This is a genomic window from Pseudomonas sp. GW821-FHT03A09, assembly GCF_059421065.1.
Map to the genome: position 1 here is coordinate 1 of NZ_JBWKUX010000010.1, position 112569 is coordinate 112569.

At 60.3% G+C, this 112569-nt stretch carries 104 protein-coding genes and 3 pseudogenes (1 of these 107 only partly in view); 60 read left to right on the plus strand and 47 right to left on the minus strand.

Annotation, left to right across the window (positions count from 1 at the left end; translation table 11 throughout):
- Together AC07V4_RS18525 and AC07V4_RS18530 are read left to right on the plus strand one after the other, a co-directional pair.
- Nucleotides 1–680 (plus strand): annotated as a pseudogene (locus AC07V4_RS18525) (AMP-binding enzyme); the annotation flags it as partial.
- Nucleotides 681–815: 135 nt separating this feature from the next.
- Nucleotides 816–6128 (plus strand): amino acid adenylation domain-containing protein, encoded by a 5313-nt coding sequence (locus tag AC07V4_RS18530; RefSeq protein WP_492636714.1) that lies wholly within the window; start codon nt 816–818, stop codon nt 6126–6128.
- A gap of 223 nt (nt 6129–6351) precedes the next feature.
- On the opposite strand, the gene AC07V4_RS18535 is transcribed toward AC07V4_RS18530, so the two are convergent.
- Both AC07V4_RS18535 and AC07V4_RS18540 read right to left on the minus strand, forming a co-directional pair.
- Nucleotides 6352–8793, minus strand: coding sequence for a TonB-dependent siderophore receptor (locus tag AC07V4_RS18535; RefSeq protein WP_492636409.1), 2442 nt, complete (start codon nt 8791–8793; stop codon nt 6352–6354).
- A 109-nt stretch (nt 8794–8902) separates the two neighbouring features.
- Nucleotides 8903–10555 (minus strand): cyclic peptide export ABC transporter, encoded by a 1653-nt coding sequence (locus tag AC07V4_RS18540; RefSeq protein WP_492636410.1) that lies wholly within the window; start codon nt 10553–10555, stop codon nt 8903–8905.
- A gap of 199 nt (nt 10556–10754) precedes the next feature.
- Between AC07V4_RS18540 and AC07V4_RS18545 the strand changes: the two genes are divergently transcribed.
- On the plus strand, nt 10755–11582 hold the full coding sequence (locus AC07V4_RS18545; protein ID WP_492636411.1) for a N(5)-hydroxyornithine transformylase PvdF: 828 nt from the start codon (nt 10755–10757) through the stop codon (nt 11580–11582).
- 64 nt (nt 11583–11646) lie between these two features.
- Here the strand turns inward: AC07V4_RS18545 and pvdO are convergent, their stop codons facing one another.
- The 3 genes from pvdO to pvdM are packed head-to-tail and all read right to left on the minus strand — an operon-like array spanning nt 11647 to nt 15187.
- Nucleotides 11647–12519 carry a dihydropyoverdine dehydrogenase gene (pvdO, locus tag AC07V4_RS18550; RefSeq protein ID WP_431752049.1) on the minus strand — a complete coding sequence of 291 codons (873 nt, stop codon included), beginning with the start codon at nt 12517–12519 and terminating at the stop codon, nt 11647–11649.
- Between the two features lie 30 nt (nt 12520–12549).
- Nucleotides 12550–13818 carry a pyoverdine-tailoring periplasmic protein PvdN gene (gene pvdN, locus AC07V4_RS18555; RefSeq protein ID WP_492636412.1) on the minus strand — a complete coding sequence of 423 codons (1269 nt, stop codon included), beginning with the start codon at nt 13816–13818 and terminating at the stop codon, nt 12550–12552.
- A 19-nt stretch (nt 13819–13837) separates the two neighbouring features.
- On the minus strand, nt 13838–15187 hold the full coding sequence (pvdM, locus tag AC07V4_RS18560; protein WP_492636413.1) for a pyoverdine-tailoring dipeptidase-like protein PvdM: 1350 nt from the start codon (nt 15185–15187) through the stop codon (nt 13838–13840).
- 142 nt (nt 15188–15329) lie between these two features.
- Here pvdM and pvdP point away from each other — a divergent pair, with 142 nt between their 5' ends.
- On the plus strand, nt 15330–16964 hold the full coding sequence (pvdP, locus tag AC07V4_RS18565) for a pyoverdine maturation tyrosinase PvdP (protein ID WP_492636414.1): 1635 nt from the start codon (nt 15330–15332) through the stop codon (nt 16962–16964).
- Nucleotides 16965–17020: 56 nt separating this feature from the next.
- Nucleotides 17021–18373 carry a Fic family protein gene (locus AC07V4_RS18570; protein ID WP_492636415.1) on the plus strand — a complete coding sequence of 451 codons (1353 nt, stop codon included), beginning with the start codon at nt 17021–17023 and terminating at the stop codon, nt 18371–18373.
- A gap of 7 nt (nt 18374–18380) precedes the next feature.
- Here the strand turns inward: AC07V4_RS18570 and AC07V4_RS18575 are convergent, their stop codons facing one another.
- Entirely contained in the window at nt 18381–18923 is a 543-nt protein-coding gene (locus AC07V4_RS18575) for a thioesterase family protein (protein ID WP_492636416.1), read from the minus strand.
- Nucleotides 18924–19030: 107 nt separating this feature from the next.
- Here AC07V4_RS18575 and AC07V4_RS18580 point away from each other — a divergent pair, with 107 nt between their 5' ends.
- Nucleotides 19031–19990 carry a GlxA family transcriptional regulator gene (locus AC07V4_RS18580; RefSeq protein ID WP_492636417.1) on the plus strand — a complete coding sequence of 320 codons (960 nt, stop codon included), beginning with the start codon at nt 19031–19033 and terminating at the stop codon, nt 19988–19990.
- Here the strand turns inward: AC07V4_RS18580 and AC07V4_RS18585 are convergent, their stop codons facing one another.
- Nucleotides 19991–20854, minus strand: coding sequence for a LysR family transcriptional regulator (locus AC07V4_RS18585; protein ID WP_492636418.1), 864 nt, complete (start codon nt 20852–20854; stop codon nt 19991–19993).
- A gap of 102 nt (nt 20855–20956) precedes the next feature.
- Between AC07V4_RS18585 and AC07V4_RS18590 the strand changes: the two genes are divergently transcribed.
- Nucleotides 20957–21955 carry a quinone oxidoreductase family protein gene (locus AC07V4_RS18590; RefSeq protein ID WP_492636419.1) on the plus strand — a complete coding sequence of 333 codons (999 nt, stop codon included), beginning with the start codon at nt 20957–20959 and terminating at the stop codon, nt 21953–21955.
- 62 nt (nt 21956–22017) lie between these two features.
- Here AC07V4_RS18590 and AC07V4_RS18595 read toward each other — a convergent pair whose 3' ends face one another.
- From AC07V4_RS18595 to AC07V4_RS18605, 3 genes are all read right to left on the minus strand, one after another.
- Nucleotides 22018–22404, minus strand: coding sequence for a hypothetical protein (locus AC07V4_RS18595; RefSeq protein ID WP_492636420.1), 387 nt, complete (start codon nt 22402–22404; stop codon nt 22018–22020).
- Nucleotides 22405–22549: 145 nt separating this feature from the next.
- Nucleotides 22550–23272, minus strand: coding sequence for a pirin family protein (locus AC07V4_RS18600; RefSeq protein ID WP_492636421.1), 723 nt, complete (start codon nt 23270–23272; stop codon nt 22550–22552).
- Nucleotides 23273–23355: 83 nt separating this feature from the next.
- Nucleotides 23356–23787 (minus strand): helix-turn-helix domain-containing protein, encoded by a 432-nt coding sequence (locus AC07V4_RS18605; RefSeq protein WP_431749851.1) that lies wholly within the window; start codon nt 23785–23787, stop codon nt 23356–23358.
- A 170-nt stretch (nt 23788–23957) separates the two neighbouring features.
- On the opposite strand from AC07V4_RS18605, the gene AC07V4_RS18610 reads away from it, so the two are divergent.
- The 4 genes from AC07V4_RS18610 (at nt 23958) to AC07V4_RS18625 (ending at nt 28052) form a co-directional block, all read left to right on the plus strand.
- A complete protein-coding gene (locus AC07V4_RS18610) occupies nt 23958–24548 on the plus strand; it encodes an antibiotic biosynthesis monooxygenase (protein WP_492636422.1) in 591 nt (196 codons plus the stop codon).
- Nucleotides 24545–26383: an amidohydrolase gene (locus AC07V4_RS18615; RefSeq protein WP_492636423.1), complete on the plus strand. Its 1839-nt coding sequence runs from the start codon at nt 24545–24547 to the stop codon at nt 26381–26383. Before AC07V4_RS18610 ends, AC07V4_RS18615 begins: the two co-directional genes overlap by 4 nt.
- Nucleotides 26384–26410: 27 nt before the next feature.
- Nucleotides 26411–27028: an isochorismate family cysteine hydrolase YcaC gene (gene ycaC / locus AC07V4_RS18620; protein WP_492636424.1), complete on the plus strand. Its 618-nt coding sequence runs from the start codon at nt 26411–26413 to the stop codon at nt 27026–27028.
- 136 nt (nt 27029–27164) lie between these two features.
- On the plus strand, nt 27165–28052 hold the full coding sequence (locus AC07V4_RS18625; RefSeq protein ID WP_492636425.1) for a LysR family transcriptional regulator: 888 nt from the start codon (nt 27165–27167) through the stop codon (nt 28050–28052).
- Here the strand turns inward: AC07V4_RS18625 and AC07V4_RS18630 are convergent.
- From AC07V4_RS18630 to AC07V4_RS18645, 4 genes are all read right to left on the minus strand, one after another.
- Nucleotides 28049–28990 (minus strand): D-isomer specific 2-hydroxyacid dehydrogenase family protein, encoded by a 942-nt coding sequence (locus AC07V4_RS18630; RefSeq protein ID WP_492636426.1) that lies wholly within the window; start codon nt 28988–28990, stop codon nt 28049–28051. The two genes, AC07V4_RS18625 and AC07V4_RS18630, sit on opposite strands and share 4 nt — an antisense overlap.
- Nucleotides 28987–30165, minus strand: coding sequence for an acyl-CoA dehydrogenase family protein (locus AC07V4_RS18635; RefSeq protein ID WP_492636427.1), 1179 nt, complete (start codon nt 30163–30165; stop codon nt 28987–28989). Before AC07V4_RS18635 ends, AC07V4_RS18630 begins: the two co-directional genes overlap by 4 nt.
- A gap of 121 nt (nt 30166–30286) precedes the next feature.
- Nucleotides 30287–31642 (minus strand): LLM class flavin-dependent oxidoreductase, encoded by a 1356-nt coding sequence (locus AC07V4_RS18640; protein ID WP_492636428.1) that lies wholly within the window; start codon nt 31640–31642, stop codon nt 30287–30289.
- Nucleotides 31643–31656: 14 nt separating this feature from the next.
- Complete coding sequence (locus AC07V4_RS18645; protein ID WP_492636429.1) at nt 31657–32631, minus strand: ABC transporter substrate-binding protein; 975 nt, start codon at nt 32629–32631, stop codon at nt 31657–31659.
- A gap of 267 nt (nt 32632–32898) precedes the next feature.
- Here AC07V4_RS18645 and AC07V4_RS18650 point away from each other — a divergent pair, with 267 nt between their 5' ends.
- Nucleotides 32899–33276, plus strand: coding sequence for a c-type cytochrome (locus AC07V4_RS18650; RefSeq protein WP_431751670.1), 378 nt, complete (start codon nt 32899–32901; stop codon nt 33274–33276).
- Between the two features lie 8 nt (nt 33277–33284).
- On the opposite strand, the gene AC07V4_RS18655 is transcribed toward AC07V4_RS18650, so the two are convergent.
- Together AC07V4_RS18655 and AC07V4_RS18660 are read right to left on the minus strand one after the other, a co-directional pair.
- Nucleotides 33285–34868, minus strand: coding sequence for a rhodanese-related sulfurtransferase (locus tag AC07V4_RS18655; protein WP_492636430.1), 1584 nt, complete (start codon nt 34866–34868; stop codon nt 33285–33287).
- A complete protein-coding gene (locus tag AC07V4_RS18660) occupies nt 34865–35476 on the minus strand; it encodes a cysteine dioxygenase family protein (protein WP_492636431.1) in 612 nt (203 codons plus the stop codon). The genes AC07V4_RS18655 and AC07V4_RS18660 overlap by 4 nt, the downstream gene beginning before the upstream one ends.
- 217 nt (nt 35477–35693) lie before the next feature.
- Here AC07V4_RS18660 and AC07V4_RS18665 point away from each other — a divergent pair, with 217 nt between their 5' ends.
- Entirely contained in the window at nt 35694–36599 is a 906-nt protein-coding gene (locus AC07V4_RS18665) for a LysR family transcriptional regulator (RefSeq protein WP_492636432.1), read from the plus strand.
- A 106-nt stretch (nt 36600–36705) separates the two neighbouring features.
- Nucleotides 36706–37500 carry a class II aldolase/adducin family protein gene (locus AC07V4_RS18670; protein ID WP_431751666.1) on the plus strand — a complete coding sequence of 265 codons (795 nt, stop codon included), beginning with the start codon at nt 36706–36708 and terminating at the stop codon, nt 37498–37500.
- A 123-nt stretch (nt 37501–37623) separates the two neighbouring features.
- On the opposite strand, the gene AC07V4_RS18675 is transcribed toward AC07V4_RS18670, so the two are convergent.
- A complete protein-coding gene (locus AC07V4_RS18675) occupies nt 37624–38706 on the minus strand; it encodes an LLM class flavin-dependent oxidoreductase (protein WP_492636433.1) in 1083 nt (360 codons plus the stop codon).
- A 174-nt stretch (nt 38707–38880) separates the two neighbouring features.
- Nucleotides 38881–39735 (minus strand): AraC family transcriptional regulator, encoded by an 855-nt coding sequence (locus tag AC07V4_RS18680; protein WP_492636434.1) that lies wholly within the window; start codon nt 39733–39735, stop codon nt 38881–38883.
- A 110-nt stretch (nt 39736–39845) separates the two neighbouring features.
- On the opposite strand from AC07V4_RS18680, the gene AC07V4_RS18685 reads away from it, so the two are divergent.
- The 3 genes from AC07V4_RS18685 (at nt 39846) to AC07V4_RS18695 (ending at nt 43787) form a co-directional block, all read left to right on the plus strand.
- Complete coding sequence (locus tag AC07V4_RS18685; protein ID WP_492636435.1) at nt 39846–40256, plus strand: hypothetical protein; 411 nt, start codon at nt 39846–39848, stop codon at nt 40254–40256.
- A gap of 223 nt (nt 40257–40479) precedes the next feature.
- Nucleotides 40480–41388, plus strand: a complete 909-nt coding sequence (gene glsB, locus AC07V4_RS18690; RefSeq protein WP_431749735.1) for a glutaminase B — start codon at nt 40480–40482, stop codon at nt 41386–41388.
- Between the two features lie 260 nt (nt 41389–41648).
- A complete protein-coding gene (locus tag AC07V4_RS18695; protein WP_492636436.1) occupies nt 41649–43787 on the plus strand; it encodes a tetratricopeptide repeat protein in 2139 nt (712 codons plus the stop codon).
- A 267-nt stretch (nt 43788–44054) separates the two neighbouring features.
- Here AC07V4_RS18695 and mddA read toward each other — a convergent pair whose 3' ends face one another.
- The 4 genes from mddA to AC07V4_RS18715 all read right to left on the minus strand — a co-directional run bounded on the left by mddA (nt 44055) and on the right by AC07V4_RS18715 (nt 48271).
- The gene (mddA, locus tag AC07V4_RS18700) at nt 44055–44843 is read right to left on the minus strand and encodes a methanethiol S-methyltransferase (RefSeq protein WP_492636437.1); all 789 of its coding nucleotides are present in this window, start codon (nt 44841–44843) and stop codon (nt 44055–44057) included.
- 176 nt (nt 44844–45019) lie between these two features.
- The gene (locus AC07V4_RS18705) at nt 45020–45526 is read right to left on the minus strand and encodes a DUF6622 family protein (RefSeq protein ID WP_492636438.1); all 507 of its coding nucleotides are present in this window, start codon (nt 45524–45526) and stop codon (nt 45020–45022) included.
- A gap of 374 nt (nt 45527–45900) precedes the next feature.
- Nucleotides 45901–47145 (minus strand): saccharopine dehydrogenase family protein, encoded by a 1245-nt coding sequence (locus AC07V4_RS18710; RefSeq protein ID WP_492636439.1) that lies wholly within the window; start codon nt 47143–47145, stop codon nt 45901–45903.
- A gap of 28 nt (nt 47146–47173) precedes the next feature.
- Nucleotides 47174–48271 (minus strand): carboxynorspermidine decarboxylase, encoded by a 1098-nt coding sequence (locus AC07V4_RS18715; protein WP_178922248.1) that lies wholly within the window; start codon nt 48269–48271, stop codon nt 47174–47176.
- A 186-nt stretch (nt 48272–48457) separates the two neighbouring features.
- On the opposite strand from AC07V4_RS18715, the gene AC07V4_RS18720 reads away from it, so the two are divergent.
- From AC07V4_RS18720 to AC07V4_RS18730, 3 genes and pseudogenes are all read left to right on the plus strand, one after another.
- On the plus strand, nt 48458–49129 hold the full coding sequence (locus AC07V4_RS18720; RefSeq protein ID WP_492636440.1) for a DUF2268 domain-containing putative Zn-dependent protease: 672 nt from the start codon (nt 48458–48460) through the stop codon (nt 49127–49129).
- A 90-nt stretch (nt 49130–49219) separates the two neighbouring features.
- Nucleotides 49220–50056 carry a LysR family transcriptional regulator gene (locus tag AC07V4_RS18725; RefSeq protein ID WP_492636441.1) on the plus strand — a complete coding sequence of 279 codons (837 nt, stop codon included), beginning with the start codon at nt 49220–49222 and terminating at the stop codon, nt 50054–50056.
- A gap of 312 nt (nt 50057–50368) precedes the next feature.
- Nucleotides 50369–50446: pseudogene (locus tag AC07V4_RS18730) on the plus strand (LacI family DNA-binding transcriptional regulator); the annotation flags it as partial.
- Between the two features lie 26 nt (nt 50447–50472).
- On the opposite strand, the gene AC07V4_RS18735 reads toward AC07V4_RS18730, so the two are convergent.
- Nucleotides 50473–50931 (minus strand): GNAT family N-acetyltransferase, encoded by a 459-nt coding sequence (locus tag AC07V4_RS18735; protein ID WP_492636442.1) that lies wholly within the window; start codon nt 50929–50931, stop codon nt 50473–50475.
- The gene (locus AC07V4_RS18740; protein WP_492636443.1) at nt 50928–51314 is read right to left on the minus strand and encodes a GFA family protein; all 387 of its coding nucleotides are present in this window, start codon (nt 51312–51314) and stop codon (nt 50928–50930) included. The genes AC07V4_RS18735 and AC07V4_RS18740 overlap by 4 nt, the downstream gene beginning before the upstream one ends.
- Nucleotides 51315–51416: 102 nt before the next feature.
- Here AC07V4_RS18740 and AC07V4_RS18745 point away from each other — a divergent pair, with 102 nt between their 5' ends.
- The 3 genes from AC07V4_RS18745 (at nt 51417) to AC07V4_RS18755 (ending at nt 55052) form a co-directional block, all read left to right on the plus strand.
- Entirely contained in the window at nt 51417–52025 is a 609-nt protein-coding gene (locus AC07V4_RS18745; protein WP_492636444.1) for a LysE family translocator, read from the plus strand.
- Between the two features lie 97 nt (nt 52026–52122).
- A complete protein-coding gene (gene metE / locus AC07V4_RS18750) occupies nt 52123–54411 on the plus strand; it encodes a 5-methyltetrahydropteroyltriglutamate--homocysteine S-methyltransferase (RefSeq protein WP_492636445.1) in 2289 nt (762 codons plus the stop codon).
- A 98-nt stretch (nt 54412–54509) separates the two neighbouring features.
- Nucleotides 54510–55052 (plus strand): DUF924 family protein, encoded by a 543-nt coding sequence (locus AC07V4_RS18755; RefSeq protein WP_492636715.1) that lies wholly within the window; start codon nt 54510–54512, stop codon nt 55050–55052.
- On the opposite strand, the gene AC07V4_RS18760 is transcribed toward AC07V4_RS18755, so the two are convergent.
- Nucleotides 55049–56488: an alpha/beta hydrolase family protein gene (locus AC07V4_RS18760; RefSeq protein WP_492636446.1), complete on the minus strand. Its 1440-nt coding sequence runs from the start codon at nt 56486–56488 to the stop codon at nt 55049–55051. The genes AC07V4_RS18755 and AC07V4_RS18760 overlap by 4 nt on opposite strands.
- 173 nt (nt 56489–56661) lie before the next feature.
- Here AC07V4_RS18760 and yfcF point away from each other — a divergent pair, with 173 nt between their 5' ends.
- A complete protein-coding gene (yfcF, locus tag AC07V4_RS18765) occupies nt 56662–57288 on the plus strand; it encodes a glutathione transferase (RefSeq protein ID WP_492636447.1) in 627 nt (208 codons plus the stop codon).
- 4 nt (nt 57289–57292) lie between these two features.
- Here yfcF and AC07V4_RS18770 read toward each other — a convergent pair whose 3' ends face one another.
- Nucleotides 57293–57538, minus strand: a complete 246-nt coding sequence (locus AC07V4_RS18770) for a hypothetical protein (RefSeq protein ID WP_492636448.1) — start codon at nt 57536–57538, stop codon at nt 57293–57295.
- A gap of 144 nt (nt 57539–57682) precedes the next feature.
- On the opposite strand from AC07V4_RS18770, the gene AC07V4_RS18775 reads away from it, so the two are divergent.
- Together AC07V4_RS18775 and AC07V4_RS18780 are read left to right on the plus strand one after the other, a co-directional pair.
- Nucleotides 57683–58327, plus strand: a complete 645-nt coding sequence (locus AC07V4_RS18775; protein WP_492636449.1) for an ATPase — start codon at nt 57683–57685, stop codon at nt 58325–58327.
- Between the two features lie 34 nt (nt 58328–58361).
- Nucleotides 58362–58703 (plus strand): hypothetical protein, encoded by a 342-nt coding sequence (locus AC07V4_RS18780; RefSeq protein WP_492636450.1) that lies wholly within the window; start codon nt 58362–58364, stop codon nt 58701–58703.
- Between the two features lie 129 nt (nt 58704–58832).
- On the opposite strand, the gene AC07V4_RS18785 is transcribed toward AC07V4_RS18780, so the two are convergent.
- Both AC07V4_RS18785 and AC07V4_RS18790 read right to left on the minus strand, forming a co-directional pair.
- Complete coding sequence (locus tag AC07V4_RS18785) at nt 58833–59579, minus strand: creatininase family protein (protein ID WP_492636451.1); 747 nt, start codon at nt 59577–59579, stop codon at nt 58833–58835.
- 30 nt (nt 59580–59609) lie between these two features.
- On the minus strand, nt 59610–60323 hold the full coding sequence (locus AC07V4_RS18790) for a murein L,D-transpeptidase catalytic domain family protein (RefSeq protein ID WP_431751837.1): 714 nt from the start codon (nt 60321–60323) through the stop codon (nt 59610–59612).
- 39 nt (nt 60324–60362) lie between these two features.
- Between AC07V4_RS18790 and AC07V4_RS18795 the strand changes: the two genes are divergently transcribed.
- The gene (locus tag AC07V4_RS18795; RefSeq protein WP_492636452.1) at nt 60363–61949 is read left to right on the plus strand and encodes a L,D-transpeptidase family protein; all 1587 of its coding nucleotides are present in this window, start codon (nt 60363–60365) and stop codon (nt 61947–61949) included.
- An 11-nt stretch (nt 61950–61960) separates the two neighbouring features.
- On the opposite strand, the gene AC07V4_RS18800 is transcribed toward AC07V4_RS18795, so the two are convergent.
- The 3 genes from AC07V4_RS18800 to AC07V4_RS18810 form a co-directional block, all read right to left on the minus strand.
- A complete protein-coding gene (locus AC07V4_RS18800; protein WP_431751839.1) occupies nt 61961–63352 on the minus strand; it encodes a sensor histidine kinase in 1392 nt (463 codons plus the stop codon).
- Entirely contained in the window at nt 63330–64013 is a 684-nt protein-coding gene (locus AC07V4_RS18805) for a response regulator transcription factor (RefSeq protein ID WP_003219726.1), read from the minus strand. The genes AC07V4_RS18800 and AC07V4_RS18805 overlap by 23 nt, the downstream gene beginning before the upstream one ends.
- 231 nt (nt 64014–64244) lie before the next feature.
- Nucleotides 64245–65471, minus strand: a complete 1227-nt coding sequence (locus AC07V4_RS18810; protein WP_492636453.1) for a multidrug effflux MFS transporter — start codon at nt 65469–65471, stop codon at nt 64245–64247.
- A gap of 93 nt (nt 65472–65564) precedes the next feature.
- Here AC07V4_RS18810 and pdxR point away from each other — a divergent pair, with 93 nt between their 5' ends.
- The 5 genes from pdxR (at nt 65565) to AC07V4_RS18835 (ending at nt 73011) form a co-directional block, all read left to right on the plus strand.
- Nucleotides 65565–66986 (plus strand): MocR-like pyridoxine biosynthesis transcription factor PdxR, encoded by a 1422-nt coding sequence (pdxR, locus tag AC07V4_RS18815; RefSeq protein ID WP_492636454.1) that lies wholly within the window; start codon nt 65565–65567, stop codon nt 66984–66986.
- A gap of 26 nt (nt 66987–67012) precedes the next feature.
- Nucleotides 67013–67351 carry a hypothetical protein gene (locus AC07V4_RS18820; protein WP_431750089.1) on the plus strand — a complete coding sequence of 113 codons (339 nt, stop codon included), beginning with the start codon at nt 67013–67015 and terminating at the stop codon, nt 67349–67351.
- 95 nt (nt 67352–67446) lie between these two features.
- Entirely contained in the window at nt 67447–68685 is a 1239-nt protein-coding gene (locus AC07V4_RS18825) for a TolC family protein (protein ID WP_492636455.1), read from the plus strand.
- Complete coding sequence (locus AC07V4_RS18830; RefSeq protein WP_492636456.1) at nt 68678–69904, plus strand: efflux RND transporter periplasmic adaptor subunit; 1227 nt, start codon at nt 68678–68680, stop codon at nt 69902–69904. The genes AC07V4_RS18825 and AC07V4_RS18830 overlap by 8 nt, the downstream gene beginning before the upstream one ends.
- Nucleotides 69901–73011 carry an efflux RND transporter permease subunit gene (locus AC07V4_RS18835; protein ID WP_492636457.1) on the plus strand — a complete coding sequence of 1037 codons (3111 nt, stop codon included), beginning with the start codon at nt 69901–69903 and terminating at the stop codon, nt 73009–73011. The genes AC07V4_RS18830 and AC07V4_RS18835 overlap by 4 nt, the downstream gene beginning before the upstream one ends.
- A gap of 57 nt (nt 73012–73068) precedes the next feature.
- On the opposite strand, the gene AC07V4_RS18840 is transcribed toward AC07V4_RS18835, so the two are convergent.
- Nucleotides 73069–73977, minus strand: a complete 909-nt coding sequence (locus AC07V4_RS18840) for a MurR/RpiR family transcriptional regulator (RefSeq protein ID WP_431751211.1) — start codon at nt 73975–73977, stop codon at nt 73069–73071.
- Between the two features lie 82 nt (nt 73978–74059).
- Entirely contained in the window at nt 74060–74263 is a 204-nt protein-coding gene (locus tag AC07V4_RS18845; protein WP_493183837.1) for a hypothetical protein, read from the minus strand.
- Here AC07V4_RS18845 and AC07V4_RS18850 point away from each other — a divergent pair.
- The 12 genes from AC07V4_RS18850 (at nt 74262) to AC07V4_RS18905 (ending at nt 87484) form a co-directional block, all read left to right on the plus strand.
- On the plus strand, nt 74262–76199 hold the full coding sequence (locus AC07V4_RS18850) for a bifunctional 5-dehydro-2-deoxygluconokinase/5-dehydro-2-deoxyphosphogluconate aldolase (protein ID WP_492636458.1): 1938 nt from the start codon (nt 74262–74264) through the stop codon (nt 76197–76199). The genes AC07V4_RS18845 and AC07V4_RS18850 overlap by 2 nt on opposite strands.
- A gap of 164 nt (nt 76200–76363) precedes the next feature.
- Nucleotides 76364–77251, plus strand: coding sequence for a myo-inosose-2 dehydratase (gene iolE / locus AC07V4_RS18855; protein ID WP_431751209.1), 888 nt, complete (start codon nt 76364–76366; stop codon nt 77249–77251).
- A 3-nt stretch (nt 77252–77254) separates the two neighbouring features.
- On the plus strand, nt 77255–78043 hold the full coding sequence (gene iolB / locus AC07V4_RS18860) for a 5-deoxy-glucuronate isomerase (protein ID WP_492636459.1): 789 nt from the start codon (nt 77255–77257) through the stop codon (nt 78041–78043).
- A 10-nt stretch (nt 78044–78053) separates the two neighbouring features.
- Nucleotides 78054–79985: a 3D-(3,5/4)-trihydroxycyclohexane-1,2-dione acylhydrolase (decyclizing) gene (iolD, locus tag AC07V4_RS18865; RefSeq protein ID WP_492636460.1), complete on the plus strand. Its 1932-nt coding sequence runs from the start codon at nt 78054–78056 to the stop codon at nt 79983–79985.
- 19 nt (nt 79986–80004) lie between these two features.
- The gene (gene iolG, locus AC07V4_RS18870) at nt 80005–81015 is read left to right on the plus strand and encodes a bifunctional inositol 2-dehydrogenase/D-chiro-inositol 1-dehydrogenase (RefSeq protein ID WP_492636461.1); all 1011 of its coding nucleotides are present in this window, start codon (nt 80005–80007) and stop codon (nt 81013–81015) included.
- A gap of 153 nt (nt 81016–81168) precedes the next feature.
- Nucleotides 81169–82197 (plus strand): Gfo/Idh/MocA family protein, encoded by a 1029-nt coding sequence (locus AC07V4_RS18875; RefSeq protein WP_492636462.1) that lies wholly within the window; start codon nt 81169–81171, stop codon nt 82195–82197.
- Nucleotides 82198–82324: 127 nt separating this feature from the next.
- Entirely contained in the window at nt 82325–82501 is a 177-nt protein-coding gene (locus tag AC07V4_RS18880) for a hypothetical protein (protein ID WP_492636463.1), read from the plus strand.
- Between the two features lie 48 nt (nt 82502–82549).
- Nucleotides 82550–83485: a sugar ABC transporter substrate-binding protein gene (locus AC07V4_RS18885; protein WP_492636464.1), complete on the plus strand. Its 936-nt coding sequence runs from the start codon at nt 82550–82552 to the stop codon at nt 83483–83485.
- 65 nt (nt 83486–83550) lie between these two features.
- Nucleotides 83551–85104, plus strand: a complete 1554-nt coding sequence (locus AC07V4_RS18890) for a sugar ABC transporter ATP-binding protein (RefSeq protein WP_492636465.1) — start codon at nt 83551–83553, stop codon at nt 85102–85104.
- 26 nt (nt 85105–85130) lie between these two features.
- Complete coding sequence (locus AC07V4_RS18895; protein ID WP_431751886.1) at nt 85131–86153, plus strand: ABC transporter permease; 1023 nt, start codon at nt 85131–85133, stop codon at nt 86151–86153.
- A gap of 473 nt (nt 86154–86626) precedes the next feature.
- A complete protein-coding gene (locus AC07V4_RS18900) occupies nt 86627–87031 on the plus strand; it encodes a TraR/DksA family transcriptional regulator (protein WP_010564800.1) in 405 nt (134 codons plus the stop codon).
- Between the two features lie 249 nt (nt 87032–87280).
- Nucleotides 87281–87484, plus strand: coding sequence for a hypothetical protein (locus AC07V4_RS18905; RefSeq protein ID WP_431749458.1), 204 nt, complete (start codon nt 87281–87283; stop codon nt 87482–87484).
- Nucleotides 87485–87545: 61 nt separating this feature from the next.
- Here AC07V4_RS18905 and AC07V4_RS18910 read toward each other — a convergent pair whose 3' ends face one another.
- Together AC07V4_RS18910 and AC07V4_RS18915 are read right to left on the minus strand one after the other, a co-directional pair.
- Nucleotides 87546–87776 carry a hypothetical protein gene (locus tag AC07V4_RS18910; RefSeq protein ID WP_431749457.1) on the minus strand — a complete coding sequence of 77 codons (231 nt, stop codon included), beginning with the start codon at nt 87774–87776 and terminating at the stop codon, nt 87546–87548.
- Between the two features lie 110 nt (nt 87777–87886).
- Nucleotides 87887–88162, minus strand: coding sequence for a hypothetical protein (locus tag AC07V4_RS18915; protein WP_492636466.1), 276 nt, complete (start codon nt 88160–88162; stop codon nt 87887–87889).
- A gap of 407 nt (nt 88163–88569) precedes the next feature.
- On the opposite strand from AC07V4_RS18915, the gene AC07V4_RS18920 reads away from it, so the two are divergent.
- Both AC07V4_RS18920 and AC07V4_RS18925 read left to right on the plus strand, forming a co-directional pair.
- Nucleotides 88570–89019, plus strand: a complete 450-nt coding sequence (locus AC07V4_RS18920; RefSeq protein WP_431749459.1) for a hypothetical protein — start codon at nt 88570–88572, stop codon at nt 89017–89019.
- A 126-nt stretch (nt 89020–89145) separates the two neighbouring features.
- Complete coding sequence (locus AC07V4_RS18925) at nt 89146–90162, plus strand: ABC transporter substrate-binding protein (RefSeq protein WP_492636467.1); 1017 nt, start codon at nt 89146–89148, stop codon at nt 90160–90162.
- A gap of 254 nt (nt 90163–90416) precedes the next feature.
- Here AC07V4_RS18925 and AC07V4_RS18930 read toward each other — a convergent pair whose 3' ends face one another.
- Both AC07V4_RS18930 and AC07V4_RS18935 read right to left on the minus strand, forming a co-directional pair.
- A complete protein-coding gene (locus AC07V4_RS18930) occupies nt 90417–92543 on the minus strand; it encodes a TonB-dependent receptor (protein WP_492636468.1) in 2127 nt (708 codons plus the stop codon).
- Between the two features lie 95 nt (nt 92544–92638).
- Entirely contained in the window at nt 92639–93028 is a 390-nt protein-coding gene (locus AC07V4_RS18935) for a DUF2946 domain-containing protein (RefSeq protein WP_492636469.1), read from the minus strand.
- A 93-nt stretch (nt 93029–93121) separates the two neighbouring features.
- On the opposite strand from AC07V4_RS18935, the gene AC07V4_RS18940 reads away from it, so the two are divergent.
- The 6 genes and pseudogenes from AC07V4_RS18940 to AC07V4_RS18965 all read left to right on the plus strand — a co-directional run bounded on the left by AC07V4_RS18940 (nt 93122) and on the right by AC07V4_RS18965 (nt 96322).
- A complete protein-coding gene (locus AC07V4_RS18940) occupies nt 93122–93559 on the plus strand; it encodes a DUF3995 domain-containing protein (protein ID WP_492636470.1) in 438 nt (145 codons plus the stop codon).
- A gap of 121 nt (nt 93560–93680) precedes the next feature.
- Nucleotides 93681–94010, plus strand: coding sequence for a hypothetical protein (locus tag AC07V4_RS18945; protein WP_065906328.1), 330 nt, complete (start codon nt 93681–93683; stop codon nt 94008–94010).
- A gap of 107 nt (nt 94011–94117) precedes the next feature.
- A complete protein-coding gene (locus AC07V4_RS18950) occupies nt 94118–94813 on the plus strand; it encodes a fumarylacetoacetate hydrolase family protein (RefSeq protein WP_492636471.1) in 696 nt (231 codons plus the stop codon).
- 36 nt (nt 94814–94849) lie between these two features.
- Nucleotides 94850–95755, plus strand: a complete 906-nt coding sequence (locus AC07V4_RS18955; RefSeq protein WP_492636472.1) for a helix-turn-helix transcriptional regulator — start codon at nt 94850–94852, stop codon at nt 95753–95755.
- Between the two features lie 83 nt (nt 95756–95838).
- Nucleotides 95839–96012: pseudogene (locus tag AC07V4_RS18960) on the plus strand (GNAT family N-acetyltransferase); the annotation flags it as partial.
- 49 nt (nt 96013–96061) lie between these two features.
- Nucleotides 96062–96322 (plus strand): hypothetical protein, encoded by a 261-nt coding sequence (locus tag AC07V4_RS18965; protein ID WP_492636473.1) that lies wholly within the window; start codon nt 96062–96064, stop codon nt 96320–96322.
- Nucleotides 96323–96610: 288 nt separating this feature from the next.
- Here AC07V4_RS18965 and AC07V4_RS18970 read toward each other — a convergent pair whose 3' ends face one another.
- Nucleotides 96611–97555, minus strand: coding sequence for a GGDEF domain-containing protein (locus AC07V4_RS18970; RefSeq protein WP_492636474.1), 945 nt, complete (start codon nt 97553–97555; stop codon nt 96611–96613).
- 244 nt (nt 97556–97799) lie between these two features.
- Between AC07V4_RS18970 and AC07V4_RS18975 the strand changes: the two genes are divergently transcribed.
- Complete coding sequence (locus AC07V4_RS18975) at nt 97800–98048, plus strand: DUF1652 domain-containing protein (protein WP_492636475.1); 249 nt, start codon at nt 97800–97802, stop codon at nt 98046–98048.
- Here the strand turns inward: AC07V4_RS18975 and AC07V4_RS18980 are convergent.
- Nucleotides 98045–98185 (minus strand): hypothetical protein, encoded by a 141-nt coding sequence (locus AC07V4_RS18980; protein WP_492636476.1) that lies wholly within the window; start codon nt 98183–98185, stop codon nt 98045–98047. The two genes, AC07V4_RS18975 and AC07V4_RS18980, sit on opposite strands and share 4 nt — an antisense overlap.
- Before the next feature lie 223 nt (nt 98186–98408).
- Here AC07V4_RS18980 and AC07V4_RS18985 point away from each other — a divergent pair, with 223 nt between their 5' ends.
- From AC07V4_RS18985 to AC07V4_RS19000, 4 genes are read left to right on the plus strand one after another with little or no spacing between them, the layout of a single operon-like run.
- Nucleotides 98409–98720 carry a YXWGXW repeat-containing protein gene (locus AC07V4_RS18985; protein WP_492636477.1) on the plus strand — a complete coding sequence of 104 codons (312 nt, stop codon included), beginning with the start codon at nt 98409–98411 and terminating at the stop codon, nt 98718–98720.
- A gap of 31 nt (nt 98721–98751) precedes the next feature.
- Complete coding sequence (locus AC07V4_RS18990; RefSeq protein WP_492636478.1) at nt 98752–99330, plus strand: RNA polymerase sigma factor; 579 nt, start codon at nt 98752–98754, stop codon at nt 99328–99330.
- Nucleotides 99327–99758 (plus strand): hypothetical protein, encoded by a 432-nt coding sequence (locus AC07V4_RS18995; RefSeq protein ID WP_492636479.1) that lies wholly within the window; start codon nt 99327–99329, stop codon nt 99756–99758. The genes AC07V4_RS18990 and AC07V4_RS18995 overlap by 4 nt, the downstream gene beginning before the upstream one ends.
- Nucleotides 99755–100240 (plus strand): periplasmic heavy metal sensor, encoded by a 486-nt coding sequence (locus tag AC07V4_RS19000; protein WP_431752749.1) that lies wholly within the window; start codon nt 99755–99757, stop codon nt 100238–100240. The genes AC07V4_RS18995 and AC07V4_RS19000 overlap by 4 nt, the downstream gene beginning before the upstream one ends.
- A gap of 12 nt (nt 100241–100252) precedes the next feature.
- Here the strand turns inward: AC07V4_RS19000 and AC07V4_RS19005 are convergent, their stop codons facing one another.
- Nucleotides 100253–100615 carry an NUDIX hydrolase gene (locus AC07V4_RS19005; RefSeq protein WP_492636480.1) on the minus strand — a complete coding sequence of 121 codons (363 nt, stop codon included), beginning with the start codon at nt 100613–100615 and terminating at the stop codon, nt 100253–100255.
- A 126-nt stretch (nt 100616–100741) separates the two neighbouring features.
- Between AC07V4_RS19005 and AC07V4_RS19010 the strand changes: the two genes are divergently transcribed.
- The 3 genes from AC07V4_RS19010 (at nt 100742) to AC07V4_RS19020 (ending at nt 103067) form a co-directional block, all read left to right on the plus strand.
- Nucleotides 100742–101731: a Gfo/Idh/MocA family protein gene (locus AC07V4_RS19010; protein WP_492636481.1), complete on the plus strand. Its 990-nt coding sequence runs from the start codon at nt 100742–100744 to the stop codon at nt 101729–101731.
- Nucleotides 101732–101758: 27 nt separating this feature from the next.
- The gene (locus tag AC07V4_RS19015; protein ID WP_492636482.1) at nt 101759–102388 is read left to right on the plus strand and encodes a ribonuclease T2 family protein; all 630 of its coding nucleotides are present in this window, start codon (nt 101759–101761) and stop codon (nt 102386–102388) included.
- A gap of 91 nt (nt 102389–102479) precedes the next feature.
- Nucleotides 102480–103067 (plus strand): LysE family translocator, encoded by a 588-nt coding sequence (locus AC07V4_RS19020; protein ID WP_492636483.1) that lies wholly within the window; start codon nt 102480–102482, stop codon nt 103065–103067.
- Here the strand turns inward: AC07V4_RS19020 and AC07V4_RS19025 are convergent.
- From AC07V4_RS19025 to AC07V4_RS19055, 7 genes are all read right to left on the minus strand, one after another.
- Nucleotides 103009–103890 carry an AraC family ligand binding domain-containing protein gene (locus AC07V4_RS19025; protein ID WP_492636484.1) on the minus strand — a complete coding sequence of 294 codons (882 nt, stop codon included), beginning with the start codon at nt 103888–103890 and terminating at the stop codon, nt 103009–103011. The genes AC07V4_RS19020 and AC07V4_RS19025 overlap by 59 nt on opposite strands.
- Complete coding sequence (locus tag AC07V4_RS19030) at nt 103887–105497, minus strand: ABC transporter ATP-binding protein (RefSeq protein ID WP_492636485.1); 1611 nt, start codon at nt 105495–105497, stop codon at nt 103887–103889. Before AC07V4_RS19030 ends, AC07V4_RS19025 begins: the two co-directional genes overlap by 4 nt.
- A 1-nt stretch (nt 105498) precedes the next feature.
- Complete coding sequence (locus AC07V4_RS19035; protein WP_016972786.1) at nt 105499–106518, minus strand: ABC transporter permease; 1020 nt, start codon at nt 106516–106518, stop codon at nt 105499–105501.
- A gap of 1 nt (nt 106519) precedes the next feature.
- Complete coding sequence (locus tag AC07V4_RS19040; protein ID WP_431752755.1) at nt 106520–107593, minus strand: microcin C ABC transporter permease YejB; 1074 nt, start codon at nt 107591–107593, stop codon at nt 106520–106522.
- The gene (locus AC07V4_RS19045) at nt 107594–109432 is read right to left on the minus strand and encodes an extracellular solute-binding protein (RefSeq protein ID WP_492636486.1); all 1839 of its coding nucleotides are present in this window, start codon (nt 109430–109432) and stop codon (nt 107594–107596) included.
- On the minus strand, nt 109429–111258 hold the full coding sequence (locus AC07V4_RS19050; RefSeq protein ID WP_492636487.1) for an extracellular solute-binding protein: 1830 nt from the start codon (nt 111256–111258) through the stop codon (nt 109429–109431). Before AC07V4_RS19050 ends, AC07V4_RS19045 begins: the two co-directional genes overlap by 4 nt.
- Before the next feature lie 212 nt (nt 111259–111470).
- Nucleotides 111471–112569: the 3' portion of a transglycosylase SLT domain-containing protein gene (locus tag AC07V4_RS19055; protein ID WP_492636488.1), read on the minus strand. It continues 308 nt past the right edge of the window; 1099 of the gene's 1407 nt are visible here — the last part of the coding sequence; its start codon lies off the right edge, out of view; it ends in the stop codon at nt 111471–111473.

Below are 112569 nucleotides of genomic sequence, written 5' to 3' on the forward strand. Positions count from 1 at the left end.
CCATCGGCGTGGCCGGCGAGTTGTACCTGGGCGGCGAGGGCGTGGCTCGAGGTTATCTGGAGCGCCCGGCATTGACCTCCGAGCGTTTTGTGCCGGACCCGTTCGGCAAGCCTGGCAGCCGTGTGTATCGCAGTGGCGACCTGACCCGTGGCCGCCCGGACGGTGTGGTGGATTACCTAGGCCGTGTCGACCATCAGGTGAAGATCCGTGGCTTCCGCATCGAACTGGGCGAAATCGAAGCGCGCCTGCGCGAGCAGGACAGCGTCGGCGAAACCGTGGTGGTGGCCCAGGAAGGCCCGACCGGCAAGCAACTGGTGGCTTATGTGGTACCCCTGGACCCAGCGCTGCTGGACGACGCCGTGGCCCAGGCCAACGGCCGCGAAGCCCTGCGCCGTGCCCTGAAAACCCGTCTGCCGGACTACATGGTGCCCACGCACTTGTTGTTCCTCGAACGCATGCCGCTGACCCCGAACGGCAAGCTCGACCGCAAGGGCTTGCCCAAGCCTGATGTGAGCCAGATGCAGCAGGTGTACGTGGCGCCGCAAAGTGAACTGGAACAGAAAATCGCCGCCATCTGGGCCGATGTGTTGCGCTTGCCGCAAGTGGGTTTGCACGACAACTTCTTCGAACTGGGCGGTGACTCGATCATTTCGATCCAGGTGGTCAGCCGTGCGCGGCAGGCCGGCGTGCGCTTCACTCCCAAGGATCTGTTCCAGCACCAGACCGTGCAAAGCCTGGCCAGTGTGGCCCGGGAAGGCGAGGGCGCAGTGCTGCTGGACCAGTCTGCGCAGACCGGCGCGTTGTTGCTGCTGCCGGTGCAACAGGCCTTTTTTGCCGATGAGATTCCCCAGCGTCACCACTGGAACCAGTCCGTGGTACTGCGACCGCACCAGCCGTTGCAGGCGTCGGTGTTGGTCGCGGCGCTGCAGGCGTTGATTGTGCATCACGATGCCTTGCGTACCACCTTCGTCGAGGACGCGACAGGTTGGCGTGCGGCGTATCGTGGGCCGGAGCAGCATCAGGCGGAACAGGTGGTGTGGCAAACATCGCTGAACACCGTCGAGGAACTGGACGCCCTGGGCGAAGAGGCCCAACGCAGCCTCGACTTGAGCGTCGGGCCCTTGTTGCGTGCGGTGCTGGCGCAATTTCCCGACGGCTCCCAGCGCTTGCAGCTGGTGATCCACCACTTGGTGGTGGACGGCGTGTCCTGGCGCATCCTGCTGGAAGATCTGCAAAGCGCTTATCAGCAACTGGCCCAAGGTGCTCCCGTGGCCTTGCCGGCCAAGACCAGCACCCTTCGTGCCTGGGCCGAACGCCTGCAAGCCTATGGGCGCAGCGCGGCACTGGAACAGGAGCTGAGCGGGTGGCAGACGCAATTGCAGGGCAGCCCGACCGACTTGCCGGTGGCCGACCCTCACGCCAGCTTGAGCAACCGGCTGGCATTGAGCGTGAGCACCCACCTGGACCCGACCTATACCCGTCGCTTGTTGCAAGACGCGCCGAGTGCCTACCGCACCCAGATCAACGACCTGCTGTTGACGGCCCTGGCCCGGGTCATCGTGCGCTGGACCGGTGATGAGTCGATGTTGATCCGCCTGGAAGGCCACGGTCGTGAAGACCTGTTCGACGAGATCGACCTGACCCGCACCGTCGGCTGGTTCACCAGCCTGTACCCGCTGAAGCTGGTGCCGACCGACTCCGTGGCCGGTTCCCTCAAGCAGATCAAAGAGCAACTGCGGGCGGTGCCCAACAAGGGCCTGGGGTTTGGCGCGCTGCGTTACCTGGGCAATGCCGAGGCGCAACAGGCGCTGGCCGCACTGCCGCGCCCACGCATTACCTTCAACTACCTGGGCCAGTTCGACGCCAGTTTCGACAGCGGCGAGCAAGAGGGGCTGTTCGCGCCCTCGGGCGACGCCAGCGGTGCCGAGCAAAGCCCCGACGCGCCTTTGGGTAACTGGCTGGAGATCAACGGCCAGGTCTACGGTGGCGAGTTGAAGCTGAACTGGAGTTTCAGCCAGGCCATGTTTGACCCCTACACGGTGCAGCAACTGGCCGACGATTATGCCTCGGAGCTGAAGTGCGTGATCGACCACTGCTGCGAGTCGGCCAACCAGGGCGTGACGCCGTCGGACTTCCCCCTGGCGCGGTTGTCCCAGGATCAATTGGATGCGTTGCCGCTGAACATCGGTGAGATCGAAGACCTTTATCCGCTGTCGCCCATGCAACAGGGCATGCTGTTTCAGTCGTTGTATGGTGCAGGCTCGGGCGACTACATCAACCAGATGCGCATCGATGTGCAGGGCCTGGATGTGTCGCGTTTTTGCCAGGCCTGGCAGGCGGCGATGGACCGTCACGAGATTCTGCGCAGTGGTTTCCTCTGGCAGACCGAGCTGGAGCAGCCGTTGCAGGTGGTCTACAAACAGGCCCGCCTGCCGTTTACCGAACTTGACTGGCGCCAGCGTGCAGACACTCTCCAGGCGCTCGACAGCCTGGCGGAGTCGGCACGGACCCAAGGCTTTGTACTGGAGCAGGCGCCGTTGTTGAGCCTGACGGTGGTGCGCACCGGTGCCTTCAGTTATCACCTGATCTACACCAACCACCACATCCTGATGGACGGCTGGAGCGGCTCGCAGCTGTTCGGCGAAGTGTTGCAGCACTACGCGGGTGAACCCTTGTCGACACCGACCGGGCGTTACCGCGACTACATCGCCTGGTTGCAGGCACAGGACAAGGCGGTCAGCGAAACCTTCTGGAAAGAACAACTGGTGAACCTGCAGGAGCCGACCCGCCTGGCCCGTGGTGAAACCGGCGCTGAGCCTGGTGCCAACGGCGAGTACCGCTTGAGCCTGGACACCGCGCAAACCGAGCACCTGAAAGCCTTCGCTCAACGCAACAAGGTGACCCTCAATACGCTGGTGCAAGGCGCCTGGCTGTTGCTGCTGCAGCATCACACCGGGCAGGCCACCGTCGCGTTCGGTGCCACGGTGGCCGGACGCCCGGCGGAATTGCGCGGCATTGAGCAGCAGGTTGGCTTGTTCATCAACACACTGCCGGTGGTGGCGACACCGCATGCGCAAATGCCGGTGAGCCAGTGGCTGCAACAGGTCCAGGCCCAGAACGTGCGGTTGCGCGAGCAGGAGCATACGCCGCTGTTCGAGATCCAGCGCTGGGCCGGGTTGGGGGGTGAGGCGTTGTTCGACAGCATCCTGGTGTTTGAAAACTACCCGGTGTCCGAGGCCCTGGAGCAGAGTGCGCCGTCGGGGTTGAACTTTGGTGCGGTGCACAGCCTGGAGCAGACCCACTATCCATTGACCGTGCTGCTGGCGATTGGCGACACCCTGGGCCTGGAGTTCAATTACGACCGCCAGCGCTTCACCGCACAGCATATCCAACGCCTGGCCGAGCACTTCCAGCAGTTGCTGCAAGCCCTCGCCAACGATGCTTCCCAGCGTCTTGCCGCGCTGCCTTCATTGGCCGGTGCCGAGCGCGAACAGGTGCTGCAAACGTGGAACGCCACGACCGAAACCTACCCACTGCACCAGGCCGTACACCTGTTGATCGAGGCGCAAGTGGTGTGTACGCCGAATGCGCCGGCCTTGGTATTCGGCGGGCAGTGCCTGAGTTACACCGCATTGAACGCCCGGGCCAACCGCCTGGCCCATCGCTTGATCGCTGCGGGTGTCGGGCCGGACGTGCTGGTGGGGGTGGCGGTGGAGCGCTCGATTGAAATGGTGGTCGGCCTCTTGGCTGTGCTCAAGGCTGGCGGCGCCTATGTGCCGCTGGACCCGGAATACCCTCGTGACCGGCTGGCCTACATGCTCGAAGACAGTGGCGTCGCCCTGTTGTTGACCCAGGCGCATCTGCTGGAACAACTGCCGATTCCCCAAGGCCTGCGACACCTCGTGCTGGAACAGGGTGATGGGTGGCTGGCGGACTACGATGAGCAGAACCCAGGCCTTGCAGTCGACGGCGAAAACCTCGCCTATGTGATCTACACCTCAGGTTCCACCGGCCAACCCAAGGGCGCCGGCAACCGCCATAACGCCCTGACCAACCGGTTGTGCTGGATGCAACAAGCCTATGGATTGGACGCCAGCGACAGCGTGTTGCAGAAAACCCCGTTCAGTTTTGACGTGTCGGTGTGGGAGTTCTTCTGGCCGTTGATGACCGGCGCGCGCCTGGTGGTAGCGGCGCCGGGAGATCATCGTGATCCTGCCAGGCTGGTCAACCTGATCAACGCCGAGGGCATCACCACGCTGCACTTTGTGCCGTCGATGCTGCAAGCGTTTCTGCAGGACACGGCTGTTACGTCATGCCATAGCCTGCAACGCATCGTGTGCAGTGGTGAAGCCTTGCCGGTAGACGCCCAGCAGCAAGTCTTTGCCAAGCTGCCGGAGGCCGCTTTGTACAACCTGTATGGCCCCACCGAGGCGGCTATCGACGTAACCCACTGGACCTGTGTGGAGGAGGGGCGCGACGCCGTGCCGATTGGCCGACCGATTGCCAACCTCGGCTGCTACGTGCTGGACGGCAACCTGGAGCCGGCACCGGTGGGCGTGTTGGGTGAGTTGTACCTGGGCGGTATTGGCCTGGCACGGGGTTATCACCGCCGTCCGGCATTGACCGCCGAACGCTTTGTGACCGACCCGTTCGGCAGTGGCGGGCGCCTGTACCGTACCGGTGACCTGGCGCGCTATCGCGATGACGGCGTGATCGAGTACGCCGGGCGCATTGACCACCAGGTGAAACTGCGCGGCTTGCGTATCGAGCTGGGTGAAATCGAAGCGCGCCTGCTGGAGCACGATGGCATCCGTGAAGCCGCCGTGCTGGCGGTGGACGGTGCGTACCTGGTGGGTTACGTGGTACTTCAAAAACCGCAGGACGACTGGAAGGCCGCGGTCATCGCCCACCTGGGCGCGCAGTTGCCGGACTACATGGTGCCGGCCCAGTGGGTGGTGTTGAACGAGATGCCGCTGAGCCCCAACGGCAAGCTGGATCGCAAGGCGTTGCCCAAGCCTCAGGCCCAGGGTGCCGAACTGTACCAAGCGCCCCAGACCGAGTTGGAACAGCAGGTCGCGTCGATCTGGAGCGATGTGCTGGGTGTGGAGCGGGTGGGGCTGCACGACAACTTCTTCGAGTTGGGCGGTCATTCGTTGCTGGTGCTGATGCTCAAGGAACGGATCAGGAAGATCAGCGGCGTCGGTTTGTCCATCAGTCAATTGATGCTCAACCCGACCGTTCGTGGCCAGGTCAATTGCTTGCAGGGCGACACGCGCAGTTCGTTGATCGTCAAGCTCAATAGCCAGACACAAGGCACGCCGCTGTTCATGTTCCACCCGAGCTTCGGCTCGGTGCATTGCTACACCGCGATTGCCCTGGCGCTCAGGGAGCAGCGCCCGGTGTTCGGGGTGATCTGCCGGGCATTGGCCGAAGCCGGTGCGGCCGTGCCGCAGTGGCAGGCGATGGTCGAGGACTACACGGCGCAACTGTTGGCGGCACAACCCCACGGCGCCTTCCGCCTGGCGGGCTGGTCGTTGGGCGGCAACCTGGCGATGGAAGTCGCTTATGGCCTGGAGCGAGCTGGGCGTGAGGTGGAGTTTGTCGGCTGGATCGATTCGGCGCCACCGCAGTGGCTCAAGCCCTATTGGGAAGCCGTGGACACCCAGGATGATCGCGAAGTCTCGGCTAACGAGCGACGTGCGGCCTTGCTGGGGGTGATGTTCCCCGCATTTGCCGAACAGATCCAAGACACTTGGCAGCAGTGCCAACACCACGCCGAGGCTGAGCAATGGCCGGTGTTCGTCGCCTGGGCCGAACAGACCCTGGGTGAAGCCTTTACCGGTATCAAGGATGAACTGCTACGTGGCAATGAAGCGCAGATTTCCTGGGAGGTTGACCGCGCACTGAGTGAACGCATGACCGCGTCTGACTTCAAACCGATCAAGGCTCCCGTCAGTTGCTGGTGGGCGTCGATGAGCCGGGCAGGGCGCCTCAAGGACCTGATCGAGCAGAACATGGCGACGGTGATTGGCCAGGGGCGTATAGAGCGCTCGGTGGTGATCGATACGGATCACGACGGTATCATCGACAGTGCCGCGTTCATCAGCAGCTTGGTGGCTGCCATGTAGTGAGCGGGCTTGCCCCGCGCTGGGTGGCGCAGCCGCCCCAAACCCAGGCACCTAGGTCCTTCTGAAACACCGCGGCGTCTTTGTTGGGGTGGCTGCGCCACCCAGCGCGGGGCAAGCCCGCTCACTACAAGAATTCGGTCGCAGGGTTATAAAAAAACGCCCGATGAAAGCAGGGCTCTCATCGGGCGTTCATTCGATCACCCTTGGTGATCAAGACCTCCTATCAGAAGTCCCAGCGCGTGCTGACCATCACGTTACGCGGCTCACCGTAGGCGGCCGAGTTATAGAAGCCCACGTTGGTGTAGTAGGACTTGTCGAAGATGTTGTTGAAGTTGACGGTCGCCGACAAGTTCTTGGTGACCTGGTAGCGGGTCATCAGGTCCACCAGCCAGTAGGACTCCTGGGTGATGTCCTGGTTCTGGTTGAGTGGCTGGTTCCAGATTTCCTGCCAGCCCTTGGTCTGCCAGCGCAGGCCGCCACCGATGGTGAACTTGTCGAGGTCGCCCTTGAGCTTGTAGGTGGTGTTCAGGTTGACCTGGTGCTCGGGTTCGAAGGTGGAGATCTTCTTGCCGTCTTCGTCGCGCACGATCTTGTGGGTGTAGCCACCCTGGACTTGCCAGCCTGGGCTCAACTCACCGGAGATCTCCGCTTCATAGCCCTTGGTGACCGCCTTGGAGCCCTTGAACGCATAGTTGCTCGGCGTCGGCGTCTGGTTGTTGTAGGCATCGTCCGAGATCGGTCGGTTGGTTTCATGCACTTCGAAGTAGGCAATGCTGGTGTTCAGGCGGCCGTCGAAGAACTCGCCCTTGAGGCCCAGCTCGTAGTTTTGCCCTTCGTCCGGGTCCAGCAACTTGCTGTCGCGGTCTTTGTAGGTGCTTTCCTGGGGTTGGAAAATATCGGTGTAGCTGGCGTAGGCCGAGAAGTTGTCGTTGAGGTCGTAGATCACCCCGGCGTACGGGATGAAACGGCCGGTTTCCTTGTAGGACGGGTTGTTACCGGTGACGTGATAGTTGGCCACGCGCCCACCGAGGATCACGTTCAGGTCATCGATCACGTTCAAACGTGTGGTCACGTAGTAGCCGTTCTGGCGGATGGTGTCGTCGATGTACTGTTGAGCCGGGCCGTAGATAGGCTTGCCGAGCTTGCCATTCCAGTTGTAGAAATCGACTTTGTTGCCCTGCGGCCATTCTGGCGACCAGTAACCTTTGCCTTGCCAGCGCGAGGTGCCGATCGAGCCGCCCACCACCAATTCATGTTCACGGCCGAAGAGGCTGAATGGCCCGGTGGCATAAAGGTCGGCGGAGGTACTTTTGGTTTCGCCCGTGTACTTCTGCCCGTTGATCTCCGCCGTGCCATCGGCTGCCGGCTGGACGAACTGAATCGAAGCGAGATCGGCATGGTAGCTGTTGATCTTGTGGTCCAGTTGCAGCTTGGTCACCCAGCCGTCACCCAGGTCATGCTCCAGCATGGCGAAGGCGGTACGGGTGTTTTGCTCCCACGAACTCCAGGTAGTGCCGTTGTTGTAGGAGCGCGGCATCTTGTTGATGCTGCCGTTGGAGTTGACCAGCGGGAATGCGCCGGACCAGCTGGAGCCTTTCGGGACACTGTCCTGGTAGTCGAAGCCGACGGTCAGCATGGTGTCAGGGGACAGGTCGAATTCGGTGATGCCGTAGTAGGTTTCGGTCTTGCGCGAGTAGTGGTCCATGAAGGACTGCTTGTCCTGGTACGCCGCTACCGCACGGCCACGCACATTGCCGCTTTCGGTCAAGGGGCCGCTGACGTCGACTTCACTGCGATAGTTGTCCCACGAGCCCGCGCCGAGGGTCACATGGCCCTTGAAGTCCGAGGTGGGTTTCTTGCGGATCAGGTTGATGGTCGCCCCCAGGGAGCCGGCGCCATTGAGCAGGCCGGTGGCACCCTTGAGGATTTCGATACGGTCATAGATCGCCATGTCGCTCAGGGTGTTGCCCGCCGAGTAGCCGACGTTGCGTACGGTGGAGGGAATGCCGTCGTACTGGAAACTGTTGACCGAGAAACCGCGGGAATAGTAGTTGGTTCGGTCGGTGTCATACGCCGATACGGTGATGCCCGGGGTGTGGCGCATCACGTCATCGACGTTGTTGAGGCCAAAGTCCTCGATGTGCTGGCGGGTGATCACGGTGATCGACTGTGGGGTCTGGCGCGGGGTGAGGGTCAGGCGCGTCGCGGTGGCGATGGTGCCTGGCGTGTAGGAGCCGGAGCCCTCGGTGATGTTGCCCAGCACGTTGGCGCTGACTTGGGTGGGGCTCAACTCCACGGCGGTAGTATTGCCGGCAGCGGCCACGGTCAGCGAATTGCCGTTGAGGCTGTGGGTGGTCGAGGTGCCAGTCAGCAGTTGCTCGATGGCTTGCTGCGGTTCCATCTTGCCCTTGACCGCACGGCTGTTCTTGCCCTGTACGTCGCTGGGGCTGTACAGCACCTGCACGTTGGTTTGGCGTCCGAATTCCTGCAGTGCGCTCCCCAGCGACTGTGCAGGAATATTCAACTCGATCTCCTGAGCCTGCACATAGCCTGCAATCGGCAACGATACCGCCAGGGCCAAAGCGCTGGGAAGAAGGTTGATGTTCAGGGCCCGGCGCATGGATAGCGCTTTGCTCAGTGGGCTGAGACCGAGTCGTGCTGGCATGGATGCTTTCTCTTCTAGGTTTTAAGTGGGCAGTTATAGGTGTTAATTGAGGCTGGTTCTCATTACCACTAGTGAGACGTTCCTACCTCGGGAAACCGGAAAATAAACTTCACGCCGGTTCCAGCGCATGCACCACCTGGCCCGCACGCAGGCGCACAAGCTGGTCGGCGATGTCGAAATAACGATCGTCGTGGCTGATCACGATGATGGTTTTGCCCAGGCGCTTGAGGTCCGGCAGCAGCTCGGTGTAGAAGATGCGGCGGAAGGCCGGGTCCTGGTCGGCGGCCCATTCGTCGAATACCAACACCGGGCGTTCCTCCAGCCAGGCGTTGACCAGCGCCAGGCGCTTGCGCTGGCCGGTGGACAGGTCGGTGGTGCTGAACACGCCGTCCTTCACACTGACCTTGTGCGCGATTTCCAGGCGCTCCAGGTACTTGCTGGCGCTGTCCAACGATTGCGTGGCGCTGCCCTGCACCAAGTCATCGAACAGGTAATAGTCGGAGAAGATCGTCGTGAACAGTTGGCGGTAATCGTCGCGCTCGGGGTCGGTGATGGCCTCGTCGTTGAGGCGGATCTCACCCGCGTGGGGCTGATACAGACCCAGCAGCAGTTTGATCAGCGTGGTCTTGCCACTGCCGTTCTCGCCGACGATAAACACGATATCGCCTTGCTTGATGCTCAGGTTGATCGGCCCCAGGTGGAAGGGCGCGCTGCCCTCGACCGCCGGCGGGCTGTAGCTCACATTGCGCAGTTCCAGGCTGTTGACCACCGGCTTGGGCGCTTCGCTGTCATCCATCAGCAAGTGCGGCTCAGGCGAGGAGAAACGCTCGGACAACTCGCTGATACGGCCAAAGGCAATCTTCGCCTTGCCCACCACCGGCAGGTAACCCAGCAAATGTTCCAGCGGGCCCTTCATGTACAACAGCACCAGCACGAACCCGGTAATCACCGTCGGGTCCGGGTTGGGGTTGTACGCTTGCATCGCCAGGGCCAGGCCGATGACCACGAAGAACAGCATCGAACCGAAGGTCTTGGCCAGGATGTAGATGTTGACCGAACGCACCTGGATGTCGCTGATACGGTCGGCGGTTTCCTGGATGCGATGGGTGTTCATGCGAAAACGCCGTGGCCGGTGCATGCGCAGTTCCTTGGCACCGGAGGCAATCGCGTTGTAGTAACGCTGCAGTTCATCCTCATGACTGCGCGCCAGGTCGAAACCCTGGATACCCTTGCCGCCGGCAATGAACTGCACGGCACTGCCGATGATGATCGCCACCACCATCATCAGGAACATCGGCACTGACAGGTACGCCAGGTAGCCCAGGCAGCCGAGTGTGACGGTGGCGGCGATGGCCAGCGGCGTGAACGCAAAGGAGAAGTCGCTGATGGTGTCGACGTCATGGGTCAGCACCGGGATCAGCCGATGGGAGCGGTAGCGCTCGATTTGCCCGATGGGTGCCGACAGCACCTTCTCGCCGAGGTCCTTGCGCAGGGCGGCAATGATGCGTTGCCCGACGTAGTTGGTGCCAATGTCCGAAATGATCGAACTGACCAACGCCACCACACACAAGGCCGCAAAGGTCAGGACAACGCCCTGGGTCATGCCGTTGGCCGAGTGCAGGGCATTGTTGATGGTGGCCAGCAACAGGGTGATGGCCAGGCCGCCCGCCATGCCGAGGGCGACGGACACCGTCACGATCGCACGAAAGGGCCTGAGCAGGGCGAGCAGGCCATGGAAGGCGCCGCGTTTGGGGTCGGTCATAAATACATCCCGGAGAGTGAAAAGAGGGGCTGGGCACACAGACCCTTACCCATGACAAACGAAGCGTCGGCGCGAGGATTTAGCTCGGCATGCCGGGCGGCAGCCGTGCGGGATAAATTGCCGCAGGGCTGGTTCGTTCTTGTGCTGTAGGCGCACGTGTATCGACGCGCTGCGCAGTCCACTCAGCGAGAGCGAAACAATGACGAAAAAGAACCTGGTGTATGTGTGGTCCCTGAGAAATGCCGCGGCCGACAAGGCCGGGCAGCCGGTGGCCTACAAGGACCACGAGCGCTACATGAAGTCGGTGCTGGAGTTCCTGGTGGGATCGCTGAATGACACGCCGCTGGGCCAGGCCTACAACCTGGTGGGTGTGGTGTATGACGATGACGAGCAGAACCCACGTGACCAGCAACTGGTCAGTGACTATGGCTTTGCCTACCAGCCAGGCCGGCAGTGGTTGTACCCGGCGGACTTGCGGGTGCAGGGCAACCTGGTCAACGACCTGCTGCTGAGCGTGCCGTCCACCTATCGCCGATTGCCGCGGGGTACGGCGGAACACATCGCCGGCAAGCAGGATTTCGAACGCCGGCTGCATGACACGCTGGTGGAGTTGAAGGCCGATATCGTGGTGCTGGACGGCTTACTGGTGATCCTCGATGAGTTGGTACGCCCCGGCGCGCCGTTTGCCCGGCGCATCATGAATATCCACCCCGGCATTACCCGCCTCGAGTCACCCTACGAGCGCCGTGGCGCCTATGCCACCTGGAATGCGTTGTATGGCGCCCGAGGGCAGGCGGTAGTGGACTGGACGACCAAAGAAACCGCGCCGTGCGAACCGCTGTACCTGACCGGTGCGTCGTTCCATTACGTGGACAACGGTATTGATTCCGGCGAAGTGTTCCACGACGTGCTCAAGACTGAGATATCGCCGCAGGACACCATCCTCGAACTGCGCTGGAACAACTTCAATAACAGCCTGTTTCCGGCACTGCATGAGGGACTGGAGTTGTTGGCCCAAAAGGGCTGAAGTCGTCCACGATCCAAGTGTGGGAGGGGGCAAGCCCCCTCCCACAGGGGGGTAGTAGTGTGACCTAGAGATCGCGCACTACGCGAAACCCGATCCAATCCCCGCGCGTCTGTGGGTAGATATTGTTGCGGTTGCCCGAGCGCGAGAACACTGGTGCTTCGCCCCAGTCATTGCCGCGAATCTGATAGGACTCACAGTTCGGTTCCACCCAGGCGCTGCCGTCGGTCGGTGCGCCGATGTAGTTGGGGTGTTCGCAATCGGCAACCCGTTCATAGACGTTGCCGTGCATGTCATACATGCCGAACGCATTTGGCGGGTAGCTGCCCACCGGCGATGAATAGCTGTAGCCGTCCGCCGGGCCATAGGTGTTGGCGTGCTGGGCGATGCTGTAGCCCTTGCCCTCGTCGAACGGGAAGGGGAACGGCCCGGTGGAGCCTGCGCGCGCGGCGTATTCGCGCTGGGCTTCGCTGACCATGTGGTACTGCTGGCCGGTCTTTTTCGACAGCCAGGCCACGTAGTGCTTGATGTCGTCCATGTCCATGCACACTGCCGGTTGGCGCGGCCCCTGGGGGTAGCGCGGCTTGCTGGCGATGCATTCACGGCCTGGGCGGTCGTCACCATTGGCGATCTTGACCCCGGTCTGGCGGATGTAGCTGTCCCATTCGCCGGCCGTGATATGGAACCGGCTCATGGCGAACGGCTTGGCGAAGGTCACTTCATGCATCGGGCCTTCGTCCGGCTCGCGGCCGACTTCGTCTTCGGGAGTGCCCATGGTGAAGGTGCCGGCGGGCAGTACGACCATCTCCGGGCAGTCCTTGCAGTCCTTGAACACCTTGCCGGGTTGCGGTGTGGCTGCCTGGGCCAGGCCTGGCAGCAGGGCGCTGCACAGGGTGGTCAGTGCCAGCGCGGTCAAGGGTTTGAGTCGGAATGGAGTCATGTGGGCGCCTCGTTCAAAACAAGAAAAGGGTCACAACCGCTGGCTCAGCACGGTCATGAAGCGTTGGATTTCATCCGAGCTGTTCAGCAGGCCGGGGGAGGTGCGGATCACCGGGCCGACATCGCGGTCCACCGCGTCGATCACCACGCGGTTTTTCATCATGTGCGCGACCACGGCGTCGCTGTCCTGGCCCTTGACCCGGAAGAAGGTAAAGCCCGCCGACAGCTCGGGGTTGCGTGGTGTCACTAGCTCGATCTTTGGGGACGTCAGCAACTGGTTTTTCAGCTCAGTGTTGAGGGCATGAATGCGCGCCTGTACCGGCGCCTTGCCGAGTTGCAGGTGCAGCTTGAACGCTTCGTCGGCCGCCCAGCGATGCTCGAAGGCGTGATAGCCGCCCGGCGTCATGGTCGTGGCGAAATTGGTGTCTTCGGAAAAGGTCGGCACCATCGGCGTGACGTATTTGTTCTCGGTATCGCGGGCACAGACGAGGCCGGTGCCGCGTGGGCCAAACATCCATTTGTGGGTGCCGGCGATGAAGAAGTCGCAGTGCATGTCCGGGAAGTCGAGGTTTTCCACGCCGAAGCCATGCACGCCATCGATCACGTAGAGGAGGCGGTCCTGGTCGTCACGACTGCGGTTGTATTCCTCCACCAGTTTGCCGATCTCGCCGACCGGCAATTTTACGCCACTGCCCGATTGCACCCAGGTCATGCCGAGTACGCGGGTGTTGGGGCGGATATTGCGCTGGATATTGCCCAGCACTTCGTCCACCGACACGTGGCTTGGGCTGTCGAACAGCGTGATGCGGCGTACCTGGGTGCCTTGCTTCCGCACGCGAAAATCCAGGCTGTTCTGGGTGGCGTAGTGCTCGTGCACGGTGGTGAGGATTTCCTGGTCGGCGCGTACCTTGATCCCGCCATAAATCATGGCCAGGCCTTCGGAGGTGCTGCCGGTCAGGGCGATCTGCGCCGGTGTGGCATTCAGGTAGCGCCCGGCCCATTCGCGCACCTGGCCCTCGCGTTTCCAGGTTTCCTGCAGGCCCCAATCCATCGCCAGCCCGGGGTTACGGTCGATCTGCAGGCGGTAGCGCTCGATGGCGTCGCGCACCGGCTTGGGGTGCGACGCCACCAGGAAGTTGGAGAAGTGCAGGTAGTCCGGATCTTGGTTGAACAGCTGCTTGAGTCCCGTCCATGGGGTGTTCGCCAGAAGCGTCGTTTCGGCTGCCAGTGCCTGTGGCAGCAGTGGCAGGCTGGCGGCGAATACGCCGGCCTGCTTGAGAAAAGTACGGCGGTTGGTCATGGACTTACTTCATGGCTGATTAACGGTTGGCCAACGGCTTGGCGGCTTTTTGTACCTGGTCCCACACCCGCAGGAAGTTGCCTCCCCACAGCTTGGCGATATCGGCTTCGGAATAGCCGCGCTGGATCAGCTCGGCGGTGATGTTGCGCACGTCGCCGACGTTCTCCCAGCCCTGGAGGCCGCCGCCGTCGTTGAAGTCCGAGGCGATGCCGACGTGATCGATACCGATCTTGCGTACGGTGTAGTCGATGGCGTCGCCCAAATCCTTGAGGGTGGCCTTGGGTTCTTCGTCGAGGATGGCGTACAGCGCACTGGCGTATTGGCCGAATCGCTGCTCGGGCCACGCGGCGATGATCGCGTCGCCGGGCATCAAGGCCATGGCCAGATTAGGCAGTGGCGGCAGGTCGAAGCGGGCGCGCAGGGCGTTGAGTTTGTCCTGGGTCGGTTGGCTGAGCGGGCGCAGGTAGGCGGAAAAGCCCACGACCTGCACCACGCCACCGCTGTTCTTGATCAGCTGCAGCTCTTTGTCGCTGAGGTTGCGCGGGATGTCCACGAACGCACGGGGTGCTGAATGGGAGGCCACCAGGGGTGTGCGGCTCAATTGCGCCACTTGCTCCAGGGCCTTGGTCGACATCTGCGACACATCAATGATCACGCCCAGGTCATTCAGGCGGTGTACGGCTTGCTGGCCGATGTCTGACAGGCCCTCGAGTGCGTCAACCGAGTCGTTGAAAAACGGCAGTGGGCGCGACGAATCGGACCAGGCGTTGTTGCCCACGTAACTGAAGCCGAACATGCGCATGCCGCGAGCGGTCCACAGGTCCAGCTGGTTCAGGTCATTGCCCAGCGGGTAGGCGTTGAGCATGCTGATAAAGATCGCGAACTTGCCCTCGCCGTGCAGGCGGCGGAAATCATCCGGTGTGTAGGCGATGCCGACTTGGTTGGGGAAGTCGCGCACCATGCCAGAGATGATTTTGTAGCGCACCTCCTGCTCGTGGCGGGCTTCTTCGACGAAGCCCTCGGTGGGTTTGTGCGGGGCGTTGGGGCCGTTCCAGATCTCCGGCCAGCCGAATATGGTCAGTGCTGCCCCGGACAAGCGGCCGCGTGCTGCCTTGGCCAAGTCGAACTGGCCGCTGCCATCCTTGTCGGCCTCGTTGCCAGCGGTGCCAAAATCCAGGGGCACGGTGATGTGGCTGTCGAATGACAGCAGGCGGTCCTGCATTTCATTCGCCTGCTTGATCACCTCCAACGGGTAGCCGGCATTGCCCTTGAACCAGTGATCCCAGACCAGGAAACCGGCTCCGGCGCCGATGGCCAGTGCCAGCGGCAGGCCGATGTACAGCGCCTTGTTCGAACGTGGTTTTGTCATTGCCATCTCAGTCAGTTGAGGCCTTTGCTATCAGGGTGGAACGAGCGATGGCGGGGGAAATTTAGGCGGTGGCAATGCGGCGGTAAATTTACTCAGGCTGCAAACGTTCTAGCTCTGATTAAGCCGTTTCCTAAGGTAGACAATGACGATCTCTCGACGTGGGTTCATCGCAGGCCTGGCGCTGACTGGCGCGGCTGTGCCGGCGGCCTTTTATGCCCATCGTGAGTTGACGCGGGAAGAAGAATTCCCCATCACCCCCGGCGAAGCCACGGTCGACTTGGCCGACACCCAGGGCCAGCACTTGGCGAATACCCTGCGCGGGGTATGGAACCTGCGTCTGGAAGGGCGTGATGCCGGCCTCAAGGGCCTGCCGCTGCAAGGCCTGGAACTGCTGCTGGACATCGCCCCGCGTGGCCGTGGCTTGCGCGGTTACCTCGACACCGCCGACAACCTGCGTGCCGAGGGCGAGCCGCGCTATCGCGTATTGGGCGATCTGCTGACGGGCGAGGGCGCCATGCTCTACTGGCGCTTGATCGACCGCGACGCACCCGCTGGCATACCCGCCTATGAGTTCAAGATGACCCTCGATGAAGTCTGGGCCGACTTCGGCAACGCCGGCAGCGGCACGCTGACGGGGCAGATCCTCGACCTCAATCGCCCGTTGGCACTGACCGAGCGCGACAATCGTTTTGTCGCCCACAAACAGGTGTTCCCCGAAGCCCGCCAACGTATCGGCCTCAACCCGACACTATTGGCCTGGCTGATCTCGCCCGAACACCGTCTGTTTCACCAGCTGTGGCATGCCACCCGCGACCAATGGCACAAGCTCTCCGAAGAAAAGCGTGACGCCCTGCGTGGCATCGGCTGGCAGCCGGGCCCGCGAGGCCAGGAGCGCGACGCCCGAGGCAAACGCAAGGACCGCAACGGCTCCGGCATCGATTTTTTCTTCATGCACCGCCATATGCTCGGCACTGCACGGTCCATGCAAGACCTGCCCTCATGGCCGCAATTCCCCGAGCCGCAACCCGCGCTGGAACGTGATCGCCTGGGTTTCGTCCGTTACTTCGATAACCACGACGGCTTCGCGCTGCCACCGGCCTGGTCGGCCCCGGACGACGCCGACTACACCCAGTGGGTCGGCGACATCAAGGCGGCCGAGACTTATCACAGCAACTTCCAGGTGTGGGAATCCCAATACCGCGACCCGCGCTACCTGGCCAAGCTGACCCTGGGCCAGTTGGGTTCGGAAATGGAACTGGGCCTGCATGATTGGCTACACATGCGCTGGGCCTCGGTGCCTCGCGATCCGTCCAACGGCGCTCCGGTGCCGTTTGCCCGCGACCCCTCGGACTTTGCCGCACGCTGGTACGTGCCGGAAAACGACTTCCTCGGCGATCCGTTTTCCTCTCACGTCAACCCGGTGTTCTGGCATTTCCACGGCTGGATCGACGATCGTATCGAAGACTGGTTCCGCGCCCATGAGCGCTTCAGCCCGGGCGAGGTCAGCCGCCTGGAAGTCAACGGCGTGGCCTGGTTCGCGCCTGGCCGGTGGGTCGAGGTCGACGACCCATGGCTCGGCCCCGATACCCATGGGTGCAGCACCACGCCGGGTTTGCAAATGGGCCGCTCAATGGAAATGGACCCGGAAACCATGAAGCTGGCTCTGCGGATCACCTTCGGCGCGGATGAGGAGCTGCTCAAGGGTTTGTTCAAGCGCGTACCGCAGCGGCCTTGGTATGCGCGGCATTTGAAGGTCAAGCGTGAGGGGAAGGCTTGACAGCGTGAAGTCGGCGCGCAAGGATCAACTCAATTTTTGAAAATTGAGTTTCAGTCATGGCTAAAGTCCAAAAACCGACCGACTTCGCGGTGTTGCTGAAGCAATATGGCATGGAGGTTTTTGAGCTGGCGCGTCTCCACAGGGCGGTAGATGACAAGGGGCGGTATCTGCATTGGGACGAGTTTCGTCGTTATCCTGCGCCCGGCGTCAACAAAGAGGCTGCGTGGGCTGCGATCAAAATGGCTCGGGCGTGCGCGAGCAAAACCCTTGAGCTGCGCAGCGAATGCGGTAGTCCCTTTTTCTTATACGGCACTGATTTTTGTGAGGCAGTGATTCACGCTGTTGAATCGGTGACGTCCAGGCTGGGAGGCGCGGCGGCATCATCGCCCCAATACCGGGACAACACCCAGTATCTGGTTGACTCGTTGATGATGGAGGAGGCGATTTCCAGCGCCCAACTGGAAGGTGCCGCGACAACCCGTAAAATCGCCAAGGACATGTTGGCCAAAGAGCGAACGCCTCAAACTGACGATGAGCGGATGATCCTCAACAACTATCAACTGATGAAGCATGCCAAGTACAACAAGGACGAAAAACTGTCTGTTGCGCTGATCAGTGAACTGCATGGCATTGCCACCGCAGATATTGAAGAGGACGACGTTCATCCGGGGCACATCAGGGACAGTGACGATATTTTTGTCGGTGGTGCAGGTGACGAAGTCGTCCACCAGCCACCCAAGGCCGTGCTGTTGCCGGTCAGGCTTGAGGCGCTTTGCCAGTTCGCGAATGATCGGCATGACGGCCAGGATGGCAGACACTTTATCCATCCTGTGGTGAAGGCCGTTATCCTGCACTTCATGCTGGGCTATGAACACCCGTTCAGGGATGGCAATGGGCGCACCGCACGCGCTTTGTTTTACTGGTTCATGCTCAAAAGTGGTTATTGGCCATTTGAATACATTTCTATCAGCACGCTGCTCAAGCAAGCCCCTATGCAATATGGGCGTTCGTACGTGTATACGGAAACCGATGCGTTTGATTTGACCTACTTCGTCATTTATCAATTGCGGGTAATTGAGCGGGCCATTCAGCAATTCATGGCCTATTTCGACAGCAAGCGCCTGGAGGCGGCAGAGCTGATGAGTTGGTTGACCACACTTGAATTGAAAGAGCGGTTGAACTACCGACAGGGCCATTTCTTGAAGAAAGTGCTCCAGCATCCAGGACGCATATTCACGCCCAAGGAACTCACCCATGACTATGGCGTTTCGGAAAATACCGCACGTAAGGACCTTGAGAAGCTGGTCGAGATGAAAGTGCTGCTCAAGGTCCAGGAAGGAAAAAGCTATCTGTACGTTGCACGAAACGATGGGCAGGCCAACTTGACGGCGCTGGGCTCCTCAAGCTGAAGCGATGTCAAACCTGCTCCTCCCCCCGCAACTGCACACTCATGGCATCGCAGCTGGCGGCCCAGTCGTTCAGCCATTGCGGCATCGGCGGTGAGGTTTCGTCCAGGTCCAGTTCACGCAGGAAATCCGCCGGGGGCAGGGTGCCCTTGGCGCTGCGGAACAGGCCGCGCATCACCACCACGCCGACGACCCGACCGTTGCTGACGAAGCGGTGCTCCATCAGGCTCCATTTCTGATCCCAGCCGAGCATGCGGGTATGCACCTCGAAGGCTTCGAACAGCTTCAATTCCCGACGGAACTTGCCCCAGGTATCGCCCACGATAGGCAGTGCTTTCTTGCGCAGGGCCACGCGAAAAGCGCCGGTGCGCAGTACAAAATCCATGCGCGCAACATCCGCCAGGGAAAAATACCGGCCATTGGTGACATGCCGGTTGATGTCCAGGTCCAGTGGCCACACCCGCATGCGCACCACCGTAGTGTCCAGGCCATGGGCGGGGTTGCGCCACGGGCGGCGGCACAGCATGCGGAACAAGCGAAACCAGAGATTCATAAAAACGCCAGGCAGTTGATCAGAGAGCGCACTGTAAAGGCGTCGGATCGGCTAAGGTAGGTGCGCAAATGACTTATTACATGCGAAAAGCGCAAGCAGGCCTCTAAATGCACATCACCTTGCTCCTGGCTGACAAATGTTCCGCCGCCAGCGCCACGTTGGCCCTGGAGATGCTCAGCGCCGCCAACCTGTTCGTCGAAGCGCCACCCTTTGAGATCGTGGTGGCCTCCCTCGACGGCCAGCCTGTCGATGCCTGGGGCGGGCAGCGTTTGCAGGTGGACTATTCGTTGGCGCAAGTGACCCAGACCGACTTGGTACTGATCCCAGGGTTTCTCTTTACCTTGAAGGAGGCGTTGCCGGCGTTTCCCAGCTACGGTCCATGGCTGCGCGAGCAGCATGCCCGGGGCGCGGTGCTGGCCTCGATGTGCACGGGCGCTTTTCTATTGGCCGAAACCGGTCTGCTGCACGACTTGCGCGCCACCACCCACTGGGCGTTCGCCGAGTTGTTCCGGCGCCGCTATGCCACGGTTCGCCTGGATGACGCGCAGATCCTGTGCGAAGAAAATCGCGTGATCACCTGTGGCGGGGCCAGTGCGGCCATGGATTTGATGTTGCACTTGATCCGCCGTTTCGGCTCGCCGGAACTGGCCCACACGTGCAGCCGATACCTGCTGATCGACACGGTGCGCACCGAGCAATCGGTGTACGCCATGTGGTCGTTGCCCAAGAGCCATGGTGACAGTGAGATCCTGCGGGTACAGCACTGGCTGGAGCAGCACTTTGCCCAGTCACTGGTGATCGACGAAGTGGCGCAGCGCTTCGGTTTTGGTGTGCGCAACTTCAAGCGGCGCTTCAAGGACGCCACCGGTCATACGCCGATTGCCTACCTGCAAACGCTGCGCCTGGAGCGGGCCAAGCAAATGCTCGAAGCCACGCGCATGACCCTCGAAAGCATCACCTACGCGGTGGGGTATGAAGACAGCAATTCCTTTCGCCGCTTGTTCCAGCAGCGAGTGGGGATGCTGCCGGCGGCGTATCGCAAGAAATTCCTCGGCGCCACGGGCTGATTAGCGGTGTAGTTGGGCCTCGCCTTCGATACAGGTCACCAGAAACTCCATCACCACTTTCACCGACGGCGAGCGACGTATATCCGGGTACACCGTGAGCCAGATATCGCGCACCGGGCCTTCGCTGGCGGTGGGTAACCTGACCAGCAACGGGTCGTGGTCGCCCACCAGGGTCGGCAATACCACGGCGCCGACCTGTGAGCGGGCGGCCATTTGCTGGGTAATCAGTTCGCTGGCGGCGAACACCACCGGGCGCTGGCCGCGCAGTTGGTGCATCCACGCCTGTTGGGGCAGGTGATCACGGCTGCTGTCATAGGCGACGAAGGTCCACTGTGGGGCGGGCAGTTGCTGGAGTTCGGGCGCGCCATACAGCCCGAAACGCACCACACCGACCCGGCGCCGTACCAATGCGTGCTCGTCGGGCTGCACGGTGCGCAAGGCAATATCGGCTTCGCCCTTGTCCAACGCCGCCAACTGGGTCGACGGCATCAGCACCAGGTTCAATTGCGGGTACTGGGTACGTAAGCGGGCGATGTGCGGCGCGATGCAGTGGTTGGCGATGGAGGGCGGGCAACTAACTCGCACGGTGCCGGCCATTTCAATGGACGCGACCCGCGACAGGCGCATGACGTCAGTGGCCATCTCACTCATGCCTGCCGCCAGCTCTGCCAAGGCCAAACCCTGCGCAGTGAGCGGCCGGCTGCGCGGCAAGCGGTCCACCAACTTGACGCCCAGGGCTTTTTCCAGCGCATCGACGCGGCGCCCCACGGTGGCATGTTCAACCTGCAATTCCCGGGCAGCCGCTGACAACGACTGTGTACGAGCCAACACGGTGAAGTAATACAGATCCTGCCAGTCAAACATCGGGTTATTTCCGCACGGAGGGTGTGAATGAATGGGGAATTTTCAGGCTGATGGTGCTCTTTTACCATGGCCGCTTCCCAGTGCAAACGGAGTTGTTCCTCGATGAAAGCCATCACCCTGCAAGCCTACGGCGGCCCTGAAGTGGCCGAACTGCGCCATGACGTCCCCAAACCCCAGGCCACGGCGGGGCACGTGTTGGTGCAGGTTGCCTGCGCAGGCATCAACTTCATGGATATTCATACCCGCCAGGGCAAGTACGCCCAATCAGCAACTTACCCGGTGCGCCTGCCGTGCACCTTGGGCATGGAAGGCGCGGGCGTGGTGGTGGCAGTGGGCGCCGGTGTCAGTCATTTGCACGTGGGCGACCGTGTGGCCTGGTGCATCGCCTGGGGCGCCTATGCCGAATACGCCTGTGTGCCGGCCGATAAGGTGGCGCAGATTCCCACCGCCATACCGTTTGATCAGGCGGCTGCGGCTATGTTTCAGGGCTGCACCGCCCATTACCTGATCGAGGATGTGGCGCAACTGAAGGCCGGTGACACCTGCCTGATCCACGCGGCATCGGGCAGCATCGGCCAGTTGTTGGTGCAGATGGCGCGTCGGCTCGGCGCGACGGTATTCACCACCGGCAGCACGGCAGAGAAATGTGCGATTGCCCTTGAGCGCGGTGCCCATCACGCCTGGACCTATGACGGGTTTGCCGAGCGTGTCCTGGAGGCTACCGGCGGGCGAGGCGTGGACGTGGTGTTTGATTCCCAGGGGAAAACCACCTTGCGCGACAGTTTCAGGGCGTGCCGTACACGCGGGTTGATCGTCAATTACGGCAACGTCTCGGGCTCATTGACCGACCTTGACCCGATTGAACTGGGGGAAGCCGGTTCGTTGTTTTTGACCCGGCCGCGCCTGGCCGACCATATGGCTGACGGCTCCACCGTGCAACGACGGGCGAACGCGGTGTTTGCGGCGATGCTGGAAGGCTCATTGAGCGTGGAGATTGAAGGGCATTACACACTGGAGACCGTCAAAGATGTGCATGAGCGCATCGAGGCACGGCAGCAGATCGGCAAGGCTGTGTTGTGGCTGGCGCGCAATCTGGACTAATCGCGGGAGAAAAAAAACCGGCTGATCAGGCCGGTTTGGGGTGCCCCGCCAGCTGCGCGGGGTCAGGCGTTGTTGCTGTGCAGACGATCCGCACCGCCTTCGGCCAGGCCACGTTCTTGCAGGCGATCGGCACCGCCTTCGGCCAGGCCACGTTCCTGCAGACGATCCGCACCACCTTCAGCCAGGCCACGTTCTTGCAGACGATCTGCACCACCTTCAGCCAGGCCACGTTCTTGCAAACGATCGGCACCGCCTTCAGCTACGCGACGTTCCAGCAGGCGATCAGAACCGCCTTCAGCTACGCGGCGCTCCAGCAGGCGATCAGAACCGCCTTCGGCCACACGGCTTTCCATCAGGCGATCCGCGCCGCCTTCAGCGACAACCGGGTGGGCAAAAGCATTGGCAGCGAGTACCGAGAAAGCGAGGCTAAGCAAGATTTGGCGTTTCATGGTGATGTGCTCCGAGTGTTTGGTTTGGGTGTTGCTTGGTATGGGTTTGATGGTACGCGTTGGATTTTTTAAGAGAACTTCATTGCGCTGATGGTGACTATCGACGCCAGCGATGGCCCGTGTTGGCGGGCCATCGCAGGGCCGGTCATGGCATCTGCGGCAGTTCCTGTGGGCGCAGGTCAAACACCAGCACCTCGGCGTTGTCGCCCTGGCTCAGGTGGATCTGGCGTTCATCGCGCACCCGGGCACCGTCGCCTTCCTGCAAGCGCTGGCCGTTGAGCTCGACGCTGCCCCGTGCCACATGGATGTAGGCGTAGCGGTCCCGTGGTAGGTCCAGGGTCGCGCTCTCGTTGCCGTCGAACAGCCCGGCATACACCCGTGCATCCTGGCGCACCTTCAGTGAGCCCTTGGCACCGTCCGGCGAGATGATCAACTGCAAGCGCCCACGTTTCTGCGCTTCGCTGAAGTGCTCCTGCTGGTAGCGTGGCTTGGCGCCGACCACATCCGGCACGATCCAGATCTGCAGGAAGTGCACGCCGTGGTTCTGACTGTGGTTGAACTCGCTGTGGGCCACGCCGCTGCCGGCGCTCATCAGTTGCACGTCGCCAGGGCGGATCACCGAGCCGGTGCCCAGGGTGTCCTTGTGTTCCAGGGCGCCTTCGAGCACATAGGAGAAAATCTCCATGTCGCGGTGCGGGTGTTGGCCGAAACCTTTGCCGGCGGCGACGCGGTCGTCGTTGATCACCAGCAGGTCGGAGAAACCCTGCTCCTTGGGGTTCCAGTAGTTGGCGAACGAGAAGGTGTGGAACGACTTCAACCAACCGTGATTGGCGGCGCCGCGTTCCGAGGCTTTGCGAAGGGTCAGCATGGGGTGTTCTCCTCAAGGGAAGCGGGTCTGCGAGATGCAGGGCTTCGGTGTGAGGAGAAGGTTACTGGTTAGCAGTGGGTTGATTAAGAAGCTGTATTTTGAATAACTGTCTCATTACAGTTGACGATTGCCAGCTGCAGGGCCTTGAGATGATCGCGATAGCGCAGTTGCAGCTTGCGCCAGGTCATCGGGTTCACCCCTTCGCTGCGGCTGAACAGGTGGCAGAAGTGCGCCTGGTCGCAGAACCCGCATTCCTGGCTGATTTGCGTCAGGCTCAGGCCGGAGGCGGTGATCAGCACCTTGGCCCGTTTGATGCGCTGCTGGCGAATCCATTCCCGGGGCGCCACGCCAGTGGTGCGCTTGAAGGCCCGGGAGAAATGGCTGCGCGACAGCTCACAGGCGCGGGCCAGTTCCGTCACCTCCAGTGGCTCGGCCAAGTTGGCGAGGATCAATTGTTTGACCTTCTGTTCCCGCTGGGAACACAGCATTCCGGTTGCAACTGCTGGTTGAGCCATGATCGATATCCGTGGTCGAAGGGCGCTGGTTTTCACCCACCTTACCGGTGAATGAATACCCAGTGTAGCCCGCTATAGGCATCGCTCGTGCTGAGCACATACATGCAATTTTTCTACATCGCAGCGTCGCACACTCTTGTGAACGTTCAAGTATCCAGGGGAGGGGCGCGATGGACTCAACAGCACAAGGCGGGCCGGACGAGGTCGTGACCCTGGTGGTCAAACACCTCGTGAAACGGGGCCTTGAAGCCGATTACGAAGCATGGCTGCGGCGCACCGTGCGTATTGCCGGCGAGCGTCCGGGGCACCTTGGCGTCGATGTGGTGCGCAGCAAACAAGGTGGTCTGACGTTGTTCACCTGCGTGTTGCGCTATCGCTCGGCCGATGACCTCAAGCGTTGGCTGGACTCGCCCCAACGCCAGGACCTCATCAACGAAGCCACGCCGATGCTCGCCGACGGCGACCGGACTGAAGTCGGCGCGGTCAACGAGTTCTGGTTTTCGCCCCTGGCCGATGCCGCCGCCAAGCCGCCGCGCTGGAAGCAGGCAATTGTCACGCTGCTGGTGATCCTGCCGCTGACCCTGTTGATCCCCATCCTTTGGGGCCCGGTGCTGCGCTTGCATCCGCTGCTCTCCAACTACGTTGTCGCCACGTTTCTGGTCACCCTGACCATTGTGCTGCTGGTGGTCTACCTGCTGATGCCGGCTGCCACTCGCCTGTTCGCTCCCTGGCTCGAAGCCTCTGTAAAGGAAACCCTATGAACGCCGATCTGATTCTGTTCAATGGCCAGTTCCACACCGTGGACCGGGAAAACCCACGCGCCACGGCCGTCGCCATCCATCAGGGACGGTTTGTTGCCGTCGGCACCGACGCCGAGGCCATGGCCCTGCGCGGCAGCGGCACCCAGGTCATCGATCTCAAGGGCCGCACCGTCATTCCCGGCCTCAACGACTCGCACCTGCACCTGATCCGTGGCGGGTTGAACTACAACCTCGAACTGCGCTGGGAAGGTGTGCCGTCCCTGGCCGATGCGTTGCGCATGCTCAAGGACCAGGCCGACCGCACCCCAACACCGCAATGGGTGCGGGTAGTGGGGGGCTGGAACGAATTCCAGTTCGCCGAAAAACGCATGCCGACCCTGGACGAATTGAACCAGGCCGCGCCCGACACGCCAGTATTTGTGCTGCACCTGTACGACCGCGCGTTGCTCAACCGTGCCGCCCTGCGCGTGGCCGGCTACACCAAGGACACGCCGAACCCGCCAGGCGGTGAGATCGTGCGTGACGGCAACGGCAACCCCACCGGCATGCTGGTGGCGCGACCCAACGCGATGATCCTGTATGCGACCCTGGCCAAAGGCCCGAAACTGCCCCTGGAGTATCAGGTCAACTCCACGCGACAGTTCATGCGTGAACTCAACCGCCTGGGCCTCACCAGTGCGATCGACGCCGGTGGCGGGTTCCAGAATTACCCCGACGACTATGCCGTGATCGAGCAGTTGGCCAAGGACGAACAGTTGACGGTACGCATCGCCTACAACCTGTTCACCCAGAAGCCCAAGGAAGAACTCAGCGACTTCAAGCATTGGACCGGCAGCGTCACTCTGCACCAGGGCGATGACTACCTGCGTCACAACGGCGCCGGTGAAATGCTGGTGTTCTCGGCAGCTGACTTCGAAGACTTCCTCGAACCGCGTCCCGACCTGCCGCAGACCATGGAACAGGAGCTGGAACCGGTGGTGCGTCACTTGGTTGAACAGCGTTGGCCGTTCCGTTTGCATGCCACCTATAACGAGTCCATCTCGCGCATGCTCGACGTGTTCGAGAAGGTCAATCGCGACATTCCGTTCAATGGCTTGCCGTGGTTCTTCGACCATGCCGAAACCATCACGCCGCAGAACATCGAGCGCGTGCGTGCCCTTGGCGGTGGCATTGCGATTCAGGACCGCATGGCCTTCCAGGGCGAGTATTTCGTCGAGCGTTACGGCGCCAAGGCTGCCGAAGCCACGCCGCCGATCCAGCGCATGCTCGCCGAAGGGCTGCCGGTAGGGGCGGGCACCGATGCCACGCGGGTGTCGAGCTATAACCCGTGGACCTCGCTGTACTGGATGGTCAGCGGTCGCACCGTCGGCGGCCTGGCCCTGCATGCCGAAGGCTTGCCACGGCTCACCGCATTGGAGCTGTTTACCCACGGCAGCGCCTGGTTCTCGTCCGAGCAGGGCAAGAAAGGCCAGATAAAGGTTGGCCAGCTGGCGGACGTGGCGGCACTGTCGGCGGACTTTTTCAGCGTCGAGGAAGAAGCCATCAAGTGGATCGAATCGGTGCTCACCGTGGTCGGCGGCAAAGTGGTGTACGGCGCTGGCGACTTCGAAGATGTTTCACCCCAACGCCTTCCGGTGCTGCCGGACTGGTCGCCCGTGGTCAAGGTGCCGGGGCACTGGCGCCCCAGTTCGCCCTTGCAGGCGCAAGTCCATCAGTGCAGCGGCCCGTGCGGCGTGCATGCCCACAGCCATGAAAAAGCGCGGCTCTCCAGCGTGCCGGTCAGCGACTTCCAGGGTTTCTGGGGTGCGTTTGGCTGCTCGTGTTTTGCCTTCTGATTCAACCCCCAAAAGGAGCTAACCCCCATGACGTACAAACGCCTGAACAAAGACGATGCCGTGGTGCTGCTGGTCGACCACCAGACCGGCCTGATCTCCCTGGTGCAGGACTTCTCGCCCAACGAGTTCAAGAACAACGTGCTGGCCCTGGCCGACTTGGCGAAGTTCTTCAAGCTGCCGACCATTCTCACCACCAGCTTTGAATCCGGCCCCAACGGCCCGCTGGTGCCCGAGTTGAAAGAGATGTTCCCGGACGCGCCGTACATCCCGCGCCCAGGCCAGATCAACGCCTGGGACAACGCGGATTTCGTCAAGGCGGTGAAAGCCACCGGCCGCAAACAACTGATCATCGCCGGTGTGGTGACTGACGTCTGCGTAGCGTTCCCGACCCTGTGCGCCCTGGCCGAAGGCTTCGACGTATTCGTGGTCACCGACGCCTCCGGCACCTTCAACGAAACCGTGCAACAAGCCGCCTGGGCGCGCATGACCGCTGCCGGTGCTCAACTGGTGAACTGGTTCTCGGTGGCGTGTGAGCTGCAGGTGGATTGGCGCAACGACATGGAAGGCCTGGCCAACCTGCTGTCCCAGCGCATTCCCAACTACCGCAACCTGATGAACAGCTATTCGGCCTTCACGGCCAAGTAACCTGCTCTGAAGATATAAGTGATCCTATGTGGGAGGGGGCAAGCCCCCTCCCACATTTGACTGTGTTCACTCATTTGATTTGTGGTGTGGCGACCAACCCGCTATAAACCAGGCAAATGTCCACCGAGAAGCGACAATGAATCCCTTCGAAGACATGCGCCTGTTCTGCCAGGTCATGGAGTCCGGCAGCTTCACCGCCGCCGCCGAACAATTGGGGCTGTCCAAGCAATTTGTCAGCCGCCGCCTGATCCAGCTGGAAGACCGCCTGGGTGTGCGTTTGCTCAACCGTTCCACCCGCCGCCTAGACGTCACGCCACTCGGCCAGAGTTATTACGAATCCGCTCTGCGTCTGCTCAGCGAAATCGAGCAAGTGGAGCAGGGCATCGCCGGCCAGAACAGCGACCCTCGCGGCACCATTCGCCTCAGCGCGCCGTTGTCGTTTGCCATGGCGCATTTGGGTTGCCTGTTGCCGTTGTTCCTGCAACGGCATCCACATGTCTCGGTGGAAGTCGACCTGAGCGACCGTCCCGTGGACCTGATCGGCGAGGGCTACGATCTGGTATTGCGCATTGGCACCCTGGAAGATTCCACCTTGATCGCTCGGCGCATCGCCAGCGTCCAGCGCGTGTACTGTGCCAGCCCCGAGTACCTGGCCTTGCGCGGTACGCCGCTCAAGCCCGAAGACCTGGCCGCCCACGACTGCCTGCCCTACGGCCATGGTCGCCAAGTGCAATGGCGTTTCCAGGTGAAGGGCAAGCTGCAGTCGCTGAATGTCAGCGGGCGTATGCGCGTCAATAACGGCGAGCTGCTGCGCGACACGGCCATCGCCGGGTTGGGTGTCACTTACCTGCCGAACTTTATCGTCGCCGATGCCTTGAAAGACGGGCGCCTGGTGACGCTATTGGACGAGTACGCCCCCGAAGCCCTGACCCTGTCGGCGGTGTACCCTCAGCACCGGCAGAGTTCACGACCGGTGCAGGCGCTGGTGGAGTTTTTGCGCGAACGTCTGGCCGGTGGGTGCTAGTTGGCCAGGTTGTGCAGCGCTTGCTGGCTCAGGTAGCGCTCCAGATTGGCAAGGAATGCGTCGGCAATCTCATGCTGGCTGCGGGTAGAAATCGCCGAGGTGTGGGGCGATAACCGCACACGCGGATGACTGTACAGTGGATGACCATCCGGCAATGGCTCCGGCTCCGTCACATCCAGCGATGCCAGCCCAATCTGACCGTTATCCAGCGCTTCGAGCAGCGCCTCCTGATCCAGCAAACCACCCCGCGCGATGTTGATCAGGTGCAATCCCGGCTTGGCGCTCCCTAGTACCTCACGGTTGATGATATGTCGCGTGGCCTCGGTCAGCGGTGCGGCTACCACCAGGTGATCGGCGCGGGCGAACAGGTCATGGATGCCCTTGGCGGTTTCCACGCCCGAACTGAACGGTGCCTGGCTTTGGCGCAGCGCCACGACGTTGATCCCCAAGGCCAGGGCCTTTTGCGCCAGGCGCTCGCCAATTGCCCCAAATCCCAGGATCCCCAACGTGGTGTCCTTGAGCGGGCGCAGCGCGGTGAACTGCCACTGGGCGTCCTTCACCCAGATGTCCGGCAAGTGTTTGGCGGCGGCAAAGATTGCCGCCAGGGCGAACTCGGCGAGGTTATCGGCGGCGCTGCCCCGCGAGGTGGTCACCGGCGGGCCGTTGAACAGCCACTGTGGGTAGAAGTCGATACCCGACGACACCAGATGCACCCACTGCGCGCCGTAAGGCCAGCCGGGTGGTGGAGTGTCCGGCGCGGTGTAGCCCCGTACGTTGATCGGACGCAACAGCAAGATATTGGCCTGGGGTGGCAGGTCACTAGGCACGCCCACCGGCACTCCGATCACCTGGGCTTCGGGGTGCAGCGGGGCCAGGCGTTCGCGGATCACGGCGTTGAAGTCTTCGTCCAGCTGGCTGGCGATAATCACCTGACTCATGTGCGTTCCTTCTGGCGTTGTGCGAACACGGCTTTGCCGACGCCTTGCAGCACGGCGTCGTTCTGCGGGGTGTGGACGCGGCTGCACAGCACGTCGCGATAGTGCCGTTGCAGCGGGCTATGACGTGAAAGACCGGGGTTGCCCGAAGCTTCGATGGCCAGCTCCACCGCACGGATTGCGTTGTGGGTCACCAGGTACTTCAACTGCGCCGCGTGGGTGGCCGGGGTGTGCCCTTCGGCCGCAGCGTCCAACAGGCTGCGGTTGGCGAACAGCAACGTATCGATATGCCCGACGGTTTCCTGGAACCGTGGCAGGGTGGCCAGCGCCGCCCCAAGGTTGGATGGCTTGCGCTCTTCCAGCCAGTTAACCAGCCAATCCCGTGCGGCCTGGGCCACGGCGTCGTACACCGACGACAACAACACCGCCATCCACAGGAACCCTTCGCCATCCAGCTCGGGTTGCGGCGCGCTCCAGGGGCTGACGCTGACCGCGTGGTCCAACGGCACCAGCACGTTGTCGAGCACCACTTCATGGCTGCAGGTGGCGCGCATACCCAGGTGGTCCCAGGTGTCGATGATGCTCACGCCGGGACTGTTTTTTGGCACCAGCCAGGCGCCCACCAGCGGGTCGGTATCGTCACTACGCGCCCACACGCTGAACCAGCTCAGGCCATGGCTGCCCGTGGAGTAAATCTTGCGCCCGCTGATGCGCCAACCTTCAGCGGTGCGCACCGCGGTGGTTGCCGGCAAACCGCCACGGGCCGGGGTGCCCAGGTCGGGTTCTACGCGTAACGCGTTGATCAGCGCGCCGTTGCGCACCGCATCTTCTGCTACTTGGACGCGGAGGTGCGGGGGCCAGGTTTTGCTGTCTTGCAGGCGCGTGTGTTGCAGATATTGCATGACCAGAATCAATGCGGTGGAGGGCTCGCCCTTGGCAATCGCACTGATGGCCCTGCGCGCCTGGGGCAGGCTGGCGCCGCCACCGCCCAGGGCTTTCGGTACGGTGAGCGCGACCAGGCCGTGGTCATGCAACCGCTTGAAGTTGGCGTGGGGGAAGGCGCCGCTTTCATCAAACAGATGTGCAGTGCTTGCCAGTTCGGCGCTGAGGCGATCGAGCAGGGCATCGAAGTTGGCGACTTCCACGGAGCGTAAAGACGGTTGGGACGATGACGTCATGATGAGTGTACTCGGTCAAATGTGGGAGGGGGCTTGCTCCCGATGGCGGCTGTTCAGTCAATGAATGTGCTACCTGATGTACCGCTATCGGGAGCAAGCCCCCTCCCACAGGAAATGGCATTCAGGCCAGGGCCTTCAAGGGCGCTTCAACCTCGCTGTAACGGTTGGCCGGCACTTCCAGCCCCAGGTTGTCGCGCAAGGTGTGACCGCTGTACTCGGTACGGAACAGGCCGCGCTGTTGCAGCACGGGCACCACCAGCTCGGTGAAGTACTGCAAGCCATCAGGCAGCACCGAATTGATGATGAAACCATCGCTGGCACCGGCCTCGAACCAGGTCTGGATCGCATCGGCGACTTGCTCCGGGGTGCCGACAAAGTCGCGCTTGGGTCGCGAGAAACGCAGCGCCACTTCGCGCAGGGTCAGGCCCTCGTCCCTGGCCAATTGCTTGATGCGGTCGGAGCCGCCTTTCTGGCTGTTGGCGCCAAGATCGCCCAGCTCGGGGAACGGTTCGTCCAGTGGGTATTGGCTAAAGTCGTGGTCATTGAAGGGGCGGCCGAGGGCGACAATGGCGTCCTCCACGGTGACCAGGTCGACGGCTTGTTGATAGCGGCTTTCCACTTCGGCGGCATCGCGGCCTACGATTGGGCGGATGCCCGGCAAAATCGACAGGCTGTCGGCGTCACGCCCAAAGCCTTTGGCCCGGCGTTTCAAGTCCTGGGTGTAAGCCAAGCCGTCTTCGAGGCTGTCGACATGCACGAAGATCGCATCGGAATGCTGCGCGGCGAAATTGCGTCCGTCTTCGGAGGTGCCTGCCTGGAAAATCACTGGCTGGCCCTGGCGCGAGCGAGCGATGTTCAGCGGGCCTTTGACCGAGAAAAACTCGCCTTTGTGGTTCAGCGCATGCAGCTTGCCCGGGGTGAAAAACTCACCGCTCTGCTTGTCATAGGCAAAGGCATCATCTTCCCAGGAGTCCCACAGGCCCTTGACCACGTTGAGGTGTTCCTTGGCGATGCGGTAGCGCACGGCATGGGGCGGGTGTTCAGCCTTGCCGAAGTTGTCGGCGGTGCCGCTCAGCCATGAGGTGACCACGTTCCACCCGGCGCGGCCGCCGCTGATATGGTCCAGGGAGGCGAACTGACGCGCCACTTGATAGGGCTCGGTGTAGCTGACGGTCACGGTGGCGACCAGGCCGATATGGGTGGTCAGTGCCGCCAGGGCCGAGAGGATAGTCAACGGCTCGAACCGGTTGAGGTAATGCGGGCTGGATTTGGCGTGGATATGCAGGCTGTCGGCGATGAACACGAAGTCGAACTTGGCACCTTCGGCCAGCGCGGTCTGCTGCTTGTAGAAACCGAAGTTCGTGCTGGCATTGGGTTGTGCCTGCGGATGGCGCCATTCGCCCCAGCCGTGGCCGACACCGTGGACCATGGCTCCCAGCTTCAAATGGCGTGGCTTCAATTGACGTGGCTTGCTCATGTGCGGCTCCTGGCTTAGCGCGATGCTTGGGAAGTAGGGAAACGTGTGGCGTTGAAGCTGCTGTCGAAACCCTGGGACACGTCGATGTGCTTGGGTAGCAGGCCTTCTTTTTGATAGGTGTCGGCCGTGGCTTGCAGGCCACGGATCACCGAGTCGTCGATGACGACGGGGCTCAGATGGGTGTCTTTCGCCACCTCCACGTGCACGGCCAACGGCAGTCCGGTGATTTTGGCCTGGGCAGCGGCGTATTCATTGGGGTGAGCGTTGGCCCAGGCGTAGGCGCGGTCGATACGCGCGACAAAATCGTCCAGTTGCACGCGTTTGTCGGTGATGGCCTGGCTGGTGGCCGCGAAGTACAGGTGATTGCTCAACAGTTGATTACCGCTGACCAATACACGGGCCTGGCTTTGGGAGGTGACCACGGTGGTGTAAGGGTCCCAGGTGGCCCAGGCGTCTACCGTACCGTTATCCAACACCAGGCGCGATTCACTGGGCAGCAGGAAAATGAACTGCACATCCTTGGTGCTCAGGCCGGCACCCGCCAGGGCCTTGATCGCCAGGTAGTGGCCGATGGAGCCGCGCCCGGTGACGATCTTTTTGCCCTTGAGGTCGGCCACCGTCTTGATCGGCGAGTCCTTAGGCACCAGCAGGGCCGTGGTGTTACGCCCTTCGGCATGGATGATGCTGACCACCTTGAGCGATGCACCGGCACCCAAGGCGAATACATACGGTGCGTCGCCCAACGCACCGATATCCACGGCACCGGCATTCAGCGCTTCGCCCAGGGGGGAGGCGGAGGGGAACTCCGACCATTGAATGGCGTAGGGCACATTCCGGGTTTCGCCGGAGGCTTCCAGCAGCGCCTTGATCGTGGACTTCTGGTTGGCGACTCGCAGGGGTTGCAAGTCGGCGCCGTCGGCGGCGGTAATCAACCCGAGTGCCAGTGCGGCGCCTAGGAGCAGGCGTTTGAAGGGAGTGGTCAAGACCATGGGGTAGAGGCTCCAGGCGGGTCAATATGAAGATTCGGCCACGTCCGCCTGGAGAAGGGGTCGGTGAGGAGTTAACGTTATTCCCATAAAAACATGCTGTGAAGTTCTTTTTGGTTATATGTTAATTATTAAAAAAGGTGATTATCTGTTTTGTTGATTATTCGTTAATTGCATTTGAAGAGAGGGAGGCGATCACTTGCAAGTGAGGGCGCCCCAAAGGAAAATCCGCAGCTTTCATGGATTCGAACAACAAGGACAACGACAACGTTGAAAACGATATTCATCGCTTTGCTGGGGGGATTGGCGCTGGCTCAAACTCCACTCTCCGTTGCGGAGAATGCCAATGGCAAAAATCTCTATTCACAGAGATGCGCCATCTGCCATGGCGCAGACATCAAGGGAACAGGGCCGCTGGCCAATAAAAGCCAGCCACCCACGCCCGACCTGACAACCACCGCTTTCAAGAAACGCCTCAGGGATTACCCGGGCGTTATCGTGTCGTCGGTCATACTTCGTCCGAATGGCGACCTGATTCCAAGAACCTTGCGAGAGAACGGCGTAAAGATTGCGCCGTTCGCTTGGGGCGTTAAGGACTTTCGCGACTTGAATCAGTACATGACGGATGTGATTTCGAAAGCCCGGTGAGGGTGGGCTCAGATCACATAGAACCCATGGGTGCCGTCACGCGCCAATTGCGCCACCAGGCCGAACTCCCAATCCAGGTAGGCCTGCATGGCTTCCTTGGGGTTGTCGGTGCCTTCATAGGGCCGGCGATAGCGGTCGATACGCGGTGAGGCCAGGTGGGTTTCACCTTCTTCCAGCGGCAGTTGCGCATTGATCCAGCCAGCGGTGCCGTCTTGCAGCAGGAACACTTGCTTGCCGGTGATAGCCTCGACTTCAGCCACCGCCAGGCGCGCCAATTGGCTGCTGCCGCAGGTCAACACGTAGCGTTGGGCGCTTGGCACCTTGGCCAGGGCCTGAGGCAGTTGTGCACGCAAGGCCCACCAGGCACCGGGGATATGGCGTTTGACATAGTTGGCGCTGGCGGTGAAATCCAGCACTACGGTGTCGCCATGGTCGAGCCAGTCAGCGAGGGTGTGGGGGCTGATCAGTTCGGCCTGAGGCGGTGCCGGTACGGGCGCGACCCAGGCGCCTTTTTCGCTGAAGGCCGAAGGTTGCAGATCATCCAGTACATGCACTTCCCAGCCCAACTGAGCGAGCCAGGAGGCGGACATATTGGCGCGCACGCCATCGTCATCCACCAGCACCAGCCGCGCCCCACGTACGCTGGCAACGTGGTCGGTCTCCTGCACCAGTTGCCCACCTGGCGTGGAGCGTGCCCCCGGCAAATGGCCGGCTTCGAATTCTTCCGGGGTGCGCACATCGAACAGGTACGTAGTGCGCGCAGGTTCCTGCTGCCAGTGATGCAGATCAGCCAAGACCGCGCGGCCGACGCGAGCCTTGTCGGCGACGCGGCGTGCATCCTGGGCCGCGACTTGGCGATGCTCTTCGGTGGTGGGCGCAAAACGGCGCGATTGGCCGTGGGCGAGCTTTTGCCCGGCCAGGGTCCAGCCGATGGTGCCATTGCGCAGCGCCGATACCGGGTTGGCCACGCCGGCATTGATCAGCGATTGAGTGCCGATAATGCTGCGGGTGCGTCCGGCGCAGTTGACGATGATGCGAGTGGCCGGGTCGGGCGCCAGCTCTCGGGCGCGTAGTACCAGCTCGGCACCGGGCACGCTGATGCCGGTGGGAATGCTCATGGTCTGGTACTCATCGAAGCGGCGAGCATCAAGCACCACCACGTCGGCCTGGCTGTCGAGCAGGGCCTGCACTTCTTCGGCCGCCAGGGACGGCGTATGGCGCTCGCTCTCAACCAGTTCGCCAAAGGCTTTGCTCGGCACGTTCACATCGATAAACAGCTCACCACCGGCACGCCGCCAACCGTCGAGGCCACCGTCGAGCAGACTGACTTGGGTGTAGCCCAGCGCAACCAGGCGTTCGGCGGCGCGCTCAGCCAGGCCTTCGCCGTTGTCATAGACGGTGACTTGGGTGTCGCGCCGTGGAATGCGCGAATACACCTCCAGCTCCAGTTTGGACAAGGGGATATTCGCGGCGAACAACGGGTGGGCCTCGGCAAACGGCGCTTCTTCACGCACGTCGATCAGGGCGACTTCTTCATGGTCCAGCAGGGCCTGGCGAATCTGGGCGAAGCGTGTGGTCGATACGGTGCTCATAGGGCAGGGCTCTTTTCTTTGGACAAATCCCAGATGTTCGGGAGGAAGGCGTTGGAATAACCGGAGATAAACTGTTTCTCGCTGCCGTCGGGTTGGTACACCGCACGGCGCACCGCACCGATATTGGCGCCGTACACATGAATGCTGATCGACACCTGGTCGCTGTGGGCATTGCTGACTTGATGGATATCGCCGACCTTGGGCGACACCGCTTCGACCTGGCCAGGCACCAACTGAATAGGGCTGCCTTCTGCAACCAGGCTGCCGTCGGGAGCGCGCTCAAACCCCTGGGAAAACTCAGAGCCGCGCAACATACCGATCAGCCCCCACACCCGATGGTCATGAATCGGCGTACGTTGCCCGGGCCCCCATACAAAACTGACGATGCTGAAGCGCTGGCGCGAATCGGCATGCAGTAAAAACTGCTGGTAGCGCTCTGGGTCGGGCTGGGCGAATTCATCGGGGAGCCAGTCATCATGGCTGACCAACTGCGCGAGCAGCTTGCCGCCACGGTGCAGCAAGTCGCCTTCGCGGGGGTGGCCGTCGATCAGTTCGGCCAGGGCGCCTATGAAGGCTCTGAGTCGCTCGGGGTGCTTGGCCTGGGTCATGACAGCTCCATCGTGTGGTCGGTGGTGATGGTTTTATCTAAGCATAATATTTATGGTTAATATGCTATTTATTAATGATTAGCTTATAGCTGAAGGTAATTTAGAACTGGTCTGAATAGCGTTAGACGTTATCGATCATTGCGCGGGCTATCCAGGCTGCGTTCAGGCAACTATGCTTTCCACACATCTTAATGACGCTTCTCTATGTGCGGCCCAAATGAAAATTGACGATATCGATGCGTTTGTCGAAGTGATTCGTTGCCAGTCCATCAGCCATGCCGCCGAGTCATTGCAACTGACCCAGCCGGCCATCACCCGTCGCGTGCAGAACTTCGAGCAGGCGCTGGGAGTGGAGTTGTTCGACCGCAACACCAAGCCCCTCAAGCCTACGCTGATCGGCACCCGGGTTTATGAACAATGCCGGCTGATCCTGCGCGAGATGGATGCCCTGCGGGAACTGGTGGCCACCGATGCGCCGCCTAGCGGCGTATTGCGCCTGGGCGTACCACAGACCATCGGCGACGTGGTGTTGTTGGATGCGCTCAAGCAGTTGCGCGGTGAATACCCCGACTTGCGTGCCCAGGTTGCCACTGGCTGGGGCAGCCAATTGGTCGGCAAGATCGAACGCGGTGAGCTGGACGCGGCGGCTGCGCTGTTTCCGGCGGGCAAGATCTTCCCTGACAACATCATCGGCGAGTCCATTGGCAAGATGGAATTGGTGGTGGTGTGCGCCAAGGCACAATTGCCCAAGAAACCGTGCAAGCTGGCGGATGTGTACCAGAGCGGTTGGATTCTCAACCCCGATGGCTGCGGTTTCCGTGCCGGTTTGCAGCGCACCTTGTCCGATCAGGGGCTGGGGCTGCGGGTGAACCTGGAAACCTTCGGCACCGAACTGCAATTGGGCCTGGTGGCTGATGGACTGGGCTTGGGCCTGGTACCTCGACCCTTGCTGGAGCGCAGCGCCCACCGTGAACACTTGGCGGTGATGCCGCTCAAGGACTTCAAGCCCGTGATGGACCTGTGGCTGATCTATCCACACTTCCTGGGCAACTTGCAGGGGCCGGTGGATGCGTTCGGCCAGTGGGTGGCGGCTTCGCTGCAGAAGATTCGAGATGCTGCTTGATATGAAAAAAAATAATAATTAGCTTAGATTAAAATGTGCTTTTTATTATTTTTCGGCATCCCCTAGGCTGCCTGGAAGTCCTTAAGGCCATCCAGGAAGTTTTGCCATGAGCAGCGTCACCTCGATCTCCAGCGTGTCCAACACGGTTCGTCAGCGCGTGACTCCAGAAGAGTGGGAGGTGCGCGTCAAGTTGGCCGCGGCCTATCGACTGGCGGCGCTGTACAAGTGGACCGACCATATCTACACCCATTTCTCTGCCCGTGTGCCGGGGCCTGACGAACATTTCCTGATCAACGCCTTCGGCTTGCTGTTCGATGAAATCAGTGCGTCCAACCTGGTCAAAGTCGACCTCGACGGCACTATCGTCGACGACCCGACAGGTTTGGGTATCAACTACGCCGGTTACGTGATCCACAGCGCGATCCACGGTGCTCGCCATGACCTGCAGGCGGTGCTGCACACCCACACCCGCGACGGCATTGCGGTGTCGGCGCAGAAAGAGGGTTTGTTGCCGATCTCCCAGCACTCCATCGCGTTCTCCGGGCGTGTGGCGTACCACGGCTATGAGGGCGTGGCCCTGGATCTGGATGAACGCGAGCGGCTGGTGGCTGACTTGGGCGACAAGAGTGTGATGATCTTGCGTAACCACGGGCTGTTGACGGCAGGCATCAGCGTCGAGCATGCATTTCAGCAACTGCAAGGGTTGGAGCGGGCGTGCAATATCCAGATCGCAGCGCAGGCGGCGGGGAATGCACAGTTGATCTTCCCGCCGGCCGAGGTGGTCGCCAAAGTGGAGGAGCAGGCCAAGGTGTTCAAGGCTGGTGACGGGCCAGGTGTGGCACGGCATTGGAATGCGCTGATCCGGCAGTTGGAGCGTAGTGATACCGACTACAAGAACTGATCCGCAGTACGAAACCGATCAAAAAAGTGGGAGCTGGCTTGCCTGCGATAGCCTCAACTCGGTACATCAGAAAAACCGAGGTGTCTGCATCGCAGGCAAGCCAGCTCCCACATGATCACATGGTTAAGCGACCTGCTGAGCCTGCTCGCGTTCGGCAATCAACTGGCGAGTGAGGGGAATCAAGCGCTTGCCATAGTCAATCGCATCATTGAGCGGATCGAACCCACGGATCAGGAACGTGGTGATACCCAGTTCGTAGTAGTCGAGCAAGGCTTCGGCGACTTGCTCGGGCGTGCCGACCAATGACGTCGAATTCCCCTGCGCGCCCAGCAACCCGGCAATCCCGGTCCACAAGCGCTTATCCAATCGTGTCCCTTGTGCTGCCGCTGCCAGCAACCGACGCGAGCCTTCATTCGGCGGCTCACGCCGCACAAAGCCAGACTGCTCGGCCAGCGCCGTGGCCTGCTGCAAGATGGTTTCGGCACGTGCCCAGGCGGCCTCCTCGGTTTCGGCGAGGATCGGCCGCAGTGACAAGCTGAAGCGGATCGTACGCCCATGCTTGGCCGCTTCCGCACGCACCCGTGTCACGGTTTCGCGCACCTGTTCGTAGGTTTCACCCCACAGTGCATACACGTCGGCATGTTTGCCTGCCACCGCAATTGCGGCGTCCGAGGAACCACCGAAGTACAGCGGAATATGCGGCTGCTGCGGCGACTTCACCGCGGAGTGCGCACCTTCTACCTGATAGTAGGTGCCGGCGAAATCGAAGGGCTTGTCACGGGTCCATTCCTGGCGCACCACACTCAGGTATTCGTCGGTACGCGCGTAACGCTCATCCTTGCCGATATGGCTGCCGTCGGCACGCAGTTCGCGGTCATCGCCACCGGTGATGATATGCACGGCGGTGCGCCCGCCGTTGAATACATCCAGGGTGATGAACTGGCGCGCGGCCAAGGTGGGTTGGGTAAAGCCGGGGCGGTGGGCGATGAGAAACTGTAGCTTCTGGGTGACGCTGGCGGCGTGGGCGGCAATCAGCGTGCTGTCCGGGCTGTTGGAGTGGAAGGCCACGAGGGCGCGGTCAAAGCCCGCCTCTTCGTGGGCGCGGGCCACGGTTTCCACGTACTCGGGTTGCAGCACCGGGCCGCTGCGCGGATGGATCTCGGAAGCGTGATGGCCGCCGATATAGCCGATGAATTCAATGCTCATGGTCACTCCTTGATGGGTTGGGGGCAGCACCTCCACCGGGCAAGGGGTCGGTTATCCGGGTCAAAAGTAGGGCCCGGAACGAGCCTTGTAAAATGCCGATTGGTTCTAACCTAATCATTAAAAATTAGAATGACATTTATATTTGTATATTAGAAATTTGCATTTTGATGGGGCTCACTCAGTCGCGTCAGCCATCGCAATGCTCGGTTGGTCGTTAGGGCCGGTGGCGCCCATGCGATCAGCCAGGTAGCGTGCCGGCGGTTGGCCGACGGCCTTGCGAAACATGGTGATAAAGCCGCTGGCGTTCTCATAACCCAGGTCCAGCGCCACTCGTTGCACACTGTCGCCCTTGGCCAGGCGTTGCAGGGACAAAATCACATGCAACTGCCGGCGCCAGCGGCCAAAGCTCAAGCCCAGTTCCTCCAGCAGTAACCGGGTCATGCTGCGCTCGCTCATGCCGATGCGTACGGCCCATTGGCCGAGGCTGGCTTTGTCCGCGGGGTCGGCCAGCAGACTGTCGGCCAGACGGCGCAGCCTTGGGTCCTGAGGCATGGGCAGGTGCAGGGCTTCGATGGGGGCTTCGGCCAGTTCGTCCAGCAACGTATTGATCAGGCGTCCCTGGGCGCCATCGACGTCATACAGCCGCGGAAAACTCACTGCCTTGCTGATCAACTCATGCAACAGCCCCGAAACCGCCAGGGTGCAGCATTGCGGGGGCAGGGCGCGGGTGGCGTCAGGATCGATCAGCAAGCAATACACATGGGCCTCACCCGATCCCCGTGCCGCATGGGACAGGCCGCCGGGAATCCACAGGGCACACTGTGGCGGCACGATCCAGATACCCGCCTCGATCTCGCAATGGATAACGCCGCGCAAGGTGTACATCAACTGGCCCTTACGGTGGGCATGCTGCTGATGTTCCCAAGTAGCCGACGTGCTACTGGCGCCCACCGCCACCACCGCACGGGGAAACAGGTCGGCATCCCTGGACATCGAGGGGTCGTGCATCTCAAGACGGTGGTGTTTCATAGTGGGCATCGCATCTTGGCTGAATTGCGAAATAGTCTGGCTATTCTGTGCAATGCTGTCCAGCGATCGGGTCTCTATAGTGAGAGTCACTCTCATTTAGGAGCTTTGCCATGCGACTCGACAGCACCACTTTCCCTGTAGTGAAAATCGTCTTCGACGCACCGAACAACGCCGGCCCGGAAGACGCCTTTGTGATCTTCGAAGGCCTGCTGGCTCGACAACAACCCTTCATATTGCTGCATGAAAAAGCCGTGGACGAAAACAACCACGAGCACTCCCATGAAGAGCGCAAGCACGCGTCCATCTGGATGAAGAAAAACAAACCGGCGCTGCGGGCGTTCGTCAAAGGCATGATCCAGGTGGAACCCAGCGCGGCCAAGCGCCTGGCGCTCAAGCCGTTTGCCGTGACGTTCGGCAAGGCCTGGGGTTACCCACTGCTGGTGGTGGAATCCAAGGACCAGGCCTGGGCATTGGCGCGGGATGTGTTGGATGAGCAGGTGTCGGATGTGGCTCATTTTTGAAGCCGCCCCGATCAATGTGGGAGCTGTCGAGCTTTAGCGAGGCTGCGAAAGCGATGGGGCAGGCGGCACATATATCGACAGTGCTGCTCCCATCGAAGTCTCCCTGAGGCTCAATAGTTCTCACATTGGATACCGGGCTGGATAGCCGCCGCAAAATCACCTGTTTGAGGTATCCTCCGCGCCCCGCTTATCACCGATTCAAAGACAGATGACAGGACAAGATATGCAGGCGATGCTTTCGTCGATCCTCGACGAAGTGCGCCCTCTGATCGGCCTCGGCAAAGTCGCCGACTACATCCCCGCCCTGGCCGACGTGCCCGCCAACCAACTGGGTATCGCGGTATACGGCAATGACGGCTCGGCCTACTGCGCCGGTGACGCCGACACCTTGTTCTCGGTGCAGAGCATTTCCAAGGTCTTCAGCCTGGTACAAGCCATCGACCACGGCGGTGAAACCATCTGGGAACGTCTGGGCCATGAGCCGTCCGGGCAGCCGTTCAACTCCATGGTGCAACTGGAATTCGAGCGCGGTCGACCACGCAATCCTTTCATCAATGCTGGCGCTCTAGTGATCTGCGACATCAACCAATCACGCTTCGCCGTGCCGATTTTGTCGATGCGTGACTTCGTGCGGCGCCTGTCGGGCAACCCGCAGATTCTGGTCAACAGCGTTGTCGCCGAATCCGAAGCCCAGCATGGCGCACGCAATGCCGCGATGGCCTACCTGATGAAGTCCTTCGGTAACTTCCACAACGACGTGGACGCGGTACTGCATAGCTACTTCAACTATTGCGCGTTGCAGATGAGCTGCCTGGACCTGGCCAAGGCGTTCAGCTTCCTGGCCAACGAAGGCACGAGCGCCCACAGCGGCGAACAGATCCTGACCGCGCGCCAGACCAAACAGGTCAACTCCATCATGGCCACCAGCGGTTTGTATGACGAAGCGGGTAACTTCGCCTACCGCGTGGGGCTGCCGGGCAAGAGTGGCGTGGGCGGTGGCATTGTCGCGGTGGTGCCGGGGCAATTTACGGTGTGCGTGTGGTCGCCGGAGTTGAACGCGGCGGGGAACTCCCTGGCGGGAATGAAGGCGCTGGAGTTGTTGAGTGAGCGGATTGGGTGGTCGGTGTTTTGATAGAGGCGGCGAGCATCGGACACGGAAATACCCTCTTGAACGTGATCCAATGCGATGACATGATGGCCTTATGATATCCTGGGTGGTTCGCTCTTTATCGTTAATACATCGATTTAACGCTTAAAATAATGCGCTCTTGCTTGGCTGTGGCGCCAATGGCGGCATTTGTTGTTCGTGCGTTTTCTCATGGATGGGAGGCGATGCCTAATTCTATGGTGAAAATATAAATTTCCATTGTTGGGCTTTGGGGTTGTCAAGCTGTGATTGCACGTATGGTTATAGGGTTGTTGTTCTTGTTTATGTCGAATTCCTTTGCGATGGCTGAGTCTGCTGTTGTACCGCAACAGGCGGAGGTGACAGTCGAGAAAAATAATAATTCGGCATTGGAATTTGACTTCAGAGTATTTAAAGAAGTTTCTGTTACTCGACTCGATGCTCAAGATAAACGCATTAATGATCTTGGTGCGTCAATCATGCAGCAAGCGAACTATATGGCTGAAATCTCCAACGTCTCTACCTGGGTTGGTATTGGCGTTACGGTCATTGCTTTTTTTGCAGGCCTCTTCGTATGGATCAGCTCAAAAAACCGCGCTACTGTTGAGGCTAGAGAAGCCGCCAAAATTTGGTTTGATGAAAACAGTAACCGCCTTCAATCTCAAATTCACGAGTTGAAAGTGAAAGCAGATGCGGTAGGTGCGGATATTGACGATTTGCGTAAAAAAGCTGCTGATGCACACGCGGTGATTGATGAGCAGACGACGGAGTTTAATCATCATGCAGTCAAGAAACGCCAAGAAATTGACCTGTTAAGAGCAAGTCTAGTTGTCGTTGAAGATCAGGAAGCAGAAGCCCCAATCGATCCGCTGGTGGTGGGCGTGGCAGAAAAGGCTGCTGATTCCTTAGAATTAAAGGAAGAGAAAAAAGAAACTTATTCGGAACGTTATTATTCGAGTGGTTCTGATCACTACAGTGCTAAGAAGTTTGATCTGGCGTTAATCAGTTTTGACAAGGCGCTGGAGTCTGCAAAAGCGAGTCAGGCTTCAGCTCATATGCTTGTCAAAGTAATGCTTGCCCGTGCTATGACCTTGGGGATGCTTGATCTCAAGAGTAATGAGGTGGCAGTTTATGAAGATATTGACAGTCTTTATTGTCATGAGGAAAGTCAGTCGTTACGAGCTCTGCTTGCTAAAGCGTTACTTAATAAGGGTTTTAGACTTGGGCAGCTTGGCCGACGTGATGATGAAATGGCAGCTTACAAAGAAGTCGATACCCGGTATGGCAAAGATACTGACGCTGCAACACGCTCCAGGGTTGTTAACGCGCTTGTCAATAAGGGGATTTCCCTGGGGCGTCAGGATTTGAATGATCAAGCAATTGTGGTCTTCAATGAGGTTGATGAGCGTTTTGGAAAAGATAAATATCCAGCGGTGCGTGAGCAAGTTGTAAAAGCACTGCTCAGTAAGGGGGTGAGGCTCGGGAAGCTTGATCGTAGTGAAGAGGCGATCAAAGTTTACGAAGATGCCGACCTACGCTTTGGAAAAGATTCCAGTGTAGGGGTGAGTTTATATGTGGCTAAAGCGCTCAATAATAAAGGTCTCAGATTCGAGAAAATGGGGCGGCTCGATGATGCGCTGCAGAGCTACGACTTGATTCGCAGTCGCTATAAAAGTTCAAGTAATATGGAGTTGTATGTTCTGGCTGTGGCCGCTCTAGTCAATAAAGCAATTGCGCTTGGGAAGTCCGATCGTACGAATGATGCCATTGCCGTTTATAGTGAGGTCGACGACTTGTATTCAGGGGAGCGTGATATTGAGGTTCGCGCTCTTGTTTCCAGGGCACTCTTGAATATGGCCGTAAAATATAACGAAATCGGCCAGCTTGAAGAGGAAGTTCGTTTGTATGAAAGAATTCAGCTTGAGTATGGCTCGGATGAGCACGCGGCTACACGGGCCCGAGTAGCGAAGGCCACTGTCAATGCTGGTATTACTCTAAATCAACTTGATCACAAAAATGAGGCGGTCATTGCTTTTAGCAAGGCAGACCATATTTACGGTAATGACGAGGGGGTATCTATTCGAGAGCAGGTTGCGAGAGCGCTGCTAATGAAGGGAGTGGTACTAGGTAAATTGAACCAGAATGATGCTTCAATAGCTGCTTATGATGAAATGGTGAGGCGCTATGGTAGCGATAGTAATCCGGCGCTCCGTTTACCGGTTGTAAAGGCACTTAACAATAAAGGCTTTGGTCTCGTTAAAATGGATCTAAAAGAGGAGGCTGTCGCTGTTTTTGATCAGATCGAGAGAGACTACGGCGATGATGACCTCTCATCAGTACAAGAACTAGTTGCTAAGGCATCGCTCAAAAAGAGCTCTCTGCTTAGTCAACTGGATCTAGAGTGAGTCCACGTGCAACTGGTACACCACTGATGATAAATCTCTGAATGAACACCCGCGTGCCATAGGTCGAACAGGGGATTAAGGTTGGTGCTCTGAATCCCCTTGATACCTAGGCTTTACGCGGATTTACGAATAAATCCACCATCAAGTACAACGCCCCGATGGTGATTGCGATATCAGCGATGCGTTGAGCTCCGTCGGTTTCAACGGCCAGATGGGGCACGATGTCGTTGATGGAGCCTCCACATCGTGGATCATCGACGGCAGAACCTATTCGCCATCTTTTTTCGATCCCCTGGATCTCCTCTTCGGCACCGGCACAATCATGCTGACCTCGCGCTGATACTGGCGATACCTCTCACCAAACAGCATCACCAGATCCTTCTCTTCAATGTGGGCGCCGATAAAGATATAAGCCGTCAGCCCCACCGCAAACAACAGATGACCTGCCGTCATGTCCGGTGTTGCCCAAAAGGCAATCAAGAACCCCAGGTAAAGCGGGTGACGAACGATCTTGTACAACAGCGGCGTTCTGAAGATTGGAGCGTGTTGCGCGGCGTCACGCCAGCGGTCAATGGCTTGTTTGAGCCCGAACAGTTCGAAGTGGCTGATCAACAACGTTGACAGCAATACGATGCCCCAGCCCAGCCAGAACAGTCCTGTCAACACGGCTCTTGCCCAGGCTGTTTCAACGCTCCAAACCGTGTAGGTGATGGGGTGCCACAGCCAGAACAGCAATACGAGCACCAGGCTGCTGAGCAACACATAGGTGGAGCGCTCAACTGCCGCAGGAATGAATGTGGCCAGCCCGTTCTTGAAACTTTTACGCGCCATGACGCTGTGTTGAGCGGCGAAAAGAAGGATCAGTAGACAGTTGATCAATGCTGCCAGTGGCCAGCCAATGAGAGGACCATCGTTGATGCCCTTGGGCACAAGGGCGCTCCCTACGAAGCCTGTCAGGTATAAAAACGTGGCCAGGAAAATCAGGTAGCAACCGCTGCTGTACACCAGAACGGCGAGCCGTGTCGGGAGGTCGTTCGAGTGTTTTTGCGGGTTCATGGACGATTCCTTTCGCACATGGTGAAGGGTTGAGCCGGTTGATGACTGGGTTCGGCTCACTAAGACTAGCGGGGCAAATGGGTAAAGCAACCTGTGAGATTTAACAGTTCTTTAGAATATTGGGTGATTCAACTGATGTTCAATCGATATGGGGGAATGGTCGCTGCGGGAGCGTACTATGCCAGCCCCGACGACAGCCGCGATAAACGCATCACCTGCCAACACACCCAACCCCGCCACGCAAAGTAGCCGCTCCACGCACCCAGTGTCGCAGCCACGGCCATTTGCACTTGCCACAGTTCCAAGGCGGGTGCGTGCAGGGCATGCGCCACCCCCAGCGCATAGCGCGTGATGAAGATGCCGAGGATTACCAGCAAAGGCAGCCAGCTGCCTTTTACGGTCAGTCGACCATCGCCCGCATCGTGGCTCACGAAGCGGGAACTGAGGACACGGGAAATCCCCCATGCGCTGAACCCCAACCCAAGGCCCCAGTAAGCCAGCCCCGCACGCCAATGGGTGGTGTATTGCAGGACGCCGGCTACCGACAGGGCCAGCATGCCGATGGGCAACAGCAAGGCGAGGGCGGGGCGCACGCGGCGGGTGCGGGTTTGCAGTGCACCGAAAAGGCACAGGGCAATAAAAAGGGCGAATACCCAGCGCGGGGTGTGGGTGAGGTAATCCAAGTGGGTCCCGTCCTTGAGCGTTGAAGGTCGGTTATTTTGCGTCAGGCTATGTGACGAAATGATGAGGATCGGAGCGTGAAGACCTGCTCCCTCGGCCATTGCAGCCCAACGTCAAGGTCAGCCCTTGCGCCGGTTCGTGTACAGGGGGCATGAAGTCTCGGGTAATCGCAATTCTCCCAGCCCAGCGGTACTCGAATGTGGGAGCTGGCTTGCCTGCGATGGCGGTGGATCAGCTAATACATTTGGCACTGAAAGATCGCTTTCGCAGGCAAGCCAGCTCCCACCTTTGATCTCACTGGTCTTGAGGACTGTGTTGCCCCAAACAAAAATGCGCCCCGGAGGGCGCATTCTTTTGTTCGGTCAGCGATCGCCTATCAGGCAATTGCATCCCAAGCCCGATCACCGTGCTCGTCTTTAATCCGAGTCGGCAATCCCATCACGTCCAGTGCCTTCAGGAACGGCTCAGCCGGCAGTTCCTCGACGTTGGCCATGTGTTTCACATCCCACTCGCCACGGGCAACCAACAGGGCAGCAGCCACTGGAGGGACGCCTGCGGTGTAGGAGATGCCCTGGCTGTCGGTTTCGGCAAAGGCTTCTTCATGGCAGGCCACGTTGTAGATGAACATCTCACGTGGCTGGCCGCCCTTGGTGCCTTTGACCAGGTCGCCGATGCAGGTCTTGCCGGTGTAGCCCGGAGCGAGCGATGACGGGTCGGGCAGCACGGCCTTGACCACTTTCAACGGCACCACTTCCACGCCTTCGGCGGTGGTGACCGGTTTTTCGGAGAGCAGGCCGAGGTTCTTCAGCACAGTGAACACGTTGATGTAGTGTTCGCCGAAGCTCATCCAGAAACGCACGTTGGGCACATCGAGGTTTTTCGACAGCGAGTGCACTTCATCGTGGCCGGTGAGGTAGAGGTTCTGCGAACCGACAACCGGCAGGTCGTCGGTGCGTTTGACTTCGAACATGGTGTTGCTGGTCCACTGGCTGTTCTGCCAGCTCCACACTTGTCCGGTGAACTCGCGGAAGTTGATTTCCGGGTCGAAATTGGTGGCGAAGTATTTGCCATGGGAGCCGGCATTGACGTCGAGGATGTCGATCGAATCAATGCGGTCAAAATGCTGTTGCTGCGCCAGCGCGGCGTACGCGTTGACGACACCCGGGTCGAAGCCCACGCCAAGGATGGCGGTGATGTTCTTCTGCTTGCACTCTTCCAGGTGGTTCCATTCGTAGTTGCCGTACCACGGCGGGGTCTCGCAGACCTTGCCCGGCTCTTCGTGGATGGCGGTGTCGAGGTAGGCAACGCCCGTATCGATGCAGGCGCGCAGCACCGACATGTTGAGGAACGCGGAACCTACGTTGATGACGATCTGCGATTCGGTCTCGCGGATCAGGGCCTTGGTCGCTTCCACGTCCAGGGCGTTCAGCGCGAAGGCTTGGATGTCGGCGGGAACCTTGAGGCTACCCTTGGCCTTGACGCTGTCGATGATGGCCTGGCATTTGGAGATGTTGCGCGACGCGATAGCAATACGACCGAGTTCGTCGTTGTGCTGCGCGCACTTGTGGGCCACCACCTTGGCGACACCTCCTGCACCAATGATAAGAACGTTCTTTTTCAATTGCTTTATCTCTCCTTTATCCGCCAGCTTACGAAAGGCTGGACAGGTAGTCGTCGTAACCAAATTCACGAACCACCTCGACAGTACCGTCGAGTTGTTTCACTACGATGGACGGCATTTTCAGGCCGTTGAACCAGTTTTTCTTGACCATGGTGTAGCCTGCGGTGTCGATGAACGACAGCCGATCGCCGATGGCCAACGGACGATCAAATTGATACTCGCCGAAAATGTCCCCGGCCAGGCAGGATTTGCCGCACACCATGTAGGTGTGTTCGCCGTCGCTTGGCGCCAGCTTGGCGTTGAGGCGATAGATCAGCAGGTCCAGCAGGTGGGCTTCGATGGAGCTGTCCACTACGGCGAGGTTCTTGCCGTTGTAGAGGGTGTCGAGCACGGTGACTTCCAGGGAGGCACTGTTGGTGATCGCCGCTTCGCCGGGTTCCAGGTACACCTGCACGCCGTACTTCTCGGAGAACGCCTTCAAGCGCGCGCAGAACGCATCGACTGCATAATCTTCACCGGTAAAGTGGATGCCGCCGCCGAGGCTGACCCACTCGACCTTGTGCAGCAGCGCGCCGAAGCGTTCTTCGATCACACCCAGCATCTTGTCGAACAGGCTGAAATCGCCGTTCTCGCAATTGTTGTGGAACATGAAGCCGGAGATCTGATCGATCACGCCTTCGATCTTCACCGGGTCCCATTCGCCCAAACGGCTGAACGGACGCGCCGGGTCAGCCAGCAGGTAGTCGGAGCTGCTCACCTGTGGGTTCACGCGCAGGCCACGGGTCTTGCCTTCGGAGCGTTCGGCAAAACGCTGCAGCTGGCTGATGGAGTTGAAGATGATCTTGTCGCAGTTATCCAGCATCTCTTCGATTTCATCGTCAGCCCAGGCCACGCTGTAGGCGTGTGCCTCGCCTTCGAACTTCTGGCGACCGAGCTTCAACTCATACAGTGACGACGAGGTAGTGCCGTCCATGTATTGCTGCATCAGGTCGAACACCGACCAGGTAGCGAAGCACTTGAGCGCCAGCAGCGCCTTGGCGCCGGACTGCTCGCGTACGTAAGCAATCTTCTGCATGTTGACCAGAAGCTTCTGTTTATCGATGAGGTAGTACGGCGTTTTGATCATTTTTGAGAGCCTGCGGCGGTGCCTGCCAAAAAAGGACACGCATTGTGCCCGCACTTGAAGCGGATCGAAAGGTTAGCGAGCGGAATTTGCCGCGCACCTTTGCAAGTTACCCTGGCTGTGTGACCGTCTATCGCTATCATGGGCTGCCTGGACATGTGGTCCTGGAGTTGTCGACGGGAGGTCATGATGGATGCATGGACGTTGCACTGGTTGGAGGCTTCGGGCTCTTTGGCTGAGTTTCGCAATGAGTTGAATGAAGAGTTCGAGGTGGCTTATCGCGCAATTGCTCGCCGGATGCCGCCGCCACGGCTGGATGTGCTGATCCAGCGCTTGCCCGGTGAAACCATTGCGCAATTGGGCCTGGTCGGGCGGGCTTATCGCAGCACGATGTTCTCCATGACCCTGGACCCCGACAACCCTAATTTCGCCGCCAGCCTCAAAGGCGGGGTGGTGCATCGGCATATTGTTCACGAGGTGCATCATTGCCTGCGCATGGCGGGGCCAGGGTACGGTTGGACGCTGGGTGAAGTGCTCATCAGTGAGGGGCTGGCCGGACAGTTTGTGCAGCATGTGATCGGCAGCGAACCGGAGCCGTGGGAGAGGGTGCTGGGTTTTGAAGCGTTGCAAGCTGCGCCGGTGAGCCTGAGTGAGCTTGAAGCGACTTACTACGATCACAACGCCTGGTTCTTTGGTGCAGGCGACAAGCCCAAATGGCTGGGATATGCGCTGGGGTATCAAATGGTCGGGCGATGGTTGGCGACAACGGGAGCGCCTGATGCGACAACCTGGGTCAACGTCAATGCAAAAGACATCATCGCGGTGGCGGTTGATGAAGGATTGCTGCGCAACACCTTGTAGGCGTTGCCGGACTGAGGGGCTCAACGCAGGCTCACCGGCGTGCTAACGTCTGTTCTTCTGAAACAGCCTGCGCCCACAATCTTTATGAGAATGCCCGACATAGAGGCCATCCAGGCGTTTGTCCTGGTTGCCGAACTCAAGAGTTTTACCCGTGCGGCCGACGTGATTGGCGGCACCCAGGCGGCCATTAGCCTGAAGATCAAGCGCCTGGAAGAAAGCCTTGGCCATAAATTACTCGAGCGCACGCCGCGCAAGGTTACGTTGTCTGCCCATGGCCGGATGTTCGTTGCCAATGCTCGGCAATTGCTCGACCACTACCAGAACACGATGAAATGCTTTGGGCAGCAAAAGCGCACTTTGCGCGTGGGGGTGAGCCATCACATTGTGGGCGCCGACCTCAGTGTCTGGTTGCGCCGCCTGGCCAGCGCTGATCCGGAAGTGGTGGTTGCGTTCAGCCTGGGGACCTCGCGGGATATGCTGGCAAACTATGAGCAGGGCAAACTGGACGTGGCAATGATCCTGCGGCATGACAATCGGCGCCAGGACGGTGAGGTGGTGGGAGTCGAGCGCTTTGGCTGGATGGCGGCTGAGGACTTCACGCTGCGCCGGGGTGACGCCTTGCCATTGGCCATTCAACCTGACCCCTGCGGTATGCGCAGTATGGCCCTGACCGCCCTGCAACTGCGCAACCGCGCCTGGGAAGAGGCGTTTGTAGGCAGCGGGATTCTTGCCATTGGCGCGGCGGTCGTCGCTGGGATCGGGGTTGGTGTGATGGTCGAGCGCATGGCACCGAAGGGGTGTGTGGATGCGCAGCAACGTCTTGATCTGCCGCCGCTGCCCGCGCGTGAGGTGGTGCTCTATACCGCACAGCGTGATGCTCAGGCGCAGGCGCTTATTCGGGTGTTGAGTGCGGACATCCCGGCTTAAAGCAACAGGCGCCCGATCGAGGCAATCAGCCAGGTGAGACCGCCGATGCCAAGCAGGGTGACAACGAGTGCGGCGAGGTGGGCCAGCAGAATCGTCAGCGGTGACATGAACGTATTTCCTTGAGGGGGAGGAAATACGAGTATGGAAATCACCGAGTCGTTGGAACAGGCGCCTCGCGCTATTTCAATGATAAGTAAAATGGTGGGTTGCAGGGCGCGCCAGGCCTGATTGCCATAAAGCCGTCATCTCTTCACCACCTTCCTGCCACACTCCAGCGCTACTGTCCTCGCCAATGAGATCGATCTCAAGCGAGTGACAATGACTGACCTGAAAGACGTAGCGCGGCTGGCCGGCGTATCCCGCGCCACTGCCGCCCGCACCATTCAATCAGGTGTGTCAGGGATAAAGTGCCCGGCTCAGTTAGTCTTCAGCGTTAGTGCGTGAGTTGCAGTGTCATCAGCTACCGGACGAAAGCCACAACGCAAATAAAACCCCGCCGCTTCGGGCGTATCGGTAGACAGGCGTATCGATTGGAAATGTACGCTGGCATATTCCAGCAGCTCTTGCACCAGCGCTTTGCCGATATTGCATCCGCGCCCAGCAGGAGCAACGTATACGCGGCGCAGTCGACCGATACCAGGGGCAGCATAGGGGTCGCGGGAAAGACCGCCGATTGCGATCAACGTCCCTCCACAAAAGACGCCCAAAAGACATTCGCCCGGTCGGTCGTATCGGTTGGTGCCATCTTCCCACTCGCTGATCAGGCGGGTCAGGAACCTGAACCCTTCGACAATAGCCTGCGCTTCAAGCGTGTGAATATGTTTGGGGAGGTCGTCTAATTTGCATATCGAATAGTCATTGTTGGCGTGTCTCACAACGACTCCGGTTCGAACCAGGCAGCTTTGGACTCAATACAACCATGTGTCTGCTTGTGCGGAACAAAAGGCGTATCGAGGGTGCCGAGCGCTATGGAGATCCACTCTGGATAAAGCCCATTGGCGTCGGACCAGAACAGTGATGAGCCACACTGGGAGCAGAATTGGCGTGTCACCCCCGTTGAGGACTCATAGCTTCGCAACACATCCGCCGAAGTGTTGAGACTCACTGCTGACTTGGGCGCACTGGCATACGTTGCAAACGCAGCGCCATGGCTTTTCTGGCACTTTTTACAGTGACAGTGGGTGACGGACTTGAGCGCTGTCGAGACTTGATAAGTCACGGCGCCACAGAGGCAACTGCCTTTGGTCATTGCATTCATGCGTGTTCTCCTCGTGCAGTACGCATGCCGACCACAAACGTACAAGATCCAGCGCAAACGCCCTCAGTAGACTTCCCGCATTCCCTCTACTGCAGGTTCCCCATGGACATCTTCCTCTACGCCTTCAGCGTTATGTACAGCCCAGGCCCGGTCAACTTCATGGGCCTCAACGCCGGGCTCACCGGCCAGTTCCGGCGCTCCACCGGGTTCTTCACCGGGGTGGGCTGCGCGATGATGGTGTTGTTCGTGCTGTTTGGCTACACCGGTGAGGCGATCATTTCCCAGGCGGCGTTGCCGTACATTTCCCTGGTGGGCGGTGTGTACACCCTGTACCTCGCCTATCAGGTGTTCACTGCCCGCACGGTGGTGGATGAACAGTCTGCAACGGCGCCGGCCAAGACCCTCACGTTCTGGAATGGTTTGGTGATTCAGTTGCTCAACCCCAAGGGCATCATGGCGGTGTTGCCCATCACCAGCGTGATGCTGCCGGCGGCGCACATCACCGGGGTTTCCATCGCCGTCGTTTCGGCTGCACTGGCGTTCGGTGCATTCGGTGCACCGTGGGTTTATGCGCTGCTCGGGGCCTTGCTGGGGCGGCGGATCAATGGAACGTCAGCGTTTACAGTGTTCAATCGCTGCATGGGTGTGGCGTTGGCGGTGTGTGCGTATTTCATGTTCCATGCGTTCTATCTGCACGTGAATGCAACATGAGGGAATCTTGTGATCATCTAGAATAATATGAGTTTGTCTCACTATCAGTGCTTATCGACAATGGCTGCCATACATAAAGACATTGGAGTTGTAAGTCATGGCAGTCGCTCATTCCCTTGGATTTCCGCGCATTGGACGCGATCGTGAACTGAAAAAAGCGCAGGAAGCGTTTTGGAAGGGCGAGCTCGACGAAGCCGGCCTGCGTGCCGTTGGCCGTGACCTGCGCAAGGCCCATTGGGACTTGCAGAAAAACGCCGGTATCCAATTATTGCCCGTTGGCGACTTCGCCTGGTACGACCAGGTGTTGACCCACTCGCTGATGTTCGGTGTGATCCCCGAGCGTTTCCGCCCAGCCGATGGCAAAGCCACCTTGCACACCTTGTTCGGCATGGCCCGTGGCGTCAGCGATACCTGCTGCGGCGGCGCCCACGCCCAGGAAATGACCAAGTGGTTCGACACCAACTACCACTACCTGGTGCCTGAGTTCAGCGCCGATCAGACATTCCATCTCGGTTGGGATCAACTGTTCGAAGAGGTGCAGGAAGCCCGCGACCTGGGTCACACCGTCAAGCCGGTGGTTATCGGCCCGCTGACTTACCTGTGGCTGGGTAAAGCCAAGGGCGGCGACTTCGACAAACTTGACCTGCTCGACCGCCTGCTGCCGCTGTATGGCCAGATCTTCCAACGCCTGGCCGAGCTGGGTGTGGAATGGGTACAGATCGACGAGCCGATCCTGGTACTCGACTTGCCTCAAGAATGGAAAAACGCCTTCGAGCGTGCCTACAACCTGATCCAGCGCGACCCGCTGAAAAAGCTCGTGGCAACTTACTTCGGCGGCCTGGAAGAGAACCTCGGCTTGGCCGCCAACTTACCGGTCGACGGCCTGCATATCGACCTGGTACGTGCCCCGGACCAGTACCCGACCATCCTCGACCGCCTGCCGGCTTATAAAGTGTTGTCCCTGGGCGTGGTCAATGGCCGTAACGTCTGGCGTTGCGACCTGGAAAAAGCCCTGGCAACCTTGCAGCACGCTCATGAGAGGCTCGGCGATCGCCTGTGGGTGGCGCCGTCCTGCTCGCTGCTGCACAGCCCGGTGGATCTGGGCCGTGAAGACACGCTGGATGCCGAGCTGAAAAGCTGGCTGGCCTTTGCCGTGCAAAAGTGCTCGGAAGTCGCCGTGCTGGCCCAGGCTGTCAATCAGCCCGAAGCTCCCAATGTGTTGGCGGCCCTGGCTGAAAGCCGCGCTGTCCAAGCCGCCCGTGCGGCTTCGCCACGCATCCACAAGCCCGTTGTACAGGCACGTGTCGCCGCCATTACGGCCAAGGACAGCCAGCGCCAGTCGCTGTTTGCCCAGCGTATCGAGAAACAACGCGCCGGCCTGAACCTGCCATTGTTCCCGACCACCACCATCGGTTCGTTCCCGCAAACCGCCTCGATCCGCCTGGCACGCCAGTCGTACAAGGCCGGCAAGTTGAGTGAGGCCGAATACGTCGAAGCCATGCACAGCGAGATCAAGCACGCCGTGGAGGTGCAGGAAAACCTCGGCCTGGACGTGCTGGTACACGGTGAGGCAGAACGCAACGACATGGTCGAGTACTTCGCCGAGCAACTGGATGGCTACGTGTTCACCCGCTTCGGTTGGGTGCAGAGCTACGGTTCGCGCTGCGTGAAGCCGGCGGTGATCTTCGGTGACTTGAGCCGCCCGAAGGCCATGACCGTAGAGTGGATTCGTTATGCCCAAGGCCTCACCCACAAGGTGATGAAGGGCATGCTGACCGGCCCGGTGACCATGCTGATGTGGTCGTTCCCGCGCGAAGACGTGAGCCGCGAAGTGCAGGCCCGCCAACTGGCCCTGGCGATTCGCGACGAAGTGGTGGACCTGGAGGCTGCCGGCATCAAGATCGTGCAGATCGACGAAGCCGCGTTCCGCGAGGGGTTGCCATTACGCCAGGCGCAGTGGCAACACTACCTGGACTGGGCCACCGAAGTGTTCCGCCTGTGCGCCTCCGGTGTGCGTGACGAAACCCAGATCCACACCCATATGTGCTACAGCGAGTTCAACGATGTGATCGAGTCCATCGCGGCCATGGATGCCGACGTGATCACCATCGAAACGTCGCGCTCGGACATGGAGCTGCTGGACGCCTTCGAAGCCTTCGCTTACCCGAATGAAATCGGTCCGGGTGTCTACGACATCCACTCGCCACGGGTGCCGGACGCTTCGGAAATGGCCAACCTGCTGCGCAAGGCAGCCAAGCGGATTCCGGCCGAGCGCCTGTGGGTCAACCCGGATTGCGGCTTGAAGACGCGGGGCTGGCCGGAGACGGAAGCGGCGTTGATTCATATGGTGACGGCGGCGCGTCAACTGCGGGCTGAACTGGGGTAGTCTAAACACCTGTCTTCAAAGACTGGCCGCAATGCTCAAGGGTGTTGCGGCCAGTTTTTGTTGAGGTTTTCAGGATCGTTGGGGGAGTGATGATGAGCATGCAAGCACAGTCGGCCGAAGCCGTGATCGAGTTCTGGAAACAGGCCGGCCCCAAGCGTTGGTTCGCCAAGGATGAGGCATTTGACGCGGCGTTTCGCGACACCTTCCACGAAACCCATATGCAGGCCGCGAGGCGTGAATTGGAGGGCTGGCTGGAATCGGCGCAAGGCGCGCTGGCCCTGCTGATTCTGCTGGACCAATACCCGCGCAATGCCTTTCGTGGCACCGCGCATATGTTCGCCACCGATCCACTGGCGCGGCTGTATGCCCAACGCATGGTGGGTGCCGGGCTGGATCAATTGATCGAACCTGAGTTGCGTGCGTTCTGTTATTTGCCGTTCGAACATTCCGAAGACCTGGCGGATCAACTGCGTTCGGTGGAACTGAATCAGCACCTGGACGCCAGCACCTATCACTGGGCTAAGGAGCACGCGAACATCATCGAACGGTTCGGACGCTTTCCCCATCGCAACGCGTTGCTGGCCCGGGTTACCACCGAGCAGGAACATGAGTTCCTCAAGGACGGTGGCTTCGCCGGTTAAGCCTCGGCGGGCTCCACCACTTTCTTGGCATCGGCCGGGCGAAAACGCCGCAAACCCTTGAGGTCGACCGCCCAGCGCAAGGCTTCGGTGGCCGAGGGGCGCGGGCCTTGGCTGATCGCATGTTCATCCTGGGTGAGGGCGGCGAGGTAACCCTGGGCGCCGCCGCGCTCGCTCCAATAGTGGGTGTGGCTGAGCCAGGAACGGGCGAGCCAGCCTTTCCATTTGCCCACGCTGACCGGTAAATCGAGCACACCGTTGCCCATCACCGGCTTGACCGGGCCGCCGACGATGTCGCCAAACAGGCCATAAGGTGCCGGGAAGTAGAGGTTGGTCCAGCGCGTCACCGCAAACGCTGCGGCATGATGCAGGTAGTGCGGCGTAAAAGGCTGCTGGCCTAGCATCACCGGTTGGCGGGCGTTGTAACCGTAGCCCTTGTCATCCTCGGTGGGTGGGCAGGCCGGGGCTTCGCGGCGCTCCATACGTTGCTTGAAGTCGCTGACGCTGCGGCCCAACAAGAGGCTGGCATGGGCCATCGGACTGCCGACGGTGACCAGGTCGGTGATGCGCCACGGGTTGCCCAGGCCGCGCTGTTCGACAAACGCCGCCGCCTGCTGTTCGCGAAACCGCAAGGTGCTGCCCAGGCTGCCGTCGAGGGCGGCGCCGGCGTTGGGCAGTGCTTCCTTGATCACCGGTTGCAACGCTTCGTGATGGGCGTAGCGGGCGGCCAGTTCGCGATTGCTGGGCGTCACCTGGGTGAGCTGGTCGTGATGTTCGTGCCACAGGTAGCCGACGATGTCGTAGGCGATCACGCTGCCCAGGCTGTGGCCGACCACGATGATGCGGTCGTAGTCGCCCTTGTTGTGCAATGCGCGCAACAGCTCTACGCCATCGGCGCGTATCTGCTCACGCACCACCACATTCTGGGGGTTGGGGCTCAGGTAGCGCGCCGCATCGCCAAGGTAGGACAGGGCGGAATAGCGCAAGCCCAGGCCAATGGCACCCAGCAGCAGCGGCACCAGCGCAAAGGGGTTGTCGCTGTGATCGAAGCGGCCCCAGGCCGTGGCCAGGGTGCCGCTGGCGATCAGCAGCAGAAGCACTAGCACTGTCCAGCGCGTGGTACGCCAGATCGGAACGATGGCGTCGGGAATGTCGCGGCGCGGACGCTTGAAAATGTCCCACAACCAGCCGAGCAGGTGGCCCACCTTGGTGCCCTGCATCTTGTGGGCCCAGTAGTATTCGTAGAAGTCCGTGGAGGTGCGGCCCGACGACTTCAACACGCGCAGGTCGAAATTGCGCGACAGCCGATCCGGTTTGCTCCAGTAGAAGGGTTTGTCGTCGGGTGAGTTCGTCGGGATCATGGCTTCGACGAAGCCGCGCAGAGTGTCCATTGGGCGCTGTTCACCGATGCCGTGGATAACCACAACCGCTTGTTTCATGTGCTGTTCATTCCTTGAAGGCCACGAAGGGGGAGGGGAGTTGGTAGGTAGCTAATCGCCATAATACTGCCACCATCGGCGCTATTCCCGCCAGGAATGCCCCCATAAAAAACCAACATTGTCTTTATTTCCGTACATCTCGTAGCGTTGGCTTTCACCCAAGGAGAACCGCCATGCGCCCGTTACGCCTCTACGTTGATGCCCAGTTCACCAGCCCCTATGCGATGTCGGTATTCGTCACCTTGCAGGAGAAGGGGTTGGCCTTCGACACCGTCCCCGTAGACTTGGACGCCGCACAACAGCACGCAGCGGGCTTCGCCGAGCTATCCGTCACACAGCGTGTGCCGACGTTGGTGGAAGGCGATTTTGCCTTGTCGGAATCCTCGGCGATCACGGAATACCTCGACCAGGTTTACCCCGAGACGCCGGTGTACCCGGCCGACCCCAAGCAGCGAGCGAGGGCTCGGCAGGTCCAGGCGTGGTTGCGCAGCGACTTGCTGCCCATCAGGCAGGAACGTTCGACGTTGGTGGTGTTTTACGGCGTGAAAATGCCGCCGCTGTCGCCTGTGGCGCAAACCGCCGCGCGCAAATTGATCGGTGCGGCGCAGGCGCTGTTGGCGGGTAACAGGGCGTACTTGTTCGGCGAATGGTCGATTGCGGATGTGGACCTGGCCGTGATGCTCAACCGGCTGATCCTCAACGGCGACGAGGTGCCGGCCGAGTTGGTTGCGTATGCCCGGCGCCAGTGGCAGCGGCCGTCGGTGCAGGCCTGGGTCAACCTGACACGCCCGGCGCTTTAAAGTATTACAGCCATTCGTGGGCCACACGCCGGTCGAGGTCTTCCCAATCGGCCATGCCCAGCACGCGTGTGGTGTTCAAGCCGCGCAGGTAGCCGCGCAGTTGCTGGGCGCTGGCGTAGCGTTGGTCAGCGTCGGCCGTCTCGTTCTGCAGTACGGTTTCATAGTCGACCAGGTAATCGGCGACCCGCTCGCGAAACTCCGGCAATACGGCTTCGCGGATGCGGTCGAAGGTTTTCTGGTGGGGCTTCATGGCGTGGTCCTTATAAGTTTTATTGAAAGCGGGCTGCGCAACACTATCGGTTCAAATGATAGTCACCATCAAGGATTGCAAGTTCTGTTTTTGCTGGAAAGGTGGAAAATTGCGCCATCGAAACGCTGTTCAAGGAAACGCGCGATGAGGACGATAATCCAGCTGGGTTTGATGCTGTTGATGGTAGGTTCGGTGGCCATGACCACCCCGGCCATTGCCGATGAACTGCGTACGGGCCATTTGCTGCCACTCGTCGGTAGCGTAGACTCCCTGGCGCGCGCGCAATCGGTGGGTGTGTTGTACAGCGAAAACACCCACGACAACCTCAGTTACCTTGAACGCTACCATGCCATGGCGATGAACGGCGCCAAGGATGCCTTGGACGGACGTATCCGCGAGGCTTTCGTCAACAGCTCCGATCCTGAGCTGGCCATCGATTGGCTGATGAGTTCGTTGCAGGGCACTTTTCTGTCGGTAACGGTCTATAGCAGCCTGGATGAGCTGGTGCAGGCGCACCCGGACGTGGTGGTGATGCTCGATACCCATAACCAACTGCTGACCCAACGCAACGATTTGGTGGAAGCGAGGTTTACCGCACGGTTCTATGACGCGGACTTGCAATATATCGCCAAGGCCGAAGGCTCGGTGCACAAACAAGTACCGTCGGTGTGGGTGCATGACAAGGCGGCGCCTGAAATTGCCGCTCAGATCGAGCAACAGCGTGATGTACAGCTCGACGCCTTGAAGCAGTTCGATGCGTCGCTCAAGGCGCTGGTACGAGCGGGTTGATGTGAACCTTTTTTAGTTATTTTCAGGAATTTTTATGCGCTCATTTTTCGTCCCGGCCCTGGCTTTTGCTTCTTTGGTGCTGACCGGTTGTGTTTCCGCTCCCAATGCCCCGACCTTGACCCTGCAAACCAGCAAGACGCCCGAAGGCTATGTGCAGTGCGTATTGCCCAAGCTTGAAAAGCACGGCATCACCTCCACCGTGACGCAGAACTCGCGCCACGCCAAGGTGCTGTTGACCAGCAAGATTGCTGCCGATGATGTACTGGAAGCCTACAAGTCCCAGGACGGTACCAAGGTGTTCCTGTATGAGCGCAAGCCACTGGCATCGGCTATCACGCCCTCGCGGCTGGAGCTGGCGGCCAAAGACTGCAAGTAACGCCAGTCAACACAGTACTCAATGTGGGAGGGGGCTTGCCCCCGATAGCAGTGGTTCAGCCAATGAACTCGTCGTTGGCACACCGCAATCGGGAGCAAGCCCCCTCCCACCCATTGCTGTGTGAATGTCTCAGGGTTTCGCTTCGCTGCTGAAACTGTCGACCGCCTTGAGCAGCCCTTCAGCCGCCAATGCCACCAACTCCCCACCTTTTTCCACCGTCGCCAGGGCCGGGTCCGAACCCATGCGCCCGTCGGGGAAGCGTGCGCGGAAATCCAGCGCCTCGCGGATCGGCCCGGTATTGGCGATCTGCGGCGAATAATCGGCTGACTTGATCGACTCCGGATACGCCCACTGCGTCACCGCGATCTCTGACGGCGTGGCATGGCTGCCATGGCCTACCGGGAATTGGCGGTGCGCCAGCTCGGAAACACCTTCCAGATCCCACCAGTTCACCAGCTTCAGTGCGAACCCGGCCGGGCGGCGGGCATAGCTGGCTTCGGCATACAGCTCGGAAAACGCGGCCTCGATGGTCGCGATATTGCCGCCGTGGCCGTTCAGAAACAGGATCTTCTCGAAACCATGGCCGGCCAGCGAGCGCACCCAGTCGCCAATCGCGGCGATAAAGGTGGAAGGGCGCAGGGAAATGGTGCCGGGAAAGCCCAGATGGTGCTGGGCCATGCCGATATTGAAGGTCGGGCCGATCAGGATGTCGGCGTTCTTCTGCGCCTCATGGGCGATGATCTCCGGGCACATCCAGTCGGTGCCCAAAAGGCCGGTGGGACCGTGTTGCTCATTGGAACCGATGGGGATCACCACCGTGCGGCTGCGCTCCAGAAACTGCCCGATCTCGATCCAGGTGGACTTATGTAGAAGCATGCGGTGCTCTCTTTTATCTGTGGGGACAGGCTATCCGCCACGGATTGTACGACTACTGGCCACCTGTTGGGGTTTGCAATTGAGGTAGGTCGAGGACTTCAGCCAATGCTGGTCCGGGTACCAGGAAAACATGAACTGCCCATCCTTGAGCTTGTCCACCACCTTGCGCGCCACTTGCGGCCGCACGGCCGGGCAGCCCTGGCTGCGACCGATGCGGCCTTCGCGTTTGCTCCACGCGGGGCTGACGTAGTCGGCGGCGTGAATCACCAGTGCGCGGTCCCGGGCCTGATCATTGAAGCCGGGCTCCAGGCCGTCCATGCGCAATGAGTAACCGTGGGTGCCCAGGTAACTTTCCTGGGTACGGAACAGCCCCAGGCTGGACTGGTGGCTGCCCTCGCGGTTGGAGAATTGCGTCGCGAAATTTTCCCCGGACTTCGCGCCGTGGGCCACCAGATCGCGCAGCACGAGGGTCTTTTTACGCAAATCGAAGATCCACAGCCGACGAGCGGTCGAAGGCTGGGAGTAGTCAATAACCGCTAGGCGATCCGAACGTTCTTCGCCGTTATTGACCGCACACTGCACCGCGTTCAGGGCGCTTTTGAGGACGGTGGGATTGAGTTCTGGAGCCGAGCGCGCCAGGCTGCTATACAAGTTAGGAGACGTCTGATTGGCGGCGAGCGCAAAATTGCTCAGCGTAGCCAGGGTCACGGTGATCAAGCCGAGGCGGCCAATAAAATTCAGCATCTGCAAAGCGTCCCCCGCCGTAGATTGGAGTCAGGTCAATTGTTCAAAAAACACGCATGTTACTTGAGCATTTGCTTGCTCGTTGCACCGCTGGTCGCGACAGCCGAATCGTTGCCGCCAGACGCAGTCCCCGTGGCCTCATCCAGCCCTATCCAACTGGCCCTGGCGCAACTCTCCAGCGTTTGCCCAAGCCTCGCTCCGCACATCGACCCTGGGGCGCTGTTGCGCCTGCAAGCGTTCTACCAGCAGCAGGGTGATGCGCCACTGTGGGCTACCGGCGAGCGCCGCCCAGCGTTGCAGGCCCAGTTGCAACTGCTGGCCGACGATGGCCTGGACCCTTCCCACTATAGCCTGCCTGCGGTAGACGCCACGGCCAACGTGCTGTGCAGCGATATCGACAGCAGTCGCCAGTACCTGCAAGCCTTGCAGGATCTGCATTACGGGCGCTTGCAGCAGTCGCGTTACGAACCGCTCTGGCATTCCCAGCCGCCTACCCGTGACCCCAATACCGAGGTGCTGGCGTTCGCGAGCACGGGTTTGCAAGACATGGCGAAAGGCTTCGACCAGGCGCGCCCCAGTGCCGACTTGTATCGCAGCCTGCGCAATGCCTACGCGACCGTGCGTCTGCAGCCCTTGCCCCATTGGAATCCTGTCGCCAGTGGCCCCTTGCTGCGACCTGGCATGGAGGACCCCCGCGTGCCGGAACTGGCGCGACGCATGTTCAGCGGTGGCTACCTGGCCAAGGCACCGACCGGAAACAGCAGGCAATACCGTGACGAACTGGTCAAGGCGGTTAAGGCGTTCCAGCTCAGTCACTCATTGCAAGCGGACGGCGTGATCGGCGCCGGCACCGTGGCGGAACTCAACATCAGCCCGGCGATGCGTCGTGAACAACTGCGCATCAACCTCGAACGTTTCCGCTGGCTCGCCCAGGACCTGGAGCCTGAAGGGGTGGTGGTGAACGTCGCGGCGGCGCAACTGAGCGTGTACCAAAGTGGCATCCCGGTGTGGCAGACACGCCTGCAAGTGGGGCGTGCCGAACGCCAGACGCCGCTGCTCAAGTCCCGCATCACCCGGTTGACCCTCAACCCCACCTGGACTATCCCGCCGACCATCATGCGCGAGGACAAGCTCCCGGCGATCCGCCTCAACCCCGAGTACCTGCGCCAGCAGAACCTGCAAGTGCTCGATGCCCAAGGTCGCCCGCTGACGCCCGACCAGGTGGATTGGTCGCGCCCGGGCAACATCCTCCTGCGTCAGGACGCCGGCCCACGTAACCCGTTGGGGCGGATCGTGATGCGCTTTCCCAATCCGTATTCGGTGTACCTGCACGACACGCCCAGCCAGCCGCTGTTTACCAAGGGGCCGCGGGCATTCAGTTCGGGATGTGTGAGGGTGGAGCAACCGTTGATGTTGCGCGACCTGCTGGTGAGCCCGGCCGAACGTGCGCGCACCGATGCATTGCTGGCCACCGGCGCGACCCACGAGTTCAGGCTGGCCACGCCGGTGCCGGTACTGTTGGGGTATTGGACGGTGGAAGTGGATCGTCAGGGCGGGTTGGTGTACGCGCCCGATATCTATGGGCGCGACCCGGTGTTGATCAAGGCGATGGGCGCGGTGCTCTAGCGGGAGCGCCGCTACTCAGGCATCAGTTGTTGGCGACATTCCAGCACCAGGCGGGCGCCACCCAGCTCACTGGTGCCGACGTCCAGCTTGAAACCATGCAGGTTGATGATCGCTGCGACAATCGAAAGGCCCAGGCCAAAACCACCTTGCTGATCACCTTCATCCACCCGATAGAAGCGTTGGAACACCGAGTGACGCTCAGCCACCGGAATCCCGGGCCCCGAGTCATGCACTTCGATTCGCGTGCTGCCCACATCGTTGGACGCGCGCAGGATGACCTTGCCGCCAGGCGGTGTGAACTTGATCGAGTTGCTCAGCAAGTTGGCCAAGGCTTCGAACAACAGTGCGCGGTCGCCGGTGATCCACGGTAGAGACTCGGGGATTTGCAATACCAACTCCATTTCGCCTTCTTCCGCCAAAGGCAAGTAGAAGTCATGCAATTCGCGTAGTAGCGGCAACGGGTCCATCACCAGAAAGCCCGAGCGGCGTTGGTGGTCTTCCAGTTCAGAGATCCGCAGCAGCCCGCGAAAACGCGCCATCAGCGTGTCGGTTTCGGCGATGGCATCGTCCAGTTTCACCGCATGGGCCGAGTCTTCTTCGGCTTGTTGCTTGATGCGATAAAGCTGCGCACGCAGGCGTGTCAGCGGGGTGCGCAGGTCGTGGGCGATGTTGTCGCATACGCCCTTGACCTCGTTCATCAGCTTCTCGATGCGGTCGAGCATGGCGTTGACGATGGCGGCGAGCATGTCCAGTTCGTCACGGCGATTGGACAGCGGCAAGCGGTGGGTCAGGTCGCCGGCGACGATAGCTTCGGCGCTGGCCTGGATGCCTCGAATGCGTCGTAAAGGCCGGCGGCGCAGCAAATGCCAGCCCGCAGCGCCCGGGATGATGGTCAGGGACAGCGCCCACAGCAGGGCATGCCAGATGATCCGGGTGACACCAAATAACGAACCATTGGCACGCACCAGTACCAACCAGCGGCCGTCTTCGGTGTGGGTAGCCACGGCGTCGCAGCTGTCCTTGGGCAGTTTGGGGTCGTCGGAGTCGACGCAGTTGGCCAGGGCGTGGATCTTGCCGTCCAACGGCAGGTCGGGCGGCACTGCACGGATCGGCCCGCTCAGTGGGCGAAACTGTTCATCGAATAGGCCGTAGGCGTCCACGCCCTTCATGTCGAAGGTCATGCTGGTGGTCAGGGCTTCCACCAGTTCCTCGCCGTCGAAACGTTGGAACAGGTGCTGGCGTTGCATCAGGGAGTGGCGTGACAAATCGCCCAGGTATCCCGAGACCTCGTAATACAGCACCCCCATGAGGATGCAGCTCCACGCCACGAACAACGAGCTGTACAGCGCCAGCAAGCGGCTGCTGGAGGAACGCCAGCCCTTAGAGGGGTTCAGCAATGACATACCCGGAACCTCGTACCGTGCGGATCAACGGCGTGAGGCCCGGTGGATCGATTTTTTTGCGCAGGCGACCGATGTGCACGTCGATCAGGTTGGTGCCCGGGTCGAAGTGATAACCCCAGACTTCCTCGAAGATCATCATCCGCGACAGAATCTGCCCGGTGTTGCGCATCAGGAATTCCAGCAGTTTGTATTCGGTGGGAAGCAGGCTCAGCGGCTGTTCGGCGCGGCTGGCTTCGCGGCTGATCAGGTTCAGTTCAAGGTCGGCCACACGCAAAGCGGTTTCGAATTCCTTGACCGTGCTCTTGCGTCGCAGCAGCACTTCCACACGGGCGGCCATTTCGTCGGAGGCAAATGGTTTGGTCAGGTAATCATCACCACCGGCACGCAGGCCGCGTACACGCTCGTCGACATCGGAGAGGGCGCTGATCATCAGGATCGGCGTCGACACGCCGATGGTGCGCAAGGTGGTGACGATGGCCAGGCCGTCGAGTTCCGGCAGCATGCGGTCGAGGGTGATCAGATCGTAATCACCGCTCACGGCACGGACCAGGCCTTCGCGGCCGTTGTCCACCCAATCTACGTCCAGTCCATGGCTACTCAGCTCGGCGACGATCTCGCGGGCCGTTACGGCGTCATCCTCGATGGTCAAAATGCGTGTCATAGGATTACCTGGTGAGCGTTCACACTAGAAGTGGGGGCATTTTGCCAAGAAATGATAGTCGGCTTACTAAAAAAATTTTCATGTTGGTAAAACCGACACATCAGACGGGGTGGAGTGCATAGCGCCCGCTTGTCAGAGGTGATTCTTGCAGGTTGTAAGGTACTAAGAAGCTAAAATTATTTAACCTGTTGAAATACAAGAGTAATTAATTGTCGATTAGCCTGGCCATCATCATGATCGCGATAAACCTGAGCCTGGCTCGGTCTCCTGTGGGAGGGGGCTTTTGTGGAGTGTCAGCCAGCTCGCGACCAGCAACGCACTGGCCGCTGCGGTCATGATCACCAAGGGGCTTGAGGTGCCATCTGACAGCAACCCGGTGACCCAGCTGCCTACGGCCGTGAGGAACATCTGGATAAAGAAGAACAACCCCGACGCCGTCCCGGCCATTGCGCCATAAGGCTGCAACACCGACAGCTGGCAGGCCGGAATCACCAAGCCTACCGACACCATGATTACCACCATGGGCAGCACAATGGCCAGCCATTCCCCAGGCAACAGTGTGGTTGCCATCGCCAGCATCACACTGCCCACTAGGTTCAAGCCGATGCCGACGCTGATCAACCGGTCGGGCTCGAAACGCTGCACTAATCGCCGAAACAGGTTTGCACCCAGCATGTAGCCGCTGATCGTGGCGGCAAACACCAGCGCGTAGGCCGTGGCGGACAGGTGAAAGCCACGCTGCAGCAGGGCCGACGATTCGCTGATAAACGGAAAATAGGTGCTGTAGACGCAACCGATGGCAAGGGAATAGCGCAGAAAATAGCGGTCACACAGCAGTTGACTGTAGATCCGCAGCAGATTGCTCGGCGGCGCGGCGGCAACTTCTGCCGGGCGGGTTTCCGGTAGGCGACGATACACCACCAGGTACAGCGCAGCGCCGATCAACCCCAGCAGCACGAACAGCCCACGCCAGTCGATCCAGGGCAGCATCAGGCTGCCCAGCACCGGTGCGGCCATCGGCGACACGGCCATGGCCATGGAGATCAACCCCAGCAAGCGTGCTTGTTCCTGGCGGTCGAAATAGTCGCGCACGATCACCCGGCCGATCACCGTGGTACAGCAGCCTCCGAGGGCCTGGAACAGGCGGGCGATGATCAGCACGCCGAGGCTGTCGGACAAGGCGCAGGCGGTGGTGGCCGCTACATAGAGGAACAGGCCAGAGAGCAGTACCGGACGGCGACCGAAACGGTCGGTCAACGGGCCGCTGACCAGCAGGGAAATCGCCGAGCCCAGGGTGTACAGCGTAAGGGTCAATTGCAGTTGGGCGTCGCTGCTGTGGAAGTCGTCGGCCATGGCGGGCAGGGCCGGCAGGTGCAGGTCCAGGGTGAGGCGTGGCAAGGCGATCAGGACGGTCAGCAGCACCAGCCAGAAGCCGGTGGAAAGGGAGCGTTGTGCCATGGAAAGCCTCAATCCTATGAGTAGAGCCCGAACTCTAGCGGCTTTGTGGTTTAATCCTGTGGGCCGTTTATTCGTGAATTGACTGGACCACTTATGCGCCAAGGAAAACAACCATCCGCCCTGGACCTGCCGCGTCCCGATGCCTTGGACACCGGCAAGCAGCAGGGCGCCTACGATGCGTTGCGTACCGCGATCCTGAATCGGCAGTTGCCGGCGGGCAGCCGCTTGCCGTCCACCCGCAGCCTGGCCGAGCGCTGGCGGGTGTCCCGTGGCACCCTTGAAGCGGCTTACGAACGTTTGCACAGCGAAGGCTACGTGCAGCGGGTGGCCGGCTCGGGTACTCGGGTGTGCGCGGTGATCCCGGAGCAATTCATTGCGGCCCCGGTGCCCACGACCATCCCGCGTCGTGCGGTGCAGCCCGATCAGCCCGATACCGCCGTACAAAGCCACGTGCCCTTCGTTGCACGGCGCCCGGACGCCAGTCTGTTCGACTTGAAAACCTGGGCGCGTTGCATTTCCCGTGGCTTGCTGAGCGTAGGCCCCGGCGTGCTGGAGGCTGCGCATCTGGCCGGGTTGCCAGCCTTGCGTGAGCAGATCGCCGACTACCTGCGCAGCTATCGCGGCATGCAATGCGAGGCCGACGAAGTGATCGTCACCACCGGCATTCGCCACGCGCTCGACCTGATCGCCCGCACGCTGCTCAAGCCTGGCGATACGGCCTGCATTGAAGACCCCGGCTATAAACCCGCACGTCGCCTGTTCAGTCTGGCCGGTGCGCGGGTTCAGAGTATCCCGGTGACGGCGGAGGGTTTGGATACCGAGCAACTGCCGGGCACTGCACGCCTGGCCTACGTCACCCCGGCGCACCAGGCCCCCCTGGGCATGACCCTGTCGGTCTCACGGCGTCTGGCGCTGCTGGACTGGGCCGCCCGTGCCGACGCCTGGGTGATCGAAGACGACTACGACAGCGAATACAACTACAACAGCGCGCCCCTGGCGGCGCTCAAGTCCCTGGATTCCGGTGACCGGGTGCTTTATTGCGGCAGCTTCAACAAAAACCTGTTTCCCGGTTTACGCGTCGGCTTCATGGTGGTGCCCAAAGCCTTGCGCCCTGCGTTGTTGCGCACCTTGCAACTCACCGGGCATTCGGTAGGGGCCACGGATCAGGTCGGGTTGCTGGAGTTCCTCGGCAGTGGTGCTTTCGTGCGTCATCTGCGTGCTTCGCGCCAGGCGTATCAGGCGCGGCGTGATGCCTTGCTCGCGTGCCTGCCGGATAACGGCTGTGTGAGTGGCCAGCAGGCAGGGTTGCACTTTGTGCTGTGGTTGCCGGCGGATATGGCGGAGGAGGATTTCTGCCAACGTGCCGCCGCTGTTGGGTTGATGTTGCAACCGTTGGGCAAGTTTTGCGTTGAGACACGCCTACCACCGGCAGTGATCATCGGCTACACCGCCTTGACCCTGGCACAGATCCGTTTCCATGGCCGAGTTCTCACGCAATTGTTAATGGCGGCTTAACCCCGGCTTGGCTAGACTCGCGCCCCATGAGCCGCCTTCTACGTGTCATCTTCGTCATGCTGCTGAGCCTCACGCTTCCCCTCACCGGGATGGCGGGTGTGCCGTCGAGCACCGAGCCGTGCCCGATGAAGATGTCAGACATGCCGATGATGAGCGACATGTCGCCCGACTGTTGCCAGGACGGCGTCGACCACGGCAAGGCGTGCAAGCCTGGCCAGGAATGCAAGACTGGCGGCATGCTGCAATTGTCGATGCCCGTGCTCAAGGCTCCGTTGACCCTGGCCCATCCGTTAGCCCTCAACGGCGCCTCCGATTTTATCCCCGACCGCACGCCGCCTGGCGTCTGGCGCCCACCCCGTTCCTGATTCCTGTTGCACCTGAAGACGCGTCCCTGACCGGGACGGCCTTGCTGTGGGCCGCATAAAGCGGCACGCAGTAGAACAGATCAGGAATCTTCACCATGAATTCCCTCTACATGCGCGCCCTGGTGGTGGGCGTGCTGGCGTGGCCGGCGTTGGCGAGCGCGCTGACCCTGGATGACGCCTTGCGCCTGGCGCAAAACACCGCACCGTCGCTGGCGGCAGAGTCGGCCAAGCTGCAAGCCGCCACTCAATCGGCGATCCCGGCCGGCGAACTGCCCGACCCAAAGTTGGTGGTGGGCCTGCAGAGTTTCCCCATTGGCGGGCCCAATCGCGGCACGTTGAATGGCGATGACATGACACAACAGATGATCGGCATACAGCAGCAGGTGCCCAGTCGCGACAAGCGCAAGGCCCGGGTCGAACTGGCTGACGCAACCATTGAGCGCACCGCGGCCGAGGGCAGAATCGAACGTCTGAATGTGCGCCAGGCTACCGCCCAGGCATGGATTCGCGCGTATGCGGTCGAGCAAAAGCAAGTGCTGTTCACCGCGTTCTACCAACAGAACCGCCTGTTGCAAGACACCGTGCGTGCGCAACTGGCAGGCGGTCGTGGCCAGGCTTCCGATGCGGTCATCCCCAAGCAGGAAGCCGCGGAACTCAACGGGCGCGAAGATGAACTGACCCAGCAACGCGCCCAGGCCCGCGCCGCCCTCAAACGCTGGATCGGTACGGCCGCCAACGAAGCCCCCAGCGGCCAGTTGCCCAACTGGACGCTCGATACCGGTAGCCTGAACCATAACCTGCATCAACACCCGCGGTTGCAAGCCTACGTGCCGCGCACTCGCGAGGCGCAAGCGCGGCTGCAGGAGGCCAAGGCGCAGAAAACCTCGGACTGGAGCTGGGAAGTCGACTACGGGCATCGCAGCCGTGAGTTCGGTGACATGGTCAACGTGCAGTTCACCTTCGACCTGCCGATTTTCCCCGGGCGTCGGCAAAACCCTGGCATCGCTGCCAAGCAGGCTGAACTGGACCAGCTCGACGCTGAACGCGAAGCCGCTACCCGTGAACATCTCCAGTTGCTCGACGATGACCTGGCCGACTACCAACGGCTGGACCGCGCCGTGCAGCGCAGCCAGGACAGCCTGGTGCCGCTCGCCGAGGAAAAGGTCCGACTGAGCCTGGCCGGTTACCGGGCGGGCAAGGGGGACTTGGTGAGCGTGGTCAGCGCTCGTCGTGAGCTGGTCGAAGCCCGTTTCAAACAGATTGATGCCATCGAGCAACGCGCCCTGGTCGGCGCCCAGCTGTACTTCGCCTATGGGGAACCTACCAATGAATAATCGAATCGCCGCAGCGCTCGTGCTGCTGGGGCTAGGCGTTGGCTACGGGGTGGCGCAGTTGCACCCGGCCGCTGTTGCTCCCGTCAAAGACGACAAGCAGGCGCTGTATTGGTACGACCCGATGTACCCACAGCAGAAGTTCGACAAGCCCGGCAAATCGCCGTTCATGGACATGCAACTGGTGCCGCGCTATGCCGACGCAGGCGCCTCGGCGGCAACGCCGGTGGTGCAGATCGATCCGCGCCTGGCGCAGAACATCGGCGTGCGCCTGGCCAGTGTCAGCCGGGGTGTGCTGACGTCCAATCTGGACGTGTCGGGCGTGCTGGCCTTCAACGACCGTGATGTGGCGGTGGTGCAGGCGCGGGCGGCGGGGTTTGTCGAGCGGGTTTACGCACGGGCTCCGGGGGATGTCCTCAAGGCCGGCGCGCCGTTGGCAGACATTCTGGTGCCTGAGTGGGCGGCGGTTCAGGAAGAGTTTCTGGCGCTGCGCCACAACGGTGACAGCGGTTTGATCGCTGCCGCGCGTCAACGCCTGCGCCTGAGTGGCATGCCCAGCGGGTTGATCACGCAGATGGAACGCAGCGGCCGGGTGCAGTCGGTGTTGACGGTTACCAGCCCGTTGAGCGGCGCATTGCAAACCCTCGAGGTGCGTGAAGGCATGACGGTGGCGGCGGGGCAGACCCTGGCGCGGCTCAATGGCCTGGATCGGGTGTGGTTGCAGGTCGCCGTGCCCGAGGCTCAAGGCGCAGCGTTGCATGTGGGGCAAACCGTGCAGAGCCGCTTTGTCGGTTTACCGGGCAACGTCGTCACCGGCATGGTCACTGCGATCTTGCCGGCCACCGCCATGGACAGTCGCACCGTGCAAGTACGTGTCGAGCTGCCCAACCCCGATGGAATCTTACGGCCTGGCATGACCGCCCAGGTCAGCCTGGCGCAAACCACTGGGCAATCGGTCGTGCAGGTGCCCAGCGAAGCGTTGATCCGCACCGGCAAGCGCGTGCTGGTGATGCTGGCAGAGGAGGGCGGTCACTATCGGCCAGTCGAGGTGGTCGTCGGTGCCGAAAATCAGGACCAGACCGTGATCGTCAGCGGCTTGCAGGAAGGCCAGCAAGTGGTCGCGTCTGGGCAATTCCTGCTCGACTCCGAGGCCAGTCTCAAAGGCATCACCGCGACCCCTGCCGAAGCCGCGATGAACATGCAGCCGGGAGCCCAACCATGATCGCCTTGTTGATTCGCTGGTCTGTGGCCAACCGCTTTCTGGTGTTGCTGGCGACGCTGTTCATCACTGCGTGGGGTGTCTGGTCGGTGCAGAACACGCCCGTCGACGCCTTGCCGGACCTTTCGGATGTGCAGGTGATCATTCGCACGCCGTACCCGGGACAGGCGCCGCAGATCGTCGAGAACCAAGTCACCTACCCGATGACCACTACCATGCTCTCGGTACCGGGGGCCAAGACCGTGCGTGGCTTTTCGTTTTTCGGCGACAGCTACGTGTACGTGTTGTTCGACGAAGGCACCGACCTGTATTGGGCCCGCTCGCGGGTATTGGAATACCTCAGCCAGTTGCAGGCGCGCCTGCCGGCCTCGGCCAAGCCGTCATTGGGGCCTGACGCCACCGGGGTGGGCTGGATCTACCAGTACGCCTTGGTGGACCGCACTGGCCAGCACGACTTGGCGCAATTGCGTGCGCTGCAGGACTGGTTCCTCAAGTTCGAACTCAAGACCCTGCCCAATGTGGCGGAAGTCGCCACCATCGGCGGCCAGGTCAAGCAGTATCAAGTGCAACTCGACCCACTGGCCCTGGCCAGTCGCGGCATCACCCAGGCACAGGTGAAGGACGCCATCGACAAGGCCAACCAGGAAGCCGGTGGCTCGGTGCTGAACCTGGGCGAGTCCGAGTACGTGGTGCGCGCCTCCGGCTACCTGAAAAACCTGGCCGACTTTCGCGCCATCCCGCTGCGCCTTGACGCCAACAATGTGCCGGTCACCTTGGGCGATGTGGCAAACGTCCAACTGGGTCCGGACCTGCGCCGAGGCATCAGCGAGCTGGACGGCAAGGGTGAGGCGGTTGGCGGCGTGGTGATCCTGCGCAGCGGCAAGAATGCACGGGAAGCCATCGCGGCGGTCAAGACCAAGCTGGAACAGTTGAAAAGCAGCCTGCCGCCGGGTGTGGAGATCGTCACCACCTACGACCGTAGCAAGTTGATCGACCGCGCCGTGGACAACCTCAGCCACAAGTTGCTGGAGGAATTCCTGGTGGTGGCGCTGGTGTGCGGGATTTTCCTGTGGCACCTGCGCTCGTCCCTGGTGGCGATCATCTCGTTGCCGGTAGGCGTGTTGATCGCCTTTATCGTCATGCGCTTCCAGGGTATCAACGCCAACATCATGTCCCTAGGCGGTATCGCGATTGCGATCGGCGCGATGGTGGATGCGGCGGTGGTGATGATCGAAAACGCCCACAAGAAAATCGAAGCCTGGCACCACGCCAACCCTGGCCGGGAATTGAAGGGCGATGAGCATTGGAAGGTGATGACCGACGCGGCGGTCGAAGTCGGGCCGGCGCTGTTTTTCTGCCTGTTGATCATTACGCTGTCGTTTATCCCGGTGTTCACCTTGCAGGCCCAGGAAGGTCGGTTGTTCGGCCCGTTGGCCTATACCAAGACCTACGCCATGGCGGCGGCGGCCGGCTTGTCGGTGACGTTGGTCCCCGTGTTGATGGGCTATTGGATTCGCGGGCGCATTCCCGATGAGCAGCGCAACCCGCTCAATCGCGGGCTGATCAAGCTCTATCAACCGGCCCTGGATGCGGTGCTGCGTTGGCCGCGCATGACCTTGCTGGTGGCGTTGCTGATAGCGGCGAGCGCGCTGTGGCCGATCTCGAAACTGGGCGGTGAGTTCCTGCCGCCGCTGGATGAGGGCGACTTGTTGTACATGCCTTCGGCATTGCCAGGTTTGTCGACGCAAACGGCGGGCGAACTGCTGCAACGCACCGATCGCCTGATCAAGAGCGTGCCCGAAGTCGCCCATGTGTTCGGCAAGGCGGGCCGCGCTGAAACCGCCACCGACCCGGCACCGCTGGAGATGTTCGAGACCACCATCGAGTTCAAGCCCAAGGACCAATGGCGCCCCGGCATGACCCCCGACAAGTTGGTCAAGGAGCTGGACCGCGTGGTGCAGGTGCCGGGCCTGACCAACATCTGGATTCCTCCGATCCGCAACCGTATCGACATGCTGGCCACTGGGGTCAAGAGCCCGATTGGGGTGAAGGTCGCAGGCACCAGCCTGATGCAGATCGACGCCGTGACCCAGGCCGTGGAGAAAGTTGCCAAGACAGTGCCGGGGGTGAGTTCGGCGTTGGCTGAACGCTTGACCGGCGGGCGCTATATTGACGTGGACATCGACCGTGCCGCCGCTGCGCAGTACGGGCTGAACATTACCGATGTACAGGCCATCGTGTCCGGCGCGGTGGGCGGTGAAACCATCGGCGAAACCGTGGAAGGCTTGGCGCGCTTCCCCATCAGCCTGCGTTATCCCAAGGAGTGGCGCGATTCGGTGGCGGCACTGCGCAACCTGCCGGTGTACACGCCGAAGGGCAGCCAGATCACGCTTGGCACGGTCGCCAAGATCCAGGTCAACGATGGCCCGCCGATGCTCAAGAGTGAAAACGCACGGCCTTCCGGTTGGGTGTATATCGACGTGCGTGACCGTGACTTGGCGTCGGTGGTCAAGGACCTGCGTGCGGCGATCAACCAGCAAGTGCACTTGCAACCGGGCATGAGCCTCAGTTACTCGGGTCAGTTCGAGTTCCTGGAGCGTGCCAATGAGCGATTGAAGCTGGTGGTGCCGGCCACGCTGCTGATCATTTTTGTGCTGCTGTACCTGACCTTTCGCCGGGTGGAGGAGGCGTTGTTGATTCTGGCGACGTTGCCGTTCGCACTGACCGGAGGTGTGTGGTTGCTCTACGGATTGGGCTTCAACCTGTCGGTGGCCACAGGCGTGGGGTTTATCGCGTTGGCGGGGGTGTCGGCGGAGTTCGGCGTGATCATGCTGCTGTACCTGAAAAATGCCTGGGCCGAGCGCACGGACGGCAACCTGCTGGCCGCCATCACTGAAGGCGCAGTGCTAAGGGTGCGGCCCAAGGCGATGACGGTGGCGGTGATCATCGCCGGGTTGTTGCCGATCCTGCTGGGCAGTGGTACGGGCAGTGAAGTGATGAGCCGCATTGCCGCACCGATGATCGGCGGGATGCTGACGGCGCCGCTGTTGTCGCTGTTCGTCATCCCGGCTGCGTACTACCTGATGCGCCGCCCTAAAGCCAAACACTGATCAAAAATGTGGGAGGGGGCAAGCCCACTCCCACAGGGGATCTTCAGAAGCCCAGGATCAGTCGTCGAACCCGACCTGCTCGTGGATCTCGTCCACCTTCAGTTCCAGGCGGTAGGCCACGGCGATAAACAACGCCTGACACAGGCACAAGGTGGCGCTCAACGAGCGGAAGGCAAATGAAGAGCCCTCATTCACCAGCAGCACCGCGTTCGCCCGCTTGGCCAGGGGCGACAGGTTGCTGTCGGTGATGATCAGGGTCTTGGCCTGGTGGTGCTGAGCGATGCGCAGGCAGTGCTGAGTCTCTTTGCCGTAGGGCGTGAAGCTGATGGCGATCACCAGATCGTTGGCACGCACGCTGCGCATCTGTTCGCGGTAACTGCCGCCGAGGCCGGAGACCAGGTGAATGCGCTTGTTGGTGTGTTGCAGGTTGTAGACCAGGTAATCCGCCACTGCAAAAGAACGGCGCACGCCGACCACGTAGATATTGTCGGCATTGACCACCAGGTCCACGGCTTTCTCGAACGCCGCGTCATCCAGTTCCAGCCCCAGGCGCTCGATGCCGGACAGTGTGGCGTTGACGCATTCACGCGCCAGATCGCCGCCGCTGGCTTTCTGCGACTTGTTGGCGATCATGCTGCGGATACGCTGCTGGTAGTTCTGCACCGGCGTGGTCTTGTGGGTGTAGGCCTCGCGAAACAACGCCTGCATCTCACTGAAACCACTGAAACCGAAGCGCTGGGAAAAGCGCACGATGGCCGAAGGGTGCACTTCACATTCGCGGGCGATGTCGCTGATGCGATCGACCATGATCCGGTCGCTCTGCTGGCTCATGTAGCTGGCGATGCGTTTGAGCTGGCGTGGCAGGCTTTCGTATTCGTCGGTGATCAGCTGCAACAGGCGTTCGGCATTGACCGGAGGGCTGGGGATCGTGGCTTCCAGGGTGGTCTCGGGATCGGTGCGGGACATGGGCAATCCTTCTGGCGTTTTCGTCTGTTGCGCTGATGGGTGGCGCAAGTCTACAGGGTAGGCGCAAAAAAATACCCCGGCATCACGGCCCGCGTGGCCTGCTGAAACGATGCACGGCGGCTGGCGTGCCATTATGCCAGCGTATTGGAAAAAATATTCCACTAAAAATAATTATGGAATAAATATTGATTGCCGTCGCCGGACGTTCTAGTCTGCTCCCACCAAGAGCGTTTGCCGCCCCCACGGCGGCACAACGCAGGCTGATAAAAATAACAGGAGCCAGCATGGGCCAGACTCGTTTTGCCAGTGGGCGTCAATTGGATCTGATTTGCCTCGGGCGCCTGGGCGTCGACCTCTACGCACAGCAAGTGGGTGCGCGGCTTGAGGACGTGTCCAGCTTCGCCAAGTACCTCGGTGGGTCCTCCGCCAATATCGCTTTCGGCACCGCTCGGCTGGGGCTCAGGTCAGCGATGTTGAGTCGGGTCGGGGATGACCACATGGGGCGTTTCCTGCTCGAATCCCTGGCGCGTGAAGGCTGCGATGTCAGCGGCATCAAGGTCGACCCCGAGCGCCTCACCGCGTTGGTGCTGCTGGGCCTCAAGGACCGCGAAACCTTCCCCCTGGTGTTCTACCGCGAAAACTGCGCCGACATGGCCCTGCGCGCCGAAGACATCAACGAGGCCTTTATCGCCTCCAGCAAAGCCCTGCTGATCACCGGCACGCATTTCTCCACGGAGGGTGTGTACAAGGCCAGCCTCCAGGCCCTGGACTATGCCGCCAAGCACAACGTCAAGCGCGTGCTGGACATCGACTACCGCCCGGTGCTGTGGGGCCTGGCGGGCAAGGCGGACGGGGAAACGCGGTTTGTCGCCGACCAGAATGTCAGCCAGCACGTGCAGAAAATCCTGCCGCGTTTCGACCTGATCGTCGGCACCGAAGAAGAGTTTCTGATCGCCGGTGGCAGTGAAGACCTGCTGGTCGCACTGCGCACCGTGCGTGAACTGACCCCGGCAACCCTGGTGGTCAAGCTCGGCCCGCAAGGTTGCACAGTGATCCATGGTGCCATCCCCGCACGTTTGGAAGACGGCGCGATCTACCCCGGCGTACGGGTTGAAGTCCTCAATGTGCTCGGCGCCGGCGATGCGTTCATGTCCGGCTTCCTCAGCGGGTGGCTGAACGATGCCAGCGATGAACGTTGCAGCCAGTTGGCCAATGCCTGCGGCGGCTTGGTGGTGTCGCGCCACGCCTGCGCCCCGGCAATGCCGACGCCGGCCGAACTGGATTACCTGTTCAACAGCCCGGTGCCTATCACGCGGCCGGATCAGGACGTGACCCTGCAGCGCCTGCACCGTGTCAGCGTGCCGCGCAAGGCCTGGAAGCAGTTGTTCGTGTTTGCCTTCGACCATCGCTGGCAGTTGGTGGACCTCGCGCAAAAGGGCGGGCAAGACCCGCTGCGCATCAGCGACATCAAGCAGCTGTTTATCCAGGCTATCGAGCGGGTGGAGCAGAAACTTGGCGAGCAGGGTGTCGACGCCGATGTAGGGCTGCTGGCCGACCAACGTTTCGGCCAGGACGCGCTCAACACCGCCAGCGGTCGCGGCTGGTGGATCGCGCGCCCGGTGGAAGTACAGAACTCGCGGCCGTTGGCGTTCGAACATGGGCGTTCGGTCGGCAGCAACCTGATTGCCTGGCCCCAGGAGCAGATCATCAAGTGCCTGGTGCAATTCCACCCGGACGACGAGCCGTTGCTGCGCCTGGAGCAGGAGGCACAACTCAAGGCGGTGTACGAGGCGTCCCTGGTCAGTGGCCATGAGTTGCTACTGGAGGTCATCCCACCCAAGGATCATCCATCCATCTACCCGGATGTGCTCTATCGCAGCCTCAAGCGCCTGTACAACCTGGGCATCTACCCGGCGTGGTGGAAGATCGAGGCGCAGTCGGCCGAGGATTGGAAAAAGCTCGACGAACTGATCCAGGAGCGCGACCCATACTGCCGTGGCGTAGTGTTGCTGGGCTTGAATGCTTCAGCCGAGTACCTGGCTGATGGCTTCCAGCAAGCTCGCCACAGCACCACCTGCCGTGGTTTTGCCGTAGGCCGCACGATCTTCCAGGAGCCGAGCCGCGCCTGGATGGCCGGGGAGATTGATGACGAGACCCTGATTCAGCAGGTGCAGCACACGTTCGAACAGCTCATCAATGCCTGGCGCAGTTCCCGAACCTGATCACAATTCCAAATGTGCAATGCAATCAAATGTGGGAGGGGGCTTGCCCCCGATGGCGGTGGTTCAGTTATAGAGGTTTTGCCTGATTAACCGCTATCGGGAGCAAGCCCCCTCCCACATAAAGCAGATCTCAGTGATATCTGAAAAAAATAAAAGGTGCAGCCATGCCCGCAATTCGAATTGGCATCAACCCGATCTCCTGGAGCAACGACGACCTGCCGGCCCTGGGCGGTGAAACGCCCTTGAGCACGGCCCTCAGCGAAGGCAAGGAAATCGGCTACGAAGGTTTTGAGCTCAACGGCAAATTCCCCAAGGACGCCAAGGGCGTCGGCGATGTATTGCGCCCCTATGACCTGGCACTGGTCTCCGGCTGGTATTCCAGCCGCCTGGCGCGGCGCTCGGTGGCGGAAGAAATCGAGGCTATTGCCGGTCATGTCGAATTGCTCAAGCACAATGGCGCCAAGGTGCTGGTGTATGGCGAAGTCGCCGACTCGATCCAGGGTTCGCGCATCCGCCTGATCGAACGTCCGCGTTTTCACAGCGAACAGGCTTGGCAGGAATACGCGGACAAACTCACCGAACTGGCTCGCTTCACCCTGTCCCAGGGCGTGCGGTTGGCCTACCACCATCACATGGGCGCCTACGTCGAATCTCCCGAAGACATCGACCAGTTGATGAGCCGCACCGGCCCTGAAGTCGGCCTGCTGTTCGACTCCGGCCACTGCTACATGGGCGGCGGCGAACCCATCGAGGTGCTGCGCAAACATATCGGGCGCGTCTGCCACGTGCATTTCAAGGACGTGCGCAAGCCGGTGGTGCAACTGGCACGCAACCAGATGTGGAGCTTCCCCGATTGCATCGTCAACGGCACCTTCACCGTGCCCGGCGACGGTGATATCGATTTCGCGGAATTGCTCGACGTCCTGCTGGCTGCGCAATACGAGGGCTGGCTGGTGGTGGAAGCCGAGCAAGACCCTGCCGTGGCGCCGAGCTATATCTACGCCAAAAAGGGTTATGACACCTTGCGCGCGCTTCTCAACGAGAGGACTTGAGTGATGAGCTTGCTGGTCAAAAGCAGCAAACGTGGACAAACCATGGTGGCCCTGGAAGCCGGGCGCCTGGAGTATGTGGGTTTTTCCGCTTACCGCCTGAGCCTGGGTGAAACCCTGCCGGTCAGTACCGGGGATAAGGAGCTGTGCCTGGTGCTGCTCAGCGGTCGGGTGAACATTGAAGGCGAGGGCTTCAACTGGCAGAACCTGGGTGATCGCCAGTCGGTGTTCGAAGACAAGTCACCTTTCGCCGCCTACCTACCGCCTGGCACCACGGCCCAGGTCACCGCCTTGAGCGATGTACAGATCGCCGTGTGCGCCGCGCCCGGTGCCGAAGGCTACGCGCCACGTCTGATCCGCCCGGAAAACTGCAAGCGCAGCGTCCGTGGCAAAGGCGCCAACACCCGCTACGTGTGCGACATCCTGCCCGACAGCGAGCCGGCCCATTCCCTGCTGGTGGTGGAAGTGCGCACGCCGTCCGGGCATTCGTCGAGCTACCCGCCGCACAAGCACGACACCGACGACCTGCCGCACCAGAGCTTCCTTGAAGAAACCTACTACCACCAGATCAATCCGCCCCAGGGCTTCGTGTTCCAGCGCGTCTACACCGACGACCGCAGCATCGACCAGGCCATGGCCGTAGAAAACAGCGACCTGGTGGTGGTGCCCAAGGGGTATCACCCGGTCAGCGTGCCGTATGGCTATGAGTCCTACTACCTGAATGTGATGGCCGGCCCGAAGCGTGCCTGGCATTTCCATAACGACCCGCAGCACAGCTGGCTGCTGGACCTTTAAGGGGCGTGACATGACCACCACCCGATTGACCATGGCCCAGGCCCTGGTGAAGTTCCTGGATAACCAATACATCGAAGTCGATGGCGTACAGAGCAAGTTTGTCGCCGGGGTGTTCACGATTTTCGGTCACGGCAATGTGCTGGGCCTGGGCCAGGCCCTGGAGCAGGACAGCGGTGACCTGGTGGTGCACCAGGGCCGCAATGAGCAAGGCATGGCCCACGCCGCCATCGGTTTCGCCAAGCAGCACCTGCGGCGCAAGATCTACGCGTGCACGGCGTCTGTGGGGCCGGGCGCGGCGAATATGCTGACCGCCGCTGCGACGGCCACCGCCAACCGTATCCCGTTGCTGTTGTTGCCCGGCGATGTCTACGCCAGCCGTCAGCCCGACCCGGTGCTGCAACAGATCGAGCAGTTCCATGACCTGAGCATCAGCACCAACGACGCCTTCCGTTCCGTGAGCAAGTACTGGGACCGCATCAACCGGCCCGAGCAGTTGATGACGGCGGCGATCCACGCCATGCGCGTATTGACTGATCCCGCGGAGACTGGCGCCGTGACCCTGGCGCTACCGCAAGATGTGCAGGCTGAAGCCTGGGACTATCCCGATTATTTCCTGCAAAAACGTGTGCACCGCATCGAGCGCCGCCCGGCCACTGCGGCGATGATCGGCGATGCCTTGGCCGCGTTCCGGGGCAAGCGCAAACCGCTGATCATCTGCGGCGGCGGCGTGAAGTACTCCGGCGCGAATGCTGCGCTGCAAGCCTTTGCCGAACGCTTTGATATTCCTTTCGCCGAAACCCAGGCGGGCAAGAGCGCGGTGATCTCCGCTCATCCGCTGAACGTCGGTGGCATTGGTGAAACCGGCTGCCTGGCGGCCAACCTGCTGGCGCCCGAGGCAGACCTGATCATCGGCATCGGCACCCGCTATACCGACTTCACCACTTCGTCGAAATCGCTGTTCAAGCATCCCGAGGTGAAGTTCCTCAACCTCAATATCAGCCCGTGCGATGCCTTGAAGCTGGATGGCGTGCAGGTACTGGCTGATGCGCAAGTGGCTCTGGACGCATTGGCCGACGCCTTGGGCGATTACCGCTCGGGCTGGGGCGAGCAGATCCGCGACGCCAAGGCGCAGCTGGACGCGGAAGTGGACCGTGTGCATCACGTGGAATATGACGGCGATGGCTTCGTGCCCGAAGTCGATGACCACCTGGACCGCGCGGTGCTGCGCGAATTTATCGAACTGACCGGTTCATGCCTGACCCAAAGCCGTGTACTGGGCGTGCTGAACCAGGCCCTGGCCGACGACGCGATCATCGTCGCCGCCGCCGGCAGCCTGCCCGGCGACTTGCAGCGCGCCTGGCGCAGCAAGGGCGTCAACACGTACCACGTCGAGTACGGCTATTCGTGCATGGGTTACGAGATCAATGCGGCCTTGGGGGTGAAGCTGGCAGAGCCAGGCAAGGAGGTCTATGCCCTGGTCGGCGATGGCTCGTACATGATGCTGCATTCGGAACTGGCCACCTCGATCCAGGAGCGGCGCAAGATCAATGTGGTGCTGCTCGACAACATGGCCTTCGGTTGCATCAACAACCTGCAGATCGGCAATGGCATGGACAGTTTCGGCACTGAATTCCGCTTCCGCAACCCCGAGAGCGGCAAGCTCGACGGCGGGCTGGTGCCGGTGGACTTCGCCATGAGTGCGGCGGCGTATGGCTGCAAGACCTACAAGGTGAGCACGGTGGAGCAACTGGAAGCGGCCCTGGCCGATGCGCGCACGCAGACCGTGTCGACGTTGATCGACATCAAGGTACTGCCCAAGACCATGGTCCACGGCTACCTGTCGTGGTGGCGGGTGGGCGTGGCACAGGTGTCCACCAGCGAACGCACGAATGCGGCGGCGAAAAAACTCAATGAACAGCTGGCCAAGGCCCGGCAGTACTAATAACAAAAGGGGTGAATGTATGTCGTTGAAGCTAGGTGTGATCGGTACGGGCGCCATCGGCCGGGACCATATTCGTCGTTGCAGCCAGACCTTGCTCAACAGCCAGGTGGTGGCCGTCACCGACATCAACCTTGAGCAAGCGGCCAAGGTGGTGGCGGATTTGAAGTTGGACGCCGAGGTGTACCCGGACGGGCGTGCGCTGATCGCCTCGCCGCAGGTGGAGGCGGTGCTGGTGACGTCCTGGGGGCCGAGCCACGAAGAATTCGTGCTGGCCGCCATCGCCGCCGGCAAGCCGGTGTTTTGTGAGAAGCCCCTGGCGGTGACGGCCGCAGGCTGTCGCAAGATCGTCGACGCCGAAGTGGCCTACGGCAAGCGCCTGGTGCAAGTGGGCTTCATGCGTCCGTATGACGAAGGCTATCGTGCCCTCAAGGCGGTGATCGACAGTGGCCAGATCGGCGAGCCGTTGATGCTGCACTGCGCGCACCGCAACCCGACGGTGGGGGAGAACTACAAGACCGACATGGCGATCACCGACACGTTGATCCATGAGCTGGATGTGTTGCGCTGGCTGCTCAACGACGACTATGTGTCGGTACAAGTGGTGTTCCCGCGCAAATCCAGCAAGGCGCTGGCCCACCTGCGCGACCCGCAGATCGTGCTGCTGGAAACCGCCAAGGGCACGCGCATCGATGTGGAAGTCTTTGTGAACTGCCAGTACGGCTACGACATCCAGTGCGAAGTGGTGGGGGAGACCGGCATCGCCAAACTGCCGGAGCCGTCCCAGGTGCAGCTGCGCAGTGGCGCGAAACTGTCGAATGCGATCTTGATGGACTGGAAGGACCGGTTCATCGGTGCCTACGACGTGGAGTTGCAGGCCTTCATTGATAGCGTGCGTGCCGGCCAAGTGGGCGGGCCATCGGCGTGGGATGGGTTTGCGGCGGCGGTGGCGGCGGATGCGTGTATCGAGGCGCAGGGCAGTGAGCAGATTGTGAAGGTGAGCTTGCCGAAGCGTCCGCACTTCTACGGCTAAACCACTGAAGAAACTCGATCAAAAACTGTGGGAGCTGGCTTGCCTGCGATAGCAGAGTATCAGGCAATACATTTGCAACTGACAGATTGCTATCGCAGGCAAGCCAGCTCCCACACTTGAATTGGGTTTCCACTTCAATTGAGGAGTGTATGTATGCGAATCGGACTGGTCGGCTACGGCCACGGCGGGCGCTTTTTTCATGCGCCGCTGATTGCAACCTTGCCCGGCGCCACGTTTGTCGGCGTTGTCACACGCTCAGCCGAGCGCCGGCAACAATTGAACACTGACCATCCCGGTGTGAAAGCCTTCGACTCCATCGGCCAGATCGTTGAGGCCGGCGTCGACGCCCTGGTCATTTCCACCACGCTCAAAGGCCGTCCGGCGCTGGTCTTGGAAGCCATCGAGCACGGCATCGCCGTGGTCAGCGACAAACCTTTTGCCGCCAACGCTGAACAGGCCCAGGCACTGATCACCGCCGCCGAGCGCCAAGGTGTGCTGCTGAGTGTCTATCAGAACCGACGTTGGGATTCGGATTACCTGACGTTACGCAAACTCATCGACGCTGGCGCCCTAGGCGAGATCACCCGGTTTGAATCCCGGGTCGAACGCTACAGCCCACACGCCGTGGGCAATGCCAGTGGCGGCGGCTGGTTACGGGACTTGGGCAGCCATCTGGTAGACCAGGCGCTGCAATTGTTCGGCCCAGTGGATCGCGTATTCGCACAATTGCAGTTCAGCCCGGAACACCCAACGCTCGACCACGGTTTTTTTGTCTCCCTGACCCACACCAACGGCGTGATTTCCCACCTGTGGGGCAATGCGCTGCAAAACAGCCAGGCACCGCGCTTTCGGGTGAGCGGCACCTTGGGTTGTTACACCGTGGAGGGCCTGGATGGTCAGGAAGAAGCACTGATGGCCGGCAAATCCCCCAAAACCGAAGGCGAGCATTGGGGCGCTGAAGAGCACCGGCGCTGGGGTTGGTTCGAGCAAGGGGCGGAGCGAGAGCGAGTACCGTCGGAGAAGGGTTGCTGGACGCAGTTCTACCGTCAGTTGCAACGCGCTGTGCACGGCCAGGGAGCACTGCCGGTCGACGCCTATGATGCGCTGGAAACCACCCGTATATTGGACGCCGCACGCCTCAGCGCCGAGCGCCAGCAGGTGGTTTCAACAAAAATAGAATAAAATTCTAAAATGTGTTGATGTGGAAATTATTTTCCAATAAAGTCTTTTCCAGGTTGCAAAAAGTACGTTCGAACTCGATTCGTGCGACTCAACAAAAACAAGATCAAAAACAACCAGGTACCGTCAGATGAAAATCTTCAACGCTGTACTGCGAGTTTTACGCCCCGTCTTTGCGTCACGCGGTCTGCCCCGCGCCCGCCCGTTTTATTTTTCCTTCCTTAATGTGCTGTGTGTCGAAAACAAAGGCGCGCTGGTGTGCTGCATCCCGGGTGCGCCGGTGGTCCGACTGCCCGCCGAGCTCTGATAAACGCAACGTCCAAAAAACCAACAAGAATGTGGAGACAGACCGTTCATGAAGACCCCGATCCGTTTCACCGCGCTGGCCCTGTCCATGCTGCTGGCCAGCAGCTTCGCCTCGGCTGCCGATCTCAAGATCGGCGTGAGCATGTCGCAGTTCGATGACACCTACCTGACCAATGTGCGTGAGTTCATGGTCGAGCAAGCCAAGTCCTATCCGAAGGGCGACGGTGTGCAATTGCAATTCGAAGACGCTCGTGCCGACGTGGTCAAGCAACTGAGCCAGGTCGAGAACTTCATCAGCCAGAAAGTCGACGCCATCATCGTCAACCCGGTGGATACGGCGTCTACGGCAAGAATCAGCAAGGAAGCGACCGAGGCTGGCATTCCGCTGGTGTACGTCAACCGTCGGCCTGATCAGAAGGACCTGCCCAAAGGTGTCGCAGCCGTGACCTCCAATGATGAAGAGGCCGGCCGCCTGCAAATGCAGTACATCGCCGACAAACTGGGCGGCAAGGGCAAGATCGTGATCCTGCTCGGTGACCTGGCCAACAACTCCACCACCAACCGTACCAAGGGCATCAAGGAGATCCTGGCCAAGTACCCGGACATCAAGATCGAGCAGGAGCAGACCGGCATCTGGCTGCGTGACAAGGGCATGACCCTGGTCAACGACTGGCTGACCCAAGGCCGTGCGTTCAATGCCGTGCTCGCCAACAATGATGAAATGGCCATTGGTGCCGCCATGGCCTTGAAGTCGGTGGGCACCAAGCCGGGCAGCGTATTGATCGCGGGTGTCGATGGCACGCCGGATGGCTTGAACGCGATTTCCAGGGGCGAGATGACGGTGTCGGTGTTCCAGGACGCAAAAGGCCAGGCGGACGGTTCGGTAGAGGCGGCACGCAAGATGGCCAAAGGCGAAACGATCGAACAGAACATCGTTATCCCGTTCCAGTTGATCACCCCGGACAACCTCAAAGACTTCAAGTAGCCCTGTCATAACAACAATAAGCCGGCAGGGCGGTCACGGCCGCCCTGCAGATGGAGTGCCTTTCTATGCTCGCTCAAGCGACTGCTTCGCAGCCTTCCGGTATCCAGCCTGTCGAGCTGGAAGAACCCTACCTGTTGGAAATCGTCAACGTCAGCAAAGGCTTTCCTGGTGTCGTAGCCCTGGACGATGTGCAACTGCGGGTGCGCCCAGGCACAGTGCTGGCGCTGATGGGTGAGAACGGTGCGGGCAAGTCGACGCTGATGAAAATCATCGCCGGTATCTATCAACCCGATGCCGGCCAGATTCGCCTGCGGGGCAAGTCGGTCAAGTTCGAAACGCCCTTGGCGGCGCAGAAGGCCGGGATTGCGATGATTCACCAGGAACTCAACCTGATGCCCCACATGAGCATCGCCGAGAATATCTGGATCGGCCGCGAGCAGCTCAACAGCCTGCACATGGTCAACCACCGCGAAATGCACCGCTGCACTGCCGAGTTGCTGGCACGTTTGCGCATCAACCTGGACCCCGAAGAACAGGTGGGCAACCTGAGTATCGCCGAGCGGCAGATGGTCGAGATTGCCAAGGCAGTGTCCTACGACTCCGACATCCTGATCATGGATGAACCGACGTCGGCCATTACCGACAAGGAAGTGGCCCACCTGTTTTCGATCATTGCCGACCTCAAGTCCCAGGGCAAAGGCATCGTCTACATCACGCACAAAATGAACGAAGTGTTCGCCATCGCCGACGAGGTGGCGGTGTTCCGTGACGGCCAGTACATCGGCCTGCAACGTGCTGACAGCATGAACAGCGACAGCCTGATCTCGATGATGGTCGGCCGCGAGCTGAGCCAATTGTTCCCGGTGCGCGAGACGCCTATCGGCGGGCTGTTGTTGTCGGTGCGTGACCTGACGCTGGACGGTGTATTCAAGGATGTATCGTTCGACTTGCATGCCGGTGAAATCCTTGGCATTGCCGGGCTGATGGGCTCCGGGCGGACCAACGTGGCGGAAGCCATTTTTGGCATCACCCCCAGCAGCAGCGGGCAGATAACCCTCGACGGTAAGGCCGTACGCATCACCGACCCGCACATGGCGATTGAAAAAGGCTTCGCGCTGCTGACCGAGGATCGCAAGCTCAGTGGCCTGTTTCCGTGCCTGTCGGTGCTGGAAAACATGGAAATGGCGGTGCTGCCGCATTATTCGGGCAACGGCTTTATCCAGCAGAAGGCCCTGCGGGCGTTGTGCGAAGACATGTGCAAGAAGCTGCGGGTGAAAACCCCATCCCTTGAACAATGCATCGACACTTTGTCTGGCGGCAACCAGCAGAAGGCGCTGTTGGCGCGCTGGCTGATGACCAACCCTCGACTGCTGATTCTCGATGAACCGACCCGGGGTATCGACGTCGGTGCCAAGGCTGAGATCTATCGCTTGATTGCCTTCCTCGCCAGTGAAGGCATGGCGGTCATCATGATTTCTTCGGAGCTGCCTGAAGTGTTGGGCATGAGCGACCGGGTCATGGTGATGCACGAAGGCGAACTGATGGGCACCCTGGATCGTGCGGATGCGACCCAGGAAAAAGTCATGCAGCTGGCTTCCGGTATGACGGCAGTCCACTGACGTACAGAATAAGAAGGTGATGGGCTATGAACGCGATAACAGAAAACAAGCCGGCCACGGCACCGGTCAAGAACCGCCGACGCATGCCTACCGAGCTGAGCATTTTCCTGGTGCTGATCGGCATCGGGCTGGTGTTTGAGCTGTTCGGCTGGATCGTGCGTGACCAGAGTTTTTTGATGAACTCCCAGCGGTTGGTGCTGATGATCCTGCAGGTGTCGATCATTGGCCTGCTGGCGATTGGCGTGACCCAGGTGATCATCACCACGGGTATCGATTTGTCCTCGGGGTCGGTGCTGGCGCTGTCGGCGATGATCGCGGCCAGTCTGGCGCAGACTTCTGACTTTTCCCGGGCGGTCTTCCCCAGTTTGACTGATTTGCCGGTATGGATTCCGGTGGCGATGGGGCTGGGTGTGGGGCTGCTGGCGGGGGCGATCAACGGCAGCATCATCGCCGTCACCGGTATCCCACCGTTCATTGCCACCCTGGGCATGATGGTCTCGGCCCGTGGTCTGGCGCGCTATTACACCGAAGGCCAGCCGGTAAGCATGCTCTCGGATTCGTATACCGCGATTGGCCATGGCGCCATGCCGGTGATTATCTTCCTGGTGGTGGCGGTGATCTTCCACATCGCCCTGCGCTACACCAAGTACGGCAAGTACACCTACGCCATCGGCGGCAATATGCAGGCGGCGCGCACTTCGGGGATCAACGTCAAGCGCCATCTGATCATTGTCTACAGCATCGCCGGCTTGCTCGCCGGGCTGGCCGGTGTGGTGGCCTCTGCACGTGCTGCCACCGGCCAGGCCGGCATGGGGATGTCTTATGAGCTGGATGCGATTGCTGCGGCAGTGATCGGCGGCACCAGCCTGGCGGGCGGGGTAGGGCGCATTACTGGCACGGTGATCGGTGCGCTGATCCTTGGGGTGATGGCCAGCGGGTTTACCTTTGTCGGTGTGGATGCGTACATCCAGGACATCATCAAGGGCCTGATCATTGTGGTGGCGGTGGTGATCGACCAATACCGCAACAAGCGCAAACTCAAGCGCTGAGATTGCGCAGGGTAAAATGTGGGAGGGGGCAAGCCCTAGTGCCAGTCAGTTAAGAAAATCTGCCGCGACCAGACTCTTGTAGTGAGCGGGGCAAGCCCGCTCACTACAGATGCTGCGCTCGACACCCCACCGTTTAACTGACTGGCATTAGGGCAAGCCCCCTTCCACAATGAGTACCGCCCCATCAGTTCTAACCGTTTGTCTTCTATATAGCTCCACAACACTGAATTTCTTGCTATAAACGCACTCCGATGACCATTCGCCGAGCCCGTCCTGGTGCTTTTGGAGGTTATCTCGGAAAAATTGCCTGTCTTTTCAGTTGCTGCGCCCTCAAGTCGGCCTTAGACTGCCGCCCCTCGTAAATTGAGTGCCGGGTGGCGCTTGGAATGGACGGCGCCCTTCCGAGACCTGCAGAGGTCGGCCGGAACGCTCCCTTATTCGCCTTAATGCACGTATTTTTTATAGAGAAATAAATGACAAAGGAAAAGTTGCTGGCCATGCCGGCGGATGACTACATGAATGCCGAACAGCACGCTTTTTTCGAGCAGTTGCTGCAAGACATGAAAGTGGAACACCACGAGCGCATTGAACAGAACCGCATCGCCATTGAAAGCCTGGACACCCCGGCTGACCCGGCTGATGCTGCTTCCGTTGAAGAAGAGCGCACCTGGCTGGTGAACGCCATCGACCGCGACCAGCGTATGCTACCGCAACTTGAGCGTGCCCTGGAGCGCATCAAGGAAGACTCCTTCGGCTGGTGTGATGACAGCGGTGAGCCTATCGGGCTCAAGCGCCTGCTGATCAGCCCGACCACCAAGTACTGCATCGAAGCGCAAGAGCGCCACGAGCAGATCGACAAGCACCAGCGTCAAGCCTGATGCGGTGTACGGGGGGCCTTGCTATTGGCTCCCCAGAGACATGTCCAAGCCGGTCTGGATGACTTTTACCCGCGCATCTACGACCTGGCCCGCGAAGGTGCCGGGCGCATTGCCGAACTAGCGCACCTCGCCATCGATTGTTGCGGTTTATGCAACGCAGCTATTCAGATGATAGCTTTTTCCAACTGGCAGAAAACCGTAGCATGGCCAACATTGTTAGCCAGCTAACTAATGCTGCGGAGAAGCTCCATGCAAAACAAAGTCGATGTTGCCGTGATGATCGGCAGTGGCGTACCTGAAACCCTGCGTGCACTGGGCCAGAGGGCTTGCTGGGTTGTATTGCTCAATGGCGAGCAGCGCGGCACCGCATTTGCCAGTCGCGATGAGGCAGAGGAGTGCAGGGCTGCCTGGCAGGCGTTGATGAGCCTGGAGCAGTCAGACAGCCTGCATTGAGAGGGGGGCTCGGGACGGCGATCAATTTCACTTCTTCAGCGAGCAGATGGCCTCGCGACTATCAGGAATTGAGTGCGCCTGAATCCACGGCAGTCTTGAGGGCCTTGGCAGCCTCTTTTGCGGCAACGGCAGCGGCGTCAACGGTTTTGAACCAACGGTCTTTTTCAACCTGATGCAGCGTGACTGTGCTCAGCGGTGGTTTGGCCCGCATGATGATGACCGCTTGAAACTCACCGTCTATTTCCCGGGCGTCGCCATGGATAAAAAACTCGCCAATATCAAATTCCGTCACGTATAGCCTTCCCTTCAAGGTAACTGCACTGATGAAACCTGACCCACAAGGGGCAAACTTCAATGGACGGGGCAGTATGGCAGTTGTTGGGCGACGGCGGCGCAGTAAAGTCATCCGGCTGACGAAACGATGCCCCCGTGAAAGGCATACAGCTTGGCCTCCAGTTGTTTGGCCAACTCACAGGCCTTGATGTGGTCGCTGCGGAAACCTCTGACCCTGCCGCTGGTAACCTCAAGCACATGGAAAAAGTTCTTTCCGGCCGGAACGACCTGATAAAGGACTGAATTCAAATACCCATCGGGGTTGTGCAAGCAGTAGTATTGGCGCCTGTCATGACATGTTGAACTTGCGCTTGAAGTTGTAGCGTTGTGTTGAGGTCGGTTCATCGCCAGCTCCTGTCGATCGATCATGTTGACCCATCAGCAGCATTTCGGGTGGTTTTGACCCGTGTTGCTGTTTTAGTATTGTCGTCGGCACTGCGCGCTTGGTTCCATGCGCGAGTATTTTCTTTTATGCCGGGCGTCAGAAAACTGCGTTTTTATTAGGGTTATTCTCTGAAGTTGGTCGACCCGTATTCTCGGGTTGTTAAACCTGTGATTTGCTGTGGTGCCGGATGACCTTGCAGGGGTCATCCGCGCCTGCCTGTACTAGTCTTCTGGTGCACCAGCGGGGTCTCTTCAGTTTTCTGACGAATGTGTGATCGTGCCGTAATGGCCGTTTTTTGTGCTGCCCGCTTCAGCGGGTAGCGCCTTTTTGATGTGGGGGCGTTTCCTTGGCAGTCAGTAATCTGGATATGCATGCGTTATTCGTGCTGGGTGATTTGCGCGCAAAGTTGGTCAAACAGTTCCAATCCCGTTTTGTTTATGTCACTGAACAAACGCCAGAAGGCATCTATATCGCCGAGATCGATACCGAAGCGGCAATGGTCGTGGATGACAAACCACGCCTGGAGCTCAAGGTTGGCGACCATTTTCGTGCAGCCGTGTTGCCCAGCCGTGAAGGTGGCAAGTTCGAACTGAAGTTCCGTGACATCAAGTTGACGGTGTATGGCTTGGGCGATTACGCCTTCGTCTCCACTCCCGAGGGCCAGGGCATCCTGTTCAAGGAAGGCCATAGCGTGATGCTGGTGTTTGCCGCTAACGAACAGCTGCAGGAAGGCCTGACCAAAACCCTCAAGGCCGTGACCGGCAAGGCCGCCAAGTGGCGCAAGGGTGAACTGGTGACCTTCAAGGCCAGTGAGTAGCGCTAAATACGTCGTGTACCTTGCTCTTCCGGAACCTCTACTACAGTTGAGTTGACTTAACTATTCAGAGGCTTCGCGCATTGACTGCAAAGCCACCTGCCATGGCTGCGAAATGCGAGGTGAAGCATGAAAGGATTGAAATCCCTATTGGCTGTGTCCCTGACGACCTTGAGTCTGTCACTGGCTTCACTCCCGGCACCCGCCGCCCAGGCACCCGTGCATTTCGCCGACCTGAACTGGGAGAGCGGCAGCCTGATCACAGAAGTGCTGCGCTTTATTGTCGAAAAAGGCTACGACTTGCCCACCGACACCTTACCCGGCACGACCATCACCTTGGAAACCGCCCTGGCGAAAAACGATATCCAAGTGATCGGCGAAGAGTGGGCCGGCCGCAGCCCGGTATGGATCAAGGCGGAGGCCGAAGGCAAGGTGCTGGGGCTGGGCGATACGGTCAAGGGTGCCACGGAGGGTTGGTGGGTGCCGGAGTATGTGGTCAAGGGCGACCCCGCCAAAGGTCTCAAGCCCCTGGCGCCGGACCTCAAGACCGTGCAAGACCTGGTACGCTACAAAGACGTGTTCAAGGACCCCGAGTCGCCTGGCAAAGGGCGCTTTCTCAATAGCCCGATCGGTTGGACTTCGGAAGTGGTCAACGCGCAGAAGCTCAAGGCGTATGGCCTGAACGACAGTTATGTGAATTTCCGCAGTGGTTCGGGCGCGGCACTGGATGCCGAGATTGCCTCGTCGATTCGCCGCGGCAAACCGGTGTTGTTCTATTACTGGTCGCCAACGCCTTTGATGGGGCGTTACAAGCTGATCCAGCTTGAGGAACCAGCGTTTGATGCCGATGCCTGGAAGACGCTGACCGATGCCGACAATCCCAACCCACGGCCAACACGCTCGTTGGCGTCCAAGTTGAGCATTGGTGTGTCGACGCCATTCCAGAGCGAACATCCCCAGATCGCTGAATTCTTTACCAAGGTGCAGTTTCCCATCGCGCCGCTGAACAAAGCCTTGGCAACCATGAGCGAGAATCACACGCCACCACGGGAGGTGGCCCAGGCGTTTCTCAAGGAACATCCCGAAGTGTGGAAAGCTTGGTTGACGGACGATGTGGCGCAGAAGGTCGAGGCGAGCCTGAAGTAGCCACAAGCCTTACTGCCAAGTGGAGACCAAAATGTGGGAGCGGGCTTGCCCGCGAATGCTGAGTGTCAGTCAAAGATGTTGTGACTGATCCACCGCCTTCGCGGGCAAGCCCGCTCCCACACTCAATTTGTATTCGGCTCAGGTGCGAGTCGAGCGTGTGCAACAGCATGGCTGCCACGAGCCCCGTTGACCTAGCCGGTGCAGTTAGCTAGCAAGGCTTCTTGGTTAAACACATTTTGAGTTGTATTCCAGGTTTAGAACTTGGTTTGTACAGCCAGCTCGAATGTCCGCGGCGATCCCAGGTAATACGCCGGCGACACATGGGCAAACTCGGCATACACCTCATTGGTCAGGTTACGCACCCGGCCAGTCACCGAGGTATGGGCGTCCACCTTGTAGCGCAGGAATGTCCCGAACAACGTATAGGCCGGTACCGTGAGTGTATTGGCATTGTCCGCATACACCTCGGCAACGTACCGTGCGTCCACGCCGCCTTGCCAATCCTCGGCAAAATCATAAGTCAGCCACAGGTTGCCGACGCGCTTGGGCACGTTGGTCGGTGTGTTGCCCTTGCGCGATACCACGGCGCCACTGGCGAGCTTCTCGTTGAAGTCATCGTACTCGGCGTCTACCCAGGCGAAGTTGCCTTCAGCCAGCAATTTGGGGGTGATGCGCAACGAACTGGCCAACTCGATGCCTTTGGACGATTGCGCGCCTACCGGAATGCTGCTGTTCGGGTCCAGTGGGTCGGTGACGGCGAAATCCTTGCGCTCGATCTTGTAGGCGGCGATCGTCGCCGAACCACGACCCTCCAGGTAGTCGAACTTGCTGCCCACTTCCCACTGCTTGCCGGTGGACACGTCGAACACTTGGGTGGTGGTCGATGGCTGCTCGGCTGCGGTGCTGTATTGCACATACACATTGGCCGACGGGATGAACTGGTAAGTCAGGCCCACGCGGCCGGTCAACGGCTCCCAACTGCGTTTGAAGTGGCGTGGGTTGGTGGCGGTGATCGTGCGGTGGTTGGTCACGTCGAGGTCGATGGCGTCGTAGCGCAACCCTGTCAGCAGCGAGAGTTTATCGGTGAGGCCCAGGCGGTTTTCCACGAACAGTGCCTTGGTCGTCACCTCATTGGTCTTGTCCGCGACGAAACCGGGTTTTGTGCCTGGGATGTCATAGAAGTGCCCCGGGTCATAGTTATTCGGGTCGACCGTGCTCTTGCCCGGGACGTTCAGTGGGTTGTTGGTGGTGCTGTTGACCTTGTATTCAAAGCCCCCGGACCACGTGGTGGACAGACCGAAAAGGCTGTCGTCGTGACGCAGTTCGAACTGGTTGCCGCTCTGCTCACCCTGATGGCGTACTTGGTACGCGGTTGAGCGGTTCACCGCACTGTTGTCGGCGTTGTATTGGTAAGTCTCCAGGTTGCGATAGTCGCGCTGGCTGTCCAGGTGATAGAGGGTGTTTTTCAGCGTGGTGCTGTCGTTGATCCGGTAGTCGATGATCGAGCGCGCCCAGATTGTGCGCTGTTCGTAACGGCCATCGGCGACGTTGTAGTTGTTGAAGCGGTTGTGTCGGTCAATCTTCAATTCGCCGGCCTTGGGGTTGAGCACCGGTGTGCCCCAGTAGGGGCTGTCTTCATGTTCATCCTGGTATTCCAGCGCCAGGGTGTGAGACAGGTTGGGCGTCAGGTCGCTGAGCAAAGAAAACGCCACGCTCCAGGCATCGCGCTGATCGCGGTCGATGTAGCTGTGGTTGGTGTTACGGCTGACGTCCAGGCGTGCGTAGTGCTGCACCTCGGCGCCAGGTTCGGTCAGGGCGTGGTTGAGGCCGAAAGCCATGCCGGCGGTGTCATAGCTGCCGTAGGTGAGTTGGCCTTCGGCCGCCTGTTCTTCGCGGGTCGCCAGTTTGGTCACGTAGTTCAGCGAACCACCTACGGACCCCGCACCGTTGATCAAGGAGGAGGGGCCGCCAACGAGTTCGACTCGGTCATAAATCCACGCATCCACCGGCCGCGCCAAACCGGTCGCAACGTTAATGCCGTTGAACATCTGGGTGATCTGGCTGCTGGTAAAACCCCGATAGGACACAAACCCGCCAAACCCCGGCGGTGCACTGGCGTTCACACCGGGTAGGGTATTGGCCGCATCACGGAAGGTCTTGGCACCATGACGCTCGATGTCATTGCGATTGGCGATAGCCACCGACGCCGGGGTTTCCCGCACGCTCAAGCCCAGGCGCGACGCCATGCCGCTGGACTGGTCCAGGGCCAGACCGGGTTCAGCGGTTTGTTCGCCGTCGATGGTAGTCGGGGCCAGTTCAAGTGCCCAGCCACAGACAGGCAGGCAGCCGAACAGGCCCGCCAACAGGGGTAAATGTTTCATGGTTGAATCCTGAAATACTTAGCTTGAAAACAACGCACAGCCGCCCGTAATCCCCAATGGGAACGGTGACCGGTGCAGATCAGAAAGCGAAAGTGTCAGGCGAGAACGGGAGGCGCGCGCGGGTGAGCCGTGGGCCAGGTGAAGCGGGCAGGGATATCGGCGGCGTGAACGACAGCCGGAGGTGGCGCATGGGGTTGTGGCAACACCGCCACATTCAAGCTGGTGTTGAGCGCAGGGCCCATGCCACCGCTGGAACATAGCGGGCATCCGAACGCCTTGGACAGCGTCGGCAAGTTCTCGTCCGTAGGGTTGGTCTGCGTGGGCGCCTGGGTACGCGGGTCCACCGTACAGAACTGACCACCGATGCCGTTGAGCTGCATCCCCAGCATCTGCCCGTGACCAATACTGCAGGCGAACACATTGAACAGGACGCAGCAGTAGAGCATCCAGGCAATGAGCGAGCGGTCGGCGCGGGCGAGTTTCATGGGGCGGCACTTTACCATCAGCCGCCGACGAAATGCCTACAAAAAATCCCAGGGCGACTATCCTGAATCGCACATTTTCAGGGAGAGCCAGCCATGAGCTTTGTCATCGCGCGGTGGATCGTCGGCGTTTTTACCTGCATCAGCATGGTACATCTGTACTGGGCCGCGGGTGGCAAACTCGGGAGCCTCGCCGCCATCCCCCAACTGCCCGGCGAGTTCGCCAGCGGACCACGGCCGGCGTTCAAGCCTTCGGCGCTGGGCACGTTTCTGGTTGCGATGGGGCTGGTGGCGATTGCGTTGCTCGTTTGCCTACGGGCTGGTCTGTACTTCTCGCCGGTGTCCCATGGGGCGTTGCAGTGGGGCATCAGTGCGATCGCCGTGGTCATGTTCGCCAGGGCGATTGGGGACTCGGAACTGGTGGGTTTTTTCAAAAAGGTGAGTGGGTCGAGGTTTGCACGGTTGGATACGTATTTTTATTCGCCGTTGTGCCTGGTGTTGGGGGTTGGGTTGTTGGTGGTGGCGTGGGGCTAAGTGCCGGCGGATGTGGCTTACCAATGGTGAACATTCGCCGATAAGGCAATTTAATGGCCCCTTTGTAACAAAATTCTCGCCAGAATCGCTTTTATTTTCAGGTGGTTAGGTGAGGAAGCAAATGCGCACTGTTGGAATCATGCTGATCGCCTGCTCCCTGGCCGGCGGCGCGGCTGCCGTGCAGGCACGGGAGTTGCGCGAGGGTGACAAGTACATGTGCAGCTGGGGCGCCGGCACGGCTGCCAGGGCCCAGGAACTCAAGTTGTCGGGCGTGTCGCTCTACGCTGCCAGGCAGAAGATCCAGACCATCAAGTTCAGCAAGTCGTGGATGCGCATGATGGCCATGGGCATCACCGAGCAGACCTATGACAGCCGTTCGCGGCTCAAGCCCGAGGCGATTCGCCAAAGCTTTTATCAGGACTGCTTGCGCTACAAGGTGGCGCGCAAATAGCCCCCGAGTGCTTTGCACCGGTCAGTGCAATATCTGCGTAAGCCTGTCCAACTTTGCCGTGATGCCGCTCGACATACTGGTGCCAGGTAAACCAGGAGGCATAGGCCATGACCGATTACGTATTTCCCCCCGCACAAACCCCATCCTTGGCCATACAGGGCAGCGCCGCGCGCTTCCCTCTGCGTCGCGTATTCTGCGTCGGCCGCAACTACAGCGAGCACGCCCGCGAAATGGGGCATGACCCGGATCGTGAGCCACCGTTCTTCTTCATGAAGCCGGCCGATGCGGTGGTGCCGGCCGAAGGCATGATCGCCTATCCGCCGCTGACGGCGGACTTGCATCACGAAGTGGAGTTGGTGGTGGCCATCGGCAAGGGCGGGGTGGATATCAGCCCTGAGGATGCTTTTTCCCACATCTGGGGGTATGGCGTGGGGATCGACCTGACGCGCCGCGACCTGCAAGCCCAGGCGAAAAAACTCTCGCGTCCGTGGGAATGGGCCAAAGCCTTTGATGAGTCGGCGCCAAGCAGCGCATTACAGCCAGTGAGCGCGATAGGGCATCCGTCCACAGGAAGCATCTGGCTGAAGGTCAATGGCGAGCAGCGCCAGATCGGCGACCTGGCTGACCAGATCTGGTCCGTCAGCGAAGTGATCAGTCACGCCTCCAGATCCGTGGCGCTCAAGGCCGGTGACCTGATCTTCACCGGCACCCCGGCCGGCGTCGGCGCGCTGCAACCGGGAGACGTGGTGACCGCCGGTATCGAAGGCGTTGGCGAGTTGAGTTTCACCCTCGGCAACGGTTGAGGCTAAAGTGGTGCCCTGGCCACCTGAGAGAGCGCTATGCCCGGCACCCGCGTCACCACCTATGGCATGGAACAACGCAGCGACCGCCCCGACTTCTATATCCGTGACAAGCGCGGGCGGGCGGCGCTCACCAGCCCCCACCGGCATGAATACTTCCAGATCCAGATCAACCTCGGCGGCGACACCGTGCAGCATATCGGGGGCGCGGTGCGGCCGTTTCCGCGTAAAGCCCTGGCGTTCATCCTGCCTCATCGCTTGCATGTGATTCCTCACCCGGAGGACGGCGAGTTCATGCTGATCAACTTCAGCCAGGCGTTTTTCCTGCCGCAGCTGACCTGTGATCCGTTGGATCTGGAGGACATCCCCATCGGCCAGGCGCCGGAGCTGTCGCCATTTCGTTTTCAGGAACAACTGGATTTCATTCTCGATGATGCGGCGTTCGAGCAGGTGAAAACCTGGCTGACCCATATGCGCACCCTCGACGCCCACCGTACCTTCGGTGCCCGCGAGCAGCTCAAGGGGTATCTGTTTCAACTGATCGGCCTGGTGTGTGAACAGTACGCCGAGCCGCTGCAAGCCTTCGCCGCCAACAACGCCATACGGCGCGGGCGCAAGGACGCCTTGGCGCGTGTGCAGGGCTATATTCGCGCGCATGTGCACGAGCCCAGCCTCAACTTGACCGATACGGCCGCCGCCGCATTCCTGTCAGCCAACTACTTGACGCATCTGCTGCGCAAGGAAACTGGAAAACCGTTTTCTCAGTTGGTGCTTGATCGCCGTATGCAACTGGCGCGCACGCTGTTGCTCAACAGCACTCAGATGATCGGCGTCATTGCACAACGGTGCGGGTTTGCCGATGAAGCCTACTTTTCCCGCTGTTTTCGCAAGGCCCATGGTGTGGCGCCAGGGAAATTTCGGCGACAAGAGCAGGCAGAAATCTAGTCGTCACACGTTTTTTACAAATCCACGACAATGGATATGTTTCTATTTGCATACAATTGCGGGCTTCCAGGGAGGAAGCACTGATGCAAACCGTTATCCGACTGGCAACGCTTGCTGATATCGACACGTTGTTCGCCATTCGTACCGCTGTCGTACAGAACCACTTGAGCCGCGAGCAAATGGCAGAGCTTGGCATCACGCCGCAGGTGCTGGCAGACAGTATCCGTGAAACGCCCTGTGTCTGGATTGCCGAGGTGGTCGATGGCGACGACGTCCGTTATGAGAAGAGCAGGGCGCCCTGATCCCATGAATCCATCAGAACCACCGCCGTCTGACAGCTTTCGTTTTTTTGCGATTGGGGTTCTGTGCGTCGCGGTGCCGCTGGGTGCCTATTTCATGCGCTTCAATGCCCAGGTCGACCGAGAGCGAGAAGAGGCCGCCGAGCGCCTGGCGCTCTGCCAACATATTGAAAGCGTGGCCCGTGCGGCTGCGCCAAACAGTCTTGAACCACCTGAAGCCTGCAAGCAACTTAAGAAACGTTATGCGGAAAGCGTCGCGCCTTTATAATCAATAACCTTATTTTAATAGCGGGAATATACCGGCTAAGCACTAAAGACCATCGCGGTTTATTGCACCAAAAAGTGGCACTGATAGTGTTCGCTGCCTTAAAAAATGTGTGGTTATTGAATGACTTACGAGATTAAGAATCCGACGAAAGGGTTAAAATAATCTTGTTAGTGGTTTTTGCAGTCGGTACTATAGCCGGGCGTTCACCTCCCACGGTTTATGCATTTTTAAATCCCAAGTTTCCATCAGCTACTTGGGATTTTTTTTGCCCGTAATTTGACCTCGGCGTCAAACTTCAATATCGGCGAACTCCGCGCGCATCCTGCCGTTGCGTTTGGCCTGATACAGCAACTTATCGACAGACTCGACAAACCCCAGCATGGCGCTGTTGGGCGTCACGATATGAGTGCCTACTCCCAGGCTCAGCGTCAGCAGGTCCGACACCGCTGAGAAACCGTGCTCGATCTGTTGCTGACACATCAGATGCAGGCAGCGTCGCGCCACCTGTCTGGCTGACGCGGCGTCGGTTTCCGGTAGCAGCCACACAAACTCTTCGCCGCCAATACGGGCAATGAAGTCCCGTGGCCGATTGGCGGCCTGGGACAGGGTGCGTGCCACCTGGCGCAGGCACTCATCGCCCTTGATATGACCATAGTGGTCGTTGTACTGCTTGAAGAAATCGATATCGAGGATGATCAGCGACAGCGGCAACTGGCTGCGCAGCGCACTGGCCCATTCCCGTTCCAGCACGGTGTCGAACATGCGGCGGTTGGCGATGCCGGTGAGGCCGTCCTGGAAGGAGTATTCCTCCAGCTGTTTTTGCAGGCGGATCAGGTGTTCTTCGGTCTTCTTGCGTTCGCTGATATCGAACATGAAGCCATTCAGCGCCTCCACTTCACCGTCCTTGCGTACCACATGCACCACATCGCGAATCCACACGTAGTCGCCGTTCACTGTCAGCGCACGGTAGTCGGCCTCGTGATCCACCCCGGCGCGGGATTGCGACACACAGAAGTTCACCACGTACTCACGGTCGTCCGGGTGCATGCGTTCGACCCAGTCATCCACGCTGACCCAGCTTTGCGGGGTCCAGCCCAGCAATGCCTCGATCTGCGGGCCGATGTAGCTGAAGGTCATGCTTTGCCAATCGATGCGCCAGGGGATGGCTTTGGTCGATTCCAGCAGGGTTTTGTAGACATCGCTGTCGGGCAGGTGGGGGGAATCGATGCTCATGGCGGGCTGCTCGGTGATGGCTAAAAGCCAAGAGCGTCTTGCGATCCACGCCTTGAGTCAAGCCTTCGCAAAAGCCGCAGACGAGAGGTCGCGTGCTGGGTTTCTGGCGCCAGAGCACCAGCGTTTACAGGGTAAAATGAGGCACAGGTAACACTTTTGAATTAATTGTTCAGTAGCAAGTAAAAGCTTATCTATGCTGTTGGCAAAACACCGACAGGGTAGAACCCACGGACGGGGCCTCATCATGATCTCGCTCACCGAACTCAACCGCATCATGGCCGCGGGTTTCTTGCCGCTGGCGTGTGACTGCAGCCTCAACAGCGACGGTTCGCTGCGCATCAGCGTGTTCGAACCGGAGTCCGGTCGCGTCGACCTGCTGCTGACCCGGGTCTCGCCCCAAGGCCTGGACAGCGTCCGTTCCATCTCAAACCTGATTGGCGAGTTGCGCACCGAGATCAAGGCCGGGCGCCGTGGTTTTGCGGCGGTGGGTTAACTGTTGACGGTTGCAGTGTGCGTGTCGGCTGCGCCGTAGTAGCGCCAGCAGCAATGCCGGTGTTCCGGCAGGATCACGCAGCCGTTGAGGCTGACGATCAAGAGGGCGGCGATCAGCATGTATAGGCGACGGGACATGGTATTTCCTCATGGTGTGTGCTGCGTTATTCCTTGAACGCAACCACTGCTACGAATCCGTCGCAAGGTATTCAAACATTTCATCCAGCCCCCCAATCCCTGAGCAATACTGCCTTCCAGGCACCGCGCAAAAAAACTGTGCCGGCTGCGACGGATTTTTCCTACGTTGTGCGTTCAACCCATCAGCAGCGTGCACTTTCGCTCGCCGTATGAAGGAGTTGCCATGAAATCACTGGCCAAATTGCATTGCGCCTTACTGGTGCCGCTGGCGTTCGCCGCGCTTGTCAGCACCCCGACGTTTGCCCAGACCGAAGTGATTATTCGCCAGGCACCGCCGGTTGAGCGTGTCGAAGTGATTCCGGCAGAGCGCCCGGGTTACGCCTGGGACCGTGGTCACTGGCGTTGGGAGCACGGAGCCTACGCCTGGGTGCCGGGCCACTGGCAGCCGGTGATGCGTAACGCGCGGTGGGAGCCAGGGCATTGGGAGTCCCGTGGGCCGAATTGGTACTGGCGCGAAGGGCATTGGATTCGCTGAAACCTGACTCCCCGGACCGAGTATTAGCCGATTGAAAGACACTGATCCGGACGTTGAGCTACTGGCGCGTATCAGCAACAACGAAGCGGCAGCCGTCACTGAAATGGTGACGCGTAAGCTGCCACGGTTGCTGGCACTCGCCGGTCGGCTCCTGGGGGATGCTGACGAGGCCAAGGACGTGGCCCAGGAAAGTTTCCTGCGGATCTGGCGCCAGGCGGCCAACTGGCGCGCAGGCGAAGCGCGCTTTGACACCTGGCTGCACCGGGTGGCGCTCAACCTGTGCCATGACCGCCTGCGCCGGCGCAAGGAGCGTCCGTTGAATGAGGAGGAGGTGCTGGAGCTGGCAGACAGTGCCCCACCCCCGGACGAACAGTTGGAAAGCAACGAGAGCAGTACACGCATGGCCGCCGCGTTGGCGGCCTTGCCCGAGCGTCAGCGCGAAGCCATTGTGTTGCAGTACTACCAGGAGCTGTCGAACATCGACGCCGCGGCCCTGATGAATATCAGCGTCGAGGCACTGGAGAGCCTGCTGTCGCGGGCCCGCCGCCAGTTGCGCAGTCAACTTGCCGACACACCCGGGCTTGCCCGCCCAGGAAGGGGAACACCATGACACCTGAACGATTTGCTTATCTGGTCGATGCCTACGGTGCCAGCCTGCATCGCTGGCCCGTCGCCGATCAAGCGGCGGCCCGCGCCTTGCTTGACAGCGGCGACCCCGGTGCCCGCGAGGCATTGAGTGCGGCGCGCTGGCTTGATCAGCAGATGGACAGTCATCAACTGGCGCTCGTCGATCCCGCGTTGGCACGCAAAATCCGTCAGTCGGCCCCGCAACGCCGGTCATTCTGGTCGCGTTACGCCAGTTGGTTGTCGCCGGCCGGGCTGGTTGGCGTGGGCATTGCCGGCATCGCTGCCGGGGTGCTGGTGGCGTCGATGAGTGTGCCGCGGCCCATGCTGTCAGCTGAAGTGCTGCCCAGCGTCTTCGATCAGGGCGATGCCGAAGTCGTTTTTACCGTCAACGCCGAGGAAGCCGAGCAATGACACCCAAAACCCTTAAACCCTGGTTGGTCGTCTCGGTGTTGCTCAACGTATTTCTGATCGGCGGAGTGGGGGGCGGCCTCTATCATTGGATGGCCGTCGCCAAGCCCGCCGAAGCGGTGGTCAACCAGCATGGTCTGCGCCAGGCGATGTTCAAGCTGCCCCCGGAACGACGCAAAGAGTTGCGGCAGTTATTGCGCCACAACCGTGCTGACAGCCAGCCGTTGATCATGGCGGGTCGTGAAGCCCGTTTAGGGGTGATCAAGCAACTGGAAGCACCGACCCTGGATCACGATGTGTTGGTGGCTGAGCTGGCCAAGGCGCGTGAGGCCGATGTGGCGCTGCGGGCCTTGGTGGACAGCACCCTGGCGCAGTTTGCGAGCAGTTTGCCTCAGGATGAACGGCAGAAACTGGTCGAGGCGCTTTATCAACGGGGACAGGCGAAGGCCAAAGTCACACAAGTGGCCAGCCGGCCACGTTCGTGAGCGTTCGTGGCGTCAGAGGCGACGCAGAAAGGCTTTGACGATATGCCGCGTGGCATCGGTGGTGTCCAGGTCATCCAGGGCGGCATAAGCATGCCACCGGCAATCGATGATCTCGTTGCAGGGCTTGGCCTGCGTGATGTTGATCACTGACGCTTCAAACACATGGTGCTCGGTGTCGCGAGCCTTCATGTGCTGCAAGTACAACAAGCCATCCACCTGCAACCCGGTTTCTTCGTGCAGCTCCCGTTCGGCCGCGCCCACGGGGCGCTCGCCGGGTTCGACCTTGCCACCTGGCAATGCCCATTTTGATCGGGCTTTGCGCACGAAGAGGATATGCCCCTCATGGGCGCAAATGACCGTTGCGCGTGTTTTCAACGTCTGGTGCTCCGTAGCGAAATGAGTGTCATCAAATTGTAATGTAATTGTCATGTGTGGCTGCTGTGGCGCCGACAAGAGGGGATGTGGATACTGCTCGCTGGACAACACGGACGAGGAACGCAGATGAGTACCGTACGCTGGGGCATGATCGGCTGTGGCAGTGTCACTGAGTTAAAGAGTGGACCCGCTTTCTACAAAGCGCCCGGTTCGGCGTTGGTGGCAGTGATGGGGCGACGTGTCGAGGCGGTGCGCGATTATGCGGCACGCCATGGCATTGCCCGTTATTACACCGACGCCCAGGCGCTGATCAACGACCCAGAAGTGGATGCGGTGTACATCGCCACACCGCCCGACAGCCACCTTGAATACAGCCTGATGGTGGCGGCAGCCGGCAAGCATTGCTGCGTCGAGAAGCCCATGTCGCTGAATGCCGAGCAGAGTGCATTGATGCAGCGCACCTTTGATCACGCCGGGCTGCATTTGTTTGTGTCCTACTATCGCCGCTCGCTGCCGCGTTTTCAGCAAGTGCGCGACTGGCTGCGATCCGGGCGGATCGGTGAGTTGCGCCACCTGACCTGGACCTTGTGCAAGCCGCCCGCGGCAGCGGATGCCAACCCTGCCAACTGGCGCACCGACCCGTCGGTTGCCGGTGGCGGCTACTTCGCCGACCTGGCCAGCCATGGTTTTGACCTGTTCCAGTACCTGGCTGGCGATATCGTTGATGTGGCGGGATTTACCTCTCGCCAGGCAGGCCGTTATGCGGCAGAGGACGCCGTGACTGCCAGTTGGCGCTTCGCTTCGGGCGCTCTGGGTATGGGGTGTTGGAATTTTGTCGCGGACCGACGCGAAGACTGGGTCGAGTTGATCGGCAGCCACGGGCGTATCCGCTTTTCGGTATTCGAAGACCAGCCGATACAGCTCGAAGGCGAAACCAACGAAGTGCTGACAGTACCGTGTCACGCGCATATCCAATGGCATCACGTGCTGGGCATGAATGCCCATATACGCGGTGAGGCGCAGCATCCCTCGTTGGCGATCGAAGCGTTGAAGACCGATCGAATCCTCGATCAGGTGCTACAACGTAACCACCATCATCCTGAGTCGTCGCACTAAGATGAGTTTTTTACAAGGAACAGACGTATGAAATACTGGATGGCGTTGTGGCTGGTGCTGGCCACGAGTGCTGTGGCGGCTCCGCGCAGCCAAGGGCAGGCGGGGGAGTTTGATTTTTATGTGTTGTCATTGTCGTGGTCACCGACCTTTTGCCTGACTCACCCTGGCAACGAGCAGTGTTCGGGCAAGGGTTACGGCTTTGTGCTGCACGGCTTGTGGCCGCAATACGCGCGGGGCGGGTGGCCGGCGTCGTGTGATCCGCAGTCGTCGCTGAACCGCGAAGCCATGGACAAGGGGGCCACGTTGTTCCCGAGCCGTTCGCTGCTCAAGCATGAATGGGCCAAGCACGGCACGTGCTCCGGACTTGAGCCGTTGGCCTACCTGGACAAGACAGACGCTGCGCTGGGCGCGGTGAATATTCCGCAACAGTTGCAGCCGCTCAACTCGCCACCGTCATTACCGGCCCAGGAGATCGAGGCGTTGTTTCGCGAGAGCAACCCGCGCATGGGCAATCATGGGGTGGCGGTGATCTGTAAAGGCAAGGTGTTGTCGGAAGTGCGGGTGTGCCTGACCAAGGATCTGGCGTTCGCCGGTTGCCCGCGCAGCGTCAAGACCCAATGCCGTGACGGTGACATCCGTATTCCTTCACAGCGTTAAGGTGGCTTGAGGGGCATTTTCTTCAATACCACGCGCGCCGTGCCCTTTACCGTGACGTCATCTTGATCGTCACCACATAAAGGGAATCGCAATGAGCTTGATCATTTCCATGGCCGCCTTCGCCTTGGCGACCTCCATCACACCGGGGCCGGTCAATGTGGTCGCCCTGAGTTCCGGTGCGCGCTTCGGTTTTGCCGCCAGCCAGAAGCATGTGTTCGGTGCCGCCGTGGGCTTCACTTTGTTGCTGGTGCTGATTGGCCTAGGTCTTCATGAAGTGCTGACGCGATGGCCCATTCTCACCCAGCTGATCCAGTGGGGTGGGGTGGCCTTCTTGCTGTACATGGCCTGGAAACTGGCCGTGGATGATGGTCAGTTGAATGCTGATGGCGCGGCCACTGCGCCGTCGATGCTCTACGGCGCGATCATGCAGTGGCTGAACCCGAAAGCCTGGTTGGCCTGTGTGGCGGGAATGGGCTTGTTCGTGGCGGATGGCGACGCTGCGCAGGTGTGGTTGTTCGCGGCGCTCTATCTGGTGATCTGCTACCTGTCGGTGGCGTGCTGGGCCTACGCCGGAACGTTTTTGCGCCGTTACCTCGGCAACCCCCAGGGCGTACGCCTGTTCAACCGCTCGATGGCCGCGTTGCTGGTGGCCAGTGTGGGTTATTTGCTGATGGCTTGAGCAGGTCGCGGTACTGCCCGGGCGTGGCAGCGAAATGCTGTTTGAAGGCACGCTGGAAATGCGCCTGGTCGGCGAAGCCCGAAGCCAGGGCCACATCGGCGATCAACTTGCCCTGGCGCAGTTGGGCACGGGCAAACTGGATGCGTTGGTTCACCAGATAAGCATGGGGTGTCAGCCCGTAATACTGCTTGAATGCGCGGATCAGGTAAGACGGCGATAGCTCGGCCGCCATGCAGATGTCTTCCAGCTTCAATGCTTGGGTACAGTGCTCGCGGATGTACTCGGCCGCCCGTTCCAGCTTGTGATTGACCTCCCGTATCGGCGTGTCGGCAGGGTTGAGGCGTTGCTGAACCTCAGTGAAAAAGCTCACCAGCGTACTCTGCTTCTGCAAGTGTTCGGCTTGCTCGTCCACCAATACCTGATACAGCTCCAGCAGCCCTGCATACAACGTCTTGTCCCGCGTGTAAGGCGTGTTGAATGGCCGGTAACCCTGGTCGGTGCTGAAGCCCAATTGGTGCTGCAGGTCGGTCAGCCAGGGCGTATCGATGTACAGCATTCGATAGGACCAAGGCTCATTGTCGATGGGGTTGCAGGCGTGCACATCCCCAGGGTTCATCAGCACGACTGTACCGGCGCTGATCTGGAAGGTGTCCGTGCCGTAGTGGTAATAGCTGCGTCCGGTGGTGACCGCCCCGATGGAAAAATGCTCATGGGCATGCCGGCTGTAAGTGACCTTGCGCCCATCGGCGATGGCGCGCGTTTCGATGAATGGCAAGTGCTCGTCGCGCCAGAAGCGTGGTGAGTGCGAAGTAGGCTCTGTCATGCATCCACTCCCGGTGCCAGGAACGCGGCCTCTAGCAGCTGCCGGGTATAGGCATGCTGCGGATCGGCAAAAATCGTCCGCGCCTCTCCCTGTTCCACCACCTGCCCATGCTTGACCACCATCAACTGGTGACTCAAGGCCTTCACTACCGCCAAGTCATGGCTGATGAACAGGTACGTCAGGTTATACTTGGCCTGCAAGCTGCGCAGCAATTCCACCACTTGGCGTTGTACCGTGCGGTCGAGTGCCGAAGTGGGTTCGTCCAACAGGATCAGGCGCGGCTTGAGTACCAGGGCACGGGCGATGGCGATGCGTTGGCGCTGGCCGCCGGAGAACTCATGGGGGTAGCGATGACGGGCCTCGGGGTCCAGGCCCACTTCCTTGAGCGCCGCGATAATCGCCGCTTCCTGTTCGGTCGGCGTACCCATTTTATGAATGCGCAAACCTTCGCCGACGATTTCGCTGACGCACATGCGCGGGCTCAGACTGCCGAACGGGTCCTGGAACACCACCTGCATTTCCCGTCGCAATGGGCGTACCTGTTGCTGGCTGAGTGTGTCCAGTTGCTGGCCTTCGAAACGAATGCCGCCTTTGCTGCCGATCAGCCGCAGAATTGCCAAGCCCAAGGTGGATTTACCCGAGCCGCTTTCACCGACGATGCCCAGGGTTTGCCCTTGGGGCAAGCTGAAGTTGATGCCATCCACCGCCTTGACGTAATCGACGGTGCTGCGCAAAAAGCCTTTCTTGATCGGGAACCAGACCTTGAGGTCATCGACTTCCAGCAACGGTGGCCCGACTTCGTTGACGGCAGGCCCGCCGCTGGGCTCGGCAGCCAGCAGTTCCTGGGTGTAAGGGTGCTGGGGCGATTGGAATAGCGTCTCGCAGTCGGCCTGTTCAACGATGCAGCCTTTCTGCATCACGCATACACGGTGGGCGATGCGTCGTACCAGGTTCAAGTCATGGCTGATCAACAGCAACGCCATGCCCAGACGGGCCTGCAATTCCTTGAGCAGCTCCAATATCTTCAATTGCACCGTGACATCGAGGGCCGTGGTCGGCTCATCGGCGATCAATAATTCTGGCTCGTTGGCCAATGCCATGGCGATCATCACCCGTTGGCGCTGGCCGCCAGACAACTCATGGGGCAGGGCCTTGAGGCGCTTGTGCGGATCGGGGATGCCCACCAGTTCCAGCAATTCCAGGGTGCGACGGGTGGCGACTTTACCGGTGAGCCCTTTGTGCAGGCCGAGCACCTCGTTGATCTGTTTCTCGATTGAGTGCAGCGGGTTCAACGAGGTCATCGGCTCCTGAAAGATCATCGCAATGCGGTTGCCGCGAATGTGCCGGATGGTTTTTTCCTTGAGCGTCAGCAGGTCCTGCCCGGAATAGGTGATGGTGCCCGATGGATGTCGCGCCAACGGGTAGGGCAGCAGGCGCAGGATCGAGTGGGCGGTCACCGATTTACCCGAGCCGCTTTCGCCAACCAGGGCCAGGGTTTCGCCGCGCTTGATATCGAAGCTGACGTTGTTCACCACGCGGTGGTGATGGTCCCCGGTGACGAACTCGACGCTGAGGTCGCGGACTTCGATCAGATTGTCCTGATTCATCTCATTTCCTCGGGTCGAAGGCATCGCGAGCGGACTCGCCGATAAACACCAGCAAACTCAACATGATCGCCAGCACGGCAAACGCACTCATGCCCAGCCAGGGCGCTTGCAGGTTGGATTTGCCCTGGGCCACCAACTCGCCCAGGGACGGCGAACCGGCAGGCAGACCGAAGCCGAGGAAGTCGAGGGCGGTGAGGGTGCCGATGGCGCCGGTGAGAATAAATGGCATGAACGTCATGGTCGAAACCATGGCGTTGGGCAGGATGTGCCGGAACATGATCGCGCCATTCTGCATGCCCAGCGCCCGGGCTGCGCGCACGTACTCCAGGTTACGCCCGCGCAGGAACTCGGCGCGCACCACATCCACCAGGCTCATCCAGGAAAACAACAGCATGATCCCCAGCAGCCACCAGAAATTGGGCTGCACGAAGCTGGCGAGGATGATCAGCAGATACAACACCGGCAAACCCGACCAGATTTCCAGGAAACGCTGCCCGGCCAGGTCGACCCAGCCGCCATAGAAACCCTGCAAGGCGCCGGCGATCACGCCGATGATCGAGCTGAGAACGGTGAGGGTCAGGGCAAACAGCACCGAAACCCGAAACCCGTAGATCACGCGGGCCAGCACATCACGGCCCTGGTCATCGGTGCCCAGCAGGTTGACGCTCGAAGGGGGCGCCGGGGCGGGGACTTTCAAGTCGTAGTTGATGCTCTGGTAGCTGAATGGGATCGGCGCCCACAAGGTCCACGCATCCTTGGCCTTGAGCAGTTCCTGGATGTACGGGCTCTTGTAGTTGGCCTCCAGCGGAAATTCACCGCCGAAGGTGGTTTCCGGATAACGCTTGAGCGCCGGGAAGTACCAGCCGCCGTCGAAGTGCACCGCCAATGGCTTGTCATTGGCGATCAGCTCTGCGCCCAGGCTGAGCACGAACAGGATCAGGAACAGCCACAACGACCACCAGCCACGTTTGTTGGCCTTGAAGCGCTCGAACCGACGGCGATTGAGGGGGGACAGGTTCATCTCAATGCTCCCGGCTGGCGAAGTCGATGCGCGGATCGACCAGGGTGTAGGTGAGGTCGCCGATCAGTTTCACGATCAACCCCAGCAGAGTGAAGATGAACAGCGTGCCGAACACCACCGGATAGTCGCGGTTGATCGCCGCTTCAAAACTCATCAGGCCCAGGCCGTCGAGGGAGAAAATCACCTCCACCAGTAACGAGCCCGTGAAGAAGATCCCGATGAATGCCGAAGGGAAGCCGGCGATCACCAGCAGCATGGCGTTACGGAACACATGGCCATAGAGCACGCGGCGGTTCGTCAGGCCCTTGGCCTTGGCCGTGACCACGTATTGTTTGTTGATCTCGTCCAGAAAACTGTTTTTGGTCAGCAGCGTCATGGTCGCGAAGTTGCCGATCACCAGTGCGGTGACCGGCAGCGCCAGGTGCCAGAAGTAATCGAGGATTTTGCCGCCCCAACTCAACTCATCGAAATTGTTGGAGGTGAGCCCGCGCAACGGGAACCAGTCGAGATAACTGCCACCGGCAAATACCACGATCAGCAGGATCGCAAACAGGAACGCCGGGATCGCATAGCCGACGATGATCGCCGAGCTGGTCCACACATCGAAGTGGCTGCCGTGTCGTGTGGCCTTGGCGATACCCAGCGGTATCGATACCAGGTACATGATCAGCGTGCTCCATAACCCGAGGGAAATGGATACCGGCATCTTTTCCTTGATCAAGTCGATGACCTTGGCGTCTCGGAAGAAGCTGTCGCCGAAGTCCAGCCGGGCGTAGTTCTTGACCATGATCCACAAGCGTTCCGGCGCCGATTTGTCGAAGCCGTACATCTTTTCGATTTCCTTGATCAGTGCCGGGTCCAGGCCCTGTGCGCCCCGATAGCTGGAACCGGCCACAGAGACCTCGGCACCGCCGCCGGCAATGCGACTGGTGGCGCCGTCAAAGCCTTCGAGCTTGGCGATCATCTGCTCCACCGGGCCACCGGGGGCGGCCTGGATGATGATGAAGTTGATCAGCAGGATCCCGAACAGCGTGGGGATGATCAGCAACAGGCGACGAACAATATAGGCCAGCATTCAATCGCCTCCGCTCGCCGGGTCGGCGCTTTGAATCGTGTCCAGGGGAACCGCCGGTTTTACGTCGGGTTTGGCCCACCAGGTCACGGTGCCGACGTCATAGCGCGGCGGGACCTTGGGGTGGCCCAGGTGATCCCAGTACGCCACGCGGAAGGTCTTGATATGCCAGTTCGGAATCACGTAGTAGCCGAACTGCAACACGCGGTCCAGGGCCTTGGCGTGGGCCACCAGGCTTTTGCGCGAGTCGGCGTCGATCAGCTCTTCCACCAGTTGGTCGACCGCAGGGTCCTTGAGCCCCATGTAATTGCGGCTGCCGGGCTTGTCGGCGCTGGAGGACTTCCAGTACTCGCGCTGTTCGTTACCCGGCGAAGTGGACTGCGGGAAACTGCCCACCAACATGTCGAAATCCCGCGAGCGCAGGCGGTTGATGTACTGCGACACGTCGACCCGGCGAATTACCAGGTCGATGCCCAGGTCGGCGAGGTTGCGCTTGAACGGCAGCAGGACACGTTCGAAGTCAGTCTGGACCAGCAGGAACTCGATGGTCACTGGCTTGCCGGTGGTGTCGACCATTTTATCGTTGACGATCTTCCAGCCAGCCTCCTGCAGCAACTGGTAAGCCTCTCGCTGCTGGGTGCGAATCATGCCGCTGCCGTCGGTTTTGGCGGGCTCGAACGCTTGGGTGAAAACCTCGGCCGGGATTTTGTCGCGCAGGGGTTCGAGAATCGCCAGCTCGTCCGGGCCGGGTAAGCCGGTGGCGGCCATTTCCGAGTTTTCGAAGTAACTGCGACTACGGGTATAGGCGCCATTGAACAACTGCCTGTTGCTCCATTCAAAGTCCAGCAACAGGCTGATTGCCTTGCGCACGCACACATCCTGGAACATTGGCTTGCGTGTATTGAACACGAAGCCTTGCATGCCGGTGGGGTTGCCGTTGGGGATCTCTTCCTTGATCAACCGACCTTGGGCGACTGCCGGAGTGTTGTAGGCGTTGGCCCAGTTCTTCGCGCTGATTTCCAGCCAGTAGTCGAATTGCCCGGCCTTCAAGGCTTCCAGGGCCACGGTGTTGTCGCGATAGTAGTCGGTGATGCGGTTGTCGAAGTTGTAGAACCCTTGGGTGATCGGCAGGTCCTTGGCCCAATAGTCTTTGACCCGCTCGTAGCGAATCATGCGCCCGGCCTTGACCTCTGCCACTTTGTACGGCCCGCTTCCCAGGGGCACTTCCAGGTTGCCCTTGGCGAAGTCGCGGGTGGCCCACCAATGCTTGGGCAGGACTGGGAGCTGCCCAAGGATCAGCGGTAGTTCACGGTTATTGGTGCGCTTGAACTTGAACAGCACCCGCAACGGATCTTCAGCGACCACTTCATCGACGTCGGCGTAGTAGGTGCGGAAGATGGGTGAACCGTCTTTGAGCAACGTCTGGAAGGTGAAGACCACATCTTCGGCGCGGATTGGGTGCCCATCATGAAAGCGCGCTTCGGGGCGCAGGTAGAAGCGGACCCAACTGTTGTCCGGCGCCTTTTCGATCTTGCCGGCCACCAGCCCGTATTCGGTGATGGGCTCGTCCAGGCTTTGCATGGCCAGGGTGTCGTAGATCAGGTTGATATTATCCGCTGGCACGCCCTTGCTGATGTAGGGGTTGAGGCTGTCGAAGCCACCCATGGCGGATTCGCGGAAGGTGCCGCCCTTGGGGGCATCGGGGTTTACATAGTCGAAGTGCTTGAAGTCGGCGGGGTATTTTGGCGGCTCGTTGTAGAGCGTCAACGCATGTTGCGGGGCAGCTTGGGCCACGGTACATAGCAAGAGGCTGCCAAGCAGTGCAGTACGCAAAGATATCATTGGGCTTTCTCCGAAGCTTTGAGCCACCAAGCGCTCAAGCCCAGGCTATAGGGCGGCGTGGTGACAAAGGCGAACCGATTGCGGTATGCCAGTCGATGATAGTTGAGGTACCAATTGGGAATACTGTAGTGCTGCCACAACAGCACTCGGTCGAGGGCCCGGCCGGCGGCCAACTGTTCCTCGCGGGTCTGTGCGGCCAGCAGTTGTTCCAGCAGGTGATCGACCACGGGGTTGGCGATGCCTGCATAGTTCTTGCTGCCCTTGATCGCCACTTGGCTGGAGTGGAAGTACTGCCACTGCTCAAGGCCCGGGCTCAAGGTTTGGTTGAGGGTCATGAGGATCATGTCGAAGTCGAACTGATCCAGGCGTTGCTTGTATTGCGCCCGGTCAACGGTGCGCAGGCGTGCGTCGACGCCGATGCTGATCAAGTTTTCGACATAGGGCTGCAGGATGCGCTCCAGGTTCGGGTTGACCAACAGAATCTCCAGGCGCAGGGGTTGCCCCTTACTGTCGAGCAAGTGTTGCCCCGACAGCTTCCAGCCGGCTTCACCGAGCAATGCCAGGGCGCGCCGCATGGTGTCGCGGGGGATGCCACGCCCGTCGGTCTGCGGCAGGCTGAACGGTTGGGTGAACAGGGCGGCGGGCAACTGGTCGCGGTAGGGGGAGAGCATCAGCCATTCATGGCCCACCGGTACGCCGCTCGCCGAAAACTCGCTGTTGGGGTAGTAACTCACACTGCGTTTGTAGGCGCTGCTGAACAGGGTGCGGTTGGTCCATTCAAAGTCGAACATCAGCCCCAAGGCTTCGCGTACTTTGGCTTGGCTGAAGGTCGGACGCCGGGTGTTCATGAACAAACCCTGGCTTTGGGTCGGGATCTGGTGGGCGATCTGCGCCTTGATCACCTCGCCTCGGTTGACCGCCGGAAAGTTGTAGCCCGTGGCCCAGTTCTTGGCCTGGTGCTCAATATAAATGTCGAACTCGCCGGCCTTGAAGGCTTCGAACGCCACGTCGCTGTCGCGGTAGAACTCCACTTCGACCTTGTCGTAGTTGTAGAACCCCTGGTTGACCGGCAAGTCCTTGCCCCAGTAATCCTTGACGCGTTCGAAGACCAATTGCCGCCCCGGCGTAACCTTGGTGATGCGATACGGCCCGCTGCCCAGCGGCGGCTCGAAGGTGGTGGCCTTGAAGTCACGGTTTTTCCAGTAATGCTGGGGCAGTACCGGCATTTCGCCCAGGCGCAGGATCAGCAACGGGTTACCGGCGCGCTTGAATACAAAACGGATGCGATGACGGTTGAGGATGTCGACCCGTGCCACTTCCTGCAGGTTGGTACGGTATTGCGGGTGGCCTTCAGTCAGCAGCGTGCGGTAGGAAAACGCCACGTCGTAGGCGGTGATCGGTTTCCCATCGTGAAAGCGCGCTTCGGGGCGCAGGTTGAACACGACCCAACTGCGGTCCTCGCTGTATTCCACCGATTGAGCGATCAGCCCGTAGCTGGAGGTGGGTTCATCACCGGAGGGGGCGTACTGGCCAGTGCCGACCATCAACGGCTCGTTCAGCTCATTGACGCCGTATTGCAGGAAATTGGGGGTTGAAACCGGGCTGGAGCCCTTGAAGGTATAGGGGTTGAGTGTATCGAACGTGCCAAATGCCATGACCCGCAACGTCCCGCCTTTGGGCGCTGCAGGGTTTACCCAGTCGAAGTGGGTGAATTTGGCCGGGTACTTGAGTGTGCCGAACTGCGTGTAACCGTGGCTCTCGGTAATCGTCGCGTTCGCAGCAAAGCTCAAGGCCAGACTTATTAGTAGAAGGAGGGGACGCTTCAAGTCAGAGATCCGATCCAGGCGGCTTGGGCTTTATGATCGGTACAGTAACAGCTTGTTCCGGTTGGAAAAAGCATGCTGAAAACACCACTAAGCAAATGTGGGAGGGGGCTTGCTCCCGATTGCGGTGGATCAGTCACTACTTAGGTTGACTGACCCACTGCAATCGGGAGCAAGCCCCCTCCCACCTATGTTTTGCGGTGTTCTTGAGAGCCTTATCGCGGCCCGGAAACCACCAGCATCTGCCCCGGCTTCAACGCCTGGCCAGTCCGTGGGTTCCAGCGCTTGAGATGTTGCATCTCGACGTTGAACCGTTTGGCAACGATGTACAGCGAGTCGCCTTTCTTGACCTTGTACTGCACCGGCTTCTTGCTGCTGGCCACGACTTTGCGTGTGTCCTGCATCACCAGGGTCTGGCCGACCTTGAGTGCCTGGCCGTTGAGCTTGTTCCAGCGCTGCAGGTCATGCACGTCGACCTTGTTGGCCTTGGCAATCTGGGTGAGATTGTCACCCGTGCGCACTTTATAGCTGCGGGTGCGTCCGGCCACTGTCTTGGTCTCGACTTCGTCGAACACCGCCTTTTTCGGACGCATGGCGAGCAACTCTTCCGGCCGCATCGTCGAAAGGGTGCTGGTCAGCAACTGCGCCTTGGAACTTGGCACCAGCAAATGCTGGGGACCGTCCAGGGTGGTGCGTTGTTTCAGGGCCGGGTTGAGTTGGAACAGTTCGTCTTCGTCGATTTCCGCCAGCGCGGCAACCCGAGACAGGTCCATGCTCTGCTTGACTTCAACGACTTCAAAGTACGGCTGGTTGGCGATCGGGTTCAGGTTGACACCGTACGCTTCCGGGGCCAGCACCACTTGGGACAGCGCCAGGAACTTGGGCACGTAGTCCTTGGTTTCCTGGGGCAGGGGCAGGTTCCAATAGTCGGTGGGCAGGCCGAGCTTTTCGTTGCGCTCGATGGCCCGGCTGACCGTGCCTTCGCCGGCGTTATACGCCGCCAGGGCCAGCAACCAGTCGCCGTTGAACATGTCATGCAGGCGTGTCAGGTAGTCCAGGGCGGCGGTGGTGGAAGCGGTGATGTCGCGGCGGCCGTCGTACGCCCGGGTCTGGCGCAGGTTGAAGTAGCGCCCGGTGGAGGGGATGAACTGCCACAGGCCGACCGCATCGCTACGGGAATAGGCCATTGGGTTGTAGGCACTTTCAATCACTGGCAACAGCGCCAGCTCCAGGGGCATGTTGCGTTCTTCAAGGCGTTCGACGATGTAATGAATGTAGAGACTGCCGCGTTCTCCGGCGTTCTCCAGGAAGGAC

Excerpts from the sequence above, each read along its gene's own strand:
- AC07V4_RS18535 (WP_492636409.1), bottom strand. The coding sequence starts at position 8,793 with ATGCCAGCACGACTCGGTCTCAGCCCACTGAGCAAAGCGCTATCCATG.
- AC07V4_RS18540 (WP_492636410.1), bottom strand. The coding sequence starts at position 10,555 with ATGACCGACCCCAAACGCGGCGCCTTCCATGGCCTGCTCGCCCTGCTC.
- AC07V4_RS18545 (WP_492636411.1), top strand. The coding sequence starts at position 10,755 with ATGACGAAAAAGAACCTGGTGTATGTGTGGTCCCTGAGAAATGCCGCG.
- pvdO (WP_431752049.1), bottom strand. The coding sequence starts at position 12,519 with ATGACTCCATTCCGACTCAAACCCTTGACCGCGCTGGCACTGACCACC.
- pvdN (WP_492636412.1), bottom strand. The coding sequence starts at position 13,818 with ATGACCAACCGCCGTACTTTTCTCAAGCAGGCCGGCGTATTCGCCGCC.
- pvdM (WP_492636413.1), bottom strand. The coding sequence starts at position 15,187 with ATGACAAAACCACGTTCGAACAAGGCGCTGTACATCGGCCTGCCGCTG.
- pvdP (WP_492636414.1), top strand. The coding sequence starts at position 15,330 with ATGACGATCTCTCGACGTGGGTTCATCGCAGGCCTGGCGCTGACTGGC.
- AC07V4_RS18570 (WP_492636415.1), top strand. The coding sequence starts at position 17,021 with ATGGCTAAAGTCCAAAAACCGACCGACTTCGCGGTGTTGCTGAAGCAA.
- AC07V4_RS18575 (WP_492636416.1), bottom strand. The coding sequence starts at position 18,923 with ATGAATCTCTGGTTTCGCTTGTTCCGCATGCTGTGCCGCCGCCCGTGG.
- AC07V4_RS18580 (WP_492636417.1), top strand. The coding sequence starts at position 19,031 with ATGCACATCACCTTGCTCCTGGCTGACAAATGTTCCGCCGCCAGCGCC.
- AC07V4_RS18585 (WP_492636418.1), bottom strand. The coding sequence starts at position 20,854 with ATGTTTGACTGGCAGGATCTGTATTACTTCACCGTGTTGGCTCGTACA.
- AC07V4_RS18590 (WP_492636419.1), top strand. The coding sequence starts at position 20,957 with ATGAAAGCCATCACCCTGCAAGCCTACGGCGGCCCTGAAGTGGCCGAA.
- AC07V4_RS18595 (WP_492636420.1), bottom strand. The coding sequence starts at position 22,404 with ATGAAACGCCAAATCTTGCTTAGCCTCGCTTTCTCGGTACTCGCTGCC.
- AC07V4_RS18600 (WP_492636421.1), bottom strand. The coding sequence starts at position 23,272 with ATGCTGACCCTTCGCAAAGCCTCGGAACGCGGCGCCGCCAATCACGGT.
- AC07V4_RS18605 (WP_431749851.1), bottom strand. The coding sequence starts at position 23,787 with ATGGCTCAACCAGCAGTTGCAACCGGAATGCTGTGTTCCCAGCGGGAA.
- AC07V4_RS18610 (WP_492636422.1), top strand. The coding sequence starts at position 23,958 with ATGGACTCAACAGCACAAGGCGGGCCGGACGAGGTCGTGACCCTGGTG.
- AC07V4_RS18615 (WP_492636423.1), top strand. The coding sequence starts at position 24,545 with ATGAACGCCGATCTGATTCTGTTCAATGGCCAGTTCCACACCGTGGAC.
- ycaC (WP_492636424.1), top strand. The coding sequence starts at position 26,411 with ATGACGTACAAACGCCTGAACAAAGACGATGCCGTGGTGCTGCTGGTC.
- AC07V4_RS18625 (WP_492636425.1), top strand. The coding sequence starts at position 27,165 with ATGAATCCCTTCGAAGACATGCGCCTGTTCTGCCAGGTCATGGAGTCC.
- AC07V4_RS18630 (WP_492636426.1), bottom strand. The coding sequence starts at position 28,990 with ATGAGTCAGGTGATTATCGCCAGCCAGCTGGACGAAGACTTCAACGCC.
- AC07V4_RS18635 (WP_492636427.1), bottom strand. The coding sequence starts at position 30,165 with ATGACGTCATCGTCCCAACCGTCTTTACGCTCCGTGGAAGTCGCCAAC.
- AC07V4_RS18640 (WP_492636428.1), bottom strand. The coding sequence starts at position 31,642 with ATGAGCAAGCCACGTCAATTGAAGCCACGCCATTTGAAGCTGGGAGCC.
- AC07V4_RS18645 (WP_492636429.1), bottom strand. The coding sequence starts at position 32,631 with ATGGTCTTGACCACTCCCTTCAAACGCCTGCTCCTAGGCGCCGCACTG.
- AC07V4_RS18655 (WP_492636430.1), bottom strand. The coding sequence starts at position 34,868 with ATGAGCACCGTATCGACCACACGCTTCGCCCAGATTCGCCAGGCCCTG.
- AC07V4_RS18660 (WP_492636431.1), bottom strand. The coding sequence starts at position 35,476 with ATGACCCAGGCCAAGCACCCCGAGCGACTCAGAGCCTTCATAGGCGCC.
- AC07V4_RS18665 (WP_492636432.1), top strand. The coding sequence starts at position 35,694 with ATGAAAATTGACGATATCGATGCGTTTGTCGAAGTGATTCGTTGCCAG.
- AC07V4_RS18670 (WP_431751666.1), top strand. The coding sequence starts at position 36,706 with ATGAGCAGCGTCACCTCGATCTCCAGCGTGTCCAACACGGTTCGTCAG.
- AC07V4_RS18675 (WP_492636433.1), bottom strand. The coding sequence starts at position 38,706 with ATGAGCATTGAATTCATCGGCTATATCGGCGGCCATCACGCTTCCGAG.
- AC07V4_RS18680 (WP_492636434.1), bottom strand. The coding sequence starts at position 39,735 with ATGAAACACCACCGTCTTGAGATGCACGACCCCTCGATGTCCAGGGAT.
- AC07V4_RS18685 (WP_492636435.1), top strand. The coding sequence starts at position 39,846 with ATGCGACTCGACAGCACCACTTTCCCTGTAGTGAAAATCGTCTTCGAC.
- glsB (WP_431749735.1), top strand. The coding sequence starts at position 40,480 with ATGCAGGCGATGCTTTCGTCGATCCTCGACGAAGTGCGCCCTCTGATC.
- mddA (WP_492636437.1), bottom strand. The coding sequence starts at position 44,843 with ATGAACCCGCAAAAACACTCGAACGACCTCCCGACACGGCTCGCCGTT.
- AC07V4_RS18715 (WP_178922248.1), bottom strand. The coding sequence starts at position 48,271 with ATGATCAAAACGCCGTACTACCTCATCGATAAACAGAAGCTTCTGGTC.
- AC07V4_RS18720 (WP_492636440.1), top strand. The coding sequence starts at position 48,458 with ATGGATGCATGGACGTTGCACTGGTTGGAGGCTTCGGGCTCTTTGGCT.
- AC07V4_RS18725 (WP_492636441.1), top strand. The coding sequence starts at position 49,220 with ATGCCCGACATAGAGGCCATCCAGGCGTTTGTCCTGGTTGCCGAACTC.
- AC07V4_RS18740 (WP_492636443.1), bottom strand. The coding sequence starts at position 51,314 with ATGAATGCAATGACCAAAGGCAGTTGCCTCTGTGGCGCCGTGACTTAT.
- AC07V4_RS18745 (WP_492636444.1), top strand. The coding sequence starts at position 51,417 with ATGGACATCTTCCTCTACGCCTTCAGCGTTATGTACAGCCCAGGCCCG.
- metE (WP_492636445.1), top strand. The coding sequence starts at position 52,123 with ATGGCAGTCGCTCATTCCCTTGGATTTCCGCGCATTGGACGCGATCGT.
- AC07V4_RS18755 (WP_492636715.1), top strand. The coding sequence starts at position 54,510 with ATGCAAGCACAGTCGGCCGAAGCCGTGATCGAGTTCTGGAAACAGGCC.
- AC07V4_RS18760 (WP_492636446.1), bottom strand. The coding sequence starts at position 56,488 with ATGAAACAAGCGGTTGTGGTTATCCACGGCATCGGTGAACAGCGCCCA.
- yfcF (WP_492636447.1), top strand. The coding sequence starts at position 56,662 with ATGCGCCCGTTACGCCTCTACGTTGATGCCCAGTTCACCAGCCCCTAT.
- AC07V4_RS18770 (WP_492636448.1), bottom strand. The coding sequence starts at position 57,538 with ATGAAGCCCCACCAGAAAACCTTCGACCGCATCCGCGAAGCCGTATTG.
- AC07V4_RS18775 (WP_492636449.1), top strand. The coding sequence starts at position 57,683 with ATGAGGACGATAATCCAGCTGGGTTTGATGCTGTTGATGGTAGGTTCG.
- AC07V4_RS18780 (WP_492636450.1), top strand. The coding sequence starts at position 58,362 with ATGCGCTCATTTTTCGTCCCGGCCCTGGCTTTTGCTTCTTTGGTGCTG.
- AC07V4_RS18785 (WP_492636451.1), bottom strand. The coding sequence starts at position 59,579 with ATGCTTCTACATAAGTCCACCTGGATCGAGATCGGGCAGTTTCTGGAG.
- AC07V4_RS18790 (WP_431751837.1), bottom strand. The coding sequence starts at position 60,323 with ATGCTGAATTTTATTGGCCGCCTCGGCTTGATCACCGTGACCCTGGCT.
- AC07V4_RS18800 (WP_431751839.1), bottom strand. The coding sequence starts at position 63,352 with ATGTCATTGCTGAACCCCTCTAAGGGCTGGCGTTCCTCCAGCAGCCGC.
- AC07V4_RS18805 (WP_003219726.1), bottom strand. The coding sequence starts at position 64,013 with ATGACACGCATTTTGACCATCGAGGATGACGCCGTAACGGCCCGCGAG.
- AC07V4_RS18810 (WP_492636453.1), bottom strand. The coding sequence starts at position 65,471 with ATGGCACAACGCTCCCTTTCCACCGGCTTCTGGCTGGTGCTGCTGACC.
- pdxR (WP_492636454.1), top strand. The coding sequence starts at position 65,565 with ATGCGCCAAGGAAAACAACCATCCGCCCTGGACCTGCCGCGTCCCGAT.
- AC07V4_RS18820 (WP_431750089.1), top strand. The coding sequence starts at position 67,013 with ATGAGCCGCCTTCTACGTGTCATCTTCGTCATGCTGCTGAGCCTCACG.
- AC07V4_RS18825 (WP_492636455.1), top strand. The coding sequence starts at position 67,447 with ATGAATTCCCTCTACATGCGCGCCCTGGTGGTGGGCGTGCTGGCGTGG.
- AC07V4_RS18830 (WP_492636456.1), top strand. The coding sequence starts at position 68,678 with ATGAATAATCGAATCGCCGCAGCGCTCGTGCTGCTGGGGCTAGGCGTT.
- AC07V4_RS18835 (WP_492636457.1), top strand. The coding sequence starts at position 69,901 with ATGATCGCCTTGTTGATTCGCTGGTCTGTGGCCAACCGCTTTCTGGTG.
- AC07V4_RS18840 (WP_431751211.1), bottom strand. The coding sequence starts at position 73,977 with ATGTCCCGCACCGATCCCGAGACCACCCTGGAAGCCACGATCCCCAGC.
- AC07V4_RS18850 (WP_492636458.1), top strand. The coding sequence starts at position 74,262 with ATGGGCCAGACTCGTTTTGCCAGTGGGCGTCAATTGGATCTGATTTGC.
- AC07V4_RS18845 (WP_493183837.1), bottom strand. The coding sequence starts at position 74,263 with ATGCTGGCTCCTGTTATTTTTATCAGCCTGCGTTGTGCCGCCGTGGGG.
- iolE (WP_431751209.1), top strand. The coding sequence starts at position 76,364 with ATGCCCGCAATTCGAATTGGCATCAACCCGATCTCCTGGAGCAACGAC.
- iolB (WP_492636459.1), top strand. The coding sequence starts at position 77,255 with ATGAGCTTGCTGGTCAAAAGCAGCAAACGTGGACAAACCATGGTGGCC.
- iolD (WP_492636460.1), top strand. The coding sequence starts at position 78,054 with ATGACCACCACCCGATTGACCATGGCCCAGGCCCTGGTGAAGTTCCTG.
- iolG (WP_492636461.1), top strand. The coding sequence starts at position 80,005 with ATGTCGTTGAAGCTAGGTGTGATCGGTACGGGCGCCATCGGCCGGGAC.
- AC07V4_RS18875 (WP_492636462.1), top strand. The coding sequence starts at position 81,169 with ATGCGAATCGGACTGGTCGGCTACGGCCACGGCGGGCGCTTTTTTCAT.
- AC07V4_RS18880 (WP_492636463.1), top strand. The coding sequence starts at position 82,325 with ATGAAAATCTTCAACGCTGTACTGCGAGTTTTACGCCCCGTCTTTGCG.
- AC07V4_RS18885 (WP_492636464.1), top strand. The coding sequence starts at position 82,550 with ATGAAGACCCCGATCCGTTTCACCGCGCTGGCCCTGTCCATGCTGCTG.
- AC07V4_RS18890 (WP_492636465.1), top strand. The coding sequence starts at position 83,551 with ATGCTCGCTCAAGCGACTGCTTCGCAGCCTTCCGGTATCCAGCCTGTC.
- AC07V4_RS18895 (WP_431751886.1), top strand. The coding sequence starts at position 85,131 with ATGAACGCGATAACAGAAAACAAGCCGGCCACGGCACCGGTCAAGAAC.
- AC07V4_RS18900 (WP_010564800.1), top strand. The coding sequence starts at position 86,627 with ATGACAAAGGAAAAGTTGCTGGCCATGCCGGCGGATGACTACATGAAT.
- AC07V4_RS18905 (WP_431749458.1), top strand. The coding sequence starts at position 87,281 with ATGCAAAACAAAGTCGATGTTGCCGTGATGATCGGCAGTGGCGTACCT.
- AC07V4_RS18915 (WP_492636466.1), bottom strand. The coding sequence starts at position 88,162 with ATGAACCGACCTCAACACAACGCTACAACTTCAAGCGCAAGTTCAACA.
- AC07V4_RS18920 (WP_431749459.1), top strand. The coding sequence starts at position 88,570 with ATGCATGCGTTATTCGTGCTGGGTGATTTGCGCGCAAAGTTGGTCAAA.
- AC07V4_RS18925 (WP_492636467.1), top strand. The coding sequence starts at position 89,146 with ATGAAAGGATTGAAATCCCTATTGGCTGTGTCCCTGACGACCTTGAGT.
- AC07V4_RS18930 (WP_492636468.1), bottom strand. The coding sequence starts at position 92,543 with ATGAAACATTTACCCCTGTTGGCGGGCCTGTTCGGCTGCCTGCCTGTC.
- AC07V4_RS18935 (WP_492636469.1), bottom strand. The coding sequence starts at position 93,028 with ATGAAACTCGCCCGCGCCGACCGCTCGCTCATTGCCTGGATGCTCTAC.
- AC07V4_RS18940 (WP_492636470.1), top strand. The coding sequence starts at position 93,122 with ATGAGCTTTGTCATCGCGCGGTGGATCGTCGGCGTTTTTACCTGCATC.
- AC07V4_RS18945 (WP_065906328.1), top strand. The coding sequence starts at position 93,681 with ATGCGCACTGTTGGAATCATGCTGATCGCCTGCTCCCTGGCCGGCGGC.
- AC07V4_RS18950 (WP_492636471.1), top strand. The coding sequence starts at position 94,118 with ATGACCGATTACGTATTTCCCCCCGCACAAACCCCATCCTTGGCCATA.
- AC07V4_RS18955 (WP_492636472.1), top strand. The coding sequence starts at position 94,850 with ATGCCCGGCACCCGCGTCACCACCTATGGCATGGAACAACGCAGCGAC.
- AC07V4_RS18965 (WP_492636473.1), top strand. The coding sequence starts at position 96,062 with ATGAATCCATCAGAACCACCGCCGTCTGACAGCTTTCGTTTTTTTGCG.
- AC07V4_RS18970 (WP_492636474.1), bottom strand. The coding sequence starts at position 97,555 with ATGAGCATCGATTCCCCCCACCTGCCCGACAGCGATGTCTACAAAACC.
- AC07V4_RS18975 (WP_492636475.1), top strand. The coding sequence starts at position 97,800 with ATGATCTCGCTCACCGAACTCAACCGCATCATGGCCGCGGGTTTCTTG.
- AC07V4_RS18980 (WP_492636476.1), bottom strand. The coding sequence starts at position 98,185 with ATGTCCCGTCGCCTATACATGCTGATCGCCGCCCTCTTGATCGTCAGC.
- AC07V4_RS18985 (WP_492636477.1), top strand. The coding sequence starts at position 98,409 with ATGAAATCACTGGCCAAATTGCATTGCGCCTTACTGGTGCCGCTGGCG.
- AC07V4_RS18995 (WP_492636479.1), top strand. The coding sequence starts at position 99,327 with ATGACACCTGAACGATTTGCTTATCTGGTCGATGCCTACGGTGCCAGC.
- AC07V4_RS19000 (WP_431752749.1), top strand. The coding sequence starts at position 99,755 with ATGACACCCAAAACCCTTAAACCCTGGTTGGTCGTCTCGGTGTTGCTC.
- AC07V4_RS19010 (WP_492636481.1), top strand. The coding sequence starts at position 100,742 with ATGAGTACCGTACGCTGGGGCATGATCGGCTGTGGCAGTGTCACTGAG.
- AC07V4_RS19015 (WP_492636482.1), top strand. The coding sequence starts at position 101,759 with ATGAAATACTGGATGGCGTTGTGGCTGGTGCTGGCCACGAGTGCTGTG.
- AC07V4_RS19020 (WP_492636483.1), top strand. The coding sequence starts at position 102,480 with ATGAGCTTGATCATTTCCATGGCCGCCTTCGCCTTGGCGACCTCCATC.
- AC07V4_RS19025 (WP_492636484.1), bottom strand. The coding sequence starts at position 103,890 with ATGACAGAGCCTACTTCGCACTCACCACGCTTCTGGCGCGACGAGCAC.
- AC07V4_RS19030 (WP_492636485.1), bottom strand. The coding sequence starts at position 105,497 with ATGAATCAGGACAATCTGATCGAAGTCCGCGACCTCAGCGTCGAGTTC.
- AC07V4_RS19035 (WP_016972786.1), bottom strand. The coding sequence starts at position 106,518 with ATGAACCTGTCCCCCCTCAATCGCCGTCGGTTCGAGCGCTTCAAGGCC.
- AC07V4_RS19040 (WP_431752755.1), bottom strand. The coding sequence starts at position 107,593 with ATGCTGGCCTATATTGTTCGTCGCCTGTTGCTGATCATCCCCACGCTG.
- AC07V4_RS19045 (WP_492636486.1), bottom strand. The coding sequence starts at position 109,432 with ATGATATCTTTGCGTACTGCACTGCTTGGCAGCCTCTTGCTATGTACC.